Here is a 114,617-nt window from a genome sequence, read left to right as displayed (position 1 = left end):
CTTCAACTACCGGGACCGGGGCTTCCTGCCGGAGGGGCTGCTCAACTACCTGGCCCTGCTCGGTTGGTCGATCGCCGAGGACCGCGACGTCTTCTCGCGAGAGGAGATGGTGGCGGCCTTCGACGTCCGGCAGGTCAGCTCCAACCCGGCGCGCTTCGACCTGAAGAAGGCAGAGGCGATCAACGCCACGCACCTGCGGGCCCTGCCCGTCGAGGACTTCGCTCGCCGAGTGGTCCCGTATCTGGTCGCGGGCGGGCTGCTGCCCTCGGAGCCGACGGCGGAACAGCTCGCGGTGCTCGGTGCCGCCGCACCGCTGGTGCAGGAGCGCCTGATCGTCCTCTCCGACGCCGTCGGCATGTTGCGGTTCCTGTTCGTGGCCGATGCGGACTTCGCCCCCGAGCCGGCGGACGCCGCCAAGGCGCTCGACGCGGCGGCCGTCCCGGTGCTGACCGAGGCGATCGCGGCCCTGGACGCGCTGAGCGACTGGACGACGGAGGCGATCGAGACCGCGCTCAAGACCGCGCTCGTCGACGGACTCGGCCTCAAGCCGAGGAAGGCGTTCGCGCCGGTTCGCGTCGCGGTGACCGGTCGGACCGTCTCGCCGCCGCTGTACGAGTCCATGGAGCTGCTGGGCAGGGAGCGCACCCTCGGCAGGCTGCGACAGGGCCTCGACCAGGCACAGTGAGGCTCACCCGGTCGTGACCACCTTGGTCACGACCGGTGTTCGTTCACGGCTTGTCACGAGCTGTATCGAGGAAGCTCCGGCGGGATCACCTTGTCAGCCGAGTTCATCGCGCCTCGTGCGCGCCTAACCTCACGGGGTGACATCAGCCCTAGCCTCGCCTTCTACACTGCCCAGCGGCAGCATTCGCGCCGTCTGCCTCGACATCGACGACACCCTGGTCGACTACGAGACCTCAGCCCGCTCGGGCCTCACGGCGCTCCTCGGCCATGACGACGCCTGGCCCGCGTGGCGCAGGACCACCGATCTCCACCATCTCCGCTATCACGCGGGGGAGGTCGACTTCGACACCATGCGCCGGGAGCGAACTAAGGAGTTCTTCGCCGGTCTCGGCGAAGAACTCGATGACGGCGAGGCTGCCGAACGGGAAGAACACCGGTTGTCGTGCATCAGCCGAACCTGGCGACTCTTCGACGACGCCTGGCCCTGTCTCGAGTGGCTGAAAGCGAGCGGTTTGCGACTCGCTGTGATTACCAATGCTGCCTCGCTCTATCAGCGAAGGAAACTGGCGGCCGTCGGTCTCATCGACACCTTCGATCACCTGGTGATATCCGAGGAACTCGGCATCGGCAAACCAGACCCCATGATCTTCCACACAGCGTGCGAGGCACTCGGCGTCGCGCCGAGCGAGACCATCCACGTCGGCGACCGGCTGGATCTCGACGCCTCGGGCGCGGTCGACGCCGGACTGCACGGAGTCTGGCTGGATCGCCGAGGCGAGGCGGACAGGGTGCCGGTGGGCGTCTCCGTCATCTCCAGCCTCACGGAGCTTCCTGACCTGGTCTTTCCTCGCCTGCCGAGCCCGCGTTGACCTCGCTGGGCGGCGCTGGCACGGGTCTTCGGGGAGCCGATTTCGCATCTGGGGGGATCGTGGTCTAATATCTGTCACCGGAACGGGGAGCGGGTCGCCGGAGACGGAGATCAGCCCGCCGGGACAGTGGGGTATGGTGTAATTGGCAGCACGGCAGATTCTGGCTCTGTTGGTCTAGGTTCGAGTCCTGGTACCCCAGCTGAAAGACGCAAACCGAGTGTGGTAAGGTCTTTCGCAGCAAGACAAGAGAATAACTAAGGCCCCGTCGTCTAGCGGCCTAGGACGCCGCCCTCTCAAGGCGGTAGCGCGGGTTCAAATCCCGTCGGGGCTACTTAGGGAAAATGGGACCGATTCGGCAGAAATTGCCGGATCGGTCCTTTTTCTTTGTCTTCTGGAACGGTGAGTCGAAAGGCCGGTGCTCTCGCCCTGGCGTTCGCGGCCGAATCGACGTCGTTCGGCGCGCGCCTGATCCCGAGACGGCGTCCGGTGAGCTCCGCACGGGAACTCGGTGCGGCCCCGGCGCGAGCGCAGCGCATCGGTACGAGGCCGGGAGCTCGTCGTGTGCGACCGGCGGGGCCGCTCGACTCTCCCGCTGACGCGGGCCGATGTTCCGGAACGGGAACTCCGACCGCGAATACGTCAGCAGGCCGCCCGGGCGACGGACGGCTCGACCGCGCGACGTCGACCCGTTCCGAGGCGCTCTGTGGTTCTCGGGCCTCGCAGCCGATCGTGCTCGGTGTCCTCGGGTGCGATACCTGTACCGGCCGCTCTGTGGCCGAGTGAGACGCGATGCGGGGTGGTCTCGCCCGGCCGAGGCGACGACTCCGGCGGGCAGGAGGCCCGGAAGGCGCCCGGCGGAGCCCTGCCTGCGGTCGGCACGGGCGTCGGCAGCGGTCTTCTCGGGCACCGGGGCGCGTCCACCGATGTCGGCCGCGTGCGGCGGAGAGCGGGGATGCCCGCCGCGCGGTCGCGAGGTCCGTGCGACGACGTGGCGGCTTCGATCAGCACCGGCAGCCCGCGACCGGTGATCATGATCACCTCGACGGGTCCACTCCATGGTGTCGCGAATCACCCGCCAGGCAGCCATGATCCCGTGCCGGGCACGCTCCGGCACGAACTGGCCGGTCGTCCCCGCTAGCCTGCGACGCGATCCGGGACACGGTCTTCGCTCGGACCTCGCCGCAGGCCCGGAACCGGGCTGCCGGACTCGCGTGAGGATCGCGGGTAACCCGGCGACCCGGTCGAAGCAGACTCCGTACAGTCTGTCTCTGGTCTCTCCGTCGTAGAGCGGGGATCAGCGTGGATGAGCTCCCAGGCGACCGGAGGGAGCCAGGACGGAGTCAGGGTGACCGACGACGACGCCGCGGATCGCCACGCCTGCCCGCGAACCAGGACAGCAGGGATCACAGACAGGTTCAGAGCCGAGACTGCAACGCCTCGGCGGCCGCGAGCAGATCGGAGGCCCACCGGGCGCCCGGCTTCCGCCCGATCCGGTCCACCGGTCCGGATACCGAGATCGCCGCGATCACCGCGCTCGCGCTGTCGCGCACCGGAGCGGAGACGCTGGCCACCCCCGGCTCGCGTTCGGCGACGCTCTGCGCCCAGCCTCTGCGCCGGACCTCCACGAGGGTGCGCTCGCCGTAGACGGCGTCGGTCAGGACCGCCCGCTGGGTGCCGGGATCGGCCCAGGCCGCCAGGACCTTCGCTCCGGAGCCCGCCGTCATCGACAGCCTGCTGCCGATGGGCACGGTGTCGCGCAGCCCGCTCGGCGGCTCGGCGGTCGCGATGCAGACTCGCTGCATCCCGTCGCGTCGGTAGAGCTGGACGCTCTCGCCGGTGATGTCCCGAAGTCTGGGCAGCACGGAGGACGAGGCCTCCAACAGCGGGTCGCTCGCGGTCCCCGCCAGTTCGCTCAGCGCCGCCCCGGGCCGCCAGCGCCCGTCGGCGCCCCTGCGCAGCAGTCGATGCACTTCGAGGCCGACCGCCAGCCGGTGGGCGGTCGCCCTGGGCAGTCCCGTTCGAGCGCAGAGTTCTGCGAGCCCGCAGGGGTCGTCCGCTACCGCGCTGAGGACGGCCACTGCCTTGTCCAGTACGCCGATGCCGCTATGCTGTCCCACGAACCGATACTAACTTCTCGCGATCTGGGATGTCCAGATGGTGGGACAGAGACCTCGATGGGGAGGAGCGATGGCTCGCACACTCGCGGAGAAGGTGTGGGACGCGCACGTCGTGCGGCAGGGCAGTGGTGACGAGCCGGACCTGCTCTACATCGACCTGCACCTCGTGCACGAGGTGACCAGCCCGCAGGCCTTCGACGGGCTCCGGCTCGCGAACCGGCCGGTCCGCAGGCCGGACCTGACGATCGCCACCGAGGATCACAACGTTCCGACCACGGACATCGACCTGCCGATCGCCGACCTCGTCTCGCGGACCCAGGTCGACACCCTGCGCCGCAACTGCGAGGAGTTCGGCGTCCGGCTGCACTCGATGGGCGACGACGAACAGGGCATCGTCCACGTGGTGGGCCCGCAGCTCGGCCTCACCCAGCCCGGCATGACGGTCGTGTGCGGCGACAGCCACACCTCGACGCACGGCGCCTTCGGCTCCATCGCGCTCGGCATCGGCACCTCGGAGGTCGAGCACGTCCTCGCCACCCAGACGCTGCCGCTGCGGCCGTTCAAGACGATGGCCGTCACCATCAACGGGACGCTGCGTCCCGGCGTCACCAGCAAGGACGTCATCCTCGCCGTGATCGCCAGGATCGGCACCGGCGGCGGACAGGGCTATGTCCTGGAGTACCGGGGCAGCGCGATCGAGGCGTTGTCGATGGAAGCCAGGATGACCGTCTGCAACATGTCCATCGAGGCGGGCGCGCGGGCGGGTCTCATCGCGCCGGACGAGACGACCTTCGCGTATCTCAAGGGCAGGCCTCACGCGCCGCAGGGCGCCGAGTGGGACGAGGCCCTCGAGTACTGGCGGACGCTGCGCACCGATGACGACGCCGAGTTCGACGCCGAGGTCGTCATCGACGCCGAGAGCCTCGCTCCGTTCGTCACCTGGGGCACCAATCCCGGCCAGGGGCTGCCGTTGTCCGCCTCGGTTCCCGATCCGGAGGCCATCGCCGACGAGAACGAACGGTTCGCCGCCGAGAAGGCCCTGGCCTACATGGGGCTGGAACCGGGCACCCCGCTGCGGGAGATCCCGGTGGACACCGTGTTCCTCGGCTCCTGCACCAACGGCAGGATCGAGGACCTGCGGGCCGCCGCCGAGGTCATCCGGGGCCGCACGGTCGCGGGCGGCGTACGGATGCTCGTGGTGCCCGGCTCGATGAAGGTCCGCAGCCAGGCTGAGTCGGAGGGGCTCCACGAGGTCTTCGCCACGGCGGGCGCGGAATGGCGCTCCGCGGGCTGCTCGATGTGTCTTGGCATGAACCCCGACCAGCTCAAACCCGGGGAGCGCAGCGCGTCGACGTCCAACCGGAACTTCGAGGGCAGGCAGGGGCGTGGCGGCCGGACGCACCTGGTCTCCCCGCTGGTCGCCGCCGCGACGGCGGTACGCGGCACGTTGTCCTCTCCCGAGGACCTGAACTGACGCGTCGCCAGGACTGCGACGCGGGCCGGGTCAGCACGGGCCGGACTCGCGCAGACGGCCGTCGCCCCGTGCGACGCCCGCGCACACCCGACGGCCACGCCGACCACCACGCACGATGAGGAACAGGATCTCCACGACATGCAGGCGTTCACCACGCACACCGGTGTCGGCGTCCCGCTGCGGCGTTCGAACGTCGACACCGACCAGATCATCCCGGCCGTCTACCTGAAGCGCGTCAGCCGGACCGGGTTCGGCGACGGACTCTTCGCGGCCTGGCGGTCCGACGAGCACTTCGTGCTGAACCAGGAGCCGTTCCGAGCGGGCAGCGTGCTCGTGGCGGGCCCGGACTTCGGCACCGGCTCGTCCAGGGAGCACGCCGTCTGGGCGTTGGGCGACTACGGCTTCCGCGTCGTCGTCTCCTCTCGCTTCGCCGACATCTTCCGGGGCAACGCAGGCAAACAGGGCCTGCTGGCCGCGCAGTGCGAACAGTCCGACGTCGAGCAGCTCTGGAAGCTGCTGGAGACCGAGCCGGGTACCGAGTTGACGGTCGACCTCCGAGAGAAGACGATCGTCGCCAAGGACCTGACGGTCCGCTTCCACGTGGACGACTACACGCGGTGGCGCCTCCTGGAGGGCCTGGACGACATCGCACTCACGTTGCGTCATGCCGATGACATCGACACTTTCGAGCGGGATCGTCCATCGCGGCTGCCCACGACCCTCCCCGCCCGACTCGGTTGATCTCGAATCGCCGGATTCCCTTATGAGCACAGGGAATCCGGCGTTCGGCGATCGGTCTCGTCCCGACCCTGGAATGGGGTCCTGGGCATCCTTCTCGGTCCTTTCTTGACCCAGGACATGGAAAGCCGCTCGTCGGACGCGTGGCGAAGGTCGGAAACCGGGCTTACGGTGACGCCAGAGCCGGCCGGAATGAGCAGGCTCCCCTCGCGCTACCAGGGCTGCGAGCGCACTGTTCGTCTCGGGAGGGACCGAAAGTGAACAAGGCCGAACTCGTCGACGCGCTTTCGCAGCGTCTCGGCGACAAGAAGACCGCAGGTGCTGCGGTCGACGAACTCGTCGACGTCATCGTCCGAAGCGTCAACAAGGGCGACAAGGTGAACATCTCGGGATTCGGAGTCTTCGAGAAGAGAGCCAGAGCCGCCCGTACCGCACGAAATCCCCGAACCGGGGAGGCCGTGAAGGTCAAGAAGACGACGGTGCCGGCCTTCCGGCCCGGAACGAACTTCAAAGAGGTCATCGACGGCAGCCGTAAGCTGCCCCGACTGCCCACCCAGCGATCGGCGAGCAGCACGGCCTCCCGGTCCGCCACGGAGTCCAAGCCGTCGTCGAGGGCGGGATCGGCCTCGAAGTCCACCTCGAAGTCGACGACCAGCCGGGCGAGCTCGGGCGGGACTCGTGCCGCCGGTACCCGGTCGACCAGCGGACGCAGCACGACCGGGACCAGCCGGACCCGGCCCTCGGCGAGCGGCAGCCGATCCTCGGCAGCCTCCTCGACCAGCCGAAGCACGTCCACCCGGTCGACCACGGGCCGGTCGACGGCACGAAGCACCACCAAGGCCGGTACAAGTCGGTCCTCCACCGCGAAGAGCACGCCCGCGCGCTCCTCGTCCAGTCGGACCAAGACCGCCACCACGGCTCGTCCGTCGAGCACCACCCGGAGCACCGCGCGCAAGACCACGGCCAAGCCGTCGAGTTCCTCATCGACGAGCACGCGGTCTGCCGGCACCGGACGCACCACCAGGAGCGCGTCGACCGCGAAGGCCTCCACGGGCCGGAGCGCCACTCGCGCAGGCACGAGCCGGTCGGCGGCCAAGCCGTCGAGCCGGTCGACGAGCAGCACTCGGAAGAAGTAGCGGGCGAGCGGTGGGTCGTGCGCGGCCCACCGCCCCTGCCTCCGCCCCGACCCGTCGCAGTGCGGTCAGGTAGGCCCGCACAGCGGTGGGTCTTCCCCGGCGCGGTCCATCGGTGAGGAGTTCGCCGCAGGCCGTCGCCGCCCTCTCTCCCCGGCGAGGCATCCGTTCCGATCGGGGACGGCCTGACCCGAGTCGGCCGATGCCCTGCTCGTGCGGCAGAGGCGCGGGTGCCGGGTCCGTCAGGACGGATACCGCGTCGATCGGCGGGTCCGATTCGTCTCCCCCGAGCAGGCCACCCATCCCGTGTCGCGAGCGACGCCCCGCAGGCCTCGCGGCTCGGCGCTCCTAACCGGTCTTCGGAGCCTTCTGGACCGCCTTCGCCTGCGGTCCCGCCGCCGCCGCGTCGAGTCCGGCAGTCACCAGTCCTCCGCGCTCGCCAGATACTCGCTGCCGAGCAGGACCGGGCGGGTCGGATGGAAGGACAGCACCCACAGACTGCCCTTCTTGCTCGGCGGGTCCTCGGTCGCCGCCTGCTCGCCCGCCTGGTCGGCGAACCACCGGACCAGGCCGGGGATCACGGCACCCTGACTGCACACCAGGGTCGTCGTGGAGTCGTCGAGCATCTCCGCGATTCGCCGCTGCGTCCGCCGAGGGTCGTCCGCGTAGGCCTCCTCACTCAGCACCGGCTCGTCGTGGACGGCCAGGCCCAGCGCCGCGGCAGTCTGCGACACCGTCTGCCTGCATCGAGTCCTCGGCGCCGAGTACACCCGGTCCGGGCCGAACAGCGGCAGCAACCCGTCCAGCGCGGCGGCCTGGCGTCTCCCCGACCGGCTCAGCGGCCGCAGCTCGTCCGGCTGGGACCACTTGGTGCGGCTGCCCGCCTTCGCGTGCCGGACGAGCAGGATCGTTCGGGAGTCGCCGTTCAGCTCGCCGAAACGACGCAGGATGACGCGGTCGTGGGGGTAGGTGAGTCGGTCGGCGGCCTCGGCAGGCGGGAACCAGCAGACCTGGTCGACCTCGTCGTCGGTCGCCCGGTCGACCGTGTCGGTCACCTGCCTGGCCGCGTAGTAGGTCACCGTCTTGCGCAGCGGGCCGTCCACGGCGGTGGCGGGCAGCGTGTAGCTCACCTCGCCGAGCAGCCGGTCCAGCACTGGTCGGATTCCCGTCTCCTCGGTGGTCTCGCGGACGGCCGTGGCGTGCCGGGTCTCGCCCGGCTCCGCCTTGCCCTTGGGCAGCGACCAGTCGTCGTATCGGGGTCGGTGCACCAGCGCCACCTCGCGCTCCGCCGCAGGCCCGCCGCCTGCGCGCCACAGGACCACGCCTGCGGCTCTGACGTGCTTCGTGGTCCTGACGTCCTCGTCTGTCGCAGCAGCCATCGTGCCCCCACCCCGATCCGAGTCGGCGAATGCCCGTCGAGACCGCTTTCAGTCCTTGGCCCCGTGCGTGCGCAGCAGCTCCGTCTGATGGTCGCGGACCTCGTCGCCGAGCCGGGGGGACGGCGACCACACGCCGTCCTGCCCCAGCACCCAGCAGCGGGTGGCGGGGTCGAGCGCCGAACGGAACATCGCGTCGAGCTCGGCCACCAGCACAGGATCGGTGACCCGAACCTGGACCTCGATCCGCCGGTCCAGATTGCGGTGCATCATGTCCGCGCTGCCGATCCAGTGCTCCTCGGCGCCCACGAAGTGGAAGATGCGCGAGTGCTCCAGGAAGCGGCCGAGAATGGAGCGGACGCGGATGTTCTCGGACACTCCCGGCATGCCGGGCTTGAGCGCGCAGATGCCCCTGACCACAATCTCCACCGGCACCCCGACGCGCGAAGCGCGGTACAAGGCGTCGATGACCTGTTCGTCGACCAGCGAGTTCACCTTGAATCGGATGCCTGCCGACTCGCCGCGCAGGGCCCGATCGATCTCACCCTCGATGCGCTCCACGATTCCCCGTCGGATGCCGTACGGCGCGACCAGGATGCTGCGATAAGTGTTCTGCCTGGCGTATCCGGTCAGGACGTTGAAGAGGTCGGTGAGGTCGGCCCCGATGGACGGCTCGGCGGTGAACAGGCCGATGTCCTCGTAGATCCTGGCTGTCTTGGGGTGGTAGTTGCCGGTGCCGATGTGGCAGTACCGGCGGATCGTCGAGCCTTCCTGCCGGACCACCAGTGCCGTCTTGCAGTGCGTCTTGAGCCCGACCAGTCCGTAGACGACGTGGACGCCTGCCCGCTCCAGCGCCCGCGCCCACTTGATGTTGGCCTGCTCGTCGAACCGCGCCTTCACCTCGACCAACGCCACGACCTGCTTGCCCGCCTCGGCCGCGTCGATCAGCGCGTCCACGATCGGCGAGTCGCCCGAGGTGCGGTACAACGTCTGCTTGATGGCCAGGACCTTCGGGTCCGCCGCCGCCTGTTCCACGAACCGCTGCACGCTCGTCGAGAACGAGTCGTAGGGGTGGTGGACCAGGATGTCGCCGTCCCGCAGCGTGGCGAAGACACTCTTGGGAGTCTCGCCCTCGCCGAAGGCGGGATGTGTCGCAGGAACGAACGGCGCCGCCTTGAGCTGCGGCCGGTCCACCGCGTAGAGCTGCCACAGACAGGACAGGTCGAGCAGGCCCGGCAGCTCCACGACATCGCCGGGATCGACGTCCATCTCCCGCAGCAGCAGTTCGAGCATGTGCTCGCTCATGGTGTCGGCGACCTCGAGCCGGACGGGGGGACCGAACCTGCGCCGGGCCAGCTCCCGTTCCATCGCCTGGAGCAGGTCCTCGTCCCGGTCCTCCTCGACCTCCAGGTCCGCGTTGCGCGTCACCCGGAAGACGTGATGCTCGATCACCTCCATGCCTGCGAAGAGGTTGTCGAGGTGTGCGGCGATCAGCTCTTCCAGCGGCAGGAAGGCGACCGTGTCCGACGAGCGGTTCTTGGTCGCCGTGTCCGACGAACGACCCTGAGGCACCGGCACCAGCCGAGGCACGTTGTCCGGCACCTTCACCCGCGCGAAGCGGGGCGTGCCGCCCTGCGGGTCGCGCACGGTGACCGCGAGATTCAGCGAGAGGCCGGAGATGTAGGGGAACGGGTGGGCCGGGTCGACGGCGAGTGGGGTGAGCACGGGGAAGACCTGCTCCGTGAAGTACTCCGACAGTCGACTCCGGTCGTCGGACGTCAGATCGTCCCAGGTCAGGACGAGCACGGCGGCCTTCTCCAAGGCGGGTCGGACGTCCTCGAGGAAGGCCTTCGCGTGCTGTTCGGCCAGTTCCTGGGTGCGCAGTGCGATCCTGGCGAGCTGTTCCCTCGGGGAGAGCCCGTCGGCGCTGCGCACGGACAGCCCCGTCTCGTCTCGACGCTTCAGTCCCGCCACCCGGACCATGTAGAACTCGTCCAGATTGGAGGCGAAGATCGAGAGGAACTTGGTGCGCTCCAACAGCGGCTGCGACGAGTCCTCGGCGAGCGCGAGCACTCTGGCGTTGAAGTCCAGCCAGGACAGCTCCCGATTGAGATAGCGGTTCTCGGGCAGATCGTCGACCGTCGGAGCCGCCGCGGTGGCGGCGGGCGGCGCCTGCGGATAGCCGCGAAGCCCCTCGGGGAGCGGGACGCTCGCCGAGGCCGTCGCCGACGGCCTGCCACGCCGCGCAGGCCTCGGGTTGCGTTGACGAGACTGCCGTTCGCCGCTCGATGGGGTGCTCACAACACCCCATTGTCGCCCAGATCCGGTTCGTTCGGTGTGTCCTCACGCACCAACAAGAGGTGAAGAACGGCCCATTGCGCCCCGTCCGAATGATGTCCTGCCTGCGGCGGTCGTCGGCCCGTGCCAGGCCGACGACCGTCGGATGGGACCGGGGTCAGTCGAACGGGTGGGAACGTCGTCGTCAGCAGGCGTGGCGGTCCCGGTGGCAGCGCGCGGCCAGCACCGCCCTGGTGTGCTCGCCGAGTCCCAGCCTCGCCGCCTCGCGAAGATCGTCCTCGGTGTCGACGTCGCAGCGCAGCGTCGGACGTCGGCCCGCCAGCGGCGCCGCACCCGACCCGGCATGCCGGGCGGCCGAGCCCACGCCGAACTCGGGGCGCAGCGGCGAACCGGACGCCGCGATCAGCATCGTCGTGCCGGTGCCCTGCCGGTCGGCGCAGAAGGCGCGTCCCGCTCCCGCCTCGACCAGTGCCTCGGCCAGGTCGTCGGAGCGCAGCGCGGGCAGATCGGCCTGTAGCGCGCCGACTCGCACCGAGGAATCGGCCGCGAGCAGCTGCTCGCTGCCGTGTCGGAGTGCGGTGTTCAGCCCGCCCTCCGGCGGCTCCGCGAGCACCGTGTGCCCCTCGGCGAGCACGGCAGCCGAGACCACCAGGTCCGAGGTCACCGCGATGACCCTGCGCACCCCGTCAGCGCCTCGCGCCGCCGACATGGTGTCCAAGAGCAACGCCACCACCAACTGTGCGTGCCTGGCTCGGTCTCCGACGCCGCCGTCAGCCGCCCCGAGGAGTCGGGACTTCGCCGAGTGAAGCATCTTGACCGGGACCAGCAGGTCTACTCCGGTGCCCACACCCCCATCCTGCTCGATCCCGCCGCGAGGCGGGCGGCCGGACCCGCCTGCGGACCCCGATGTGGGCCCTGACGAGGACTCGGTAAGACTCTGAGAGCCTGTTTTGGTCCCCCTGGAGTCGTGAGCGGGGATCAGCGTGGATGAGCTGCAAGGCGGAGGAAGGAGACATAACGGAGTTATGTTGACTGACGACAACGCCGCAGATCGCCGCGCTGGCCCCGCGCAACTCCGAAAGTGGGGATCAAAAACAGGCTCTAAGCCGATTCCGATCCCCGTCACACCAGCCAGGAGGACTGCGGTGACCAGCCCAGACGCAGAACGGACCGGTGTGGCGCGACGCCGGGAGAAGGGCGGCATCTGGGTCTCCTTCGCCGCGTCGGTGTTCCACCCCTTCAGCCGGATGGCCGGCCGCCGCAGCCTCGAGGGCCGCGAGCGGATTCCCGCCACCGGCGGGGCGCTGCTGGTCTTCAACCACATCTCCGAGATCGACCCCGTCTACGACGCCGCCCTCGTGCACAGCAGCAGGCGCGTGCCGCGTTTCATGGCCAAGCACAGCCTCTGGAAGGTGCCCGTCGTCGGCACGCTGATGCGCAGCACCGGCCAGATTCCGGTCTACCGGGGCAGCGGCGAGGCACAGCGCAGTCTCGACGCCGCACTGGCCGCCCTGCACGAGGGGAAGATCGTCGTCATCTACCCGGAGGGCACGGTCACCAGAGATCCGGAGCTGTGGCCGATGCACTCCAGGACCGGGGTGGCCAGGCTGGCGCTGGAAGGCGGCGTCCCCGTCATCCCGGCGGTGAACTGGGGAACGCAGCACATCTTCGACTACACGAAGCGCAGATTCCGCCCCATCGGCCGGAAGCCGGTGCGGGTGCGGGTCGGCGAGCCGTTGGACCTCACCGCGTTTCAGGACCGTCCGCGCGACACCGCACTGTTGCGCGAGGTGACCGAGACGGTGATGGGCTCGGTCCGCGATCTCCTCGCGGAGGTCAGACAGGAGACGGCGCCCTCGACCTTCTTTCTGCATCGCGGCCGGGTCCGTCCCGAGCACGGCGACCTCGACCGTCCGGAGTCTTGAGTCTTTCGGCGAGTCTCCGCCGAGACCCGCCCCAGCCCGCCGGGTCGATCGGCGGGTTCGAACAGTTCGGCGCTGATGCGAGGAGTGGTGTTCGGTGGAGTCGATCCGACGGGTGGCAGTACTGGGCTCCGGTTCCTGGGGCACCGCGTTTGCCAAGGTCATCGCGGACGCCGGCCGCGACGTGGTGCTGTGGTCGCGCAGGCAGACGGTCGCCGAGGAGATCACCCGGCTGCACCGTAACTCCGACTACCTCCCCGACGTGACCCTGCCGATGAACCTGACCGCCACCAGCGACGCCGCCGCAGCGCTGGCCGACGCCGACGCGGTCGTGCTGGCGGTGCCGAGTCAGACGCTGCGCACCAATCTGGCGGCGTGGCGCCCGCTCCTGCCGGCCGGAGCGACGCTGGTCAGTACGGCGAAGGGCGTGGAACTGGGCAGTCTGAAGCGGATGAGCGAGGTCATCGCCGAGGTGGCGGAGGTCCCCGCCGATCAGGTGGCCGTCGTGTCCGGCCCGAACCTGGCCAAGGAGGTCGGCGCCGAACAGCCCACCGCCACGGTCATCGCCTGCACCGACGAGCGGCGGGCCGAGGCTCTGCAACACGCCTGTTCCACCCGCTACTTCCGGCCCTACACCAACGTCGACGTGATCGGCTGCGAACTGGGCGGAGCGTGCAAGAACGTCATCGGACTCGCCTGCGGCATGGCCGACGGACTCGGCTTCGGCGACAACACCACGGCCACCCTGATCACCAGGGGACTCGCCGAGACCGCACGGCTCGGTGCCGCGCTCGGCGCCGACCCGCTGACCTTCGCGGGCCTGGCGGGCCTCGGCGACCTGGTTGCCACCTGCTCCTCGCCGCTGTCCCGCAATCGCACCTTCGGGGCCAGGATCGGGCGGGGCGACAGCATCGCCGAGGCGCAGGCGGCGGCGAACGGGCAGGTGGCGGAGGGCGTGAAATCCTGTGCCTCGATCCGGGAACTGGGCGCCAGACACGGCGTGGAGATGCCGATCACCGACAGCGTCTACCGGGTCTGTCACGAGGCGCTGTCGCCCAGGGTGATGGCGGCCGAGCTGCTCGGCAGGGCCAGGAAGGCGGAGTGGTCATGAGTCTCGATCCCGACTGGGGCGACGGGACCCGCTGCGTGCACGCGGGGGAGACCGCGCCGTCGAAGGGCTCCCCGCTGACTCCTGGACCGGTGCTCGCCGCGCCGTTCCATCTGGCGGACGCCCGGCCCGATACGGATGCGGGCCTGGCCGAGGAGGCCGACTTCTACGGGCGTGCAGGCAACCCGACCTGGCGACGGCTGGAGTCGGCGATCGGCGAACTCGACGGCGGCGAGTGCGTGCTGTTCCCCTCGGGGATGGCGGCGATCTCGGCACTCCTGCGAGACGCCTCGGGGCGAGGGGCCCTGGTGCTGCCCTCGGACGGCTACTACGCGACCAGGGCCTTCGCGGAGTCGGAGCTGGTGCCGCGCGGCGTCACGGTGCGAGCGGTGCCCACCGCCGGGCCGTGGGACGACGACGTGTTCGACGGTGCGGCGCTCGTGCTGCTGGAGACCCCGTCTAATCCGGGCCTGGACGTCTGCGACATCGCCGAACTGAGCGCCCGTGCCCACACGGCGGGCGCGGTGGTAGCGGTGGACAACACCACGGCCAGCCCGCTGGGGCAGCGGCCGCTCGCCCTCGGGGCGGACGTCGTCGTCGCCAGCGATGCCAAGGCGCTCAGCGGGCACAGCGATCTGCTGCTCGGCCACGTCTCGACGGCGGATGCGGCGCTGGCCCGCAGGCTGCGCGAGGCCCGCACGCTGGGCGGTGCGATCCCCGGTCCGTTCGAGGCGTGGCTGGCCTATCGGAGCCTGAGCACCTTGGATCTGCGGCTGGCCAGGCAGGCCGAGAACGCCGCCGCGCTGACAGCGGCGCTGCGGGACCATCCGGCGGTGCGGGGGCTGCGCTGGCCCGGTTCGGCGGGCGACGCCGCCCACGAGACGGCCCGGCGTCAGATGCGTCGCTTCGGCGGCGTGCTGTCCTTCGAGCTGGCCGACGAGGCGACCTTCTCCCGGTTCGTGGCGGCGAGCAGGCTCGTCGTGGAGGCGACCAGCTTCGGCGGGGTGCACTCGACCGTGGACCGCCGGGCTCGCTGGGGCGATCCGGTCGCGCCGGGCTTCGTGCGGTTCTCCTCGGGTTGTGAGGACGCCGCCGATCTGGTGGCCGACGTGCTGGCCGCCCTGGACTCCTGCGTGCGGTGACGGTCCTTCCCGCTGGTCGCTCCGGCGTGGGGCTGCTGTGGTCCGGTGTTCCTCGGGGCTTCGGAGGGCGGCGGGTTCGTCGGTTGTGGGGACGCGGGCCAGGGAAGTGAACGCGGGGCGGGGCCGTGGTCGCCCGGCCGTCCGGTGTCCGGTGTCTCCGCTCGGCGTACTCGGGCTGCCCGGTCGGCCCGGCTCCCGGCGTATCCGGTGTCCCAGGCGGGCGGAGTGAGACAGGGCAGCCGTCGAGTCCTCCTCGGTCGACTGGAGCCGCAGGGCGACCGGTGGTGGCGGCGGGCCGGACGCGGTCGCTGTGCTAGGTGAACCATCCGGTGACCACGTTTCGTCACCGAAGACCACCTGGTCGGGTGGCATCGGGTCTCAAGGGCCGGTCGGCGGTTGACGGGTCGCGTTCGGGAGCCATACGGTCGAGGCATGTCCGCGCATTCTGATCACGCCGCGAGGGGTTCCATCCTCCGTTCGGTCGTGCGCGCGCACTGTTGTCTGTGGTGAGCGTCCCCTTCTGACCTGCCGCGCTCGGCGTTCGGCCACGATCACCGTGCTGCCTCGCGCGGTCCGCCGCACCCACCCCATCCGAGGATCGATCATGTTCGCCGTGCCTCCGAACACCATCGCCGCACCGTCGACGCAGCACGCCTTGACGCATCCCGTGCGCGTCGCGATGGCGACCGCCGCCGAACGTGAGCAGTGGGCTCCGCTGCTGCGTTACGACCCGGACCAGCGGTGGTCCGGCCTGTTGTCCCGTACCGAGCATCACGAGGTCTGGCTGCTGAGCTGGCTGCCCGGCCAGCGCACCCGGCTGCATGATCACGGCGGCGCCGTCGGGGCGTTCACGGTGGTCAACGGGGTGCTGACCGAGCGGGTGGCCAGGCAGGACAGCCGAGGCGGCCGCATCGAGGTCGTCCAGCCGCTGGCGGCGGGCTCCTCCCGCGTCTTCGGGCCGGACTACGTGCACGAGGTCGTCAACGAGGGCCCGGACCCGGCGGTCAGCGTGCACGTCTACCGCCGGGAACGGCGTGAGATGAACGAGTACGAGTTCGACGCGACCGAGGGCCTGCGCCACACCGGGCGACGCCGCTGGTAGGCCGTTCGGTCTGTCGCCGCCCGCGCTGCTTGTCGAGCCGGTGGCGTCGCCGACCTCGATCCCGGAGAAGCCGGCGTTCCACCCGCCATGCGGGGCGTGGTGAATCGGGTGCCGGGCGGGTCAGCGCCCGCTGACTCGCTCGGGGATCGGCGTCCCGGCAGGCAGTAGTGGACACGGTTCGGGGTGGCCCCAGGTCTGGTTCAACGGCAGCACCCCGGCCCAGTGCTCGTCGGCCGCCACGTCCTCCTCGTCGTCGCCGGGCGGCCCGGTGCGCACCTTGACCGACGCTTCGCCGAGGTCCAGGGCGAGCACCAGCGTCGCCGCCATCTCCCGCTCGGTCGGCAGCCGAGCGCCGCCGTCCCAGGAACCCGGGGCCAGCTGTTCGGTCACCACGCGCAGCGCGTGACGCCGGTCCGCGTCGTCGAGCACCGGCACGGCCACGCCCTGAATCACGGCCGACCGGTAGTTCGCCGAATGGTGGAAGACCGATCGCGCGTACACGATGCCGTCGAGATGTGTCACCGTCACGCAGGCGGGCGCCCCACCCGCGAGGCTCCGCAGACTCGCCGCGCCGGTCGAGCCGTGCAGGTAGAGGGTGTCGCCGTCGCGGCCGTAGCAGGTGGGCAGCACGAGCGGTCCGGAGTCGGTGGTCAGGCCGAGGTGGCAGATCAGGCCCGCATCGAGGATCTCGTGCAGCTCTGCTCGCGCCGTCCTGGCGCGCACCCTGCCTCGTCGTATGGTGCTGCGGTCGGTGGGGGACAACGGTGCCTCCGGCTGTGCCTGTGCCGGTTGTGCCACATCGGTCATGTGCTCAGCGTGCCGCCATCAGTGGCATTAGATAAGTGCCAATCGTCGGTGATTCTGAAGGGCCACTTGATGAACGCCTCCCGACCTCGCGGCGGGCCGATCAGCGAGATCCCGATCGAGTTGGACCGGTCGGCGGCGATCCCGCTGGCCGTGCAGCTCGCCGACGCGCTGCGCGCCTCGGCCGCCTCCGGCGTGCTGCGGGCGGGCGACCGGCTGCCGTCCACGCGCGGCCTGGCCGGGTATCTCCAGGTCAGCAGGACCGTGACTGCGGCGGCGTACGAACAGCTGCATGCCGAGGGCTGGATCGTGGGTCGGCACGGTTCCGGGACCTTCGTGACCACCAGCCCGCCCGGTGCGGTCCGGCCCGCCGAGCCCGCGCCGCGACCTCGGACCGGTGACCGCCGCCTGCTGGACCTCACACCGGGTGCCCCGTGGGTGCACGGGCTGGACCGGGCGGCCTGGCGGCGGGCCTGGCGGGTGGCCGCCGACGCACCGCCGTTGATCCGACCGCAGCGGGCGGGACTGCCGGAGTACCGGACGGTGATCGTCGAGCATCTGCTGCGGCACCGAGGGCTCGCGGTCGTCGACCGCCCCGACGACCCCGGTCCGTCGCCCGCCGATGCGGTGCTGGCGACGGCGGGCACCACCGCCGCCGTGGCGGAACTGGCCTCCTCGGTGCTGCGACCGGGGGACCGGGTCGCGGTGGAGGACCCCGGCTATCAGCGGGCGGTCGGCGCACTCCGTGCGGGCGGCATCGAGGTGCTCCCCGCGCCGGTGGACGCCGACGGGCTCCTCGTGGACGAGATCCCGACGGGCATCCAGGCCGTCTACTGCTCGCCCGCTCACCAGTACCCCCTGGGCGGCAGGCTGCCTGCCGAGCGGCGGGTGGCGCTGGTCCGGCGGGCGCGCGAGCAGGACTTTCTGATCATCGAGGACGACTACGACGGCGAGCTGCGGTTCGACGTGGCGCCGCTGCCGCTGTTGGTGGTTCTCGGCCCCGACGTCGTAGTGCACCTCGGTACCACCAGCAAGATCCTCACCCCGACCCTCGGCGCAGGCTGGATGGTCGCTCCCGGCCGGGTGCTCGGTGCCGTCCAGGAGTACCGCGACCTGGCCGGCGCGGGACCGCCCGCCGCCGGCCAGCGGGTCTTCGTCGAACTGGCGCGGCACGGCGACCTCGGCAGGCATCTGCGCCGAATGCGACGGGAGCTCGCGGCCCGGCGGCTTCGGCTGGTGCAGGCACTCGGTGACCAGGGCATCGAGGTGCTCGGCGACGAGGCGGGTGCGCACGTGGTGATTCCGCTGGCCTCGGCGGCGGCGGAACGGCGGGTGGCGGCGAAGGCGGAGGCGGCGGGACTGCTGATCGACGGGCTGGCCCGGCATTACCAGGGCACGCCGAGGCTCTTCGGGGTGCCGCTGGGCTATGCCGCCTGCTCGCCTGCGGAGTTCGATGCGGCGCTGCCCGAGATCGTCGACTTGTTCGCGGGGGAGGCGAGGCGGCCTGCCGGGTCGGATGCCGGGTGAGCAGAGCGAGTCTGACCGGAACGGGTGACTGCTCGTCGTTCAGGTGGGTGGCCGCGCACGCAGCGTTCGAGACGGTCGCCGATTCGGGCGGCCTGCCTGCCCGGCTTCTCGCCGTCGGACGCGACGGTTCAGCGCGCGAAGGCAACCGGAATGTCCGCTACTGCGCCGAATTCGTCACATCGAGTGTGTTGGGACAGCGGAAACCCGGGGACGCCCGCCGCTGCGCCGATCGAGGGAGTAACTCTGCCGGTAGGGTCACGCAGCATGACGGAACGGAGAACGCGAGTGGCGGTTGTCTTCGGCGGGCGGAGCTCGGAACACGCCATCTCGTGCTCGTCTGCCGCCAGCGTGCTGGCCCACCTCGACCCGCAGCGGTACGAGGTCGTGCCGGTGGGCATCAGCCAGGAGGGCCGTTGGGTCGTCGGTACTTCCGACGTCCGCGAGCTGGAGATCCGCGACCGTGTTCTGCCCGCCGTGGACTCCTCGGCGGCGGCACTGGTGCTGCCCGCCGACCCGACGAGCAACAACCTGGTCTCACTGGAGCCGGGGCAGGCAGGCGAGGCGCTGAGCGGTGTCGACGTCGTGTTCCCCGTGCTGCACGGCGCCTACGGCGAGGACGGCACGATCCAAGGCCTGCTGGAGATGGCGGGCCTGCCCTATGTGGGGCCCGGCGTGCTGGCCAGCGCCACCGCGATGGACAAGGAATTCGCCAAGAAGCTGCTCGGTGCCGCCGGTCTGGGCGTGGGCCGTTACGAGGTGCTGCGTCGGGGGCAGGAGACGTTGAGTGCGGTGCAGCGGGAGACGCTGGGCCTGCCCGTCTTCGTCAAGCCCGCGCGGGCAGGCTCCTCGATCGGCATCAGCAAGGTGACCGACTGGGCGCAGCTGCCCGCCGCGATCGACCTCGCGCGACAGACGGACCCGAAGGTCATCATCGAGAGCGCGGTGGTCGGCCGCGAGATCGAGTGCGGCGTGCTGGAGTTCCCCGACGGGCGCGTCGAGGCCTCGCTGCCCTCGGAGATCCGGGTGGTCGACGGCTCGGTCGACTGGTACGACTTCGACGCCAAGTACCTGGACGAGTTCTGCGAGATCGACATCCCCGCGAAGCTCGACGACGACGTCACCGAGCAGCTGCGCGCCCAGGCGATCACCGCCTTCGAGGCGCTGGACTGCCAGGGACTGGCGCGAGTGGACTTCTTCGTCACCGAGTCCGGCGAGCTGATCGTCAACGAGGTCAACACGATGCCCGGTTTCACCCCGATCTCGATGTACCCGAAGATGTGGGCGGTGACCGGCACGGACTACCCGTCTCTGCTCGACACTCTCGTCCAGACGGCGCTGGCCAGGGGCACCGGGCTGCGCTGAGCGTCGACCGTGGACGGGACCTGTATCGCGTGGTGGTAGGCGGGCTTCACGGCTGAAGACCATGCAGGTCGGGATGTCGGCCCCGCGCACGCGGGGATGGCTCCGTGCCGACGTGTCCGTGGTCGAAGTCCTCGACGTCGGCCCCGCATACGTGGTCTGGCCCTGACGGGGGCTGAGGTAGAACAGGCATCGACAGGCGGCTGCGGAATGACTCCTTCGCCTTCCGCAGCCGCCGCACTCTCCGACGCCGACGCCCCTGCGCCTCAGCCTGCCCGCCTGCGTACGAACCAGAGCGTGCCGCCGATGCAGAGCGCGGTCAGCCCGAGCAGGATGCCCGCCTCGATGGCCTGGAAGGGCCAGTATCGCTCGGCGGGGTGATAACTGGCGATCTCGTGCAGGCCGTCGGGCAGGGACCATGGTTCGTCATCTGGATTGTCGATGTTGTGCTCACGGAATCGTTGCCAGCCCTCCTGATCGGGGACCCGGTTTCCGGCGTCGTCTTCGAAATGGCCGCCGAGATAGAGCAGCGACGGGTCGACGCCGGTCGAGGAATAGCCGTTCGGGGTTGCCTCGTAGTTGGCGTAGTCCGCCATGGGCATCGTCTCGGGTGTGGCGTAGGTCCGAAACGCGATCGGGGCGGCGAGGACGAGTCCGTATCCGACGGCGAGGCAGGCGACCATGCCGATCGCCCGTCGCTTCGTCGCGGCCCCGACCAGCATGCCGAGAGCCGTCAGGAACAGCGCGGTCGCGGGCAGCACCAGCAGTCCGTTGTCGAAGTTCTGCCACTGCACCGAGCTGTTGTACTGGGCGGACCAGAATCCGAGGGCGGACGCGATCAACAGCGAGATCAGCGCGACCGCGCCGAACATGACGGTGACCGTGCTCACGAACCAGTGTTCCCGCTTCCGCTCCTGGGACCAGAGAAAGCGGTGGTGCCCGTTGTTGATCTCCCTGGTCAGTAGCGGTGCTCCCGCCAGCAGCGCGACGACGGGCGGGAGCAGCAGGAGTGATCTGTCCAGGTTCAGTGCCAGGCCGCCGAGTACGCCTAACTGCCAGCCTTGGTCTGAGAAACAATACTGAGCCTCGTAGCCCCCGTCGAGGCACTGGGTGAACGCTGTATCAGCCGCTCTGAGTAGCAGGCCTGCGCCGAAGAACACGGCGGACAGGAGCCCTCCCAGGACGAATAACGAGATCAGTGAGACGCGATTTCGCCGCCATACGAGCCAGAGCATCGTCGGTCACTCCGTTCCTTCGCCGTCGACGACGAGAGATGAGAATGGATCGTCTGATACCGGGATCGCGCCCGGATTGATCGAAGTCTTGTCCCCGAGTCCGGGAGAATCTCTGGAACCCCGGCAGGGCCGGACTCAGGAGTCTCCAAACCGAGAAGCCTGCGTTCTCACCCGCGGCGGCGCACCAGTTGCCACGCTCCGAAGAGACACAGCGCCGTCAGCGCGAACAGGATGCCCGCCTCGATGAGATTCAGCAGCCAGATCCGTTCCTCCGGGTGGTAGGACACCCAGATCCGGATGCCCGCCTCGGCGTAATAGGGATCGAGATCCTGTTCGCCCGCCGGAGCGTGTTGGGCGGCGAGGTCGGCTGCGTGTATCCAGGAGATCTCGGTGCCTGCCGGGTCCGTCGGCCAGATTCTGACCTGTGAACCCGCGCCGCCGGGCACGGTGTTCGCCTCGGCGACGACCGGGGGCAGATACCACGGTCGCAGCAGCGCGTTCGCGAACAGGATCAGGTAGGAGCCGATGACCGTCACCGCGATCGCGGGCGAGGTCCTGCGTAGCCATGCGCCGGTGAACAGGCCGGTCGCGGCCAGGAAGAGGGTCGCCATCGGGAGCCCGAGGGGATTCACGGACATGCCCCCGTACGGGGAGAGGCCGACCTCTTCGCGCACCGGACCGAGCCAGAACTGGATGCCGAGTTGCAGGATCACGCACCACGCGAGTGTCGGAAGCAACACCGCAGCCGCCTGGGCGAGGAACCACCGGTCTCGGCTGACACCCTGGGTGAGCCCCCAGCGAGCGGTGCCGCTCTGGTACTCGCCCGCGAACGCGGGGATGGCAAGGAACACGCTGGTCAGAATCGGTAGGAAGGTGACGAGCGTGAAGGCGTAGTGCGTGGTGCGCAGGTAGACCGCCGCCGGGTCGTCGGGGCTCAGTCCGCAGTTCCACTGGGGCCAGTCCTGTTCCGTGCACCGGCCGAGCAACTCGGCCGGGAACACGGCACGGGTCACCAGCCCGGCCACGAAGAACGCCGCACCCAGCCCGAGGATGAGCGCGGTCAGGATCACCAGCGCGACGCGGTGTCGTCGCCACAGCAGCCAGATCACGCGTCGATCCCGCCCTGCGTCGTCGACGGCAGACCGTTGCGGAGATAGCCGAGGACCAGCTCCTCCAGATCCGGTTGCGTCGCAGCCCAGCCCGATCCGGCGCCGTCCGTCCCCGATCGGACCAGCAGCGTGCTCTGCCTGCCCGCGTCCGAGCGGTCGATCACCGGATACGCGGCGGTGAGCTGCTCGACCTCGTCGGCGGCGCAGGTGATCATGCTGTGCTCGCTGAGCAGCGCGTCGACCGAGCCCGCCAGGCACAGCCTGCCTGCGGTCAGCACCGCGAGGTGGTCGCACACCCGCTCCAGTTCGGAGACGACATGCGAGGAGATGACGACGGTGGTCTTGCGGTCGGCGACCTCCTCCATCAACAGGCCCATGAACTCCCGGCGGGCCAGCGGGTCCATCGATGCCACCGGCTCGTCGAGCACGAGCAGGTCGGGCTTGGCCGCCAGGGCGATGGTGAGCGCCACCTGCGCCTGTTGACCGCCCGACAGCGATCCGATCCGGGCACGCGGCTTCAGTCGCAGCGCGGCGATCCGCGACTGCGCCCAGTCCTCGTCCCAGCGGCTGTTGAGCACTCGACCGGCCCGCAGCATCTCGGCGACGGTGAAACCCCGGTACAGCGGGTGGTCCTGAGCGAGGTAGCCCACCCGTTCCCGCAGCTCGGCATGCCCGGCGGGCAGGCCGAACAGGGTCAGCTCACCCTCGGTAGGCGCCAGGAGATCGACGAGCAGGTTCATCAGCGTGGTCTTGCCTGCGCCGTTCGGCCCGACCAGGCCGAGCACGCTGCCAGCGGGCACGGTCAGATCGAGATCGCGCAGCGCCCATTCGGTGCGGAACCGCTTTCCCAGTCCCGATGTCTCGATGACAGTGGTCATGCGTCCTCTCCTGCTTCGGCGGTGTTCTGGTGAGCACCGCGTCGAAGAATCCGGTCATGTCGTCGGCTGGCCGAGTCGTTCGTCTGGTCGAAGACACTCGGACCGCGAGCGCCTCGTGCTGTTCTCGTCGCCTGTGCCGGGGACGACGCGTCGTCGACCTCGGCGGAGTGCTGCGGCCGAGTTGCGGTGCGAGCACGTCGAGGTGCGGTGACGTGTCTGTCCACCTCTGTCGAGGTCGGGGTGGCGGCGGAGCAGCCGGGGCTCGGCGGCGCAGACCCCGCCCCGCTCCGCCACCTCCCCTCGGGGCGAGATCCGAAGCTCGCCCCGATCGATCCCGGAACCCCCCGAGAGCTCCGGCATCGAAGATCGTCGCCCGGCTCACGGCCTGCGTCGGACGAGCAGCCATGCCCCGGCGAGGCTCAGCCCGGTCAGGACGAGCAGGATGCCCGCCTCGATGAACTGGAAGGTCCAGAAGCGATCGGCGGGCTGGTACTCGACCCATCGGATGAGCCCCGCCTCGGCGAAGTAGTGGTCGGCGTTCCCGCCTGAGCTGACGGGCCGGAGCCGGGAAGCGCGGGCGTAGGCCTCGTCGAGGGAGACCTCGGCACCCGTCGCGTCGGTGATCTTGGTGGCGATGCGCCAGTCGGCTCTGGTCGGCGCATCCCTGCCCTCCGTGAGCAGCGGCGCCAGGTAGCGCGGTCGCAGGAGGCCGAGGCCGAACGAGACGAGGTACCAGCCGAGCAGGGTCACCGCGATCGTCGCGGTCAGCCTGCGCAGCGCCGACGCGGCGAGCAGTCCGAACGCGGCCGTGAAGACGGTCAATGCGGGCATCGCCAGCGGTCCGAGGCCGAAGCCCCGGCCCTGGCCCAACTGTCCGTAGAACTCGCCGAGTGGGGCCTGCCAGAACTGATAGCCGAGCTGGAACACCACGGCCATGCTCAGCCCGGGCACCAGCACGGCGGACGCCGTCGTGACCAGCCAGCGCCTGCGGCTGATTCCCTGGGTGAACGTCCAGCGCAGGGTGCCGGTCTCGAACTCCCGCGCGGTGGGCGCTGCGGCGAGGAACATGCCGATCAGCAGCGGAAGGAGCCAGAGCGACGCGGCCAGGCCGTGCATGAAGCCGAGGAACAGATGCGCGGGATCCCCGTACTCGAGCCCGCACAGCGCGGCGCTGCCGCCCTGTCCGTGGGTGCATTCGCCGAGGTGCTCGGCCGGATAGAGCTGCCGAGTCATCAGCCCCGCGACGAGGTATGCCGCCGCGAGCAGGCCGACGAGCGTCATCATCGTGATCAGCGCGGCGCGGCGCTGTCGTAAGGCAGGCCAGATCACGCCCGCACCCCGGTTCGACCGCGAGGGCAGGGACGCCTCGGCGGTGACCGAGGATCAGCTCCGCCTGGTTCGGCGTGGTCGGTGCCCGATTCGGCGCCTGCGTCGACACCTCGCCGATGCGGACCGGCAGCATGCTCCTGCCCGCGCCGTCTCGTTCGGCAGACGAGAACACGCCGCCCGTCGACCCGGCCGGGCCGACGCCACGGAGCGCCCAGATCACGCGGAACCGCCTGCTCGGCGCGGCTGTCGGGATGACGGTGGTCATTCGGCCTCTCGGGATGTGGTGTCGTGCAACGCGGCCGTGAACAGCCCGGTCATGCCCTCGGAGTCCAGGCCTGCGGCCCTGGCCGAGTGGACCCAGCCCGCAAGCAACTGCTGCAACTCGCGTAGCCGGGCCTCGGGGATCGGGTCGGCGGCCTCGGCGGCGACGAACGTCCCCCGCCCCGGTCTGCCCTGAGCCAGGCCCTTGTGTTCCAGCTCGCGATACGCCTTGAGAACGGTGTTCGGATTGACGGCCACCATTCGAGCCACCTCCTTCACGGTCGGAAGGCGGTCGCCCCTGGTCAGGTGGCCGAGCCGGATCGCCTGCTCGACCTGATGGACGAGCTGGAGATAGGGGGGCACCCCGGAACTCGGGCTCACAGTGAAGTGGATCAACACGCTTCCTATCGACCTATTAGCCTAGTGTCGTAGGTAAATAGTACTTCGAGGGCGAGGGCGCTTGTCAAGGCCGGCGACCGAGGGCGGCGTCTCCGCAGGCAGCGGGCCCGCGTCGGGCATGGGGCTCGCCGATGACGACGGCGGGACGATCGGCGGCCGAAGCTGCTGAGGCTGCTGAGATACAGGCCCGAGGCGGACTCCGGCGCGACCGAGTGGCAGCCGCGGATCACGCACCATCGGGGGTCGCGGCGCGGCGGGCGGGCCTGCGGGGTGGGCCGAGGCGGCATCGCGCGCGGCGCGGGGGGTGCGGACAGGCCGCAGGCGGCGCGGGGGAGATCACGCCGTCAGGACGGCGACCGCGACGGGCGGGCCCGAGCCTCCGCAGTGGGCGCGGTGAGGAGCGCGAGCGGCGCGCCGTGGTCACGGCGGGCGGCTCACGCGACGGGATGCGCATGCACCATCGCGGGCGGCAGGCGCGCGGGCATCCGGCCGGGGCACGGCGGCGAGGGCCGACCGCTCTCGCCCGGTGACCGCGCGGCGGATCAGGATCGGACCGGGTGACGCAGCTCGGTCAGTTGTCCACGACGATCTCGACGGCGGGCAGCTCTTCGCCGATCACGGCCGAGACGCTCTGGAGCGGGCCGCTGCCCGTGCCGTCGGGCATGGTCAGCGCCACGCCCACCGGACGGTCGACTGCGGCCCAGGTCGTCGAGCCCTCGCCGGTGAGTTCCAACCACTGGACGCCCGACAGGTCCAACAGCTGCGAGGTCGGCGTCAGCTCAGCCGGGGCGCCGAGGCCGCAGCGGAGCACCACCGGGTCGTGATCGGCGCTTCCCCAGGCTGCGGCGCCGGGCGGCGCGGGGTCGATCAGTTCGCGACGGGTGAGGGTGGAATCACCCGAGGACAGCTCCTCGGGCAGCGCGGCCACGAGATCCACGCACTCCGGAGACTCGGCGTCCGGAGCCGGGATCGTGGCCAGGGCCAACGGACCGGTCCGGTCGGCCGCCTGGGTCGCGTCGTCGATCGAACTCTCCGACTCCGCGTTGAGCGCCAGCACCCCGACGGCCACCGCCAACGCGAGAGGGAGCCCGATCGCCGCCGCGACCAGCGGACGGGGGGCGTGCCCGGAACCTGCCTCGGTCATGTCCTCATGACATCACGGGGGACGAGTGCGGTTCCCCGGGGTCAGAGTCGGACCACCGGGCAGGTCAGCGTGCGGGTGATACCCGCCACGTTCTGCACTCGGGCGACGACGAGTCGGCCCAACTCGTCGACAGAGTCCGACTCGGCGCGGACGATGACGTCATAGGGACCGGTGACGTCTTCGGCGGTGGTGACGCCGGGAATGCTGCTGATCTCGGCAGCGACTGCCGCTGCCTTGCCGACCTCTGTTTGGATCAGGATGTATGCCTGGACCACGGCGTGCCCCTTCGTCTGGACGGGTCTGCTCGGGGTAGGAACGTGTGCAGCAAAGTACCCCAGTTGGTGAAGTATTAGGGACTCAGACCATTGGAGGTCCGTTTGCACCCGGAGCCGGCGGAGCGAGACACGGTCGCCGGACTCGGCGAGTTCGGCCTCATCGAGCGCATCACGTCGGGCAGACCCCAGTCGGGCAGCACGCTCCTCGGCCCCGGTGACGACGCCGCCGTGCTGGCCGCCCCGGACGGCCGGGTGGTCGCGAGCACGGACGTCCTCGTCGAGGGAGTGCACTTCCGGCTGGACTGGTCGAACCCGCGTCAGGTGGGGCGGAAGGCGATCGCGGTCAACCTCGCCGACGTGGCCGCGATGGGCGCCGCACCGACCGGGCTGCTGGTGGGACTCGCCTGCCCGGCGGACACTCCGACCGAGCTGATCGACGGCCTGACCTCCGGAATGTGGGAGGAGGCGGCGTCGGTCGGCGTCGGCATCGTCGGCGGTGACATGGCGACCGCCCAGCAGATCATGATCTCGGTGACCGCGCTCGGCGACCTCGCGGGGCGACCCGCCGTGACGCGAGCCGGTGCTCGGCCGGGCGACGTCGTCGCGGTCTGCGGCAGGCTCGGCTGGGCCGCCGCCGGACTGGCCGTGCTCGGCCGAGGGTTCCGCTCGCCGGGTGCGGTGGTGGCGGCACAGCGGGTGCCGACGCCGCCGTATGCGGCGGGCCCCGGGGCGGCGGATGCGGGTGCTACCGCGATGATCGACGTCTCGGACGGACTGCTGGCCGACCTCGGCCACATCGTCGCGGCCTCCTCGGTCTCGATCGACGTCTGGAGCGACCGGCTGGAGGTGCACCAGCGACTGATCGACGTGGCCTCCGCCCTCGGCGCCGACCCCTTGCACTGGGTGCTGACCGGCGGCGAGGATCACGCGCTGGCCGCGACGTTCCCGGCCGAGGCCGTGCTGCCGCCGGAGTGGCGCGCGGTGGGCACGGTGAACACCGGAAGCCTGGTGACCGTCGACGGCCGGGCCTACGACGGCCCGACGGGCTGGGAGCACTGGCGACACCCCTGAGCCTGCCGAGCAGGCACTCCGAGCCGATGTCCTCGATCGACACCCCGGTCTCGGCCTCGCCGAGGGGCTGCGGAACCGGCCTGAGCGACTGCCCACATTCTGCTGGCCCGGGACCCGGCCCGATCAGTAGCCTGCCGGGCATGGAGCTGCGCATCACCCCCTTCGACCATCCGGACGCGGAGCGTCTGATCGCCGAGGTGCAGCAGGAGTACGTGCGGCGTTACGGCGACGAGGACGACACGCCGGTGGCCGTCGACCAGTTCGCGCCGCCGCGCGGACTCTTCGTGATCGGCTACGTCGACGGCAGGCCGGTGAGCTCCGGCGGCTGGCGCCGGGTGGTCGTCGGCGAGGACGAGATGACCGACACCCACCTGCGGGCAGGCGACGCCGAGCTGAAGCGGATGTACGTCTCCTCGGAGTTCCGGGGACGCGGCCTGGCCCGTCGGATGCTCGCGTTCCTGGAGCGGTCCGCCGCCGACGCGGGCTGCCGCCGCTTCGTCCTGGAGACCGGCGACGCGCAGCCGGAGGCGGTCGCCCTGTACGCCTCGTCTGGCTATCAGCCGCTGCCGAAGTACGGCCACTATCGGGACCACGCGCAGAGTCTCTGCTTCGCGAAGCTGCTCGACGGCGGGGCGGGCGACGGCGGGCCCGTCCGCTCGGGCGACGGCCTCGGGGCGTCGCATGCCGCCGGGCCGATCGCCGAGGCGTCCGGTGCGGAGGCGTCCGGTGCCGAGGCTCCCGGTGCCGGAGCCTCGCGAGGCCGGGTCTCACAGATCGGCTCCGTCCGGACCGAGGCGAACGCAGGCGCCTGTCCCTGACGACCCCGCGACGACCCGACCCCGCTCCGCTCGCCGAGCCTGCGGGCGGTCCTTGGACCACGGCACATTCGCCCCACGATGAGGAGGGACCGCCGATGGCGATCTACGCGCTGGACGAGTGGGAGCCGCACATCCATCCCGACGCCTACGTCCATCCTGATGCGACGGTGATCGGGCGCGTCGTGATCGGCGCGGGCTCGACCGTGTGGCCGCAGGCGGTGCTGCGCGGGGACTACGGATTCATCGAGATCGGCGAGCGGACCAGTGTCCAGGACGGTTCGATCATCCACTGCACCGAGCAGCACGCCACCCTGATCGGCTCGGACTGCGTGCTCGGCCACGCGGTCCACGTCGAGGGCGCGACGGTGGCCGATCACTGCCTGATCGGCTCGGGTTCCGTGGTGCTCAACGGCGCCGTGGTCGAACAGGGCGCGGTGGTGGGCGCAGGCGCGGTCGTCGCGTTCGGCACGACGATCCCGGCCCGTGCGATGGCACTGGGCGTGCCTGCCAGGATTCGTGAGGGTTACCAGGTGCCCGAGGGGGCTTGGCAGGGCAACGTGGACCGTTACGTCGCCAACGGTCTGCGCTACAAGACGGGCTTGCGCAGGCTGGACGGCTGAGCCGCCGCCGGGCCGGGCGATCGGGACCGGGCGTCCGCAGCGCGGTCCGGCCGCGTGCGGCGGACCGGCTCCCGCAGGCAGGTGCGATACGTGGTGCGGCGCGCGAGAGCGGCCTTCCCGTGACCGGGACAGGCCGGGGCGGGCGGCCCGTCGCCGAGATTGCGTCGTGGTTCTTCCGACCTCGGTCGATGCGCGGCAGCCGGGGGACGGCGCCACGACTCGATCAGCGGGGTTCGTCGGCGACCGCCTCGCTGATCACCGAGAGCCCCGGAGAGTCCGGCCCTCGCCGCACGCGGTGACGTGACGTCGCCGCCGGGGTGCCCGAGCACGTGCGGGTGGGTCGGCATTCGCCGGGGCGCTGGACTTCCCTCTCTTCTGCCGGCTCCGAGAAGGAGCACCGAGCTCGCCCTGCGGTGCGGCGGGTCGCTTGATAGTCGTTAGATAGTGACTGTGTACTATCAAGTGTGACATGGGGGCATTGGCAGATCGGTGCTCGTCGTGCTCGCCGAGTCGATCGGGTACGAGACGCTCCGGCGGGCGCGGAGAGTGCGGCGACGGCATGGTGTCGGCGAAGGGGCGCACCGCCGGGACGTGCTCATCGTCGGCTGACATTCAGGCCGCGCGACCTGCGATGACGTCGGCGAGCGCGATCATGACCAGGTGAGGGGGACTACCTGGTGACGAGCGATCGTTCCCGCGTGCTCCGAAGCCCCCGCAGGCGGCCGTCGGGGTCGCGGAGCTAGACCGCCGAGGACTCCGGGCCCCGGGCGGCATCCCCATCGAGCAGTTCTTGATCCACGACTGAGATCCCTTGTCGACCTAATGATAGTGATCAGTCACTACAAAGTGAGGACGAATCATGACCACCACGTCGAAGTCGACTCGCCGCCGCGCCTGGTGGGTCCTGTGGAGCCTGCTGGCCGCCTCCGCCGTCGGTATTGCGTTCTTCGCGGTGTCGCCCTACCTGACCGGCGATCCCGAGAACAGCACGATGCCGTTGAACCCCGACGTCTCATCGCATTTCCTGACGCTCGTCCTGCACGCGGCGCCGGGTGGTCTGGCACTGATCATCGGACCGTTCCAGTTCGTCGGCCGCCTGCGCACCCGGTTCCCGAAGGCGCACCGGATCCTCGGTCGCGTCTACCTGATCTGCATCCTGGCGGGGTCGGTCGCCGCCGTGGTCGCGGCCACCGTCTCGACCAGCGGATTCGCCGCCCAGGTCGGGTTCTATCTCCTGACGGTCGCCTGGCTGTACACGATCGCCCAGGCGTATCGGACCATCCGCCGAGGCGAGGTCGCGCTGCACCGCATCTGGATGATCCGCAACTACGCGCTCACGTTCGCCGCCGTGACGTTGCGCATCTACCTCAGCGTGGGACTGGTGATGCAGGAGGCGGACCCGTCCCTGACCTTCCAGGACGTCTACACCGCGAGCGCGTGGGCCTCCTTCGTCGGCAACGTCCTGGTGGCCGAGTACTTCATCGTGCAGCGGACGTTGCAGTACTCGGTCCGTCGCAGGCGAGGCGGCGGCGACGCGCCTCGCACCGGCCGGGCGTCGGAGAATCTCGGCTCGGGGGCTTCCGCCGCCGAGCAGCCCGGGTGAGTAGACGATCGCCACGGCGGGAGCGCTGCCCGTTTCGCCCCGTCTCGGTGTGGGGCTCTCAGGAGGGCAGCCGTGACCGCCGCCAGGCGCCCTCCACGGAGCGCCTGCATCGGTCCGGGTCGTCTCCCCTGCCGACGAACAGCGCCGTCAGCAGGGGAACGCCGCCTGCGAGCGTCGCCTGCGGCAGCGGTCCGCCTGCGACCAGCGAGACCAGACCGTGGGCGACGGCCCAGCTCTGCGTCGCCAGCTCCAGCGGGTCGGTGTCGGCCACGAAGCGGCCCGCCCGCCTGGCGCGATCGACGGCCTGGACCAGGTACTCCAACGTCGCGTCCGCCGCCGCGAGGTCTTCGAGGTCGAAGTTCGCGTCGAACATGACCCGGTACAGATCGGAGTGGTCCAAGGCGTTGCCGAGATAGGCGGCGATCAGGCCGGTCAGGTCCTCGACCGGATCGTCGGAGGCGGCCGTCGCCGCGAATCGGGCCGCCAGGCGGGTGAAGCCCTCTTGCCGAAGGGCCTTCCACATGCCGTCCATGCCGCCGAAGTAGGTGTAGACGGCCATCGTCGACACGCCCGTGCCTGCCACCAGCGAGCGCAGGGTGATGGGCTCCCGGACCCGGAGCATGTGTGCGGCCCGTTCGATCAGCAGGGTGCGGACCGCCGGATCCTTCGTCCTGGCCATGCGGGCAGATTACATAGCATTGCATTGCTATAGTTACCGGGTTGTGAATCCACGCCGCTCGCGCGAGAAGGAGATCAGCATGGCCATCACCCTGGTGAACCCCGAGGGGCTGCCGCAGGTCGACGTCTATCGGCAGGTGGCGGTCGCTACGGGATCGAGGACGGTGTTCGTCTCGGGCCAGGTCGCCCGCGACGCGGAGGGGGGCCGCGTCGGCGAAGGCGACTTCGCCGCCCAGCTCGAACAGTGCTACCTCAACGTCGCCACCGCGCTGGCGGCGGTCGGCGGCACCCTCGACGACCTGGCGAAGATCACCGTCTACGTCGTGGACTGGACCCCTGACAAGATGCCCCTGCTGGTGGCGGGGATCGAGCGAGCCCTCGCGAAGCTGGGTCGCACGCCGACCCCGCCTGCCGCCACGCTCGTCGGGGTCGCGGCGCTGGCCGAGCCTGACCTCCTGGTGGAGGTCGAGGCCATCGCGGTCCTCGACTAACCGCAGGCGAGTCGGTGGCGGTGCCGCCGCTGGAATCTCCGCTCCGGCGTGGTCGCCGCCGGGCGGCCACCCCGGACCCGTCCGTCATGACGGACGACCGGGTCGGGCCGCTCGATCCGAGCAGGCCTTGATCCCACCGCAGCCTGCCACCGAGAACCACGTTCGGCGCGAGCCGATGCCGCTGGTCGTTCGTCGTCCCCTTCGTGGAGGTGGATCTCGGTCGGCCGCGGCGAGGCGAGCACGATGCGCCACTTCCGGCGGGAGCGAACGCCGATGGGGCTACTCGATCACGTGTCGGCAGGGCTCGCTATTGTCGCTTTCCGTGACCGCACGTCCTTTGACGGAAATCATGGAGCCCGGCTGGGCCAAGGCGATGGAGCCGGTGGCCGAGCAGATCACGCGCATGGGGGACTTCCTGCGCGCCGAGATCGCGGAGGGCCGCACGTACCTGCCTGCGGGGCAGCACGTCCTGCGTGCCTTCACCCAGCCGTTCGACGAGGTCCGAGTGCTGATCGTCGGCCAGGATCCCTATCCGAGGCCGGGCCATGCCGTCGGCTTCAGCTTCTCGGTGGCCCCCGAGGTGCGGCCGCTGCCGCCGAGTCTGGTCAACATCTTCACCGAGTACTCGGACGACCTCGGCCACCCGAAGCCCTCCACCGGCGATCTGACCCCGTGGGCGGATCACGGCGTCCTGCTGCTGAACCGGGTCCTCACCCTGCAGACCGGCAAGTCCGACTCGCACAAGGGCAAGGGCTGGGAGGCGGTCACCGAGCAGGCCATCAAGGCGCTGGCTGCGCGGGGCGGCCCGCTGGTTGCGATCCTGTGGGGCCGCAACGCCCGCAACCTGGCGCCGATGATGCCGGGGGTCCCCTGCATCGAGTCCGCGCATCCGAGCCCGATGGCGGCGCGCGGCGGCTTCTTCGGCTCGCGGCCGTTCAGCCGAGCCAACGCGCTGTTGGAACAGCAGGGCGGTCAGCCGGTCGACTGGAAGCTGCCCTGAGGCGACCGAACGGTCGAGGCGGTCGACCGGCCGGGCGTGACCGGCTGGTCGGTGGCGTGCTTCTCGGCTGCCTGGTCGCCCCTCGCCGACCCGGCCCGGATTCCCCTCGTGCGCCTGCGACGGATCGCCGGGTGAGCGGAGCATCCTTCGCCGGAGCGGGTTCGCGTCCGGGCGATGCACGCTGGGTCGATCAGCGCGCGGTCGGATGCGGGCGCTCGGAACCGCAGCCGAACGGACGCTTCTACCCGTCCCGCTGTCGACGCACCATCTCGGTGATCCAGGTAGGCGCGAACGGAGACGTGCAGTTCGGCGGCGTCGGATAGTCCTTGAGCACCTCTAGGCGCTCACCGATCTCGATGGCGCGGGCGCGGTGCTCGGCGTGCTCGATCCCGATCTGAGCCAGGCAGTGGTTCATCGCCCACTGCAGCCGAGCAGGCGCGTCCTTCATCGCCGCCTCGATGACGTCGAGCAGTTCTGCGAGGTCGAGGCCCTCGGGCTTCTTGACCACGCGCTCGGTGGTCAGCTCCCACCCTGCACTCGCGATCACCGGGTCCGGATCTCCGGACCAGGCCAGGCGTAGTCGTTCGGCGTGCGGGTTCTTCTTCACCACGTAGTTCACCAGCCAGCCTTGCACCTTCGGGGTGCGCGCCTCACGCAACATGACGTCCAGCTCGTCACGCTCGAAGGCCTTCGGGCGGCAGATCAGGAGTGCCAGCAGCCTCGCCGAGGTGTCCGCCGTCCTCCAGAGCTCGAGGGCGAGCTCCTGCTGCGTCTTCAGCCGCTTCGCGAGCGCGCGCAGCCTGCCGAGGTTCACGCCGTGATCGTCACCGTGTCTCTCGTTCACCTTGCGGGCCCGAGGGTCCTCGAGCGCGGCCAGCTCGGCCAGCACCTCGGCCACCGTCGTCTCGGTCACCTCCGCCTCCTGTCCCTCACCTATCCGAGTCTCGGCTCACGAGGAAAGCATGGTGAACGAGGTCATCAGCAAGGGCGTGGCCAAGGACACCGTCCGCTCTTCGGGCCTGGGCGTGTCGCCGCACCCCCCAGCGCACCCAGGTAGGCCTTCTCGTGCCGCCGAACCGGCGGATCAACTCAAGGACCGGGCCGCAGGCCGTCGGCATCCTGGCGGCCCGCCGCGCGGCTCCGAGGAGCACATCTCGTCCGCCGCCCAGGCCCGGCAGGGCAGGGATCGGGGGCGGGGCCGCCTGATACGGCTTCCTCAGCCGGGCGATCCGAGGACGCCGAACAGACCGGCTCACCCACGACAGAAGGCCCGAGGGGAAGAAATCCCTCGGGCCGTGTCGTGCATGTCAGGCAGTGCCTGCGGCGCAGTGGTCAGCCGCGGACGACCTTGCCCGCCTTCAGGCAGGACGTGCACACGTTCATCCGCTTGCGCTGGGACAGACCGATCTTGGCGTGCACGGTCTGAATGTTCGGGTTCCACCGCCGGTTGGTGCGGCGGTGAGAGTGCGAGACAGACTTGCCGAAGCCCGGCCCCTTTGCGCAGACGTCGCAGACGGCAGCCACGTCAGTCACCCCTTACGTTTGTGATCAATCACGGGCGTCCCTCATCCACGAGAACGGACGTGGAGACGCCGACATGAGAGCCCGGGCCGGCCGGGCGACCTCGACAGGTTAGCGGCTCGCACATGCCGCTTCCAAACCGGGGGCCGACGGTAGTCTTGCCCCGGCGGTCGGCCTGCGACGAAATGATCGGCGGGCGGCTTTGACGGCAGGCGGTCCGCCGAGCGGGCTCGAACCCCGGCTCCGGGTGGCGACCGCCGGACACGAGGCGCAGGCCGCCCACCCCGGCAGGCACACCGAACGTCCCGGCGAGGCCGGTGCGGCGAACGCATGGCAGCCGTGACGACTGGGACCCGTAGCGGCGGAAGGCCGCCGCCGGATCGGCGCCGGGGCACGACAGGACGTACTCACGACGCGGGCGGAGGAGACGGCTGATGTTGCAGGCCCTGGACGCCGAGGCGGTCAGCCGTTGGGCCGACGCCTGCGTGGCCGATCTGGAGGCCAATCGCGAGGAGATCGACCGGATCAACGTCTACCCGATCGCCGACGCCGACACCGGCAGCAACCTGCTGTACACCATGCGCGCCGCCCTCGACTCGCTGCGGCATGCTCCTGCCGAGGTCAGCTCGGCGGTGAGCGGGGCGATCAGCGCCCTGGCCAAGGGTGCGTTGACCGGTGCGAGAGGCAATTCGGGCGTGATCCTCTCCCAGGTGCTTCGTGGCCTGGCCGAGGCCGTGCAGGGCGCGTCGGTCTTCACCGGCGGGGCGCTGCGCACCGCCTTGTCGCGTGCCGACGAACTCGCCACCGCCGCAGTCGCCCGTCCCGTCCCCGGCACGGTGCTGTCGGTCCTGCACGCGGCCGCGCAGGCGGCCGCAGACACCGACTCCGACGCCCTGCCGTCGGTGGCCGCCGCCGCGCTGGCCGCCGCCGACGACGCACTGGAACGGACGCCGGATCAGCTCGCCGTGCTGGCCAGGGCAGGCGTGGTCGACGCGGGCGGACGAGGCCTCGTGGTGCTGCTCGAGGCGTTGTCCTCGGTGGTGGGCAGCGGTCGAGGCGACGCCGCGCGGCGCCTGGGCCGTCCTGACGCCGAGAGCCCGCCGGTCGGAAGCTCACCCGTGGTGGGTGCGCGCGGCACGGCAGGCGAGGATGCCGCCGAGGCCGGTGCGCAGCAGGCCGGGCAGGTCGCCGGGGGCTCCTCCCCGAGCGCCGCCGCGGTCGAGATCGCCGCCGAGGCCGCAGGCCCGACCGATCCTGCCGCACAGCCTTCGACCGGACGCGGCCCGCAGGACCACACCCCGCACGGCGCCCCCGACGCCAGCGGTCTCGAACCCGGCAGCGAGCAGCCCTTCGCCGGGTCGCCGCCCGCCTACGAGGTCATGTACCTGCTCGCCGACTCGGACCAGGCGCGGGCCGACGAGTTGCGGCTGATCCTCGACGATCTCGGCGACTCGGTCTCGGTGGCGGGCGACGGTGCGGGCCTGTGGTCGGTGCACGTGCACTGTGACGACATCGGGCCCGCGATCGAGGCCGGTGTGGAGCGCGGCAGGCCGCATCGGATTCGCGTGGTCCGCTTCGCCGACCAGCCTGCGCCTCCCGACGGGCCGACCGAGCCGCACCCGACGGTCGCGCCGGTCTCGCCGCATCGGATGCGCGCCCTGTTCGGCCTGCACCGGGCCGTCGTGACGGTGGCGGCCAGCGAGGGACTGGCGACGCTGTTCTCGGACGAGGGAGCCCGAGTGCTCCGGCCCTCCTCCCGGAGCGGCGCCGCCGCCGTCGTGGAACTCGTCGGCGTCATCCGCGAGACCGGGGCGCGGCACGTCTCGGTGCTGCCCAACGGCGCCGTGTCGATCGAGGTCGCCGATCGTGCCGCTGCCGAGGCGATGTCGGTGGGTCAGGATGTGGTGGTGGTGCCCACCGTGTCACCGGTGCAGGGCCTGGCCGCGCTGGCCGTGCACGACCCGCGCCGTCGCCCTGCCGAAGACTCGGTCGCGATGGCCGAGGCGGCGGCGGCGACCCGCCGAGGTGAGGTACTCGTCGCCACCAGCGCGGCGCTGACCTGGGCGGGCCGCTGTGAACCCGGTGACGTGCTCGGCCTCGTCGACGACGAGGTGATGATCATCGGAAGGGACCCGATCGAGACGGCGTCGGCCCTTCTTGATCGGATGTTGTCCACCGGCGGTGAGCTGGTCACGGTGCTGCCCGGCGGGCACGCCCCGGACGGCCTGCTCGTCGCCTTGTCCGAGCGGCTCCGCCGCATCCATCCCGAGGTGGACCTGACCTGCTTCGACGGCGACCTGCCCGACACCGTGCTGCTGCTGGGAGTGGAGTGAATGACACCGATCCGAACCGAGCTCCAGGCCCGTCCGCGATGACCGACTGGGCGGATCAGCTGACCCCGATCCTCGGGGCCAAGACGGCCGACGCACTGGCGAAGTCGCTGAATCTGCACACCGTGGGCGAGCTGCTGCGGCACTATCCGCGTCGTTATGCCGAGCGCGGCGAACTGACGGAGATCGCCGGGTTGGAGATCGGCGAGCACGCCACGGTGCTGGCCGAGGTCCAGCGGGTGACCAAGCGCAGCATGCGGTCCCGGCGCGGCAGCATCCTCGAGGTGCGCATCACCGACGGCAGACGCGCGTTGAACTGCACCTTCTTCAACCAGGCCTGGCGGGAGCGGGAGCTGCTGCCCGGCAAGAAGGGCCTGTTCGCGGGCAAGATCACCGCCTATCGCGGCCAGCTCCAGCTCGCGAATCCCGAGTATCAGCTCATCGAGCCCGCGACACAGGACGCGGGGGACGGCGACTCGGTGGTCGCGGAGTTCACCGCCGCGTTGATCCCGGTGTACCCGGCGGCGCAGGGCCTGCCGTCCTGGTCGATCGCGCGGTGCGTGCGGCAGGTCCTCGACACCTGGGACGGCGTCGAGGACCCGCTGCCCGCCGGACTGCGCGCCGATCTCCGAGTCTCGGACCTCACTCAGGCGCTGCGCGACGTGCATCTGCCTGCGGACCGGGCCGCGGTGCATTTCGCGCGGAAGCGCCTGAAATGGGACGAGGCACTGTCGGTCCAGCTGGCCCTGGCCCAACGCAGACAGGCGGCCGACGCCCGGCCCGCCCCGGCCTGCCCGCCGAGACCCGACGGCGTGCTCGACAGCTTCGATGCGCGCATCCCCTTCGAGCTGACCGAGGGCCAGCGGTCGATCGGCGAGATCGTCCGGGCGGACGTCTCCCGTGAGCATCCGATGAACCGGCTCGTGCAGGGCGAGGTCGGTTCCGGCAAGACGGTGGTGGCACTGCGTGCGATGCTCCAGGTCGTCGACGCGGGCCGACAGACGGCGATGCTGGCGCCGACGGAGGTGCTGGCCGCCCAACACGCGCGCTCCCTGGCCGAACTGCTCGGCGACCTGGCCACCGCAGGGGAGTTCGGCGCCCCCGATCACGCCACGCGGGTCACCCTGCTCACCGGCTCGATGGGTGCCGCGCAGCGCAGGAAGGCCATGCTGGAGGTCGTCTCCGGCGAGGCGGGCATCGTGGTCGGCACTCACGCGCTCATCCAGGACCGGGTGGAGTTCGCGGATCTGGGCCTGGTGGTGGTCGACGAACAGCACCGCTTCGGCGTCGAGCAGCGCGACGCCCTGCGATCGCGAGCCGGGTCACGGGTCAGCCCCCATGTGCTGGTGATGACGGCGACCCCGATTCCCCGCACGGTGGCGATGACCGTCTATGGGGATCTGGAGGTCTCGGCGCTGCGCGAGCTGCCGAAGGGGCGATCACCGATCAAGAGCACCGTGGTGCCGGTGGCGGAGAAGCCTGCCTGGCTGGACCGGGTCTGGCAGCGGCTTCGCGAGGAGGTCGCCGCCGGACATCAGGCCTATGTGGTCTGTCCGAGGATCGGCGATCAGGCTTCCTCCGGCGAGGACGTCGACACCCCGCCGCCCGCCGAGGGGGAGGGCTCGGAGCGTCGCCCCCCGCTGGCGGTGGCCGACGTGGCCCCCGAACTCGCCGAGGGACCGCTGCGCGGCCTGCGGGTCGGGATGCTGCACGGCAGGCTGCCCGCCGACGAGAAGGACACCGTGATGCGGGCCTTCGCCGCAGGCGAGATCGACGTGCTGGTGGCGACGACCGTGGTGGAGGTCGGCGTGAACGTGCCGAATGCGACCGCCATGGTGATCATGGATGCCGACCGTTTCGGAGTCAGCCAGCTGCACCAGCTGCGGGGACGGGTCGGCCGGGGCAGCGCGGCCGGACTGTGCCTGCTGGTCACCGACGCCGTGCCGGGCACCACCACCATGCAGCGTCTCGACGCGGTGGCCAGCACCACCGACGGCTTCGAGCTGGCCCGCCTCGACCTGGAGCTGCGTCGCGAGGGCGACATCCTCGGCGCGGCCCAGTCCGGCAGGCGATCGGGGCTGCGGCTGCTGTCGCTCCTCGACGACGAGGACGTCATCGCGCAGGCCAGGGATCGTGCGGAGGCCATCGTGGTCGGCGACCCCGCGCTGACCGAGCACCCGGGCCTGGCGGGGATGGTGGCGGATCTGGTGGACGAGGACCGGGCGGAATATCTGCAGAAGACGTGAGGGCGAGGCGGTCGCCATGCGTGCCCATGGTGTTCGGGACAGGCGCGTACCGGACCGCCCGCCTCGATCTTCGGCCGCCGCGAACGGCGGGAACGACGGGGGCGGCGGTCACGTCGTGGGAGCCTGCGCCACCGGGAGGACCTGCTGGCGACGTCCCATCAGGTCCATCGACGTCGGTTGCGTGGCCGATTTCGCAGCAGCGCCCCGCGGTTCGGGTTCGTCCGGCGGCCGGGACGGTGGCGCCCCGATGACACCGATGCCGACTGAGGCCGTCGACGGCGTGGGCGGGTCGGGGACTCCGGTGGCCGAGCGGTGGCGAACTGCCGACGACGAACGACGCAGGAGACAGCGAACGACTCGGCGCCAGCGCCACACACTGAATCGCCCGGCGCGGGGACGATGAAGCGACCGACGGGCGTATGGAGGAGACATGTCGATGCTCGGCACACCCGGTGCCGCCGCGTTCTCGGCTCGGATCATGCAGGGCCTGGTGCGGTGGAGCGAGGGCTCGGTGACCCGTCGCACCAGAGCCGTCTTTCCCGAGCTGCCCGGCGACACACGCGACATCACGATCCCCACGACGATCGCGCCTGCTCGCGCCGTGGTCTACCGCCCTGCGGCGGGCATCGCGCGGCCGCCCGTGCACGTGAACTTCCACGGCGGCGGGTTCGTCATGCCCGGAGTGTGGCTCGACGATCCGTTGTGCCGGTACCTGGCGGCCGAGGCGGGCGTGGTCGTCGTCAACGTCGACTACGTGGTGGCGCCGCAGCACCGGTTCCCCGCGCCCGTCCACCAGGCGTTCGAGGCCGTCCGGTGGATCGCCGACCATGGTGCCGAGCACGGCTGGGACGGCGGCAGGCTCACGGTCGGCGGCCAGAGCGCGGGCGGGGCGCTCGCGGCGGCTGCGGCCCGCCAGGCCTGGGAGCAGGGTGGGCCCGCGATCGCCCTGCAGGCCCTGCACTATCCGGTGCTCGATCTCACCGTTCCGGCCGGACAGAAGACCTCGGTGATCGCCAAGCCGATGCTGCGCCCCTGGATGGGCGACGTCTTCGACCACTCCTACGTGCCCGGCCGAAACCTGGCCGCCGATCGTCTGGCCTCGCCTGCCGCGCCGAGCGACACGACGGATCTCACCGGCATCGCCCCGGCGCTGGTGATCACGCCGGAGTACGACCTGCTCTATGCGGAGGGCCTGCGGTATTCGCGGCGCTTACGCGAGGTCGGCGCGCTGCGGGAGCACCACGACGTGCCGCAGGCCGACCACGGCTACGACGTCCGCGACCAGGCGAAGGCCCGTCGGGTCTACGCGCTGATCGCGCGGCACGTCCGCGAGGCCGCCGCGCGGGACTGACCGGACGACGGCCGTGGCGCCCCTCGCCCTTGATCGGGCCGGCTCGAGGAGGTGCACCAGGTCGGGTGTGTCGCGGGTTGACGACCTGCGGCACGGCGTCGCTCAGGCACAGCCGTAGCTGGATCAGCGCACCACTGACTACTGGCGACGCTGCCGGAGCGATGCCCACGCGGCGTGACCCCGTCGCGCGGCGAGATCCGGCAGCAGGACGTCGATCTCCTGGTGCGATGCGCTCCAGTTCGTCGGTGTGGTGGCGGTCAGCGTTCCTGGGACCGTCATTGGAACGGGACGAGCCTGCGCAGGCTCACGCAGCTGAACGAGTTCTCCGGCGAGACAACGCGACGCCGAAGAGGATCACGATGACGCCGACGAGTGTCCCGGCCAGCGGCTCGCCGAGGAACAGTGCGCCGAGCACGACGGATATCGCGGGCAGCAGGTAGGAGACGAGGGAGGCCTGCGGTGCTCCGTCGGTGCGGATGAGGGCGTAGTTGACGATGTAGGCCAGGCCGGTGCCCAGCACGCCGAGGATGAGGAGGGCCGCGACGGCCGGGGCGGTGACAGTGGTCGTGGCGACGTCCCCGAAAGGCAGCGCCAGTGCCAGCCAGCCGGTGGCGGCGAGGAGTTGGCAGGCGGACAGCGTGACCGGGGAGAGAGTCCTTGGCGCGAGGTGGCGGCCGATGTAGAGGTAGCTCACTGCGTAGGAGAACGCGGCGGCCAGGCAGCTGAGCGCGCCTGCGAGATCGATCCCGTGCGTGGTCCAGGGCTGGAAGATGAGCAGACAGCCGAGGAAGCCGAGGAAGAACCCGGCAGCCTGGGCCACAGTCGGTCTGTTCTGAGCGCGTAGCGCCAATGCCAGGAGCAGGGTCCAGAGCGGGGTGGTGGCATTGAGCGCTCCCGCGATGCCGGAGTCGACCCGGGTCTCCCCGACCGCGAACAGCAGGTAGGGCGCGGCGTTGGCCAGCAGGGCCGCGATGGTGAGGTGTCCCCACGTCGCGGCATCACGGGGCAGGGATAGCCGTCGCGCTCCGACGATGGCGAACAGGACGAGGGCGCCGAGGGCGAGTCGGCCGAACGTCAGCGTGACGGGGTCGAACCCCGCCAGGGCGATCTTGATCCAGAGGAAGTTCGACCCCCAGGCCAGCGCGAGGACGGCCAACAGGAGCGTTCCGCGTGTTCGTGCGGTCACGGGTCAATCATCCACGGCGAAGGTGTAGCGGAGTCCGGTGCGATCACCTCGGTGGACGAATCGCGAGACTTCGACGTTGCTGACGAGGTCGGCCCTCGACCGGGGCTGGTCAAGGGCCGACTTGTCGGTCTGAGGTTCAGTGCAGCCGATCGTTTTTGATCGCAGTCAGTAAGGCCCCGAATGTGGCGTGGCCGACGGTGAGGGTTCCGCCGTGCCGGTTCTTGGTGTCGCGTATGCCGACTGAGGTCGAGGAGATGCCGACCTCTACGCAGTTGTTGCCGTTCCCTGAACTTGCGGCTGCCTTCCGCCAGTGCGTGGAGGTCACCGGGATCATCATGTCTCCTTCGAGGATGAGTCTTCGTACTGCGTAGCGGCTTGAAGTAGGAACTCGTGAGACCTCGCTGTGTCGAGAGCCGATCCCAGGAGGCCGCTCCACACCCCACCGTAAACAGCGATGTCAGCGGCGCCATCGAGGTAATCGCCGTGGTGGACTTGTTCCACATAGACGATCTCCACAGCCGGTACGTTGCGGTCAGAAGGCGGCACCCTGAAGTAAGTGAAGGGGAACTCCGCGACACTGACAGGAGTCGTTGAGAACGGCAGGATGTAGAGGTGTCTGCTGATCGAAGCCCGCGCCGCCTGCGCGATGGCGCACACCGCGATCGACGATGGGGCGGGGATCTTCCGGCCTGCCACCCGGATCTCCGTCTGGCCACATGTCGAGTGGATTCGGGAGTGTGGTGATGCTGCGGCCGAGGAGGTTCGCCTTGCGGAGGCAGCGCTCGCCGAGGCACAGCAGATCATCGACGGGTACTGCTGGAGTGTTGCCGGGCTTCGTCTTGGTGAGACGGCGTCACTTGGAAGAGGAGAGCCCGAATCCGGCCGAGAAGACCCGGAGGACGGTCCACGCTTGATTGACCCCGAGATAGCCGACCCCACGGGGCGGTATGCGGAGTGGATGGAGTACCTGGATCGGACGGGTGCCGACATCGACCGGACGAAGGTCGTGCGGATGACAAGGCTTCGCGACGGGCGCACCGTCTGGTTGGAACGCGGCCCCGCGCAAAGGACTGGATCATATTCTGGAGCCGCAGAAGCGGGGCGCATTCGAGAGGATGGGAGTCCCACGCGAGAGGATTCCGGCTCTCGTGTTCGCGGCTCTCGAGCGTGGGGTCGTGGTCGGCTACAGCGGCCGGGATCGGCCGGTGTACGAGGTGGACTTCGACGGCGAGATTCGTCGGGTGGCCGTCACCGTTGCCGATGACGGTGGCATCATCGGCGCCCACCCCATACCGAGGAGACGTAGGCTCCGGCCGCACCCGCACCGAAAGTGAGTGACGATGACAGTCGACGTCGCCATCCTTGCGGGATGGCAGGAGGACCCCTTCTACTACGACGCAGGCGAGGGCGAGGACTACAACCACTCGATCGAGGAGGCCGCCGACTTCCTCGGACTCGGCTGGGAGCTGACCCGGGACATCGCCGCCTGGGACGAGGAATTCCAGGCGATCTACCAGCCCGCCGACACCCGGGCCTCGGTCTTTCCCACCCCCGAGAGCGAGAACGCCTGGTTGGAGAGAGGCAGAGAACTCGCCCGTCGCATCAAACAGGAGTCCACGGTCGTCGCACGGGTGAACTATCGGGCCGACGGCACCATCCCTGACTGGACCTGCGTCTTCTGACCCGAAGACGCTGGGGATGGGCCGTATCGTGACGGCAGGCCGCCGAGTGAAGGTCGAGAACGCGGACTTCTACGGGAGCGGATCGTCGATCACGTCTTCGCCGGACTCGTGTGCGGCAGGCGCATCGGTGAGACCGCAGGCGCGATGCCCGTTGCAGACGGGTCGGAAGATCCGGCCCCGACTGCATCGGAGGTAAGCGGTGGCGACCGTCGAATTGTTCATCTTGACGGGCTGGAACGAAGGGCCGTTCTACTACGACAACGGAGATCCCGGAGAATCCCTCAACCACTGGATCGACGAGGAGAGCATCGCGTTCCTTCAACTGGACGACGACCTCGTCCGCGACATCACTGCCTGGGACGAGGAGTATCAGGACCTCTACGACCCCGACGACCCGCAGGGCTCGGGGTTTCCCACCTCGCAGGCCAAGACTGCCTGGATCGAGCGAGGCAAGGAGCTGGCCGCGAGGATCAAGCGCGAGTCTCCGGTGGTCGCCAGCGTCGACTACCAGGGCAACGGCAGCATCCCCGAAGGCACCTGCGTGTTCTGACCGGTCGGAGTCCTAGGGCTCTGGGGAGGCCGCCGCCTGCGCCGGAGGTGACCGGCGAACCGTCCTCGGCGGCGGCCGACGACGGTCGACGACGCCATTCACCGGGCCGACAGGAGGACTCCGCCCCGCCGGCCGGAAGGCTCGGCGGGGCGAAAGCTGAACACGCTCAGCCGCTCGTCACCCTGCCTCGGGCGGCCCGGCGCCTGCGCAGCAGCACGCCTGCGACCGCCGCGCTGTTGGCCGCCTCCGGTCCGGCGACGCCTTCGATCGCGCCATGGCCGAACTCGCGGGGATGCCGGGTCAGCCGCTTCTCCATGCTGTAGCTGAGAAAGGTCGGCACCTCGGCTCCGCCTGCGGGCAGGCTGCCGATCGGGAAGCCCACCGCCGTGCCGCGCAGCCACGCGGGCCACGACCGGCGGAAAGTCGGAGCGTGACAGCATCGCCCGCTCGCGCAGCGGGTGGACGGTGCTGTGACCGGTGCCGGTCAACAGGTGTCCGAAGGCCTCGCTGAGCGCGAACAGCGCCACGACGACGTCGATGCCGTCCAACAGTTCGCCGACGCCGAAGGCGAGTCGGGCTGGCCGGTCTGCGAGTCGATGCCGATCAGCCCGATGGTGATGATCGACAGGCAGGGCGACCAGACCCGTCCAGGAGGTTGCGGCCGAGCAGCGCACTGACGGTCACGAACGCCACGGCCATCACCGGCCACGTACTCGGGCGGCCCGAAGGTCGTGGCGAGGTCGGCGACCGCAGGCGCCAGGAAGGTGAGCGCGAGGGTGCCGATCGTGCCCGCGATGAAGCTGCCGATCGCCGCGAGTGCCCAGCCGTAGTCGGCCATACGGCCGGGGTGCGGGGCGCCGAGCAGCAGCGCGGCGGCGACGAAAAGGCCCGCCGAGGTCACCACGTAGCCGAGCACCGGCAGCGGCAGGGCGAACGTCACGAGCGTGGCGACCACGGCCGCCAGGCGCAGCACCGCCTTGGACTGCCAGGCGACGCCGTCCGATGCCGCAGCACCGACTGCCCGAGCAGCGTCGCGCCGACGAGACCGAGCAGCACGCCGATCGGCAGCGGCACGGCGGCGGGGGCCGACGACCGCACCGGTGTCGGGCAGCCGGAGCGCGCATCGGTGATTACCAGCACGGCTGCGAGCAGCATCAACGCGCCGAAGGCCCCGGCGGCGAGCACATGAGCACCGCGCGAGAGATCAGGATGGCCCTGCTGCGGGACGCGGCGGGGGCGCGCTGAGGGCGCCCCGGCCACCTCACCTCGGGTTGATCAACCGGAGGTAGAGGAACCTCGGGCCGCCGGTGAGCATCGTCCAGGCGCCCGGATCGGCCGCCTCGCACGCCGGCAGCGGCGCGGGCTCCTCGAGCCGGTCCACCACGAAGCCCGCCTCGCGCAGCGCGGTGAAGGTCGCGCTCAGCGGGCGGCGGTAGAACTGCACCCGGTGCCGGTGTCCGGCGAGATTCCACTCGTCGGTGAGCAACTCCGTCTCGAAGTAGCGGGTGCCCTCGAACCAGTGCCAGTCCTCCGGATGGTGCACGGAGGCCACCACCGTCCCGCCGGGCCGCAGCACCCGACGGAACTCGGCCAGCGTCGGCCCCCAGTCCCGCAGGTAGTGCAGGACCAGCGAGGCGGTCACCAGGTCGACCGAGTCGTCCGCCAGGAAGTCCAGCGGCCGGGCGACGTCGGCCCGGTGGAAGTCGATCCGGTCGCCGAACCGGGCACGGGCGATGTCCACCATGCCCTGGCTGCGATCGATGCCGGTGACCCGCGCGCCCCGATCGGCGAGCTCGGCCGCCAGCAGTCCCGCCGCGCTGCCGACGTCGAGCACCCGCAGGCCCGCCACCTCGCCCGCGAGGCCCAGGATCGCGGGCCGGTCGTAGTAGACCTGGAAGGGATTGACACCCGAGTGCTCCGCGTAGGCGGCGCTGAATTCGTCATAGGGAGCGGCGGCGGCCTCCCGCGCCCGGCTCAGGATCTCGTCGACGATCTCGGTCTTGGCGTCGGCGTAGTTCTGGATGTACTGCCAGGTGCGGCTCGCCAGCTCCCGCTTGGCGGTGGCGTAGCGGTCCCGTTCCTCGTCGTGGGTCCGCAGCCGGTCGCGGAAGAGCCGATACCGTTCGATCTCGGGGCAGCCGCGTGAGTAGACGTGCAGGTTGACATTGGTGTCCGGGCCCTTGAACGCGCGATGCTCGTCCCGCGCCGGCTCCCGGATGACCAGCCGGTACCCCGCGCCTGTCAAGGCCGGGACGTAGGCGGGCTCGTCGGCGGAGTCGGGAACGACCAGCAGGACGTCGACGATCGGCTTGGCGCATAACCCCGGAACCGAGGTCGACCCGATGTGCTCCAGCGCGACGACCCGGTCGCCGAGCAGCCCGCGAATCCGCTCGGCCTCCCGCTCGTAGAGCCTCGGCCACTCCGGGTCGTAGTCGGCGAGGGTGACGGTGGAGTTCAGCTTCGGCGGCTCGGCAACCCAGCTCGAGCGGATGTCCTCATCGGAGTAGTGGGCACGATCGCGTTCGGACACGGCGCTGGCTTCCTTCCTCAGGGCAGTCGGACACCGTAACACCGAGGGGATGCGCGGGGTCCCCGGCTGAGGCGGAGGTGGAAACGGATTCGCCGGGTCGTGGAACGGGCGGCGGTCCGCAGGCGAAGGCGGCTGCTCGCCGTGGCGGGCGGGGCGAGGCGAATCCGGCCCGTCCCGCCAAGGAGACGGGCGGGCCTGCTCGGCGTCGACGTCGGCCGTCGCCCGGCCGAGCCGGGGCCGCCGCTCGCGGTGGGCAGGCCCGGCGGCCGGTCGCAGCCGGTCGGGTCAGTGCTCGGTGTCGACGGGTTTCGCGGGGCGGTCGACACCGGGGTCGGCGGGCTGGACGGCGTCGAGGTGCACGGTGAGGGCGACGCGGCCGCGTGCGTCGCGGCGCGCGACGGCATGTCCGGTGCGGTCCACGCCGTCCAGCCGGAGCGACATCGGCTGCCCCTCGTCCACGAAGTTGCGCCACCACTTCTTGGACTCGGGAATCATGACGGGGATCGTGACGACGTCCCCCCGCCGCCGGTAGCCCACCGGCGTGCTGATGGTGCGTCCCGAGCGTCGCCCCACGTAGGTGACCTCGGTGAGATACCGGCCTGCCAGCCTGCCCCAGCGTGGCGAGGCGCGCAGGGCGTTCACCCCCTTGTTGACCCGGTCGACCAGTGTGCGCGGGAGCGGACCTCGGTACGGCAACGCGACCTCCATCGTCGACGCAGGCAACTGCGGCGGTGGTTTCGGGATCGTGCCGACTGCGTCGGCGGGTCGAACGACGGTGCGGGACCGTCGTGCCACCGCCCGCGATCGGCGATAAGCGGACTAGCATCTCCACTTAGCTTCGACGCTAGCAGCGCCACCGGTCCGATCCCGCCCTGCGAGGTGAAGTGAGAAGGATGAACGCCGAGCCGTCTCGGATGCCGAGCCCGACCGGCGTGGACCGTGCGCCCGATGCGGACGCCCGTGACGAGCTGCGCACCGACGCCCGGCGCAACCGCGACCGCATCGTCGAGGCGGCCCGCGACCTGTTCGCCGCCCGAGGACTCGACGTGCCGACGGCCGCGATCGCGCGGCGGGCAGGCGTCGGCGTTGCGACGCTCTACCGTCGCTTTCCCACCAAGGAGTCGCTGGTCGGCGCGGTGTTCGCCGAGAAGTTCGCGGTGTGCGCCTCGATGGTCGGCGACGCGTTGGACGATCCCGACCCGTGGCGCGGCTTCTGCACGATGATCGAGCAGATCTGCGTCATGCAGGCCCGCGATCGCGGTTTCAGCGCTGCCTTCTTCGCCGCGTACCCCGGCACCGTCGACGTCGATCGGGGCCGGGAGGAGGCGATTCGAGGGTTCGTCGACCTGACCCGGCGAGCCAAGGCGAGCGGCCGACTGCGCCCCGACTTCGTGCAGCACGATCTGGCGTTGCTGCTCATGGCCAACGGCGGCGTCGTCGCGGACTCCGCCGAGGCCGGGCTCGCCGCGTCCCGACGCCTCGTGGCGCTCCTGCTCGACGCGTTCCGAGCCGACCGGAGCGCGCCGATCGACCCGCTGCCGCCGCCCGCGCCGCTCCGGCTGCGCGACGTCGTCGGCTAGTTGCCGGTCGGGCCTGCCGCCTGCCGCACCCGGCTGGGCCGCGATCGGTCCTGCGCGGCCCTCGCGGGTGGTTCTCGTCCTCGGGCCGTGCTCTGCGGCCGCCCCGTTGATCCGTGCTCGATCTCATCGCCGACCGTGTCCGGCCGCGAGCGACCGCGAGGGTCGACGCCGAGGCGGCTGGCGGGCGGCTCGACGTCACGAACCGCCCGGATTCACGAGCGTCCCGACTGCGACGGCGCCACGGGGTCGGGTGTCGCGCGCCGCCGAGAGGGCGGGTGGCAGAAGGGAGCGGGTCCGCGCGGAGCCTGGCACGAGCGGGGGCCGGACATGCCGATGGACCGCCGAAGCCGCGCAGTATCCGCCGATTCGAGATGTCGATCACATCACGACGCGAAGAACACCGCGTTTTCTTCCGGTGGGCGAAAAGTGGCGAGTTCGACCGTTGGGAGAGTCCTCCCAGCGGGCGGGAGGAAGCCGGTACGGTCGCCGGCAGCGAGAACTCGCTGATCGGAAGGGGAGCCCGTATGTTCCGGAAGGTCCTGGTCGCCAATCGAGGCGAGATCGCGATTCGGGCGTTTCGCGCCGCTTACGAGCTGGGCGCGGGGACGGTCGCCGTCTTCCCGCACGAGGACCGGAACTCGGTACACCGCCTCAAGGCCGACGAGGCCTACGAGATCGGCGAACCCGGCCACCCCGTCCGCGCCTACCTGTCGGTGACCGAGATCGTCGCCGCCGCCCGCCGCGCGGGCGCCGACGCGGTGTACCCCGGTTACGGCTTCCTCTCCGAGAATCCCGAACTCGCCAAGGCCTGCGCCCAGGCGGGCATCACCTTCGTCGGACCCTCGCACGAGATCCTGGAACTGGCGGGCAACAAGGCCCGCGCGGTGGACGCCGCCCGCGCCGCCGGGCTGCCCGTGCTCGCCTCCGTCCCGCCGACCGCCGACATCGACGAACTGGTCACCGCCGCCCAGGACATGACGTTCCCGGTGTTCGTGAAGGCGGTCGCAGGCGGCGGAGGTCGGGGCATGCGCCGGGTGGCGCGGCCCGAGGAGCTGCGCGAGTCGGCCGAGGCGGCGATGCGCGAGGCCGAGTCGGCCTTCGGCGATCCCACCGTGTTCCTCGAACAGGCCGTCGTCAATCCTCGGCACATCGAGGTGCAGATCCTCGCCGACGGGACCGGCGCGGCCATCCACCTCTACGAGCGCGACTGCTCGGTGCAGCGACGGCACCAGAAGGTCATCGAGATCGCCCCGGCCCCCAACCTCGACCCCGCGCTGCGCGAGCGGATCTGCGCCGACGCCGTCGCGTTCGCCCGACAGATCGGCTACGTCAACGCAGGCACCGTGGAGTTCCTGGTCGACGAGCGCGGCAACCACGTGTTCATCGAGATGAACCCGCGCATCCAGGTCGAGCACACGGTTACCGAGGAGGTCACCGACGTCGACCTCGTGCAGTCTCAGCTGCGCATCGCCGCCGGGGCGACGCTGGCTGACCTCGGCCTGGCGCAGGAGGGCATCACCCTGCGCGGCGCCGCCCTGCAGTGTCGGATCACCACCGAGGACCCCGGCAACGGGTTCCGTCCGGACACGGGCACCATCAGCGCCTACCGCTCGCCCGGCGGCGCGGGCATCCGGCTCGACGGCGGCACCACCTTCGCGGGCACCGGGATCAGCGCGCACTTCGACTCGATGCTGGTGAAGCTGTCCTGCCGAGGCCGGGACTTCGCCACCGCCACCGCGCGGGCCAGGCGGGCGCTGGCCGAGTTCCGCATCCGAGGCGTCGCCACCAACATCCCCTTCCTCCAGGCGGTGCTGGAGGACCCGGACTTCCAGGCGGGCCGTGTCACCACCTCGTTCATCGAGCAGCGGCCGAGGCTGCTCACCGCCCGCCAGTCCGCCGACCGGGGCACCCGGCTGCTGACCTACCTGGCCGACGTCACGGTGAACCGGCCGCACGGCGATCGGCCGAGCACGCTGGACCCGGTGCACAAGCTCCCCGACATCGACCTGGAGACCGCGCCGCCCGCGGGATCGCGGCAGCGGCTGCTGGAACTGGGCCCGGTCGGCTTCGCGTCCTGGCTCCGGAACTCCGAGGCCGTCGGCGTCACCGACACGACCTTCCGCGACGCCCACCAGTCGCTGCTGGCCACCCGCGTACGTACCAAGGACCTGCTGGCCGTCGCGCCGCACGTGGCGCGGCTGACGCCCGAGCTGCTGTCGCTGGAGTGCTGGGGCGGCGCGACCTACGACGTCGCCCTGCGCTTCCTGGCCGAGGACCCCTGGGAGCGGCTCGCCGCACTGCGCGAGGCGGTGCCCAACATCTGTCTCCAGATGCTGCTGCGCGGGCGCAACACCGTCGGCTACACGCCGTATCCGGAGGAGGTGACCAGCGCCTTCGTCGCCGAGGCCACCAAGACCGGCATCGACGTCTTCCGCATCTTCGACGCGCTGAACGACGTCGAGCAGATGCGCCCGGCGATCGAGGCCGTCCGCGAGACCGGACAGGCCGTCGCCGAGGTCGCCCTCTGCTACACGGCCGACCTCTCCGACCCGGGCGAGCAGCTCTACACCCTCGACTACTACCTGCGGCTGGCCGAGCAGATCGTGGCGGCGGGTGCGCACGTCATCGGCGTCAAGGACATGGCGGGCCTGCTCCGGCCGCCCGCCGCCGCGACGCTGATCAGCGCGCTGCGCCGGGAGTTCGACCTGCCGGTCCACCTGCACACCCACGACACGCCGGGCGGGCAGCTCGCCACCTACCTGGCCGCCGTGCAGGCCGGGGTCGACGCCGTCGACGGCGCTGCGGCGTCCATGGCGGGCACCACCTCGCAGCCGCCGCTGTCCGCCGTGATCGCCGCCACCGACCACACGCCGCGGGCCACCGGGCTCACCCTGTCCTCGGTCTGCGACCTGGAGCCCTACTGGGAGGCGGTCCGCCGGATCTACCGGCCCTTCGAGTCGGCGCTGCCCTCGCCGACCGGTCGCGTGTACCGCCACGAGATCCCCGGCGGCCAGCTGTCGAACCTGCGCCAGCAGGCCATCGCGCTGGGCCTCGGCGATCGGTTCGAGCAGATCGAGTCGACCTACGCCGCCGCCGACGACATCCTCGGCAGGCTGGTCAAGGTCACGCCGTCGTCCAAGGTGGTCGGCGACCTGGCCCTGCATCTGGTGGGCGCGGGCGCCGACCCGGCCGACTTCGAGTCCGATCCGGGCCGCTTCGACATCCCGGACTCGGTGATCGGCTTCCTGCACGGCGAGCTGGGCGACCCGCCCGGCGGCTGGCCCGAGCCGTTCCGTGCGAAGGCGCTGGCGGGCCGTTCCGGCGCGCGGCAGATCGTGCCGCTCACCGAGGAGGACCGCCGAGGCCTCGACGAGGACCGCCGCGCGACGCTGAACCGGCTGCTCTTCCCCGGCCCGGCCAAGGAGTACACGGCACACCACGAGGAGTACGGCGACACGAGTCTGCTGCGCAGCAAGGACTTCTTCTACGGGCTGCGCCCCGGCGAGGAGTACTCGGTCGACCTCGAACGCGGCGTCCGGCTGTACATCACGGTGGAGGCGATCGGCGAGGCCGACGAGCGCGGGATGCGCACCGTGATGGCCACGCTGAACGGTCAGCTCCGGCCCATCCAGGTCCGGGATCGCTCCATCGCCTCCGCCGTGCCGGTGGCCGAGAAGGCCGATCGCGGCAATCCCGGCCACATCGCCGCGCCGTTCGCGGGCGTGGTCACCGTCTCGGTGGCCGAAGGCGACACGGTGGAACAGGGCCAGACCGTCGCCACCATCGAGGCGATGAAGATGGAGGCGGGCATCACCGCTCCCAAGGGCGGCACCGTCCGGCGGCTCGCGATCGGCTCCGTCGCCCAGGTGGAGGGTGGCGACCTGCTGCTCGAACTGGACTGAACCCCCGCACCGGGCCGAGGAGACCCCGACGAATCCCCTCGGTCCGGTGCCGTGGACCGTGCGGAGCCGGGTCGTGCACCGCGCTTCGCACGAAGCGGACGCGACCGGGCGGCGGACGATCACGCCGCCTGCCGCGTTGCCGTGCTCCTGCGCGGTCCGCCTGCGAGCACCCGACCTCGCCCGCCCGCCGGGTCAGTCGTCCCGCTCGGTGCCGTCCTCGTCGGCGATGCCCAGCTTGTCGTGCAGCCCGGCCAGCAGCTCGCGGAGCAGTTCGGTGAGCTGCTCGCGCTGTGCGGGATCGAGGTGGTCGATGAGCGACTCCTCGTGCCGAAGCAGGTCGTCGACACTGCGTTCGACCAGGGCGTGCCCCTCGGCGGTCAGCTCGGCGCTGATCGTGCGCCTGCCGGACTCCGTCCGCCGCACCAGGACCAGGCCCTCCGCCTCCGCCTTGGCCACCCGCTGCGTGATGGCGCCCGCGCTGATCAGGCTGCGCCGGGCGAGGTCTCGGGGGGCGAGCCGGTAGGGCGGGCCTTCGCGGCGCAGGGTGCTGAGCAGATCGAGCGTCGCGCGGTCGATGTCCAGGGCGGTGAGGGTGCGAACTCGTTCGTCGCCGAGCAGCTTGCCCACCCGCCAGAGCCGGGTGATCACGCCGATGGATGCCACGGGCGTGTCCGGTCGTTCCCTGGCCCAGGCGAGCGCGATGCGATCCGTCGAGTCGGAGCCGGTCATGGTGTTAGCCTAGCCCAGATATGTTTAGGCCTAAACAAGGAGCGCTCCTGATGCAACGCACTGCCGTCGTGACGGGTGGAGGAACCGGTATCGGGCGGGCGACGGCCCGTGAGCTGGTGGCGGCGGGCTTCGAGGTCGTCGTCATCGGCAGACGTCCCGAGCCGCTGGCGGAGACCGTCGCGGAACTCGGCTCGGCAGTCACCGCCCTGTCCTTGGACGTCTCGGACCCCGCTGCCCTGACCGAGGCCGCCCCGCGACTGCCCGCCGCCGTTGACGTGGTGGTGAACAACGCGGGCGGCAACACCGACATCGGGCGTCCTGCGCCCCCGGAGGGAGACCTCGTCGCCCTGCGCGACTCCTGGCAGGCCAACCTCGACGCCAACCTCCTCAGCGCGATGCTGTTCACCGAGCTGTTGCGGCCTCGGCTCGCCGAGAACGGCCGGGTGATCACCATTGGCTCCATCGCGGCGCGGTACGGCGCGGCGGGCTACGGCGCGGCCAAGGCGGCCGTGGAGGCCTGGAGCGCGGGGCTGGCCTTCTCGCTCGGCGGACGAGGGATCACCGCGAACGTCGTCGCGCCGGGGTACACCGAGGACACCGAGTTCTTCCGGGGCCGGATGACCGACGCGCGTCGCACGACGCTCATCGAGAAGACCGCCACCAAGCGGGTCGGCCTCGCCACCGACGTCGCCGCCGTGATCGGCTTCCTGGCCTCGCCGCAGTCCGGGCACGTGACCGGCCAGGTGCTGCACGTCAACGGCGGCGCCTATCTGGGCGGCTGACTACTCGAGGCCCGTCTGCGCAGCGGCCTTCTGCCGGGTCGAGTCCCTGGGGCAGGCTCGGCCGGTGGCGCGCGATGACCGCGACGGTCTCGTGCGGGCAGGCGTCCTCTGTGCCGGGCAGGCGCCTCCCGCGCCTCGCTGCAGTGTCGCCGTGTCGCCGCACGTGGTCGGGGCGGGCGGGACGTGCGGCCACGACATCGCCGCTGCGGCCTCGGCACGGAACGGATCTCGGATCGCGGGCAACAGGGACTCAGATCCGCAGCCCTGCGGCGCACCGCCCGACGATCCGCAGCCGCCGCCCGTCCGCAGCACGGCCCGCCGAGACCAACCGCGCGCCGGGCCGGACCGCCGCGCGGTCTCGCCCCGCTCCGGCGGCCTGCACGCCGATGCCGTCCGAGGATGGGCGAGGATGACCCGGTGACTCGGATCGTGGCGGGCAGCATGGGCGGCAGACGGATCACGGTGCCGCCGCGTGGCACCCGGCCGACCTCGGAACGGGTCCGCGAGGCCCTGTTCAACGCCGTCGAGTCGCTGCTGGATCTGCGCGATGTCCGGGTGCTGGACCTGTACGCGGGGTCCGGGGCGCTGGGACTGGAGGCCTTGTCACGGGGCGCGGGGGAGGCGGTGTTCGTCGAGTCGGACCGCCGCGCCGGGCTCGTCCTGCGTCGCAACATCGACACGCTGCGGCCGGGCGGCGCCGTGGTCCGGTCGGGCACGGTGGAGTCGGTGCTCTCCGCACCAGCCGAGCAGCCCTTCGATCTCGTCCTGGCCGATCCGCCGTACGACGTGCCGACCGACGGGCTCGAGTCGGTGCTGGGCCTGCTCGTCCACCAGGGCTGGACGCGGCCGGGGAGCCTGGTCGTGGTGGAGCGGGCCGTCCGCGACCGTCCGCCCCGGTGGCCGAGCCCGTTGCAGGCGCTGCGTGAGAAGCGCTACGGCGACACCGTCCTGTTCTGGGGCGACCACGACGAGGAGCACGGCGACGATCGCGGCGACGCCGCGTCCTGACCCGGCCGCTTCGACGGCGCGAGACGGCGCGAGACGAGAGACGACCGCCGACGGCGATCACCGAATCGCGAGCAGGCCGCCCGAGGGCTCCGCACGCCGGGCCCGTGGACGGGACGCGCGGGCCCCGCCCGCCGCGACAGGCCGAGCTGATCGACCTCGATCGAGAACTACTCGAGGTGTTTCCGATCACGGCTCGACTCGCAATCGCAGGTGGGCCGAGAGCAGGCTGCTAGCGTCCCGCCTCATGAGACGCGCCGTCTATCCAGGCTCGTACGACCCGGTCACCAACGGCCACCTCGACATCATCGAGCGCGCGGCCGGGCAGTTCGACGAGGTCGTCGTCGCCGTCTTGATCAATAAGAGCAAGAAGAGCCTGTTCACCGTCGAGGAACGGCTGGACATGCTGCGGGACGTCGCGAACGAGTGGCCGAACGTGCGGGTGGACTCCTGGCACGGACTGCTCGTCGACTACTGCCGCACGCATGAGATCCAGGCCATCGTCAAGGGCCTGCGTGCCGTCAGCGACTTCGACTACGAGTTGCAGATGGCCCAGATGAATCAGCGGCTCTCCGGGGTGGAGACCCTGTTCATGGCCGCGAATCCGGTCTACAGCTTCCTGGCCAGCTCGCTGGTCAAGGAGATCGCCACCTACGGCGGCGACGTGTCCGCCCTGGTGCCCGCCGCCGTCGAGCGCCGCATCGTCGAGCGGATGGCCGAACTCGGCTGAGCCTGCGGTCGGCCCTCGCGGCGGTGGGCGAGGCAGGTCACAGTCCGACACGCCTGGTGGTCGAATTGTGACTCTGTGTTGATGCCCCCGCTATCGTCTCGATCATGATGACCATCACTCGACGTACCGTCGCAGCCCTGCTCTTCGCCCTTCTCGCGCTGCTGCCCTTCGGCGGGGCAGGCCTGGCCGCCGCTCCGTCGGTCGGCTCGCTGGTCGCCTTCGCCCAGCAGCCCGACTGCGGCGACACCTCGGGCTTTGCCCAGGTCGACCTCTCCTCGCTGCCGCCAGAGGCCACCGTGACCGCAGAGCTGATCCAGGCGGGCGGCCCCTTCCCGCATCGCCAGGACGGCGTCGTCTTCGGCAACCGGGAGCGCGTGCTGCCCGACTGCGAGCGCGGCTATTACCACGAGTACACGGTGGAGACGCCGGGACTGTCGCACCGGGGCGCACGACGTCTTGTCACCGGGGAGAATGACGAGTACTTCTACACCAACGACCACTACGCGAGCTTCGTGCTGGTGGACGTGCAATCCTGATCGTGCGGGCTCTGGGCGTGGGACACGCGCACGGCGACCGCATCCCTGACGGCGTCCGGCGGGCAGGGCAGACTTGACGCCGTAGCCGAACGGCGTGCTGCTGCGAGGAGTCGAAATCGTGTACCGGGTGTTCGAGTCGCTCGACGAGTTGGTGACGATCGTCGAGGACGCACGGGGAGTCCCGATGACCTCCGGGTGCGTCGTCCCTCGCGGCGACGTGCTCGAACTCCTCGACGACATCCGCGATGCGCTTCCCGGTGAGCTGGACGACGCCCAGGACGTGCTCGACCATCGGGACGAGGTCGTCGGCAAGGCATCAGAACAGGCCGAGCAGACCATCGGTCAGGCGCAGTCCGAGGCCGAGCAGCTCATGGCCCAGGCTCGCGGCGAGGCGGAACGGATGGTCGCCGAGGCGAGGATGCACGCGGAGCGGATGCTCGCCGAGGCGCACTCCGAGGCCGACCGCGCCGTGGCCACCGGAAACCATGAGTACGAGGAGTTCGTCGCCCGCGCCAGGGCCGAGGCCGAACGGATGGTTCAGGCGGGCCGAGCCTCCTACGAGCAGTCCGTGGAAGAGGGTCGCGCGGAGCAGGCGCTGCTGGTCTCGCAGGCCGAGGTGGTCCAGGCCGCCCACGGCGAGTCCAGCAGGATCGTCGAGGCGGCGGGCGTGGAGGCCGAGCGGCTGCGCTCGGAGTGCGACGCCTACGTCGACGCCAAGCTGGCCGACTTCGAGGAGCTGCTCGATCGCACGCTGCGGACGGTCGGCAAGGGGCGTCAGCAGCTGCGCGCGCCCTCCAGGACGGCCTTCGACTACAGCGAGTGGGAACAGCGCTCCAGCATGCCCGGCTGACACTCCGCGCGGGCGGGGATCCCCGCAGGCGTGCCTGCCACCCGGCGCGCCCCGCGACCGGTGTCCCGCTCGACCAGCGCCTCTGTCGACGTCCTCGGCATTCGTGCAGGCAGGGGGCGTCCGGCTCGCGATCCCGCTGGTCTCGGGGCGGGCGATCTCAGCCGGATTTCACCCGGCGGCCCCTCCTCGCGTAACCTGTCTCGGTTGGACCTGTTCCACTCCCATATTGAGATCGTTGATGTCTATGCACTCCAGAACATCTTCCGGCGCGAGTCCCGCTCCGTCCGGGCCGTGGGTCATCGACACCCGCGAGCTCGGCCGACGAGCAGGCTCCAGCCGTCGTTATCACCGCAGCCTGCCGCCGAGCACGCGCCTGGGCCTCGACCTCGTCGCGGTCCCGGATCAGGGCGAGGTCGTCCTGGACATCCGGCTCGACTCCGTGGTCGAGGGCGTACTCGTGGCGGGCACCGCCACCGCGCCGCTGGAGGGCGAGTGCTCCCGTTGTCTCGACTCGATCCTCGATGAGGTCGAGGTCGAGGTGACCGAGCTGTTCGCCTATCCGGAGAGCGCCACGGACGAGACCACCGAGGAGGACGAGCTTCCGCGCGTGGTCGACGAGCTGATCGACCTGGAGCCGGTGGTTCGCGACGCCGTCCTTCTCGCGCTACCATCTTCGCCGCTGTGCTCGCCCACCTGCGCCGGACTGTGCGTCGACTGCGGTGGGAAGTGGGCCGAACTCGGCCCCGACCATCGCCATGAGACGATGGATCCTCGTTGGGCCGCTCTACAGCAGCGGTTCGGTGACACCAGCACCCCCAGCACCACTCTTGACAAGTCGGAGGAGAACTAGCCGTGGCCGTCCCGAAGCGCAAGATGTCGCGCTCCAACACGCGCTCCCGTCGCTCCCAGTGGAAGACCACGGCGCCCACCCTGGTGGTCTGCCCGAATCGCAACTGCCGTGAGCAGAAGCTGCCCCACACGATCTGCCCGAGCTGTGGCACCTACGACGGCCGCCAGATCGCGCGGCCGGCCTGATCTCGAAGCGCACGGCTTCGTGGGCGCACACGGTTCCAGGGGACGATCCCGAGATCATTCCGCACTGCTGACCGCGCTCGGCGTCGACATCGGCGCCGAGCTGCTGGACCTTGCCTTGACGCACCGGTCCTATGCATATGAGAACGGCGGCCTGCCGCCGAACGAGCGCCTGGAGTTCCTCGGCGACGCCGTTCTCGGTCTGGTGATCACCGATCACCTGTATCGACAGCATCCGGACCTGCCCGAGGGACAACTCGCCAAGCTCCGCGCCAGTGTCGTCAACATGCACGCCCTCGCGGGCGTGGCTCGTGAACTCGGCGAAGGCGGCCTCGGCGCGCACCTGCTGCTCGGCAAGGGCGAGGAGCTGACCGGCGGGCGGGACAAGGCGAGCATCCTCGCCGACGGACTGGAGGCCGTCATCGGCGCCGTCTATCTCCAGCACGGCGTGGAGACGGCCCGCCAGACGGTGCACCGCATGTTCGACGTCTTGCTGGCGGAGGCTCCGCTGCGCGGCGCAGGCCTGGACTGGAAGACCAGCCTCCAGGAGCTGACCGCCGCCGCAGGCCTCGGCGTTCCCGAGTACCGGGTGGCCGAAGAAGGCCCCGACCACCGCAAGGAGTTCACCGCGACGGTGATCATCGGCGGGCAGGGCATGGGCACCGGCGTCGGCCGCACCAAGAAGGAGGCCGAGCAGCGCTCGGCCGAGACGGCATGGCGCCTGCTGTCCGACCAGCTCCGCACCGCCGCCGAGGAGATCGGCGAGAGCCAGGACGCCGAGTCGGGGGCAGCTCAGCAGGAGGGTGCTGCCGAGACGGGCCTCGCGAGCGACTTCGAGGCAGGCCTCGCGAAGGCTGCCGAGGGCTCGACGGCGGATGTCGACCAGCCGGACACCGCACCAGAGAAGACGTAGTTCGCGGGCGGTCGATGATCGGCGCCTGCCCGCAGGCGAAGGCGAGAGTCAGTCGTGCCAGAACTGCCCGAGGTCGAGGTCGTCCGTCTCGGTCTGCTCGATCATGCCGTCGGCCGCACGATCGCCGACGTCGAAGTGCTGCACCCCCGCGCGGTGCGCCGACACGAGCCCGGCCCGGCCGACTTCGTCGCCCGGCTGCGCGGCGCGCGGTTGACGGCGGCGAACCGCCGGGGCAAGTATCTGTGGCTCGAACTGACGGGTGCCGTGGCGGCGGCCTCGGAGTTCGTCGGGGCGAGCCTGGCCGCCGAGGACGAGACCGACGGCTCGAACGGAGTCGTCGGTGCTCAGGCGGACCCCGAATCGGGCCGCGGGCACGACGTCGTCCGGCCGCCCTCGCCGTCGGCGGTGGAGGGCGCCGCGCTGCTCGTGCATCTGGGGATGAGCGGCCAACTGCTGGTCAAGGACTCCGCCGCGCCGGACGAGCGGCATCTCCGGGTCCGATTCCGGTTCGCCGACGGCGGCGAGTTGCGCTTCGTGGATCAGCGCACCTTCGGCGGGCTGACGTTGGCCGACCTGCTGGAGGTCGACGGAACGACGCTGCCGGTTCCCGTCGCCCACATCGGCCGTGACCCGCTGGACCCGAGGTTCGACGCCGCAGCCGTCGTCGAGGCGATGCGCAGGCGGCGCACCGGGGTCAAGCGGGCGCTGCTCGATCAGACGCTCGTCTCGGGCGTCGGCAACATCTACGCCGACGAGGCGCTCTGGCGGACCCGGCTGCACTGGGCGCGGCCGACGGCGAGTCTGCCTGCGGCGAAGGCGGCCGAGCTGGTCAATGCCGCCGCCGACGTCATGCGCGAGGCGCTGGGGCAGGGCGGCACGTCCTTCGACGCCCTCTACGTCAACGTGAACGGCCAGTCCGGGTACTTCGACCGCTCGTTGGCGGTGTACGGCCAGGAGGGCCTGCCCTGCCCGCGCTGCGCCAGCCCGGTGCGCCGCGATCCGTTCATGAACCGGTCCGCCTTCTCCTGCCCCGGCTGTCAGCCTGAACCCGCCGACGCCCATCGCTGAGCCGGGAGAGCCCGGCAGCGTTCGTCCGATCGGCGGTTCCCGCTGTGCTGCCTCGGGCATCAGTGCTCGATGCTCGTGACTGCGGTCCGCAGCAGCGGGGCCTGCGGTAGCCCATAGGGCCTGCCTACCCACGTGACCATCGGAGTCGTCTGCTGCCTCGGTGTGCCCGTCTGGCAACCAGGCCCGTCCGCCGTCGAACGCGCGGGATCGGCAGGCCCCGGGCCGCGTTGCGGGGAGGGGACCACGGAGGGCAGGAAAACCCGCATTCTCCACGGCACGTGAGACCGTGGGCCTGCGGTACATCGTGCGGCGAACACGAGAACGCCGCTGCCCTCGCTGCCGAGTCGGTGGCGCGTTCATCACCAGCAGCACGATCATGTGTCGCCCGCCGTCGGCTCCGACCGCCGGGCGGGGCGGCCCGCAATCTAGCCGCGTCTCACCTGGCCGCGATCAGCACCGCCGTGACACCTGGTCTCGGCGTGCCGAGGTGTACTCCGCGAACGGACAGACGATTCGCCTGGTCAGGACGTCGTCAACATCGGGCCGCCGACCATCAAGAAGCCGTCAACGCTCTCGCGCCCGGGCATGCGGCGGACGGATGCTCCGGAGGTGTGTCACCCGATCGGGGCGACAAACCATGGAGGAGACGTCTGGGATGGCTGATCTCGCCTATCTCGCGCTGACAGTCGGTGTGTTCGGCCTGCTCATGTTGGTCGTCCGTGGCCTGGAGCGGTTGTGACGGGCGCCGCGACGAGCGTCGGCGCCGACCTGGTCGCCGGTGTGCTCGCGCTGCTGTTGATCGGATACCTCGTGTATGCCCTGATTCGCCCGGAGAGGTTCTGATGAGCCCGATCACTGCGGGGTTGATCCAGGCGGGGGTGCTCGTCTTCGCTCTCGCCCTGATCTACCGCCCGGCAGGCGCCTACCTGGCGTCGGTGTACACCGGTCGGAAGCACAACCGTCTGGAACGACTCGTCTACCGGTTGGTCGGGGTCGATCCCGATTCCGACCAGCGGTGGAGCGGCTACGCGATCGGAGTTCTCGGCTTCTCACTGGTCTCGGTGCTGTTGCTGTACCTGCTCCAGCGACTCCAGGCGCTACTGCCGTTGAGTTTCGACCGAGGCCCGGTCAACGAGGGGACTGCGTTCAACACCGCCGTCAGTTTCGTGACCAATACCAACTGGCAGTCCTATGTTCCGGAGAGCACGCTCGGCAGCTTCGTGCAGGCCGCCGGGCTGACGGTGCAGAACTTCCTGTCCGCAGCGGTCGGTCTGGCCGTCGCGGTCGCCCTGATCCGGGGCTTCGTCCGGTCGGGGACGGACCGGCTCGGCAACGTCTGGGTGGACATCACCAGGGGGGTCGTCCGAGTGCTGCTGCCGGTTGCCCTTGTTGCGGCGGTGCTCTTCGTTTCGGCAGGCGTCGTCATGAGTTTCGCGGACAGCGTGCGGGTCACCGGCCTCGACGGCATCACCCATGACGTCCCGCTGGCGCCGGTCGCGAGCCAGGAGGCGATCAAGCTCCTCGGCACCAACGGTGGCGGCATCTACAACGCCAACTCGGCGCACCCCTTCGAGAACCCGGCCGCGTGGACCAGCATCGTTCAGGTCTTCCTTCTCCTGGTGATCCCGGTCTGTCTGACCAGGACCTTCGGCATCATGGTCGGCGACCGCAGGCAGGGCACCGTGCTGATCGCCGTCATCACGCTGCTCTGGACCACGGTGTCGGCGGTCACCTGGTGGGCTGAGACTCATCCCAACGGGCCCGCGACACTGGCGGCAGGCGCGGCCATGGAGGGCAAAGAAGTTCGGTTCGACATCGCTTCATCGGTGCTCTTCGCGGTGAGCACCACCGGCACCTCTACCGGCGCGGTCAACGCGATGCACGACAGCTTCACCGGCCTGGGCGGCGGCGCGCTACTGCTGAACATGCTTCTCGGCGAGGTCGCCCCGGGCGGGGTGGGAACCGGTCTGTACGGCCTGCTCGTGCTCGCGGTGATCGCGGTCTTCCTCGCGGGTCTGATGGTGGGTCGCAGCCCGGAGTACCTGGGCAAGCGACTCGGCCGTACCGAGGTGACCTGCGCGGCGATCTCGCTGTTGACGATGCCTGCCCTCGTGCTGCTTGGCACCGGATGGGCGTTGACCCGATCCGAGACGCTGGAGGCGCTCAACAACGAGGGCCCGCACGGGTTGTCGGAGGTGCTCTACGCCTATGCGTCGGCGGCGAACAACAACGGCAGCGCCTTCGCGGGTCTGACCGTCACGGACGACTTCTTCCAGTCGACCCTGGGCGTCGCGATGCTGTTCGGCAGGCTCCTCCCGATCATCGCCGTCCTTGCCCTGGCAGGCGCGCTCGCGAGGCAGCGCACCGTTCCGCCGGGCGAGGGCACCCTGCCCACCGGCGGCGTGCTGTTCGCCGGACTGCTCACCGGCACGGTGGTACTCCTCACCGCATTGACCTTCCTCCCCGTACTCGCCCTCGGCCCCATTGCGGAGGCACTGGCATGACCACCACCGACGAGATGCCCCGGCAGACCCCGGCGGCCGACTCGACCGACCGTCCTCGTGCGGGTGCCTTCTCCCCGAGGCTGTTGCTGATCTCCCTGCCTGCGGCACTGCGCAAGCTCTCACCACGGCACCAGGCGCGCAATCCGGTGATGTTCGTCGTCGCCGTGGGCTCGGTGCTGGTCACCGTGCTGGCCGTCCTCGACCCGGACCCGTTCGCCTTCGCGGTGGCGGGCTGGCTCTGGTTCACCGTCCTCTTCGCCAATCTCGCCGAGGCCGTCGCCGAGGGACGGGGACGAGCTCAGGCCGAGACCCTGCGCCGCTCGCGTGTCTCCAGCGTCGCCAGCAGACTGGGCGGGCCGGACGTCGCGGAGCGCGTCGGCACGCTGCTCGCCGCATCGGACCTGGCGGTAGAGGAGGTCTCTGCCTCCGCGTTGCGAGTGGGCGACCACGTCGTGCTCACCGCAGGGGATGTCGTTCCAGGAGACGGTGACGTCGTCGAAGGCCTGGCCACCGTGGACGAGTCCGCTGTCACGGGCGAGTCCGCGCCGGTCATCCGCGAGGCGGGCGGTGACCGCTCGTCGGTCACCGGCGGCACCACCGTCCTCTCCGATCGCGTCATCGTGCGGATCACCACTCGCCCTGGCGAGTCCTTCGTAGACCGGATGATCGGTCTCGTCGAGGGTGCTCGACGGCAGAAGACACCGAACGAGATCGCACTGACCATCCTGCTGTCGACGCTGACGATCATCTTTCTGCTGGCCGTCGTCGCCCTACAACCCATCGCGGGGTACTCGGGCGGCAGACAGTCGCTGATCGTCCTGACCGCCCTGCTGGTGTGCCTCATCCCCACCACGATCGGTGCGTTGCTCTCGGCGATCGGCATCGCAGGAATGGACCGGCTGGTGCAGCGCAACGTGCTCGCCACCTCGGGTCGTGCGGTGGAGGCCGCAGGCGACGTCGGCACGTTGCTGCTCGACAAGACAGGCACCATCACCTTCGGCAACCGGCAGGCGGTCGAACTGGTGCCGGTGGAGGACGGCGACCTGACCCGGCTGGCAGCGGCAGCAAGGCTCGCAAGCCTGGCCGACGAGACGCCGGAAGGACGCAGCGTCATCGACCTGTGCGCCATGGAGCACGGCCTGCCGATGGAGCTCGACTCGGGCGAACGGAACGCCGAGTTCATCCCCTTCACCGCGCAGACCAGGATGAGCGGCGTCGACCTGCCCGACGGCGGCGGCCTGCGCTCGGTTCGCAAGGGCGCCGCCGCCGAGGTCGCCTCCTGGGTGCGCGAGCGCGGCGGCACCGTACCCGCCGACCTGACGAGCATCGTCGACGAGATCAGCCTGCGCGGCGGCACCCCGCTCGTCTGTGGAGAGACCGATGCAGCTGGTGCCAGGGTCCTCGGAGTCATCAGGCTCGCGGACGTGGTGAAACCCGGAATGCGAGAGCGGTTCGCCAGGCTCAGGTCGATGGGCATCCGCACTGTCATGGTGACCGGTGACAACCCGTTGACCGCACGGGCCATCGCCGAGGACGCCGGGGTGGACGACCACCTCGCGCAGGCTCGTCCTGAGGACAAGATCGCGCTGATCAAGAAGGAACAGGCGGGCGGCAGGCTCGTCGCGATGACCGGGGACGGGACCAACGACGCCCCGGCGCTCGCCCAGGCCGACGTCGGGGTCGCGATGAACAGCGGCACCTCGGCTGCGAAAGAGGCGGGCAACATGGTCGACCTCGACTCGAACCCGACCAAGCTCATCGAGATCGTCGAGGTGGGCAAGCAACTGCTCATCACCCGGGGCGCGTTGACGACCTTCAGCATCGCGAACGACCTCGCGAAGTACTTCGCGATCCTGCCTGCCATGTTCGCCTCGATCTTCCCGCAGCTCGAGGCGCTGAACCTGATGGGTCTGGCCACGCCGTCCTCGGCGATCCTGTCTGCGGTGATCTTCAATGCGCTGATCATCGTCGTCCTGATCCCGCTCGCGCTCCGGGGAGTCCGTTACCGGGCTGCGGGCGCGTCGACGCTGTTGCGGCGCAATCTGCTCGTCTACGGGCTCGGCGGCCTGATAACGCCGTTCATCGCCATCTGGTTCATCGACCTGTTCGTTCGTCACCTCCCCGGAATCGGGTGATCACGATGTCCACCACCTTGCTGCGACAGACCATGGCGGGCCTCCGTCTGCTGCTGGTCATGACAGTGCTGACCGGGATCATGTACCCGATCACCGTCTATTCGGTGTCCCGGCTGCCAGGCCTGTCCTCACCCGCCGAGGGCTCGGTCGTCTACCACGACGGCCGTGCGGTGGGTCTGGAGAATCTCGGGCTCGATCTCGTCGATCCCGCTGCCGAGGACGATCCGACCGCCGACCGCTACTTCCATCACCGGCCTTCGGCGGCTGCCTCGGCATCCGACGGGCTCGGGCCCGGTGACCCGGCTGCGTCCGGCGGCTCCAACCTGGCCGGGGACAACCCCGCGTTGACCCGGTTGGTGCATGCGCGAGCGGAGGTGATCGCCACCAGGGAAGGCGTGCCGATCGAGTCCGTGCCCCCTGACGCGGTCACCGCCTCCGCCTCCGGGCTGGACCCGGACATCTCGCCTGCCTACGCCGAACTCCAGGTCGCCCGCGTCGCGAGGGTGACCGGCCTGTCCGAGCAACGGGTGCGCGATCTCGTCGACGAGCACACCCAGGGGCGAGAACTGGGCTTCCTCGGTGGTCAGACGGTGAACGTGCTCACGCTGAACGTCGCGGTCGCGGAGGCGATCAGTGGAGAGTCGGCTGATGATCCCGGGTGACTCGGCAACCCGTGAATCGTGCGCTCCGTCCCGCCTCCGTGCCCTGGTCGAAAGGCGTGCTCGGTGACAGTAGTGGAGCCGGGGCAGACTCGACTCGTGGACATCGCGTCGAATCCGCCAGATGACGATCGCGGGCGAGAGGCTCGGTCGCAAGGAGACGCCGGGACCGGCGACCCGGCAGCCCCCGACGAGAGCCTCCTCGCGGTGGGCACGCCGGAGTCGGGACGCGATGCCCAGCCGACGGGGCGACTCTCCGCACTGCCGCGCCGAGGGGAACTTCGGGTCTACCTCGGTGCGGCGGCAGGCGTCGGCAAGACCTACGCCATGCTCGGCGAGGCGGCCCGCAGGCGGGAGCGGGGCGCAGACGTGGTGATCGGTTTCGTGGAGAGCCACGGTCGAGCCCTCACCGAGGCTCTCACCCAGGGCATCGAGCAGGTGCCCCGGCGCAGGATCACCTACCAGGGAAGCGAGCTGACCGAACTCGACGTGGATGCCGTGCTGGCCAGGGCGCCAGAGATCGCGTTGGTGGACGAGCTGGCGCACACCAACGTGCCCGGCTCTCGCAACGTGCGGCGCTGGGAGGACGTCGAGGAGCTGCTCGCGGCAGGCATCGACGTCCTCACCACCGTCAACATCCAGCATCTGGAGAGCCTCAACGACGTCGTCGAGACGATTACCAAGACCCGCCAGCGGGAGACCGTGCCCGATGAGGTGGTTCGGGCCGCCGAACAGGTCGAACTGATCGACATCACTCCCGAGGCACTTCGCCGCCGGATGGCACACGGCAACGTCTACGCGGCGGACCGTGTCGACGCGGCGCTAGCGAACTTCTTCCGGCCGGGCAACCTGGGTGCCCTGCGTGAGCTGGCGCTGTTGTGGGTCGCCGACCAGGTCGACGTCGCCCTGCGCCGTTACCGCGCGGACCAGCACATCACCGAGACCTGGGAGACGAGGGAACGGGTCGTGGTGTCGATCACCGGCGGTCAGGAGAGTGAGACTCTGATCCGGCGTGCTCGGCGAGTCGCCAACCGGGCGGGAGCGGAGCTGCTCGTCGTGCACGCACTGCGCGGCGACGGCCTCAGCGGCACCAAGCCCGGCGCGCTGGCGCGATACCGGCAGCTGGCCGTCGACCTCGGGGCCACCTTCCACGTCGTGCTGGGTGACGACGTGGCCTCCGCACTCCTCGACTTCGCCAGAGGCGTGGACGCGACTCAACTCGTCCTCGGCAGTTCCCGCCGCTCGCGTGCTGCCCGGCTGTGGGACGAGGGCATCGGCGCCGCGCTGGTGCGCGAATCCGGCTCGATCGACGTCCACATCGTCACTCACCCGCACGCAGGCGAGGGCAGGCGGGGCCGGGTCGCGCCGATCACCGGCTGGCGCCGCGTGCTGAGCTGGGCGCTCGCGGTACTGCTGCCGGGGCTGGTCACCTGCATCGGCTTGCTGTTGGGCGCCACCGTCGACCTCTCCACCGACGTGGTGGGCTTCCTGTTGGTGATCGTGATCGTCGCCTTGGTGGGCGGACTCGGCCCCGCGCTGTGCGCGGCGGTGGTGTCGGGGCTGCTGTTCACCTACTTCCTGACCGCGCCACAGTTCTCGTTGGCGGTCTCGCCCCGCCAACAGGTGATCACGCTGGTGGTGATGGTGGCCGTCGCGGTGATGGTCGCACTCGTCGTCGACCGGGCCGCGCGGCTGGCGGCCCAGGCCGGCCGCTCTCGGGCCGAGTCGGTGCTGCTCGCCTCCTACGCACGCACAGTGCTCACCCACCCCGAGCCCGCGTCCCGGCTGCTGGAGAAGATCAGGGAGAACTTCGGCATGACCTCGGTGGTGATGCTGGAACATCGCGATGCCGAATGGGTCGAGGTCGGGTCGAGCGGCGTCGAGGAGGCCGTCCGAGGTCGTGGGGCCGCACACGGGAGCCTGTCCGGTCAGGTCGGTTTCGTCCCTTCCGGCGCCCTGGGGAGCGCAGGCAGCGATGGGGACGGCGACGAGGATGTGACGAGCGAGATCGTGGTGACCCCGGAGATCCGTCTCGTCCTTCGTGGCAGGCTGCTGCCCGCCGAGGATCAGCTCGTGTTGGAGGCTGCCGCAGGGCAGGCACTGGTGGCCCTGCGGCAGCAGCGGATGGCCGCCGAGACGTCTGCGGCGCAGCGCCGTGCGGACGCCACCGGCCTGCGCACCGCACTGCTGTCCGCCCTCGGCCATGACCTGAGAACGCCCCTGACCACAGTGAAGACCTCGCTGGCCAGCCTGCGTGACCCCTCGCTGAACCTCTCCGACGTCGACACTGCGGAGTTGCTCGCCGTGATCGACGGTGCGACCGATCGACTCGCCGCGCTCGTCGCCAATCTGCTGGACTCCTCCCGACTGGCCACCGGGGCCGTCTCGCCGCGCATCGAGGCCATCGGCTATGACGAGGTGGTCTTCGCCGCGCTGGCGGGGATGGAGGAACGCGAGACAGTGCGTGTCGAGATCGATGAGAGCCTGCCCGACGTCGCCGCAGACATCGGCCTGCTGGAGCGGGCGGTGGCCAATGTCATCGACAACGCGCTCCGGTACGGCCGGGGTGGTCGCGCGCCCGAGGTGGCGGTGCGGGCCAGCGTGTACGGCGATCGCGCTGAGCTGCGGGTGGTCGACACGGGCCCCGGCGTTCCCGGCGGCTCGGCCGAAGAGGTCTTCGCCCCGTTCCAACGACTGGGAGATCGGGACTCACGGCCCGGGCTGGGCCTGGGGCTCAGTGTGGCCCGGGGCTTCCTGTCGGCCATGGGCGGCACGATCCGCGCCGAGGACACGCCCGGCGGCGGCTTCACCGTGGTCATCTCTCTGCCCACGGCGGCGGAGCAGGCGGACCGATGACGACGGTGCTGGTGGTCGATGATGAGAAGGCGTTGGTCCGGGCACTGCGGATCAATCTCGTTGCGCACGGCTATGCGGTGCTGACCGCCCACGACGGGTCGAGCGCCCTGCGGACGGCTGCGTCGGGCAGACCGGACGTGGTCCTGCTGGACCTCGGTCTGCCCGATCTCGACGGCACGACCGTCATCGAGGGCCTGCGCGGCTGGAGCCGGGTGCCGATCATCGTGCTGTCGGCTCGGACCGAGTCCGGCGACAAGGTGCGGGCACTGGACGCGGGCGCCGATGACTACGTCACCAAGCCCTTCGGCATGGACGAGCTGCTCGCCAGGCTGCGCGCGGCGGTCCGCCGGTCGGGAGCGGGTGAGGCCGACGAACCGGTGGTCCGCACCGCGTCGTTCACTGTCGACCTGGCGGCCAGACAGGTCTACCGGGACGGTAGTCCCGTCCACCTCACACCGACCGAATGGGGCGTGTTGGAGGTGCTGGTGCGGAATCGGGGACGACTGGTGAGCCGACAGCAGCTGCTCCACGAGGTATGGGGGCCCGGCTATCTCGCCGAGAACCACTATCTGCGCGTCTACCTGGCACAGCTGCGACGCAAACTCGAACCGGACTCGGGCAGTCCGCGTCACCTGCGTACCGAGGCCGGGATGGGCTACCGGTTCGAGCTGTGATCAGAGGTTGCGACATCGGTCGTCGGCCCGGTTCGCGGCTTGAGCCGTCGGCGTCGGGGGCGGAGCCGGAAGCGGAGTCGGCGACTGTGCCGAGCCGGCCAGGCCGGGCGCTGGGAACGGGTCGCGCTGCGGCGGGGAAGTCGGCCCGCAGCGACGACGCGGTCACTCGGTCGGCGGCGGACCTGCTTCGCTGATCGAGCGGGGGTCCCGGGCGTGACGGCTGCTCCGGCCGGGCAGCCTGCGGCACCGTCGAACCGCCTGTCGCAGTGCGGGCGGTCGAGCCCGCCTGCTTCCACGAGCCGCAGCGCACAACGAAGACGAGGCCGGTCACCCCCGGCAGGGGATGACCGGCCTCGCAGGCGGATCAGGTGCCGTCAGGCCGAGGGGCCGTACAGCGGGTCGCCCGAGGTCGACGTCGGCCCGGCACTCGGCTCCGGAGTCTCGGTCGAGGGAACGCCGGAGGAGATCGGCGGCGGATCGTCGCTGGGGGGCGGCGGGTCGTCGGTCGTCGGCGGGGGATCGTCGGTCGTCGGCGGGTTGGTGGTGGGGGGCGTCGTGGGCGGCGTCGTGGTCGGCGGGGGCACCGTGGGAGGCGTGGTGGGGTTCGACGCCCCGTCATCGCCGCCGCTGCCGCCCTCGGTGCCGCCCGGATCGGTGGTGCCGCCCGGGTTGCCGCTGTCGCCGCCGTTCCCGTCGTTCGGCGGGCGCGGCGGCCTGGTGACCCCGTCCTCGGTCTGCTCACCGGTCTGTGCGTCGCCTGCGTCGCCGTCGGCCTGTTCCGCGTCGACGTCGTCGATCTCCTCGGAGACCACGTCGGTGCTCGGGGCGCCCGACTCGGTCGGGCTGCCTGAGGAGCTGCCGGGGAGGGTGGCGTCGTTGTGAGAGACGTCCTGGCGAAGGATCGGTCCGCTGTCCTGCTGGGCGGGGTTGCCCATGCCCAGCGTCGCGATGGTCGCGAACGCGGTGGCGGTCACCACCCCCGCGGCGGCGAGCAGCACGGTCGGTGGTGCCTTCTTGTGCTCGATGTCGTCCCGGCGGTCTTCCCGCACGTCTTTCACCGTCCGAATACTTGTGTCCAGTACCAGCCGTCAGTGTCCAACCCCACTCCGATCGTGGTCAGATCGCAGTTGAGGATGTTCCCCCGGTGGCCGGGGGAGTCGAGCCACATCCGCATCACCTGGTCGGCGGTGCGGGCGCCCATCGCGATGTTCTCCGCGGCGGGGCTGGGATGACCGGCCGCGATCGCGCGATCCACGAAACTCGTGCCCTCGGGCGACTCGTGAGAGAAGTAGTCCCGGCTTGCCATGTCGCTGCTGTGATTCTGCGCGGCGGTGAACAGCCGGTCGTCGAACCGCAGCTCACCGCATCCCGCCTCGGCGCGAGCCTGATTCGCCAGCGTCACGACCTCAGCAGACTCCGGAGACTGGCCTGCGGCGGGCTGTGTCGGCTCCGGCGGGGGAGGCGGCGCAGGGGGTGGTGCGGGCGGTTCCTGCGTGGTGGGTTCCGGCTCGACCTCATCCGTCGTCGTGGGGACCGGCGGTTCCGTGGTGGTGCTCGGTGTGGGAGGGGCAGACTCGGTCGTGCTCGGTGCGGGCGGCTCGGACTCCCACGACGGAGCCGCGGCACCGCTGGGTAAGTACGGCGGAGCCGAGGAGTGCGGCGCCCCGGCAGCCGAGTCGGCGCCTGCGACGATCGAGGGTTCTGCCGTGGTCATGGACAACGTCCCGGCCGCGACTGCTCCGGCCACCATCGACAGTAGGCCGACGGCCGTGCCGAGGCGTCTGCTCCGGGGGTGGACCACGGGCGGAGACGGTACCAGGACGGCAGGTCGGCGAACAGTGCTTCGTCCTCGCCTGTCGCGGTCGCGGAGCTGCGGATGCCGTCCAGGCCTGCCTGAGGTGTGGTGATCGCCGGAGCGACGTGAACCATGATCGACTACATGCGAACCACACATCGGCGTCGGTGCGGCCTGCCGTTGCGGCGAACCCGCCACGCGGTCGGGGTGAGCCGGACGGTGCTGGTCGCTGCCGAGCGGGCGACCGAAACGGGCGACCTTGACAGTGCGCGACCTTGACTGCGGGCGACCCTGACAGCGGGCGACCCTGACCCGGGCAGCCGGTCGCGTGCAGTCGGATCAGCCGTCCCGGCGACGCAGGCCGGTGGTCGCCGCGACGCGGATGCCGATGCGGCACGATGAGCCGGTGAACACGGACTCCGGAGTGGATTCGGTCGGCGCCGACGGCGAGACGGACGAGGTCCGGCTGACGGCCTGGGTGGCAGGCCGGGTGCAGGGCGTGGGCTTCCGCTGGTGGACGCGGTGCCGTGCCTTGGAACTGGGCTTGTCCGGGTATGCGGAGAATTTGCCGGACGGCCGGGTCGCCGTCGTCGCTCAGGGGCCGCGTGCCTCGGGCCGCCGCCTGCTGGCGCTGCTGCGTTCCGAGCAGCCGCCGGGCGTCGTCGACACCGTCGTTCCGCTCTGGACGCCGGTCGAGGACATCGGGCCCGGCTTCGAGGAGCGCTGAGGACGGCAACGACCTCCACCGAGGCCCACCGCCCAGGCGGAGACGTGGCGGGCCCCGAGCGGTCTCTCCATGTCGTCTGCGGGCGGCAGGCGATCCGGCTCCGGCGTCGCCCCGGCCGCCCTGCACGGTCCGATCCTGCCCATCGGTGTACTGCCGCCTGTCCCGCCGCGCGCCTGCCGTGCCTCTCCCGCGATGTACTGCCGTTCGGGGTCGGGGCCGATCGCTCGGGACCGGATTAGCCGCGTGACGTGATTCATGCTCGCCGTGCGGTGCCGCTGCCGGTGAGTTCCACGCTCGCGAGCCCCGGGCACGCGAGCCTGGCGGAGTGGACGGGTGCGACGGTTGACAGGTGACAGGTGACAGGCCGCCGCACCCATCACCGTCCGGTATCGAAGCGTCGTCGCCTTCTGCGAAGCCGACGACTCCGGCGGGGACTAACCCATATGGTGAAGCCGCTCGGCCCGCCGACCAGCGGGCGGGCGATGTCCGGCAGGAAACGAAGGGTCGAGAATGATCTTCATCGGAATCGGTCTGCTGCTCGTCGCGGTGATCGCCTTCTTCGGGATGTCGCATGCCCGTAGCGAGCTGCACGCGATGATCGCCGCCGACACGCTCCCGGTGTCCGAGCTGAAGATGCTCCGCAAGGCCTCCGACGACGTCGGCGGTCAGGGCACGTTTCGCAAGGAGTGCGAGGTGGTGGGGGTCGCTGAGCCGCTGCCGACCGGCCCGCTGAGCTCCGAGCTGACGAGCACCGAGTGCGTGTGGTTCCGCTACCGCATCGAGCGGGAGTACGAGCACGTCACCATCCAGGACAACCGCCGCCAGGTCTCCAAGCGGACCGAGCAGCTCGCCGAGCACTCCTCGCCGCAGGGCTATGCGATCCGCGATGACGCAGGCGAGCTGATCCTCGTCGAGCCGGGCGGTCTCAAGCCGGACAAGCCGGAGCAGACTCTCAACAGCTATGAGACCGCCCGAGGCGGCGGTGGCGGCGGCGAGGGACTCGGATCGGCGCTCGTCCGGCTGGTGGGCAGTCGCGCGGGCAGCGGCGGCACGATCGGTCATCGGTACACCGAATGGGTGGTTCGTCCCGGTCAGCGGCTGTACGTGCTCGGCGAGGTCAACGACCGCCGGGGCGAGCTGTCGATCGCGAAGCCGGAGAAGGGGCACTTCATCATCTCCACCCGCAGTGAGGACGAGCTGCGGGCGGCCCGGACCACGACGCACAAGCTCATGCGCATCGGCATCTTCGTCGCCGTGCCGCTGGGCATCATCCTGATCATCGCGGGCGCGGTCGGCTGAGTCTCGGCCCCGCCCCTCCTCGCCTGACACACCGTCACATCCCCGGCCGCGCCGGACTGCGCGAAAGAGTGACTGCGGCCTCCGGTCATCCCGTCGCCGTGATCTCGGGCCGGATGCGGGCGCGTGTCCGACCGCCGCACGCGGTGGCTGACCAGTCGCGATGAGTACGCTCGTCGGTCGTACCCGCGTCTGGCGCGCTGGGATGGGGACCGTGGAGGGATGACCGAGCCGTGCACCTGAAGAGCCTGACGCTCAAGGGCTTCAAGTCCTTCGCCTCGGCCACCACCCTGCGCTTCGAGCCCGGCATCACCTGCGTGGTCGGTCCGAACGGCTCCGGCAAGTCCAACGTGCTGGACGCCTTGACCTGGGTGATGGGCGAGAAGGGCGCCAAGGCGCTGCGCGGCGCGAAGATGGAGGACGTCATCTTCGCGGGCACCTCGGGCCGCGCCCCGCTCGGCCGCGCCGAGGTGACCCTGACCATCGACAACTCCGACGGCGCCCTGCCCATCGAGTACACCGAGGTCTCCATCACCCGACGGATGTTCCGGGAGGGCGCCACCGAGTACGAGATCAACGGCGACTCGTGCAGGCTGCTCGACATCCAGGAACTGCTGTCGGACTCCGGCATCGGCCGTGAGATGCACGTCATCGTCGGTCAGGGACAGCTGGCCTCGATCCTGGAGTCCAAGCCGGAGGAACGGCGCGCGTTCATCGAGGAGGCCGCAGGCGTCCTCAAGCACCGCAAGCGCAAGGAGAAGGCGCTGCGGAAGCTCGACGCGATGCAGGCCAATCTGACCCGACTCACCGACCTCACCGCCGAACTGCGTCGGCAGCTCAAGCCGCTCGGCAAGCAGGCCGAGATCGCCAGGCGGGCGCAGGCGGTCCAGTCGGACCTGCGGGACGCGCGACTACGACTCATCGCCGACGACCTCGTCTCGGCCCGCGTGGACCTGGCCAGGGACGAGGCCGACGAGGCCTCGGTCCGGGCGCGTCGCACCGAGGTCGAGCGCTCGTTGCAGATCGCCCAGGCGGAGCAGACCGCGCTGGAGGAGCAGCTGGCGCAGGACGCGCCGAGGCTGAACGCCGCCCAGGACACCTGGTATCGGCTCTCCGCACTGGAGGAACGGCTGCGGGGCACCGTGCGGCTGGCCGCGGAGCGCTACCGGCACCTCACGGCACCGCTGGAGGGACCGCGCGGCGGGCGCGATCCCGAGGAGCTGGAGGCCGAGGCCGAGGAGGCCGCCGAGACGGAGGTCGAGCTGGCCGAGGTCCTGGAGCAGGCCCGCTTCGACCTGTCCGACGCCGTCGAGGCCAGAGGGCTGGCCGAGCAGCGACTCAAGGCCGTCGAACAGGCGCACGTCGCCGCCGCCCGTGCCATCGCCGATCGTCGGGAGGGCCTGGCCAGGCTGGCCGGGCAGGTGGAGGTGCTGCGCAGCAAGGCGGCCTCCACCGAGGAGGAGATCGAGCGGCTGTCGACGGCGTTGGCCGAGGCCGAGGACCGAGCGGACGCGGCCACTCAGGAGTTCGAGGAGCAGCAGGCCGTCGACGACGGGCAGGACACCGACGACGCGGACCTGGGGGAGCTGCATCATGCGGCGGCCGCCGCCAGGGAACAGGCCAGGGAACGGGTCGCCGAGCTGGTGGCCGCCGAGCGCGGCGCCGAACGGGACATCGCCGCCTGGACCGCGCGGGTGGACGCGCTGTCGCTGGGACTGACCCGCAAGGACGGGGCGGGCGCGCTGCTCGCGGCAGGCGAGCGGCTGCCGGGCCTGCTCGGGTCGGTGGCGGCGCTGCTGACCGTGGAACCCGGAGCCGAGGTGGCCCTGGCCGCCGCACTCGGCCCCGTCGCCGATGCCGTGGCCCTGGCCGGGCTCGACGACGCACTGGTGGCGCTGGAGCTGCTGAAGTCCCAGGACACCGGCCGGGCAGGCCTGCTCATCGGCGGGGCGCCGTCCGTCGCGAGTGGAGCCCGACCGGAGCTGCCACGCGGTGCAAGGTGGGCGGCCGACCTCGTCGGCGCTCCGCAGGCGCTACGGCCCGCCGTGCTCCGGGCGCTGGACGGGGTGGTCGTCGTCGGCGATCTCGCGGCGGCGAAGTCGCTGATCGCCGACGTTCCCGGCCTGCGGGCGGTGACGCCGGAGGGCGACGTCCTCGGCGCGGACTTCGCCTCGGGCGGCTCCGGCCGCGATCAGAGCGTCATCGAGGTGCAGGCGGCGGTGGACGACGCCCGCCGGGAGCTGGTGGCAGCGCAGAGCAGGCTGGCAGCCCATGCGGCAGCGCTGGACGGCGCGCGCGCCGAGGAGCGAGACCGCCGAGATCAGATGCGTGCCGCGCAGGAGTCGGTCAACGAGGCCAAGGTGCGCAAGGCGCGCAGCACCGAGCGGTTGAGCAGGCTCGGGCAGGTCGCCAAGGCCGCGCGCACCGAGGCGGAGCAGCTGCGGACCCGCCGCGCCAAGGTCGAGGCCGCGCACGAGCAGACCCTGCGGGGGCTGGCGGAGTCGGAGGATCGGCTGTCCTCCGTCGAATCGGAGCCGCTGGAGCACGAGCCGGACACCGACGAGCGGGAACAGGCGTCCGAGGCCGTCGGCACGGCCCGCCAGCGGGAGATGGATGCCCGGCTGGTCCAGCGGACCGCCGAGGAACGGGCCCGCTCCGTGCAGGGGCGGGCCGAACAGCTGCGCCGGGCCGCACGGATCGAGCGGGAGAACCGGACGAGAATCGCCGCCGTGCGCGCGGCGCGGAGCAGGGGCGCTGCGGTGGCGAAGGCCGTCGTCGACGCGGGCGAGACGGCCTCGGGACGGATCGCGGTGTCGTTGAGCCGTGCCGTCCACGAGCGGGACGCCGCGCAGGCCGCCCGCGCCGATCGGGAACAGGCGTTGACGGCGGTGCGCAACCACGCGCGGGAACTGACCGCCGTGCTGGAGAAGCTGACCGACGCGGTGCACCGGGACGAGGTGCTGCGTGCCGAGCGCCGGCTTCGGCTCGAGCAGCTGGAGACGAAGATCGCCGACGACTTCGGCATCGGGCTGGAGGATCTCGCCGCCGAGTACGGACCCGACGTCGGCGTGCCGCCCAGCGCGGCGGAGACCGCCGAGTACGAGGCGGCGAAGGAACGCGGCGAGGAGGTCACCGCACCGGCCCCGATGCCCTTCGACCGGGACACCCAGGTGCGGCGGGCCAAGCGCGCCGAGCGAGACCTCTCGCTGCTCGGCAAGGTCAACCCGCTGGCCCTGGAGGAGTTCGCGGCGCTGGAGGAGCGTTATCGCTTCCTGTCCACGCAGCTGGAGGACCTCAAGGCCACCCGCCGGGACCTGCTCACGGTGATCAAGGACGTCGACGAGCGCATCCTCGAGGTCTTCTCCACCGCCTACGTGGACGTGGCCAGGGAGTTCGAGATCGTCTTCGCCACCCTCTTCCCCGGCGGCGAGGGCAGGCTGGTGCTGACGGAGCCCGACGACATGCTGACCACCGGCGTCGACGTAGAGGCTCGGCCGCCCGGCAAGAAGGTCAAGCGGCTCTCGCTGCTCTCCGGCGGCGAGAAGTCGCTGACCGCCGTGGCGATGCTGGTGGCGATCTTCCGGGCCCGGCCGTCGCCGTTCTACGTGATGGACGAGGTCGAGGCCGCGCTGGACGACACGAACCTGCGCAGACTGATCGGCCTGCTCGAGCAGCTCCGAGAGACCTCGCAGCTGCTCATCATCACCCACCAGAAGCCGACGATGGAGATCGCCGACGCGCTGTACGGGGTCAGCATGCGGGGCGACGGGATCAGCGCGGTGATCTCGCAGCGGCTACGTGGTCGGACCCGCGCTGCCGTCGACGCGGGCCGGGCCGGGCTCGTGCCTGCGGCGGGATCGGCGCAGAACGGGGCGGTGGTCCCGGACGGCGAGCAGGTTCTGAGTGCAGAGCAGGCCTCGAGTGCCGAGCAGGTCCCGAGTGCCGAGCAGACCGTGAGCGGCGAGCCGGACTCGGCGGAGGAACCGCAGGCAGCGGTGCGGGAACTCGAGACCGTGCCGGAACCTGCGCCGGAGGATGCCGGGCCGGGACCCGCTTAGCGGGCAGGCTCGGGTCCGTTCTCCGGCGAGGATCAGGGGCCCGAGAACGACGGTCGGCCACAGCGGTCGGCTCGGTGCGAGGGTCATGGCCGCCGATGTCCGGCTTCCCGCCCCGGCCGGGCGGGCCGCTGCCGGTTCTCCCGACGGTCCGGCCGGTCGGTCTCGCTAGACGGAGCGACCGAGCAGCGGGTGGACGGCCGACGGGCACGTCGTTCGGTCGGGCGCCTGCCGACCCGGCCTCTCCTGTCGCCACGACCGGCCTGCGGCGCCCGGGCGCCCGAGTGACCCGGTCCCGGCGAGCCCGCTTCAGCGAGCGGACCTCGGAGCCTGCTCGTCGGCAGCGGGCCGCCGCGCGGCGCCTGCGCCCGGCCTGATCGCCACCGACGGCTGCGGGAGTATCTCCTCCACGCGATCCAGGAATGCCGACCACTCGGCGACCGGGAAGCAGAGAACCGGGCCGTCCGGATTCTTCGAGTCACGAACACCGATCGTCTCGCGGATCGTGGTGACTTCGACGCAGTTTCCCGCACCGTTGCTGCGGTTGCTCTTCCGCCATGTCCCTGCGGTAAAGAGCTGCCCCATTATCGGGTCCTCCTCGTGGTGGCATCCGCGACGGGTGTCCCGGTCGAGTGAGCGACAAGTCGTGAATGTCGTTGTCGCACCTGCCGCGTCGCAGGTTGGGGCGATCTGAAGAGCCTGTCTTTGATCGCTGCTTTCGGATCTGCGCGGGGCAGGCATGGCGATCTGCGGCGTCGTCGTCGGTCACCATGACTCCGTTATGGCTCCCTCCTCCTCGCCTTGCAGCTCACCCACGGCTGATCCCCGCTCACGACTCCAGCGGGACCGAAGACAGACTCTCAGGAGTCGCGGGCGAGGTCGGCGGCGAGCTTCGTCATCAGCTCGACGGAATCCGTCGGACTGAGTGCGGTGCTGCGCAGTTCGGCGAAGCTGGTGTTGTAACGGGCGACCTCGTCGCGGGCCTCCACATAGAGACCTCGGCAGAGCGTCTCCAGGTAGACGACGTCATCCTCCCCCTCGGGAAAGCGCAGGATCGAGTACGCGGTGCCCAGCGAACTGTGCGCGCCCGCCGAGAAGGGCAGCACCTGGACGGTGACGTTGGCGAGCCGGGCGGTGGAGATGAGGCTCTCCAGCTGCGCAAGCATCACCTTGGGTCCGCCGATGAGCTGATGGAGCGCCGCCTGCCCGATCACGGCGTGGAACTCCAGCGGCTCCTCCTCGGTGAGCCGGGTCTGCCGTGCGGTGCGCAGCCTGGCGCGACGATTGACGACGTCGTCGTCTCCGGTGGGCTGCTCCCAGACCTCGATCACCGAGCGGGCGTAGTCCTGGATCTGCAGCAGGCCGGGGATGAGGTCGATCTCGAAGGCGTGAATGGAGGTGGCGTCGGACTCCAGCCCGATGTAGGCCTCGAACCAGTCGATCACGGCATCGCCGTAGATCTCCCACCAACCCTTCTGCCTGCCCTCCTTGGCCAACGCGATGAGCGAGTCGGCTCGTTCGCCGCTGACCTTGTATGCCTGGAGCATCACCGTGACGTCGTTGGGGTGCGCAGCATGTTGCGCCCGCTCCAGTTTGGACAGCTTCGCAGGCGAGAAGTTGAGCAGCGGGGACGCCGCCTCCAGCGTGAGCTGAGCCTGCTCGCGCAGCCGTCGCAGCTCGCGCGCGAGCTGACGCCGTCGTGCCGTCGGATTGCCGCGTGGTGGTGCTGCCACCCGTACCTCCTTGTCGACGGGGCGAAACGCAGAACAACGACGAGTCGTTCTGCTGGCAGGCGCGTCCCTTCGACGGACACCGTCGACGCCGAATCGCCGAGACCGGGGTTCGCCACGGTCCGCCGCACTTCTGGTCTCTCCAGTGCCGGGGCCGAGGAACCGCCTTCCTCGGAAATGTGACGCGCTACCACGCCAGTGGGCGGCGGGCGAGCCGCCGATGAGACTTTACGGACAGGACCGGGTCGAGTGCTGCCACTCGATCGGGTGAATCACACGAAAAGTTCAGTCAACTACTTGTCTGGCTGAAAATTTCGGACAAGCTGGTTGTCTCACCAGGTGCCATCGCACATGATTTCACCCCCGATGCACGGACCGTCGGCACGGGTGGCACAGCCCGTAGGCTCTTCGGCGTGAGCGCAGGCGCCCACAGTGGCTCGGCCCGCGAAACAAGATCGAACCATCGGACCGCCCTGGGCTTTGCGGCGGAGAAGTGAGGATGGCGATGTCAGCGCATTCACGGCGATCCTTCACCTATTACCGTCGAGTCGCGGGTGAGGACCTGACGACGGGGCACTGCACCAGTCAGATCGAGCTGACGGAGGATCGCAGACTGCTCTACTTGCGACTGGCCTCGACCGCGCGATTCGCCGTGCTGCTGGACGCCGTCGCCACCGAGCAGCTGATCGCCGCGCTGCGCGCCCGCGACACCCGGACCCTCGACGTGCCGCATCCCGACGGGGGCGCGGTGCCGCTGCGCATCGCCCCGCACCGCAGCCGGATGTCGCTGGGGCTGTTCTTCACCGAGGAGGAGAACATCCAGGTCGCCTTCTCCGCCGATCAGTGTGAGGAACTGATTGATCACCTGCTCGGTGGGCTCGCCTGGCTCACCGGGTCACGCGGCGCCGCAGGCGCCGGGCCCTGATTCCGGTGAGCCAGAGCCCGTTCGCCTGACCAGTCCCCATCCCGAGGCGACGATCCGACCGTACGCGGCCTGCCCGCTGTCGCACCGGGCTCACCGGCCGCTCGTCGAACCGCCGCCGCCGTCGGGCTCCGGCGGCAGGCCCTCGATGCCCGCCCGCCGCACGGCGGCTACGCGCGATCCTGCCGATCGACCAGATCGGCGTAGTCCGGATGACGCGCGACCCAGTTCGCGACGAACGAGCAGGCAGGCCGGATGCGCAGGCCCCGGCCTCGCACGTCGTCCAGCGTCTGGCGGACCATCCGGCCTCCGATGCCCCGACCGCCGAACTCCTCGGCCACCTCGGCGTGCAGCAGCGCCAGCACCGTCCCGTCGACGTCGTAGTCGATGAAGCCCGCGAGTTCCGAGCCGAGCCGGGCCTCGTATCGCCTGCGTTCCGGTGCGTCTCGCACCACGAGGTCCGGCTCGGCTGCGCTCTCCTGGCTGTTCATTTGCGCCATCCTGCCCGCCGCCCTGTCTCGATGCACACCAGCGGCCTGCCTCGGCGCTCAGCCGACCGGGTCGGCCTCGCCCTTCTGCTCCGGCTTCGTCGCGTCCGGCTCCGATCCGTCCAAGGTCTCGTGCGTCGCGGTCGTCCGCTCTGCACTCCCGCCGGAACCGGTCGTCTGCGGAATGAACTCCTGCTGAACGACTCCGCGTCGCGGGCCGCGCAGCGACATCAACCAGCCCACCAGCAGCGTGATCGCCACGCCCAGCGGCGCGAACCACGGGAAGGCCAGCGGCAGCGGCTCGCCGTCGTCGCCGGGCAGCCGCACGAAGGTCACGACGAACAGGACTACGACGATCGTCGTGACGAAGGCGACGACGGCGTCGGTCTGCCGTGCCCGCCGCACCAGCAGACCCAGCGCGAATGCGCCGAGCAGCGCGCCGTAGGTGTAGCTGGCGATGCTCAGTCCCAGCTCCACCACGGGATTCGAGGTCGTGGTGAACATCGAGGCGAAGCCGACGAAGACCAGCGCCCAGACGATCGTCCAGACCTTGCCGTGCCGCAGCACCGTCGCGTCGGAGAGCGGGCGCCGACTGAACCGCTGGTAGATGTCGCTCACCGTCGAGGTGGACAGCGAGTTCAGCGAGGACGACAGCGTGCTCATCGCCGCGGCCAGGATGCCCGCGATCATCAGCCCGGCCAGCCCCGGCGGGAACTCCTGGATGATGAAGGAGGGGAACAGCTCGTCGTTGGCGCCCAGGCCCAGCGCCGCCGGGTCGGCTCCGCCGTAGAAGCTCCACAGCATCGCGCCGATCAGCAGGAACAGGGTGAACTGCAGGAAGACGATGAAACCGCTGGCGATCAACGCCTTCTGACTGTCCTTCACGTCGCGACAGGCCAGCAGCCGCTGCACCATGAGCTGGTCGGCGCCGTGGGAGGCCATGGCGAAGATCGCGCCGCCGATGACGGCCGCGATGAACGAGTACTGGTTGGTCAGGATGTTCGAGCCGAAGTCGAGCAGTTGGAACTTGCCCGCCTCCATGGCGTCGCCGAACCAGCCGTCCGGCAGTTGGTTCGCGAGCAGTCCGACCGCCGCGACACCGCCGCCGGCGTAGATGACCATCTGGATCACGTCCACCCAGATGACCGCCTTGATGCCGCCGAGGTAGGTGTAGACGACGGTGAACAGCGCCAGGCCCAGGATGATCTGCCAGTAGGCGACGTTCAGGCCGAGGGCGTCCAGCAGCAGCTTCACCGGGATGGCGGTGGCGAACAGCCGCACGCCGTCGGCGAGCAGCCTGGTCACCATGAACGTCACCGACGCGGTGCCCTGCAGTCCTCGTCCGAAGCGTTTCCCGAGGAAGGCATAGGCGCTGACCAGGTTCCCCGCGTAGTACCGGGGCAGCAGGACGAAGGCCACCACCACCCGGCCGATGAGGTAGCCGATCGCGAGCTGAAGATAGGTGAAGGACCCCAGATACGCGACGGTCGGCACGCTGATCACGGTCAGGGTGGAGGTCTCGGTGGCCACCACCGAGAAGCAGACCGCCCACCAGGGCAGGTTCCGTCCGCCGACGAAGTAGTCCGCCGCGGACCGTTGTCTGCCCGCGATCAACACGCCGATCACCGGTATGAGGATCAGATAGCCCACGATGACGACGAGATCCAGTGTGTGCATGACGCCTCCTGGTCAGTGCGCGGCGGCGGCCGGGCCGAGGTCGGGTCTGTCGCGAACGTGGTCGATGCGCAGGGCACGGACGGCAGCGGCGCTGGGAGGGGGCTGGCGTAGCGGACCGGCGCCGGGAGTGATCGAGCCGAGCACCCTCGGCCCGGCTGCTCCGGTGGCCGACGGCAGGTTGCCGGGGAGCCCGTGCCAGGTCAGGAAGCCGAGCAGCGTGGTGAGGTAGGCCTCCTTGTCATCGCCCGGCACCCCCAGCAGGTCGCTGGGAGTCAACTGGGCGGGTGTGAGCCGAGCACGCAGCGCTCGAAGCAGAGTCGGATTCCGAGCACCGCCCCCGGAGACGACGACCCTGGACAGCCCGTGTCCTCGGACGGCGGCGCCGATCGTCGCGGCGGTCAGCTCCACGAGAGTGGCCAACAGGTCCGGCGGGGCGATGGCGGGGCGACCGGCCAGCAGGCCGCGCAGGTAGGCGCCGTTGAAGTGCTCCTTGCCCGTCGACTTGGGCGGAGCGGCGCTGTAGAAGGGGTCGGCGAGCAGCTCGCCGAGCAGGTCGGAGTCGGGCCTCCCCCGCGCGGCGAGCCTGCCGCCCACGTCGAAGCCCGGCCCTGCCGGGTCGAGTTCGGTGCAGGCGGCGTCGAGCAGGGCGTTGGCCGGACCGACGTCGTAGGCGATGGTCGCCGCGCCGTCGGCCACGGTGAGATTCGCGATGCCGCCGAGGTTCAACACGCCGATCGGCGTGTGGTCCTCGGGTTCGGCACGGACGAGACCCGCGATCCAGTACCGGTCGAACAGGCCTGCCAGCGGGGCGCCGTGGCCGCCTGCTGCGACGTCTCTGGTCCGAAGGTCGTCGACGACCGGCAGCCCGACGGCCTCGGCGATCCACGCCGGGGACCCGAGTTGGAGCGTCCCCAGACAGCTGCCCGCCGAGCCCGCTGCACCGGGCTCGATCCAGTGGTAGACGGTCTGCCCGAGTGAGGCGACGAGATCGGCTCGCCCGCCGCCGTACTCGTCGATCGCCCGGAGTGCCGCCTCGGCGAAGGTCTGTCCGATCCGGGTGTCGAGCTCGCAGAGCAGCCGGGCGGAGCAGTCGCCCTCCTGGACGACGGTCATGAGGTCGCGGCGCAGATCGACCGGATAGGGCACGCCGAGACCCCCCAACGGTTGCAACGACACCGTCTCGTCCGCCACGGCGAGATCGGCGACGGCCACGTCGACGGCGTCCATCGACGTGCCCGAGCTGAGACCGACGACCCGACAACGATCCATCTGCTGTGGTCTAGAGCACAGCGGCGCTTTGCGCAAGAGGTGCGGGCTCGGCCGAGGCGGTGACACCGCCGCAGGCCGGTTCCCGGTCAGAGCTGCGGCGAGTGGGAGGATGGCCGCGTGCCGACCACGTGGATCTGGGTTCTCGTCATCGCTCTCGTCGTGCTTGCCGCAGCGCTGATCACGGGTGTGGTGCTGGTCCGACGCCGACGCATCCGACTGACCGAGGCCGAGTCGGCGTCGCAGGCGGGCGAGGTGCGTTCCGGGCCGCGTGGCGGCGGTTACCAGGCAGGCGGCGGGATCAGTCTGTCCTCGCGAACTGCTGCCGACCGCACCGAGGTGGACGGCCAGCCCGGTGTCGGCGACGACGCGGCGGTGCCGAGGGACTCGCGGCGACGCGGCATCGTCGACGTGACCCTGCCCCCGGCGGACGGACCCGCTCTCGACACCGGGACCGACTCGGACACCACGACCGCGCCAGAGACCCGACCTGCCGAGCCTGCGGGGCCTACGACCGAGACGGTATCCCCGGCCGACTCCGCTGCCGCACCCGCCCCGAGGGTCGAACCGCCCACGACCCCGGTGCCCGCCCAGCCTGCCGAGCCCCCGACGGCCCCGGTCCCCGCGCAGCCCGCCGAGCCGCCGACGACGCCCGTTCCCGCGCAGCCGCAGCCCGCACCGACGCAGGTCGAGGAGATCGCGCCGACCGAAGGGCGTCTCGAACGGCTTCGGGGCAGGTTGTCGCGTAGCCGTTCTGCCTTCGGCCAGGGCCTGCTCGGACTGCTCGGCGCCGGCGATCTCGACGAGGACTCCTGGACCGAGGTGGAGGACACCCTGCTGCTCGCCGACCTCGGCGCGCTGACGACCACCGAGGTGGTCGGCAAGCTGCGGGAGCGCATCGCCTCCCGTGGGGTGCGCACGGCGGCGCAGGTCAGGGCGTTGCTGACCGAGGTGCTGGTGGAGTCGCTCGGTCCGGAGATGGAGCGTTCCGTGCGGGCGCTGCCGCACAGCGGCAGGCCCGCTGTCCTGCTCGTGGTGGGCGTCAACGGCACCGGCAAGACCACCACCACCGGCAAGCTGGCCAGGGTGCTGGTCGCGGACGGCAGGCAGGTGGTGCTCGGCGCGGCCGACACCTTCCGAGCCGCGGCTGCCGATCAGCTCGCCACCTGGGGCGCCAGGGTCGGTGCCGAGGTGGTGCGGGGGCGCGAGGGCGCCGACCCGGCCAGCGTGGCCTTCGACGCGGTCCGACAGGGCACCTCGGCCGGGGTCGACGCCGTCCTGGTGGACACCGCGGGCAGACTGCACACCAAGTCGGGCCTGATGGACGAACTGGGCAAGGTCAAGCGGGTCGTCGAGAAGCAGTCCGAGGTCGACGAGGTGCTGCTCGTCCTCGATGCGACGACCGGGCAGAACGGGCTGACCCAGGCCAGGGTCTTCTCCGAGGTCGTCAACGTGACCGGCATCGTCCTGACCAAGCTCGACGGCACGGCCAAGGGCGGGATCGTCTTCCAGGTGCAGCGCGAACTGGGCGTCCCGGTCAAGCTCGTCGGTCTCGGCGAGGGACCGGACGACCTGGCTCCGTTCGAGCCCGCCGCCTTCGTCGACGCCCTGCTCAACTAGTCACCGCTCCCGGTTCCGGCGGGTCGTCGGACTGATCGCGGACGCACGACGTCGGCCCGCCTGTGCCTGCTTTCGACCGGCTCGGAAGGCGGGCGGCGGGCGGCCGCGACCGTGGAACCGTCTACGGGCGGCGCGACCGGCAGGGGTCGCCGTCGACGAGCGGGTCTCGACTCGGATCTGGACGTCGTGGGACTCGTGGTGACGGCTCGCGTGGCCGGCATCGCGCAACACGACCCGGCTCGGTCGTCCGCCGCACGTGCTGCCTGCCGGTCGGGTCTGGCGCTCTGGTCCGGCACCGGCCGGGCCGGCACCGGCCGGGCCGGCGCCGGATCGACTCGGACTCCGCCCCGGATCGACCGGCTGCGGCCTGCCGCCCCGCACAGGCGCCGGGACCGCTCGGCGGTGCGCTCCTGCTGCCAACGGTCGTAGGACCGGCAGCCGCCCGGCCGTATCGGCTGAGCCGTCCACTTCAGTGCGCTGATCCGACCGGCCGAAGCTGGGTGCCGGGTTCGTGAATTCTTCCCCCACACTCTGTCCATTTCGCCGAAAGATCGGCACGGTGAGGGATGGTCGGCCCAGTGCAGGCCGGCCACTGGGTGGAAGGAGAACGACGATGCTGAGACTGCTCGGACGCATGAGCGTCCTGCTCGCCGCACTGGTGATGACCATGGGCACCGTGAGCGTCGTGAGTGCGCCTGAGGCGCATGCCTACAACTGGACGAGGACTCTTCGGCAGGGTGACAGCGGTGCCGATGTCCGCGAACTGCAGATTCGGGTCGCGGGCTGGGCCGCCGCCAGCGCATCGCGCACCGCGTTGACCGTCGACGGCGACTTCGGACCCGCCACGCAGGGCGCGGTGCGTCGCTTCCAGGGTGCGTACGGGCTGGGCATCGACGGCGTGGTGGGGCCTGCGACCCAGGCTCAGCTCAACTGGCTGGAGGCCTCGGACGGGTCGACTCGGCACTTCAACTTCTCGGAGTTCCACTCCAGGGACGGCGCCGCGTTCAACAACGGTCGGGTCGGCGCCTCCACGGTCCGGGAGAACGTCCGCAGGCTGATGTACAAGCTGGAGGCCGTCCGTAAGAAGTCGGGGGACCGGGCGATCACGATCAACTCCGGCTTCCGCAGCGTCTCGCACAACGCCGCCGTCGGCGGCGCATCCAACAGTCAGCACATGTACGGCATCGCGGCCGACATCGTCATCAGCGGTCGTTCGGTGAGTCAGACCATCGGCTACGGCCAGACCTCGGGCTTCTCCGGGATCATTCGCTACAGCACCTTCACCCATGTCGACAGCCGTGCGGAGTACTCCTACGGCTCCAGCGCCTGGTACTGGGCCATCTAGCCCGGTCACGGATCGATGAAGCGCGGCGTCCCAGCAGGGGCGCCGCGCTTCGTCTTGCGGTGAGGTGGGATGCTCAGATACAGCCTTGCGGCATTCGGGCGAATTCAGCCAAGACCTTCCGGCCTGCCCGTGAGCATTCCGTAACCTAGTGGGAGCGCTCTCTCGATCTTCGTCTCGTGCCACTTCGATGTTTGCCCGGTGTCGGAAATCTTCCCGTAACCGATGGTGAAGGTATTTCACGTAGGGGAAACATCGATGGACACATGCCGAAACGCCCCGGTTCGAACCTTGGCCGAAGCGTCGGCACGAACGGAGGCGAGATGGATAGCGGAAATACCGCGTGGGTGCTCACCAGCGCGGCCTTGGTGATGCTCATGACGCCAGGGCTGGCTTTCTTCTACGGTGGCATGGTTCGCTCGAAGAGCGTGCTGAATATGATCATGATGAGTCTCGGGAGCATGGGTGTCGTCGGCATCCTGTGGGTGCTCTTCGGCTATTCCATGGCATTCGGCGACGATGTGGGTCTTGGTCTTCTCGGGAACCCGCTCGAATACTTCGGCCTCAACGGCCTGTGGAGCCCGGATTCGCTCTCCGGTGACATTCCCACCCTGGCGTTCGTCGGCTTCCAGGCGATGTTCGCCATCATCACGGTGGCGTTGATCTCTGGTGCGGTCGCCGATCGCATCAGATTCGGCCCGTGGCTGCTGTTCGCCGGGCTCTGGGCACTGGTCGTCTACTTCCCGGTGGCGCACTGGGTCTTCGCGTTCAGCGATGAGGAGTCCGGGGTGGTAGGCGGCTGGATCGCCAACACCCTCGGCGCGATCGACTTCGCGGGCGGCACGGCCGTCCATATCAACGCCGGTGCGGCGGCACTCGCGCTGGCGCTGGTGCTCGGCAGGCGGCGCGGCTGGCCGCAGGAGCCGATGAGACCGCACAACCTGCCGATGGTGGTCCTCGGCGCGGCACTGCTGTGGTTCGGCTGGTTCGGCTTCAACGCGGGCTCGGCGCTCGCGGCAGACGGCGCGGCCGCGCTGGTCCTGGTCAACACGCTGGTCGCGACCGGCGCGGCGATGCTCGCCTGGCTGTTGGTCGAGCGAATCCGAGACAAGCACGCCACTACTCTGGGCGCCGCCTCCGGCATCGTCGCGGGTCTGGTGGCCATCACCCCCGCAGGCTCGTCGGTCTCCCCGTTGGGAGCCATCGCCGTCGGGCTCATCTCGGGTGCGCTCTGCGCCCTGGCGGTCGGCCTGAAGTACCGCTTCCGCTACGACGACTCGCTCGACGTCGTCGGCGTGCACCTGGTCGGCGGCCTGGTGGGAACCCTGCTGATCGGCTTCTTCGGCGACAGCAGCACCCCGGCCGGGGTCGACGGCCTGTTCTTCGGCGGCGGCTTCGGGCTGCTCGGCATCCAGGCTGTCGGTGCCTTCGCGGTGCTGGCGTACTCCTTCGTGCTGAGCCTGCTGCTCGCACTGCTCGTCAAGGCGGTCATCGGACTCCGAGTCCCGCCGGAGGCGGAGGACGCGGGCGTCGACGAGTCGGAACACGCAGAAGGCGGCTACGAGTTCGCCGGTTTCGCCGTCAGCCGCGTCGCCGGGCACCAGACTGGGTCGACCGGCGCGGCGACGACCTCCGCGCCCGGCCCGACGGCGCCGACGACGAGTTCGGACTCGGCGTCGCCTGCCTATGAGGGGAGTAAGCAGTGAAGCTGGTGACCGCGATCGTCAAGCCCGCGACCCTGGACGCGATTCGCACGGGCCTGGACAGGCTCGGTGTGCTGGGCATGACAGTGGGCGAGGTCCGCGGCTATGGCAGGCAGAAAGGCCATACCGAGGTCTACCGAGGTGCAGGCGTCTCCATCGACTATGTGGCGAAGGTCCGGATCGACGTGCTCACCGAGACGTCCATCGCCGAGGAGGTCGTGACGACGATCGTGGAGAACGCCCACAGCGGCCAGATCGGCGACGGCAAGGTCTGGGTGACCACGGTCGACTCCGTCGTACGGGTGCGGACCGGCGAACGCGACAGCGAAGCGCTGTAGACACCCGGCAACGTCGGGCAGGCATCCGGGTCGGCCCGACAGAGTCATCCCATTCGGCGTGCCGCCGACGTGACATGACGCCGACGCGATAGACGGAGTCCCTCATCGAGGGGCTCCGTCTTCGTCTGTGCGGGGCGGTGCAGGCCCGATTCGGCCCTGGTGCCAGGATCTCGTTCGCCGTGAGTCGTCCGGCGACGCCTGCGGGTCGCGGGGGCTTCCGAACCGATGCGCGGGGTGCGCTCGGCGACGTGATGAGTAGATCCCCTCAGTCGATCTGGTGCCTTTCCCTCTCCTCGCCCGCCGCCCCGGCTGACAGGCTTGTCGATAGTTCCGCCAGGAGATCGAGTCCGTTCGATCGGATTCCGCCCCGATCGAGCCACTCCCGAGGGCCTCGCCGCTGCTGGCCGGACGACGTGCAACGCCGCCCGAGTGGCCTGGTGAGGGGTGAGGCCAGTCGGGCGGCGAAGCGTGTTCATGCCCCGGCTCGCGTCTTGCGACGTCAGGTCTGACGGCCGGAGCGGCCGTCAGATCCGCCGTGGCCGTCATGACCGTCGTTGAACTCGAAGCGTTCCTTGCGGACCTGATCGGTGATGGTCTGCTCCTCGGTGGTCATCTCGGTGGTCAGTCGCACCCGCTCGACCGGGACGGTCCGACGCTCGATCACCGGGCGCTCCTCGTGCAGGATGACCTCGCGCTGCTCCTCGTGAATGCGCAGTCCCGATCCTGCGGCGGCCTCCCGGTCGGCATCGGTGATCGGCTCGGTCTCCATGCGGACGCGCTCCCGCTTGAGCGGCACCTTGATCTGCACCTCTTCGGTGACCACGTACTTGCGCAACCAGGCGCGGCCGACCTCCACCTGCTCGGCATGCACGCTGAGCTGCTCCTCGCAGCGGGTGATGGCCTCGCCTCGGTTTGTCTGCCGCGCGACCGGCGACTCCGCCGCGCGACCGGTGGCGCTCCGGTCACCCTTGGCCGTCGGGGTCGGCGCACCGGTCCGGCCTGCGGCGCGCTCCTCCGCCGCCAGCATCTCGGGATAGGTGCTCGCCGCGTGCTGCTGCCCGGCCCGTGCCTCGGCGCCGCTGATACGGGACTCCGGCTGCCTGGCGCCCGCAGCGCCCGCAGCGCCCGCCGCCCCGCCCGTGCTCGGCTGCGCGGTGTCGGACGCTGCGGCGGCCTGCTGTCTGCTTCCGCTGTTCAGCCCCTCCGGGCTCTGGCGCTGGCTGGGCAGGCCGTAGTAGTCGTACAGCCTGCTCTCCTCCTCGATCGGCAGTTCGCCCTGATCCGGGGCCACCTGAGGCGCCTCGCGGACCTGGTCCCGGTTGTAGCGCACCTCCACGTCGCCCTGATCATTGCGACGCATCCCCGCTACCGGGACGAAGCTCTCGCGCACTCCGAACAAGCCGGTGTGCACGGAGATCCAGGACGGCTCTCCGGACGGTCCGTCCAGCCATACCTGTGCGATCTTGCCGATCTTGCTGCCGTCCGCACCATAGACGGTGCGACCGGGCAGCTTTTTGATGTCCTGCATACCACTGGTCATTGTTCGCCACCTCCAGACGACTCCACTGAAGGGAGTACCCAGCTGGTCCAATGCGCGGACAGAACCACCCGAAAGGGTTGCGTCTAGGCGGCGAGTCCAACCGTGTGGGCGAGGCTTGGTGGGGTATTGGCGCGCTCAGCGGGCGAAGCGCGTCGACCGGAGCGCAGCCCGCGTGGTGGCGGGCGCCCATCGTGCCGGGATCTCGTTCTCGACGTTGCGCTCCTTGTCGGCCTGTCGCGGGACGGCAGGCGTCACGTGCTGCCCCGTCGTGCTCAGGCCTGCCGCGCTCAGGGTCGTCGTGCCGAGGGGTGTCGCGCTCAGACTCATCGCGCTCAGGGCGTCCGACAACGCCTGAGCGAACTCGGGAGAGAAGACCTGCCCCCGGCGGATCGCCACCACTGGTCGTCCGCCGGTGGTATAGCTGACACACACCGGGGAGGACAGCTCATCCTTGACTACGAAGAGTGGTGAGTTCACCACCGGCTCCCTTCTCTCGCGGTTGTGGTGTTCGATCACCCGAACCACGTCGTTCCACCCCGGCAGGCATCCCCGCTCGGTTCGGGACGACCACGATGCCGATCGGGTGGTCGACAGTGGAGGGACATGACGGTCAGAACTGCCGGTACCTGCGAATATCTCGGATGATTCCCGAGATTCGTTTGCTCGGACGGAGTAATACGACGACGGTTTCCCCGACGCTACGCCGGCCCGCCGGCCGCCCGGCGCCTCTCACTCGAACGTGGAGAGTCGGCGCGTCGCAGGCTGGCTGGGGCGGTGCGGTTCCGGCGTCCGGGGGGCGTGCCGCCACTCGTTCGCCTCAAGGAAATGTCACTTTGAGTGATCGTTTCTCGTTGTGATCCGGTGCTCTGCCGCCGTCTGTGGGGCGGGTCTTCCGGTGCGGCAGCGAAGCCGGGACCATCTCAGGAGTGCGCACTGGTCGGCTGTCGGGAGCGACGGCGTTGCTGCCGCGATGGCAGGAGTTGACGCTGCTGGTGCAGCGCGCGTCCGACCGGCCACGCTGGCAGCAGGTGCAGGCGGTGATCATCTCGCTGTGGTCGGGTGCCTGGATCGTCGGCCAGATCGGTCCCCCCGATACGAGACTCTCGCCGCTGGACGTGCCGGGCCGGGCCTTGGAGACGGTCGGCGTCGACGTCCGGGACGCACTGCACTCGGCAGGAGAGTTCCTCGCCGAGCCACAGCGGCGGACGGTCCTGCTGTTGTGCGCCTGGGTTGCGGGACTGCTGTGGGCGGCGACGACCGAGCACGCCCAGTACACGGCCCTGGCAGGCTGGCTCCTGGTGATGGTCGCGGCGGAGGGCCTCGGGTATCACCAGGCGATCTATCGGGCGGTCCTCGCGCTGGTCGGGCTCGTCGTCCTGCTCTACCTGTGTTCACTGCCACTACGTCGGGTGCCGATGAACCGACGTCCCCGGCTGCTGCCTCGAGACGTGCTGAGTGCGGGCGCCACGGCGGGTGCGTTGTCGGGAATCGTCCCGCTGCTCGCCATCGGCATGCTCACGACGAGGGTGTGCAGGCCTTATCTCACCCGACCCCCCGCGCTGGTCGGCGAGGTGCTGTCCCCGATCCGGCCCGAGTCGACTCGGGCAGGCGGTCCGGCCCGGTCGAGTGCGGGACCGGCCTTCGATCGGTCCGAGCAGTCCGACCAGCGCAGTCGGTCTGAGCAACAGGAGCAGGGCGGACCGGCGCGGCCTGAGATCGACATCCCGGATCAGCCGGGCGCCGAGCACGATGTCGCCGATCCCGCCCGGCGGACGGACTGACCCGGACCCGCGATGTCGAGTCCCACGTGACCACCGCCTGCGATGACGCAGGCGACAGCGGGCCCGACCCCGTGGCGGAGCGCCGATCGGGCGGTGCGTGTGCCTGGACGGCGGCGTGGGTACTACCGATGCATGGCTGATCCCGCCCGAGAGCCCCGACATCGACGCACCCGCGCCGAGTACGAGCGTGGGTTGTACGACTACCACGACCTGACCGCCGGGATCGGCGGCGCGGCGCCCACCAGGAGCCCCCTGACCCTGCGGCTGTGGCTGGCGGGGTTCGGCCTGGTGTTCTGTACCGGGGCCGCCGTGTTGTTCTTCATCGCCGACCACGTCGTCTTCGGCACCGTGCTGGCCGTCTTGGCCGTGATCGCCGCGGTGGACCTCATGTGGATCGCCCACCGCAAGCGGCGTGGCGAGCCCGGCTGAGTGCGTCCCCAGGCGGACATCGGCTCAGCAGCCGGACCGGGCGAGGCAGCAGGCCCGGCAATGCCTGCCCTGCTGCGCGGACCCGAGGTGCGGGCTCGCCGCGCGCTCTCGATCCGCCGCAGGGGCCGCATCCGATGCGGTACCCGATCGACGGCCCCGCCTCGGAAGATCCCCGCACGGCCGAGGTCGCCCGCCTGACGAATCGGCGGTAGGCGTGACGAACCTCGTCGACGGCGACCGCCGGAGCGCTGGCCGCCGCGGACCGCACGGTGTGCAGCGGGCATAAAGGCGGTGACTCCCCGGCCCGCCGATGGCGGTGCGTGCCGGGAAGTGCACCCCAGGTCACAGAACGGTGACGTCGAGTTGCCGGGAGGTGCGCGCTGCGGTGCGCTGTGCGGCGTGGATCAGAAGAAGATCGAACATCAGACGGAGTTCGACGTCATCGTGATCGGTGGCGGAGCGGTCGGCGAGAACGTCGCGGCCCGTGCAGTGCAGGGCGGGTTGCGAGCGGTGATCGTCGAGGCGGAGCTGTTGGGTGGCGAGTGCTCCTACTGGGCGTGCATGCCGAGCAAGGCACTGCTGCGGCCGGGCAGCGCGCTCGCCGCCGCCCGCCGAGTCCCCGGCGCGCGCGAGGCGGTGACCGGCCGGCTGGACGTCGCCGAGGTCCTCAAGGAACGGGACGCCATCGCCTCCGACTGGAAGGACGACGGACAGCTCGACTGGGCGCGCAGCAGCGGCATCGCCGTGATCAAGGGGACCGCACGCATCACCGGACCACGTCGGGTCCGTGTCGAGGACGCCGACGGCACCCGCGAGATCACCGCCGTCCAGGCCGTGGTCGTCTGCACCGGCAGCGCCCCACGCACCCCGCCGATCCCCGGACTCGACGAGATCCGTACCTGGACCTCCAGGGACGCGACCTCCGCCCGCTCGGTGCCCCGGCGGCTCGCCGTCCTCGGCGGCGGACCGGTCGGCGTCGAGCTGGCACAGGCCTGGGCACGCCTCGGCTCCAACGTCACCCTCATCAACGGCGGGCCGCGCCTCCTCCAGAGTTTCGAGGACTTCGCGGGCGAACTGGTCGCCGAAGGGCTGCGCGAGGACGGCGTCGAGGTCCTGCTCGACACCACGCTGGAGCGGGTCGGTGCCGAAGCGGGCGGCATCGCCCTGCGAACGGACGAAGGCAGGCGGATCAAGGCCGATGAACTCCTCGTCGCGACCGGTCGGAGCCCGGCGACTCACGCGATCGGGCTGGACGTGGTCGGCCTGACCCCCGGCGAGCCGCTCCGCGTCGATGATTCCGGGCAGGTGACGGGCATCGAGGGCAGCTGGCTGTACGCGGCGGGCGACGTCACCGGCCGGGCTCCGCTGACCCACCAGGGCAAGTACGCGGCACGGGTGGTCGGCGACGTGATCGCGGGGCGCGCGGCGGGAACGCCGGAGGCCCGCAGCGCCTCGCCGTGGAGCCGTTTCGCGGCCACCGCCGACCACACCGCCGTCCCGCAGGTCGTGTTCACCGACCCCGAGGTCGCCGCCGTCGGATTCACTGCGGACGCCGCTCGACAGGCGGGCCTGCGCACCAGGGTCGTCGACCTGGACATCGCCGTCGGTGGCTCCTCGGTTCATGCCAAGGACTATCGCGGCCGGGCCCGCATGGTCGTCGACGAGGATCGACGAGTCCTGGTCGGCGTCACGTTCGCGGGCTACGACGTGGCCGAGCTGCTGCACGCGGCGACCATCGCCATCGTCGGCGAGGTGCCGATCGATCGACTCTGGCACGCGGTGCCCGCGTACCCGACGATCAGCGAGGTCTGGTTGCGGCTGTTGGAGAAGTACGGGCTCTGAAGGTCGATCACCGGGCGGACAGCGTCAGGCCGGTCTCGGCGAGCGTCGTCAGCTCGACGTCATCGGGCGCCGACGGCGCGTCGATCCACACCGCCTGACCGATCCGCACCTGGGTGCCGGTCCTGGCGACGACGAAGGCGGCGCCGTCGAACGACTCCGGCCCGCCGCGCCAGCCCTGCCCGTCGCGCACCAGGTCGTTGATCCCGCCTCGGCCGACGCCGGTCACGAGCTGTTCGAACTCCTGGGCCTGGTTCTCGTCGGTGAACTCGACCACCGACGTCGAGACCGCGGCCTCGGCAGGCGCATCCGTGTGGAACAGGCCTCGGGACAGACCGGTACAGGGATGGTCGGTCAGCCAGGCCTGCACGTCGCCGTAGGAGTGCCGCGCGCAGTCGTCGGCACCGTCCTCGCCCCGGACGGCGAACTCGGTGCCCTCCGCGACCACGACGGCGACGGGCGCGGACTCATCGCCGTCCTCGACCCCCGAGCTGTCGCCGCCCAGGCTGGACTCGACGGCGAGGAACGCCATCACGCCGAGCACGAGGGCCGCGATGACCGCCGCCGCCACCAGCTGACCGGAGAACCCCGTCCGCCGGGACGCCGGACGGACCGCGCCCGGCCACCCGCCTGCAGCCGCCCCGGGCTGCCCGACTGCGGGCGGCGGGCCCGACGGCCCCGCCGGGACGCGTGCCCCGAGGCCGGGCGGTGCGCTGCGCCGGGCCTGCCCGCGTGCGGCGCGACGGGACCGGTCGTCGCCGAGTTCGGTGTCCCGGAACGGGCCGGGTCCGGCGCTCCCGCGTCCGGTGGTGCGGGGACGCCCGCAGGCCGGGGGAGTACGACCGTGCCCGCGTCCGCCTGGCCGAGGGGGACGGCCGTCTGCTGCGCGGAGACGGCGGCCTCGGCAGTCGAGAAGCCCTCGGCGTCCAGCTCCGCCGAGGTCAGGACATCCTCGACCAGCTCGGGCCGATCCGGGAACAGGGCGAGAAGGACGCGCCGTGCCTCGCCCACCCCCAGCCACGTCGAGCGATGCGCGGACTCGCGCAGCGCGCCGAGCAGCGACGGCGGCGAGGGATGCAGGACCCAGAAGCCCTCTGCGAGGTCCTCCGGCGGCTGGCGAACCTCCTCGACGTACGGCCCGATGGCGATCACGGTGGTCAGCGGGACCTGCGTCCCGGCGTTCCGCAGCCGGTCCCGCACCACACGTGTCAGCTCGATCGCCTCGCCCGCCGGGTTGGGCGACTCGTCAGACCTGGTGAGCAGCCAGCCGTCGACGCGCCACCGCCTGCTCAGCGGGGCGTCGAGCTTCATCGCGGGGTCCGGCAGGTCGACTCCGACCACGAGGGTCAGGCCGGTCGGTCGGATGATCAGCGCGTCCACCGGGCGGGCCGCTCCCGACGGCGTGTCCCCGAGGACGGCCACCCCGCCGACCAGTCTGTCGCCCCGGCCCCAGGAGGCAAGCGTCGCTCGTACGTCGACGCTGATCACCGAAGGGCCTTCACCGAGCCGAATCAGCCGCACTGGCCACCTCCCGCGGTGTACATGACGAAGCCCTGACCTCGGATGCCTCGACGGCGATCTGCTGCCGGGCTGCACGTGACGGGCTCGGAGTCTCACGGTAGCCCTCGTCACGGAACTGCTCACGCTACTCAGTGGTAAACACCGGTTCGTGCAAGCGGGCCGGGACCGCCGGGTGTGTCGTGCCCGGGCGCCTCGGCGGACTCGTCTGGCGGAGATCAGCCACGTCGGTGCAGAATGACGCCATCGATCGATTCGATCAGCTGTCTGTTATGTCCGTTCAATGTGGTGGTTCGATCGCGGTCCGGAGGTTGTCGACTGATTCACCGTTCTACGGTGGTGAACTGATTCACCGTTCTACGGTGGAACCGAACCGCGCGCTGCTCGCGAGGCCGTAGGGGAAGACGTCCCTCGTCGAGCAGCGGAGGTCAGCAGTGAGCACTAGTGGCAACACCAGTGGCGTCGTCTACGTCCACTCGTCGCCTTCTGCGGTCTGTCCGCATGTCGAGTGGGCGATCTCGGGAACGGTGGGCACGCGCGTCGGTCTTCAGTGGACTGCGCAGCCGATGGCCGCCGGTCAGCTGCGCGCCGAATGCAACTGGTCCGGCGCGGCGGGCACCGGAGCGCGTCTGGCCGCCGCGCTGCGCGTCTGGCCGATGATCCGCTTCGAGGTCACCGAGGAGGCGAGCCCCGGCATCGACGGCGAGCGCTTCTGCCATGTGCCCGGCCTCGGTCTGTGGCGGGCCAGAACCAGCGCCAACGGGGACATCGTGGTCACCGAGGACCAGCTGCGGACGCTGCTCGCCTGCGGCGTCGAACGGGACACCGTGACGCACCGGGTCGGCGAACTGCTCGGCGCCGCCTGGGACGACGCACTCGAACCGTTTCGGCCCGCAGGGGACGGCGCCCCGGTCACCTGGCTCCACCAGGTCGGTTGAACCGGCCGCGACACCATCGCGGCCTCGACTGTGTACCCCGCCGATCGCGGGCCTGATCGGGTGGGACGGCCGCCCGGTCGGTGTCGGAGGTTTCGGTCGGGCGGTGGGCGGAGCGCGACCGGACGGCCGCCTTGCACTGCACGATCGAGCCGGTTCGTCGCGGAAGGTATGACACCCTGGGCGAGTGCTGACCGACAGTGAGCCGCCCCGGGATTTCGCCGGGCGCCCCCGCGAGCCCGGGTGGCTGCACAGGGCCTGGCTCGCCCTCGGCATCGTCGGAGTGCTCGGTCTGGCCGTGATCGCGGGCCTGCTCGTCGCCGATCGCTACCCGTCGAGCACGGCGGCTCTCACGACGACCCCCGCGCGCCCGCCTGCCGACCGACCGCAGGAGGGCGAGCCCGTCGAGCCGGTCCTCTCGGACGACGTGCTCGGTCATCCCGACGAGGACGCGATCCGCGTGCTGGTCGACACCCACTTCGAGGCGATCAACGGCCTCAACTACGAGTTATGGGCGACGACGGTCGTCGAGCACCGCGTCCGAGACCTGCCGGAACAGGTCTGGATGGACAGCTACCGGTCCACGACCGACGGCAACGTGATCGTCCACCGCATCGATCCCGGCCCGGCCGACTCGCTGCGGATGGTGCTGAGCTTCGTCAGCCTTCAGGACCCGCAGGACGCCCCCGCCGAGGTGCCCGCCGACTGTGTGTACTGGCGGGTCGTCTATCCGCTGGCCATCGAGAACGGCAGGCTCAAACTCGACAGCGGACTGCCGAACAGCTCCGTCCCCAGCCCGTGTGAGGACGAGGGCTGATCCGCACCCGCCGCCGAGCTCCCGCCCGCCTGTCAGCCCGGTCGGCTCACCGGATTTCCGCCGCGTGCCTGCCTGCCCGTCGCGGTCGTCCTCGCCGACCCGCTCGCCGCCGCACGACGAACCGGCAGTGCAGCGCGCCACAGCCCCGTTCGGTGCCGCAGCACCAGCCGTGACGACCGCCGTGGGCGCCTGCACCCTGGCCGAGTCCGCACCGCCGAGCCCTCGCTCGGCCCGGCTCTCGATGCCCGACGGCCGCCCGCACGGTGTCGTCGAACCGACAACCGACAACCGGTGGCTGTGCCGTGCGGCGGCGCGAGCGGCCCGGCGTCCTGCGGTGGCTCGAACCCGATCTATGAGGGCAGAGCCGAGAAGACTCTGCTCCGACGCGGCCTGCGAGGACTCCTCGCAGGCGCCCGCACTGCTACAGGCCGGGGCTTCCACCAGTGAACGCGAGCGCGACGTTGTGTCCGCCGAACCCGAAGGCGTCGTTCACCGCCACGGTGAACGTGCCCTTGCGGGGTGCGTCCGCCACGACGTCCAGCTCCACGCCGGGGTCGAGGTTCTCCAGGTTCTGGGTGTGCGGAATCACGCCGTGGTAGAGCGAGAGCAGCGCGATGATCGACTCGACCGCGCCCGCCGCTCCGAGCAGATGACCCATCGACGACTTGGGTGCCGTCACCACCGGGTGATCACCGATCGATGACTTGATCGACACCGCCTCGGCCACATCGCCCACCGGAGTGGACGTCGCATGTGCGTTGACGTGATCGACGTCGGACGGCGACAGGTCCGCGGAGCGCAGTGCCTTCTGGATGGCCGAGGACTGGCCGCGACCGGTCGGCTCAGGGGCGGTGATGTGGTACGCGTCGGCACTGGTGCCCACGCCCGCCAGCCTGCCGTAGACGCGGGCTCCTCTGGCGGCGGCGTAGTCGGCCCGCTCGAGGACCATGATGCCCGCGCCCTCACCGAGGACGAATCCGTCCCGGTCGGCGTCGAACGGCCGAGAGGCCCGCTCCGGCTCGTCGTTCCGGGTGCTCAGCGCTCGCATCTGGGCGAATCCCGCGACCGGCAGTGAGTGGATCACTGCCTCGGCCCCGCCTGCCACGACCACGTCGACCTCGCCTGCCTTGAGCATCCGCCAGCCCCAGGCGAGCGCCTCGGCGCCGGAGGCGCAGGCCGAGACCGGCGCGTGCACTCCGCCCTGCGAACCCAGTTCCAGACCGACGGCGGCCGCCGGTCCGTTGGGCATCAACATGGGGATGGTCAGCGGCGAGACCTTCCGCAGGCCCTTCTGCTCCAGCAGGTCGTCCTGGTCGAGCAGCGTGATGGCCCCGCCGATGCCGGTGCCGACGACGACGGCGAGTCGTTCCGGGTCGACCTCGGGAGACCCGGCGTCCGCCCAGGCCTGCCGCGACGCGATGACCGCGACCTGCTCGCAGCGGTCGAGCCTGCGGGCCTGGACCCTGGGGAGCACGTCGGTCGGCTCCACCGCAAGGGGGGCGGCGATGCGAACCGGGAGGTCGTACTTCTCCGGCCATTCCGCAGGGATCTGCCGGACGCCGCTGCGTCCGGCGAGCATGGCGTCCCAGGTGGACGCGACGTCACCGCCGAGCGGTGTCGTCGCGCCGAGCCCGGTGACGACTACGTCGTTGTCGGTCACTTGTTGTCGTCGATGTACTTCACCGCATCGCCCACGGTCTTGAGGTTGGCGAGTTCGTCATCGGGGATCTTGACGCCGAACTTGTCCTCGGCCTGCACGGCGATCTCGACCATCGACAGCGAGTCGATGTCCAGGTCGTCGATGAAGGACTTGTCCTGGGTGACGTCGTCAGCGGCGACACCGGCGACCTCTTCGACGATCGCGGCCAGACCGTCGGCGATGAAGGTGGTTCCCTCGTTCGACACAGACTTTCCCTTTCCTCTGTGCTGGTATCCGGTCGGCCAGGCAGGCCTACTCGGAAGACGACAGCGTGCAGTGTGGCGCACCACGGGGGCGTGGCCTGCACGCCGGGGGCTTACCCGTCGGTATCAGACGAGCAGGTGAGGTGCGTCAAGCGCCTCATGGGCACACCACCACCTGCCCCGCGTAGGACAACCCCGCGCCGAAGCCGATCAGCAGCACCACGTCGCCGTGAGAGATCTCACCCGCGGCGCGCATGTGATCCAGCGCGATCGGGATCGAGGCGGCCGAGGTGTTGCCGGTGTGCACGATGTCCCTGGCGACCACCAGGTCCTCCCGTGCGCCCTTGGCGCGAAGCCGTTTGGCGATCGACTCGACGATGCGGAGATTGGCCTGGTGCGGTACGAGTGCGTCGATGTCCGACAGCTTCAGTCCCGCGGCCGCCACCGCATCCTCGGCGACCGGGGCGATTTTGGTGGTGGCCCAGCGGAAGACCGCCTGCCCCTCCTGGTAGATGAAACGGTTGTCCCGAAGGTGGATGGTCTGCGCCAGGTCACCCGCGCTGCCCCACGCCACCGGTCCGATTCCCGGCTCCTCGGCCGGTCCGACGACGGCGGCGCCCGCCCCGTCGGCGAAGATGATCGCGTTCGCGCGATCCGTCCAGTCGACCCAGTCGGTGAAACGCTCGGCGCCGATCACCAGCACTCGACGTGCCGATCCGCCTCGAACCAGGTCGGATGCGGTGCCCAACGCGTAGCTGAAGCCCGCACAGGCCGCGTTGAGATCGAAGGCCGCTCCCGCCTTGATGCCGATCGCGTCCGCGGTCTGCGCGGCGGCGTTGGGGATCGGGCCGGGCATCGTGCAGGTGGCGAAGATGAGGGTGTCGATCTCGGCGGCTGCTAACCCGGCGTCGGCCACGGCCTTGGAGCCCGCCTCGACGCCCATGCTCACCAAGGTCTGATCCTGATCCGACAGCCGCCTGCTCACGATGCCGACGCGTTCTCGGATCCACTCGTCAGAGGTGTCGATGGTCTTGGCGAGGTCGTCGTTCGTGACCACCCGATTGCCGAGCGCGCTGCCCAGACCGAGGATGCGCGTGTTGGCGGGTCCGGTGCGCAGGGTGATCCGAGGCCGTTCGGCGCTCATCGAGTGGTCTCCGAGGTGGTGTCGGCGTCGGCGGCGTGTTCGGTGATCACCTGGACGGCTTTGTCCAGGTCGGCGGGGGTCTTCAACGGCACGGTCTTCGTGCCTTTCATGCCCCGCTTGACGAGGCCGACGAGCGCCCCGGCAGGCGGCAGTTCGACGACGGCGGTGACGCCCTGATCGGCGAGCGTGGCCATGCAGGCGTCCCAGCGCACCGGGCGGGTGACCTGCGCGACGAGTCGCCGTAGGATCTCGGCGCCGTCGTCCTGTGCTCCGCCGTCGAAGTTCGAGAGCAGCGGGCGGACCGGGTGGGCGACCTCGACAGACTCGGCGTGCTTGCGCAGCGCCTCTTCAGCAGGGGCCATGAACCGGGTGTGGAAGGCGCCCGCGACGGCCAGCGGTCGCACCCTGGCGCCTTCCGGCGGTTCCTCGCTCAGGGCGCTCAGCGCATCGAGCGGGCCCGCCGCGACGATCTGGCCGCCGCCGTTGCGGTTCGCCGGGTCGAGCCCCAGCTCCGCCAGCCTGGCGAGCACCACGTCAGGCTCGCCGCCCAGCACGGCGGACATCCCGCTGGCCTCCAACGCGCAGGCGTCGGCCATCTCCCGGCCGCGTACCGCCGCGAGACGTACCGCGTCGATCGGCCGGAACACCCCCGCCAGCGCCGCTGCGGCGAGTTCTCCGACGGAGTGGCCCGCGATCGTCAGGTTCGTGGGCAGGTCGATCCGGCGGCACAGCTCCTCGGCTGCCAGCAGGGTCAGCGCGACGACCAGCGGCTGGGTGACCGCAGTGTCCTTGATCTCCTCCGCGTCGGCCTCGGTGCCCAGCCGGACGAGGTCGAGACCCGTGGCCTCGGACCAGTCGGCCAACTGTTCGCGGGCACCCTCGGCCTCCAGCCACGGGGTCAGCATGCCGGGCGACTGAGAACCCTGTCCTGGCGCGAGCAGTGCGATCACCCGTTCACTGAACACGTCCGCGTTGCTGGTCTGTGATGCTGTGGCTGACGAAGTCCCAGGCCCTTCGTTGTGGGGTTCCTACAAGGCGGTCACGACTCCTGCGACGTGAGACGGTCATTCCTTGTTCCCGACCACGGGTCTTCCGAGGTCGTCCGGGGTTTTCTGCCGCAGTTCGTCCCCGGCTGGGAGACCCCTGGCGCAGGCATGAGCGACGGGGACCGTCGTGCACCGGACGACGTCCGGGCGGTGCACCTCGCGGGTGCGGACGACGGCATCGCCGGTGCCTGCGGACCGCGCCGCACCGGGGCGAGCGTGTCGCGCCGGCGTTCACCCGCAATGGCGCGCGCATCACACCGGGCAGTCTCGACCGGGGCGCGGCGACATCTGCCGCCGGGCGGCGGCGATCAGCGGCTCACCACAGCCCTCGGGCGTGCGCGAGCCTGCCCACCTTGAGAGCGACCTGGAGGACCAGCGCGTCGCGGGGATCCGCCGGGTTGTACCCGGTCAGCTCCGCCACCCGGCGCAGCCGATAACGCACGGTGTTCGGATGCACGAACAGGGTCTTCGCGCAGGCCTCCAGCACGCCGCCGACCTCGAGATAGGCCTGCACCGTCTCCAGCAGCCCGCCACTGGACTCGGCCAGCGGCATCATCACCTGCTCGACGAGCTGCCGCTCGGCGCCGGGGTCGCCCGCCAGCGCCCGTTCCGGCAGCAGATCGGTGGACCGCACCGGCCGAGGAGCGGCAGGCCAGGCCACCACGGCCCGCAGCCCGGAGAGCGCGTCCTCCGCGGAGCGGTGCGCGTCGGCGAGGCTTTCCACGGTCGGGCCCGCCACGACCGGTCCGTCCCCGAAGCCCTCGGAGATCTTCAACAGGACGTCGCGCTCCTCGGCCGCGTCCACCATTCCGCCGAGCACCACGACCAGCCGTGATCCGTGCACGCCCAGCAGCACCGGCCGGGACACCCTGGCCGCACGGCTGCGCACCTCGTAGAGCACGGCGGGCGGATCGGTCGACGGCGGATTGCCGACCAGCACGGTGGCGGCGACCGGTTGATCCCAGCCCAGCGCCGAGGCCCTGGACAGGAGGGACTCCTCGGCGTCGCCCCGCACGACCCCGTCCACGATCAGTGACTCCAGCCGGGCGTCCCAGGCGCCCCTGGCCTCGGCCGCCGCCGCATACGAGGTGGCGGCGGTGAAGGCGATCTCGCGACCGAAGCGGAGGATTCCCTCGGTCAGCACCGCCCGCTCCGCGTCGTCCGCGGCGAGTTCGGGGAGCCTGCGTTCGAAGACGTCGATGGCGATGCGTACCAGCTCGACCGTCTGGCGCAGGCTCATCCACCGGGACAGGTCCTTGGGGGCGGCGCGCAGGAATCCCTCGGCCGTCACTCTCGGCGTGGACTCCGACTCGCTCAGCCAGACGATGAAGTTCGCCACGCCTGCCTGGATGATCAGCAGGATGCTGGCCCGCTGATCGGCTGGGAGTCTGCGGAACCAGGGAAGCAGGCTCTGCATCGATGCGATGCTCGCGGTGGCCAGGCCGCCGGAGGCGTACTCCAGCCTGCGCAGGGTCTGTACAGACAGTCCATTCCTGGCCTGTCCTGCTTCGATGGCCTCGCCCATGGCCGCCAGAATCGCATGGGGGCCTCGGGGCGGAGGGGGCCGGGCATGCTTCGGCCGCCGTCGTTCGGCCGTCACGGGTGCCGAGACCCGCGAACCGGAGGTCGTCCCCGGAGTCAGCCGGAGTGGGCCGCAGGCCGACCGCCGCCGTCGATCCCGTCGTGATCGTCGTCGAACCGATCCCTGCCTGGCAGGACACCGACCGCCCGGAACGTCTTTCGGCCCGCGGCACCTGCTTCGGGCACCCGAGTGGGGGCGACCGAGGCCGTGCGCCCGGCGGCGGGGTGAGCCGGTGCTCGTTCGGGGCGGCACGCACTGCCGCCGGTCGGATCGGGCGGCCGAGCCTGCCGAGTGCGAGGGTGACCCCTTGGCGACGTCGGGGCGTGGTCGTCCACCAGGACGAGCGCGGGCAGGCCGGGGCGGCTGGGGACGGCGTGTGATCGCGGCGCTCGGTGCGCGGCGGCCGTCGACCGGCCGGCCTGCGGTGGCTGCCGCAGCACTCGCTCCGACTCCGCGACCCTTTTCGGGAATCCGGGAATGGCCGCGACAGGTGCGGCTCCGGGGCTGCACCGAGTCCGCCCGATTTCGGGGTCGCATCGCCGAACAGGCGGATTCGGAGTTCCTGTGGTATTCGCTTCGCGCTCCCGATGAATTGAGAGCCCGCCGGGCTGCACCCGGGCAGGCACGCGAATGAGTTCGTGGTTCCCCCACGTGGCGCCTGCTCGGCTCGCCGCCGTGGCTGCGGCCCGCTGACCTGCGAAAGTCATGGGCGGTGGCGGCCTCGGTACGGTGGCCCGGCTGCCTCGATCGCTCGATCTATCGTGGTCCCGACGCGATTTCCCCCTTTCGTGCTGCGTGGCGATGACGGCGTCAGCGGGTCGATCAGGAAACGATCTGGAGGAGACGGAAGACACAAGTCGCTTGACGAGGAGGAAGCGGTGGGCGAGAACATTCGCAGCGGGCTCGGGGACGCCTGGTCCATGATCGCCACGTTCGTGCCCAAATTCATCGGTTTCCTTATCATCCTGCTGATCGGCTGGTTGATCGCCAAGGGAGTGTCCAAGGGGCTCGGGCTGCTGCTGCACCGCGCGGGCTTCCACCGGCTGGTGGAGAAGACCGGGCTCTCCGGGATGCTCAGCAAGTCCAAGGTCGATCTCGGCGACATCATCATCAAGATCATCTATTACTTCATCATGCTGATCACGTTGCAGATCGCGTTCAGCGTCTTCGGCTCCGGCAATGCCATCAGCCAACTCCTCCACCAGGTCATCGTCTACATCCCGCGCGTCGTGGTGGCACTGATCCTGCTGTTGATCGCGGCGGCCATCGGCCGGGTGGTGCGAGACTTGATCCGCTCCGCGCTCGCCGGGCGGTCCTACGGACATCTGCTCGGCACGCTGTCCTTCGTCTTCCTTGTCGCGCTGGGCGTCATCGCCGCGCTCAACCAGCTCGGAATCGCCGTCACCGTCACGCTGCCGGTACTGATCACGGTGCTGGCCACCATCGGCGGCATCCTGGTGGTCGGCCTGGGCGGCGGCCTCATCAAGCCTGCTCAGCAGCGGTGGGTGACCTGGCTGGACCACTTCGAGAACGAGACCGCCCGCAGCGGCGGAGCGGGCCAGCGCGCAGGCGGTGCGACCGCGGCGGGTGGCGGCGGCGCAGGCGGTGTCGGGGAGGGGCGCGACCGGCCTGCAGGCCGTCCCCGGCGCAGGCCCGGTGACGCCGACCCGTTCGACTCCGGCGGCCAGCCGACCTGATCGAGGGGGCTCCTCGCCGAGTCGGCCGACGGCCCGGCGGTGTTCTCGTCGCCGCTCCGCCCATCTCCGGGTGAGGCGGAAGTGTCTCAGCTCACATCATGTGGGCTGAGGTCGACGGAATGCCGCCGGGCCGTTCGTCGTTTGGCTGACCAGACGACGTGCGCTCCGGGGTCGGTGGAAGTCCGAACCGGCGGTGACAGTCCGCGACCCGTCCGGCTGCTGTTCGGCCGCGACGGTTGACCCGGTGGAACTCCGGGACCGACGGTGAAAGTCCGGATGGTAGGCGGCGCACGCGAGTCGGCGGAGCCGTCGTGCGCCGTCGGCTTCGCGTTCGCGACCCCCGGTGGCAGAGGGTTGCGAGGAGGACGCGAGATGAGTCTGCTGCTGGAACACCACCTGGTGCTGCTCGGCCAACAGGTGTCCTGGGCCGAGTTCATCGGACAGCTCTGTGCGCTGGCGGTGGTCTTCCTTGCGCAGCGCAGAACACTGTGGACCTGGCCGGTGCAGGTGGCCGCCACGGTGCTGCTGTTCAGCGTCTACTTCTCTGCGCAGCTCGGCGGACTCGCCACCCGGCAGGTCGTGATCCTGGCGATCTCGATCTACGGCTGGTGGGCCTGGAGCAGGCGGCGTGATCCCGTCTACGGCATCGCCGTCCGCCCGGCGACCGGCGTCGAGCGCCTGATCCTGCTGGGCCTCATGCTCGGGGGGACGACGGCCTTCGCGCTGCTGCTCGATTCGCTGAACGCGTCCTGGGCGCCATGGCCGGACGCGTGGATCTTCGTCGGGACGGCGGTGGCCTTCCTTGCGCAGAGCCGAGGCCTCGTCGAGTTCTGGCTCGTCTGGCTGGCGGTGGATGCGGTGGGCGTCCCGCTGCAGCTCGCCTCGGGGCTATGGTTCAGCGCACTGGTGTACGTGGTGTTCGCCGTGCTGGTGGTCCAGGGCTGGTTGCAGTGGGCGCGCGCCGCACGGGCCCAGCGCGCCGCCTCGGCCGACCCGGGGAACGCGGCGAAGTCACTAGCTTGACCGGGCAACGAGCTTCTTGATGTTCTTTTTTCGATGCCGGGCCGCCCCCGGCACGGAAGGGAGAACATCGTGTCCACCCTCCGAGAACCCCGAGGACGACGCGCCGCCCTCGTCAGACGCCTGGGGGCCGGGCTGCTCGCCGCAGGCCTGTTCGCCGCATCAGGAGCCACCGCCGTGGCCGAGACCCAGGCGGGCGGCGCGTCTCCGTCGTCGGCCGAGCCGCCGAGCACCGGCTTCGAACTGAGCGACGGTGCTGCCTGGACCACTGAGGACGAGGAGATCGCCTTCCTCGCCGAGGTCGCCGACCGTGGCCGAGGCATCGAGATCGAGCAGGCGGGCACCTCCGTCCAGGGCAGGCCGCTGAATCTGGTGCGCATCGGCGGCCCCCGATTAGCGCCCGCCCGCACCACCGCCCTCCTGCTGTGTTCACAGCATGGCAACGAGCCCTCGGGCCGCGAGGCGTGCCTGTCGACGATCCGTGATCTGGCCTTCACCGAGGATCGGGAGCTGCAACGGCTGCTCCGGACCACCGAGCTGCTGTTCGTGCCCACCGCGAACCCGGACGGCTTCGTCGCGAACACCCGAGGCAACGGCGAGGGCATCGACATCAACCGCGACCACATCGCGCTGACCACCCCCGAGGCGCGCACCATCGCGGAACTTCTCCGGGACCACGAACCGGATCTGGTCTACGACCTGCACGAGTACGGCGCCCGCCCGCCGGTGTACGACCGGGACTTCCTCTCGCTGTGGCCGCGCAACCTCAACACCGACGACCGGGTTCATGCGCAGTCCGAGGCGCTCTCCGAGGAGTACGTGCGTCCTGCGGTGGAGACGGCGGGCTTCACCAGTGGCATCTACGGCATTCACGTCGATCCGGAGACCGGCGAGCCCATCGAACAGGTCGCGGGCGACGGCCAGGAGCGCATCCTGCGCAACACCGCAGGGATCAAGGACGCGGTGGGCATCCTCGTCGAGACCAGGACCACCGCGCTGACCGAGGAGGAGCTGGCCGATCCGGCGGTGAACAACCGTCGTCGCGTCGACTCGCAGCTCGCGGGGCTGGCCGGCGCGTTCGACATGCTGCGCGAGCGGGGCGCGCGGATCAGCCTGACCACGGGCGCGGCGCGGGCCGCGGGCTATCTCAACCACAGACCGATCTACTTCGGCGGGGCCGACAACGAGGAGCCCGCGCCCGATGACGTCGTCACCGAGCGGATCTGCGGCTACCGGCTGACCGCCGAGCAGTTCACCGAGGTCGAGTCGACGTTGGCGACGCACGGCGTGCGGAGCTGGAGCGGTCGGGACGGTGTGTTGGTGCCGATGGCACAGCCGCTGCGTGAGCTGATCCCGTTGCTGCTCGACGAGCGGGCCGACTTCCACCTGACGGCGGGGACTCCGGCGGCTCGCTGCTGAGGCCGGACGGGCCGGACCGCCGGAATCGTCGGTCTGGCCCGACTCGCAGGCCTCGCCGTTTCGAGCCGTCTCGTGATCCTCGGCAGGCAGGCTGATGCCTCCGGCGATCGTGCTCGGGGCGATGTCGTGAGCGGGAGCAGTGTCGACCGGGCTTCCGCGCCAGCGTGGCGGGCTGGAGCTGCCGTGTTGACGGTGCCCGACAGGCCGGCGCCGGGCTTCCGCGACAACTGGCCTGCCTGCGGCGGTCTGCGTGCGGCGTGAGCGGGCTGATCTCCAGGAGCTCGCGGCGATCGGTTCCGCCGCAGGCCGACGACCGCTTTCGGATCAGCTGCTCAACCGGCCTTGTCGAGCAGGGCCGCCTGGGCGGTCAGGTCCCGTTCGACGGCCTCGTCCTCGTAGGCGAGGCGGAGGATCTCGGCGGGTTCGCTGGGACTGTCCTCGAGCTGGACCGCCTTAGCGCCTGCGCCGGCACCGATGAGATAGCAGTGTCGGAAGTAGCGGCCCGGCTCGTCCTCCTCGTCGAGGACGGCGAGCTGCGCCTCGAACAGCCCGAAGTCGCACCGATGTTCGGCGAGGACGCCCAGTGCCCACGGCGCCAGCTTCTCCTTGGCCCGTTCGAGGTTCTGGGGGTCGAGATCGACCACCACCTGGACGCCGAGGAGGCGATCCCATTCGCGAGCGCCACTGCTGCTCTTGAAGCACTCGTGAAGCACGTATCCGATCCGCATGACGACGACCTCCTGGCAGGGGAAGACTGGGCGGTGATCGTCAGAAGAGCAGCCGTGATCCAGGCGGCGGCGGTCTCGCTAGACTGCCGCCGACCACCGGATGAGGGAGAGATCGGCCACCGGTTCCGACTGGGCCGAGTTTAACCCTCACGTGCCACGTGGCACACGACCCTGAAAGGGTGAACTTGTGCTGCCTTCCGTCGCTCCCTCGGCACACTGGCCTTGATCACCCGATCGACACCGGAGGGGAAACCGACGATGAGCAGCAGGTCTCGGCAGACGATCGAACGTCGCCAGCTCGGCGCTGAACTGAACAGGCTCCGTAAGGCCGCAGGTAAGCAGCAGAAGGATGCGGCAGCCGTCCTCGAATGCGACAGCAGCGTGATCAGCAGGATGGAGGGCGGTGGTCGACCGCTGAAGCGCTTGGAGGTCGACGCCCTGCTTGATCTCTACGGCGTCCCAGCCGAAGCTCGTCCCGAGATCTACGACCTGGCTCAGGTAGCGCGGCAGCGCCAGCCGAGGCGGATGCACTCCGATGTCATGCCAGGAGCCTTCCGACGCCTCAGCGACCACGAGGCGTTCGCCAGCGAGATCTACTACTCAGAGGGCGAGATCATTCCGGGGCTGTTGCAGACTGAAGACTATGCACGGGCGTTGATCCGCGTGTCCAGGGCTGCCATTGGAGCAGATGATCCCATCGAGGTCGAGAACCTCGTCCAGTTCCGTATGGAACGTCAGGAGCTGCTCACCCGTGAAGACGCGCCTCGGTTGTGGTTCGTCATCGGTGAAGCCGCACTTCGTCGTCCTCTGGGTAGTCGGACTATCCTACTAAACCAGATTCGCCGATTGCTTCTCGTCATCGAAAATCAGCGGACCGTCACCATTCAGGTGGCGCCGCTGTCGATCGCGGACCACCCGATGTTGGGCGATTCGATGGCAATCTTCCGCTTCGGGGCGAAGGCGCCAGACACTGTCTACCAGTCTACGTTTATCGAGGGTGGGGTCTACCTCAAGGCTGACGAGGATATCGCGGCCTGTATCCACGCTTTCGATCGGTTGCGAGCGGTCGCATTGGGTCCGGATCAATCCCGAGAATTTTTGACACGTTGCGTGAAGGAGCTGGACGGTGCCAGTTGAGAGAGCGTGGTTCAAGAGCAGCCGCAGCGGCGGGAACAATGCCAACTGTGTCGAGGTGCGTTTCGCCTCGGGTGGGGTGGATGTGCGGGATTCGAAGAATGCCGCAGGTCCGAGGTTGAGTGTGTCTTCACCTGTTTGGGTGCAGTTCCTTGACGATCTCCGGGGTGGGCGGGCGACCATGGATCGCTGACGTGATCACGTGGGGGTAGGTCATTGGCTGTGCTGTTGCCGTCGTCGTGGCCGGGTGGGTGCGCATGACGTCGATGCCCGAGGTGATCGCCCGGCTTCGCGCGGCCTTGACCGGCCTGCGTCCCGAGGAGCTCCGCGAGATCCACCAGCACCTCAACGTAATCGCATCAATCACGGATGGCACGGCAGGGGCGGGCCATTGGAAGGGGCAGACTGCTGCCGATCACGCTCGTAGCGAAGGCAAGGGAATCGGCCGTAAGCCGCGTGGTTCGAAGAAACGGCCAATCCGTGAGGTTCGAAGCACGGAGGAGTTGCTGGAGATATTCAATGCTCTCTCACGGGGAGGTACTGTACTTGATCTACCCCGCTACGATGGTGTCATGGTCTTGCTGCCTGATGCGACCAAAATTGGATACCGAACGAAGTCAACAAGTTCGCCTGATCCGACTATCGACATCAGGACTGAGCAAGACGTGAAGCTGAAGATCCACGTTAATCGGGAGGGTTGGACGCCGTGATCGATAATGAGATCGTAGAGGGCGTGATGGAATCTGCGGAGGACGACTATATCGATATGACCGATATAATGCACTATATTCGAGATCAGGCCGATGGCTCGCCGGCGCGGCTGCGGATTGCGGCGACCGTTGCCGACAAACTGGTTCGGGAGGGGCGGATAGTTCCAGGAGATCTCACTCGGGAGGGGTTTTATCCTTGGCTTACCTCGCCTGATGAATCGGCTGATCGAATCACTTCAGAATCCAATCTTTGGGCCGACGAAAGGAAGGAGGTCCACTTCGGCACCATTGCCTGGTTCGACCTGCCGAGTCGAATCGCTGCGCGGGCCGCAGATCGCGATGCTGCTACGCCGAGTGAATAAGGTTAGACCGTTGAGGTGGGTGTCAATCGTGGGGGTGGATAATTGATTGATGAAGAGATCATTGCGGGTGTGTTTGAAGCAGCTGGCGACGACTACATCGACATGAGTGATCGAAAGCGCCATGGAGGCGATCGAGGATGATTATCTGGACATGACCGTCATCATGTACCATGTTCGAGATCAAGCTGGTGACTCGCCGGCGCGGCTGCGGATTGCGGCGACCGTTGCCGACAAGCTCGTGCGAGAAGGACGTATAGTTCCGGGCGATCTCACCCGAGATGGATTTCTTCCCTGGCTCAGCCTGCCTGATGAATCCGCTGATCGCATCACCTCGGAATCGAACAGCTGGGCAGATGAAAGAAGGGAGATTCACTTCGGCACCATCGCCTGGTTCGATCTGCTGAGCCGCATCGCGGCTCGCGCCGCAGATCGTGATCGCTCGGTTTCTGAAGGGGGCTGTGATGAGCAGCGGGCAGAGCCATGAATCGGCTGCCACGAGACAAGGAGGACGAAGAGTGCGACTGCTGGTGATCGGTTATCGACGGGAACACCGCCGGTCAAGACGCCAGCAGGGTCGATCAGGCGTGCCGGGGGCGGCCAGGAGACGGCTCTGGGGGGCGTATGCACTCGGCCGGTGAGATTCTCGATCGGTTGACGATGGCGGTCACTGATCTGCCCGGCGCCCGGTCGGTCGCGAACCGGGCAGCGGGTATCGAGGCGGGCGCGGAGCTTCGCGGAAGTTGGCACGGCGGGTCGGACGATCGGGCGTGGGAAGCCGTCGCCGCACTGAGCCGGGCGGCCGACGAACTGGAGTCCGCAGGTCTGCTCCTAACCCGGCTCGACGAATCGGTGCGGGCTTATTCCGCAGTTCTCTGATCGCACTCGACGCCGCCGTCAGCGGCGGAGATCCTTGACTTTCAAGCCTCGGTCGACGGGTGAGATGCAAGAGAACGTCGCAGTTCCGAAGTTGAGTGTGTTCGCACTCATCTGGATGCGGTTTCTTGACTGTCTCCGCAGCAGGCAGCCCACCATGGAGCGCCGATCGTATGATGCTCACCTGGCTCCACTGTTGATGGTTTGACCGAGTCGGATCTGCGGCTCAATATTCATGTCAACCGCGAGGGTGGAAAATTGGTTGATGACGAGGTCGTCGAAGGCGTCATGGAGGCAATTGAAGACGACTATCTGGACCTGACCGTGATCATGTACTTGGCCAGGGATCAGACTGCTGATGATCATGAGCTGCTGCGAGTTGCCGCTGTCATTGCTGAGGAGCGGGTGCGGGATGGAAAAATAGTTCCCGGAGACCTCGCAAAGAATGGATTCGTCCCATGGAAAGTCTCGTCGGCAGAGTCCGCCGGCCGCATCCTCGCTGAGGCGGATGCCTGGGCGGATGCCGGGAAGGAAGTCTATTTCGGCACCATTGCCTGGTTCGATCTGCCGGAAAGACTCGATGGAAACGACGAGTAGTGGGCTGATGAAGGGAGAATCTGTTTGGCCGCCTCGTCATGCGAGCAGGCCTGCCCGGTGCTGAGTGCACCGGGCAGACCACGCGGTCGGGCAACTCGCCCCGATCAGAAGAGGACGCCGTCCGTGACCGGCTGGAGGGTGCCGACGCGCAGGCCGGTGAGCGGGATCTGCACCGGCTCGTCCTCGGCGCCGACGATCCTCGCCTGGACCTCGCCGTCGAATTCGGGCAGCGAGGCGGTGAAGCCGGCGGCGACGTAGGTGTCCGGGTCGCCCTTATCACCGAGGTCCACCTGGACGCCCGCGAAGGCGGTGTGGTCCGGGGCCAGGGTGATCGGTGCGGGGGCGCCGGGGTGGTCGACGGAGTCGTTGGGTACCTGGTCGATCGGCTCGCCCGCCATGTTCTGGCCCGCCAGTCCGAGCGCGCCGCTGAACTCGCAGGTCTTGTCCGAGACGTTCGTCAGCGCCAGCAGATAGTCGGCGGGGCGCTCGGGCTGAGGATTGAGCTCGACCTCGACGTCCTCGGCCGTGCAGGCCGAGACGCCGCCCTCGCGGACATCGGGCTCCGTCGCCGTCGCTCCTGCGACGGTCTGCCCGCCCACCAGAAGCAGCGCGCCGCCGAGAACCCCCGCCAGGGTGGTCGTCGTCCGAGTCGTCTTCCGCATCAGAATCCCTTCGGTATGTCATGTCGTTATGTCGTTCGGCCCGGCCCTTCCGTTCTGCAGACCTGTCCACAAGACGTGCCTGTCCAGGGGGAGGTTGCCTGTGGTTCCCTGTTCAGAAGTGTTCATCGTGCAGGCGGGCCTGCATCGGGCCGGTTCATCGGCGTCGGATCGGCCGCCCGTCGCGTCGAGATGAGCAGGCTTGATCGGACCTCGTGAACAGCTTCCGGCGCGAACAGGTCGCTGCTCGATCCGCATCGGACGTAGTCCCTCGCCGTCGGCGACGGCACCGGCGCGCGTCGTGGAATTCGGCGGGGCGGGACGCCGGGCTGCTGCTCGCCGCCATTGTCTGCACCGAGACCGCCGACGGACCGCAGGACAGAACGCCGCTCGGCGTCCTCGTGGTTCGAGCTGTCCATTGCTCCCGCCGCCGCGTGACGGTCGCCGCGCCGGCAGACCGGGATGGACCCACCCGGGGATGCACGGGAGCGACCTCAACACGATCGACGCGATCTAGCCCGACGATCTTCGCCCGGCGGAGTACCGCCCGCGCCGGCAGGCTCGGCCCCGACGACGACTCCAATGCGCGGAGTAGGTTGTGCGGCGGTCCGCGATCGGCTGGAGGTGGCCCTGATGGAGGACGAGCTGCGCGATCTCGTCGAGGCCGAGGACCTCGGTGCGGTGCGCCGATGGCTCGGCGACCGCCCGCCGCACGAGGTCGCCGCCGAACTCGGCCGCCTCGACCAGCCCGCGATGGCCCTGCCCTTCCGGCTGTTGGAGAAGGACCGGGCACTGGAGGTCTTCGAGGAACTCGATCCGGTGCATCAGCAGTGTGTGTTGGACGGCCTGCGGGATCACGCCTTCCGGGAACTTGTCGAGGGGATGGACCCCGACGACCGCGCGCGGATGCTCGCCGAGGCGCCTGCCACCGTGGTCCGTCGGGTCCTGGCCGGGCTGAGTCCGGGGGAGCGGCGCACCACGGCCGCGCTGCTCGGGTATCCCGAGGGCTCGGTGGGACGGGTGATGACTCCGGAGGTCGTCTGGGTGCATCCGTGGCAGACGGTCGCGGAGGCGCTGGCGACGGTCCGGCGTCGGGGCGCTGACGCCGAGACCGTCTACACGCTTCCCGTCATCGACACCGGGCGCAGGCTCCTCGGCGTGGTGTCGCTGCGCACCCTGGTGCTCAGCGGAACCGAGGAACGTCTCGAAGATCTGGTGAACACCGAGGTCCCCTCGGTGGCCGCCACCGATGAGGCCGAGGGCGCCGCACGGCTCATGCAGGAGGCCGACCTGCTCGGCCTGCCGATCGTCGACAGTGAACAGCGGCTCGTCGGTCTGCTCACCGTCGACGACGCGATCGAGGTCATCGAGGAGGCCGACACCGAGGACGTCGAACGTCAGGCCGCGGCCAGCCCGCTCGGCAGGCCCTATCTGGCGGCGAGCGTGATCGCCCTGGCCCGGTCGCGACTGCCCTGGCTGCTGCTGCTCATCGTGGCGGCGACCATGACGGTGAACGTCCTGACGTTCTTCGAGGCCAGCCTCGCGGAGGTGACGGCATTGGCGCTGTTCATCCCGCTGATCACCGGCACGGGCGGCAACGCCGGTTCGCAGTCGGCGACGTCGATCGTGCGGGCGCTCGCCGTCGGCGACGTGCGATTCGGTGACCTGCCGAAGGTGCTCTGGCGGGAGGGGCGAGTCGGCCTGATGCTGGGCGTCGCGCTCGCGACGATCGGCGTGGTCGTCTGCACCCTGTTCGCCGGGTGGCGGCTCGGGCTGGTGGTGGCGCTGTCGCTGATCGCGGTCTGCACTTGGGCCGCCATCGTGGGCGGCGGGATGCCGTTGCTGGCGAAGAAGATCGGCGTCGACCCCGCCGTGGTCTCCGCCCCGATGGTCACCACCCTGGTCGACGCGACCGGACTGATCATCTACTTCCTCACCGCCCATCTCGTCCTCGGGCTCTGATCGCCCCCGGCGGCGGCCGGACCCGACTCGGTCGGCCGGTGCGGGACGCATCGGAGATCGTCCGCCGCCGGGCAGGCCACTCGGCCGGTCTGCGCCTGCGGCACTGCGCCGTGGTCGAGGCGGTCCCGGCGTGACCCCGCCCCCAGGCCGGGCGAAGCCCGTGTCGCGGGCGCGGCAGCGGGCTGTTCGCAGCCGAGGGAACGTCATCGGCCCGCGAACGTCCCAGTGACATGAGACGAGACCGGATCGCCTCGACGCCCGCAGCCGCCGAATCGGTCGTCGACCTCGGCAGGCATCCGTGCTTCGGAGTCCGGGCATGACCTGCGCGGCTCCGCGCCTCGGCTGGCCCACGTGGTGGCGGGCCTGCGCCTGGCTGCTCGTCGCCGCCGCAGGCAGCGCCGCGTTCGGGTGGCTGTTCGACGCGCTGGCCGTCGTCACGGGCTGCGGGGACGGGTTCGGCAACGCCGGGCTGTCCGGCAGGCTCGACGGCGCCGCGTGCCTGCTGATCGAGGACGGCATCCCGTTGTTCCGGCTGCCGTGGGCGGATCTGGCGCTGGGCGGGACGCTCGCGGCGGCGGCCTTGGTCGCGACCCTGCTCACCCTGCGTGCCGTGCAGCGGGGCGGCGGCGTGCGCGCCGCGCTGGTGCCCGTGCCCGCGCTGCTCGTCGCCGGGGCCGTCGCGGCCGTGCGCGAGTTGCAGCTGATCTCCGTAGAGCCTGTTTTTAATCCCCACTTTCGGAGTTGCGCGGGGCCAGCGCGGCTATCTGCGGCGTTGTCGTCAGTCAACATAACTCCGTTATGTCTCCTTCCTTCGCCTTGCAGCTCAGCCACGCTGATCCCCGCTCACGACTCCAGGAGGATCAAAAACAGGCTCTTAGACGTGCACCCCTGGTTCGTCCACCCCCGCCGCACTCGACAGTGATCCGGACGACGCCTATGCCTATCGCTTCCACACGGCCACTGTCGCGGAGTACACCCTGCACACTCCGGGCGGCGACCACGTCCTGGCCACGCCGCAGCCCTGGTGGATTCCGGCCCTGATCGCCGGGCTGCTCGCCGTCGCGGTGACGACGACCGCGCGCGCCGCAGCCGCGGCGCATCGAGACTGACGCCGAGGCGATGACCGTGTCGCCGGGGCGCAGCAGCCCGATCCGGCCCGTCTGGTGGTGGGCCCCCGCCGTGCTGCTCGTCCTGTTCTCGGTGCTGCTAGCGGCCGCCTGGTCCGCCCATGTGGTGCTGATGCAGCGCGACTGTGCCGCAGGCTTCGACCAGCCGGGGCTCACCGGACGGAGCCTCGACACCCGGTGTGTGCTTGCTCAGGACGGCACGACGTTCCTCGCACTGGACTGGGGTGAGATCGCGGTGGCGGCGGCCTTGGCGCTGGTCGTCGCGACGGCCACCCTGCTGCTGTTGTGGGCAGGCCCCTGGCGACGCTGGGCGGGCTGGCTCGCGCTGGTCGCCGTCGTCGTGCTGCTGCGGATCGCCGCGATCATGGGCCTGCGAAGGCGGAATCTGAACCAGCCCGATTGGCCGGAGTTCACCCTGGCCCCGGACACGCCGTCCATGGAGAGTTATGCGATCACGCCGCGCGGCGCCACGCTGGAGGTGCGTACACCCACCGGTCCGGTGGTGGTGCCGGAGCCGTCGGGTGGCTGGCTCGACCTCGCGCTGGTGGCAGGGCTGCTCGCCGTTGCCCTGACGATCGCCACCTTCTCCCTCGCGCGGCGGGCGCGGCGGGCGCGGTGACCAGGTGCCGCCTGCGAGGCGGCTGTGCTCCGCCCTCGTTGAAGAGACGGCGCTTCTCGACATCCCGGCCCGGCAGCCAGGGGCGGTGTTGCCAACGGTCGGTCCGGCCTCAGGCGCCGACCCGCGCCGTCCGACACCGAGACCCGTCCGACACCGAGACCTGACCGGCCAGGCCCACGGCACACTCCCCGACACGCCGACGGCCTCCCGCCCCGGCCGAAGCCGGGCGAGAGGCCGTCGAGGTCATGGGACCTCAGGAGACCCCGGGATCGGAGGTCTGCGGACCGGCCGCCTGCACGTCCT

The 114,617-nt window shown here is 70.2% G+C and carries 108 protein-coding genes, 2 tRNA genes, 1 pseudogene and 1 riboswitch (2 of these 112 only partly in view); of the genes and pseudogenes, 69 read left to right on the top strand and 42 right to left on the bottom strand.

Annotation, left to right across the window (positions count from 1 at the left end):
- From gltX to UA74_RS26055, 4 genes are all read left to right on the top strand, one after another.
- Nucleotides 1–685, top strand: the 3' end of a protein-coding gene (gene gltX / locus UA74_RS26070; protein ID WP_075742587.1) for a glutamate--tRNA ligase. Its footprint begins 812 nt before the window's first position; the window shows 685 of its 1,497 coding nt (coding positions 813–1,497); the start codon falls outside the window, past its left edge; its stop codon occupies nt 683–685.
- A 136-nt stretch (nt 686–821) separates the two neighbouring features.
- The gene (locus UA74_RS26065) at nt 822–1,553 is read left to right on the top strand and encodes an HAD family hydrolase (RefSeq protein ID WP_075742586.1); all 732 of its coding nucleotides are present in this window, start codon (nt 822–824) and stop codon (nt 1,551–1,553) included.
- A 127-nt stretch (nt 1,554–1,680) separates the two neighbouring features.
- A tRNA-Gln gene (locus UA74_RS26060) sits at nt 1,681–1,752 on the top strand.
- Nucleotides 1,753–1,811: 59 nt separating this feature from the next.
- Nucleotides 1,812–1,884, top strand: a tRNA-Glu gene (locus tag UA74_RS26055).
- Nucleotides 1,885–2,968: 1,084 nt separating this feature from the next.
- Here the strand turns inward: UA74_RS26055 and UA74_RS26045 are convergent.
- Nucleotides 2,969–3,670: an IclR family transcriptional regulator gene (locus UA74_RS26045; protein WP_075742584.1), complete on the bottom strand. Its 702-nt coding sequence runs from the start codon at nt 3,668–3,670 to the stop codon at nt 2,969–2,971.
- Between the two features lie 70 nt (nt 3,671–3,740).
- Here UA74_RS26045 and leuC point away from each other — a divergent pair, with 70 nt between their 5' ends.
- The 3 genes from leuC to UA74_RS34140 all read left to right on the top strand — a co-directional run bounded on the left by leuC (nt 3,741) and on the right by UA74_RS34140 (nt 7,018).
- On the top strand, nt 3,741–5,144 hold the full coding sequence (gene leuC, locus UA74_RS26040) for a 3-isopropylmalate dehydratase large subunit (RefSeq protein WP_075742583.1): 1,404 nt from the start codon (nt 3,741–3,743) through the stop codon (nt 5,142–5,144).
- A gap of 138 nt (nt 5,145–5,282) precedes the next feature.
- Nucleotides 5,283–5,885 carry a 3-isopropylmalate dehydratase small subunit gene (leuD, locus tag UA74_RS26035; protein ID WP_075742582.1) on the top strand — a complete coding sequence of 201 codons (603 nt, stop codon included), beginning with the start codon at nt 5,283–5,285 and terminating at the stop codon, nt 5,883–5,885.
- Nucleotides 5,886–6,025: 140 nt separating this feature from the next.
- Complete coding sequence (locus UA74_RS34140) at nt 6,026–7,018, top strand: HU family DNA-binding protein (RefSeq protein WP_318533269.1); 993 nt, start codon at nt 6,026–6,028, stop codon at nt 7,016–7,018.
- A 416-nt stretch (nt 7,019–7,434) separates the two neighbouring features.
- Here the strand turns inward: UA74_RS34140 and UA74_RS26025 are convergent, their stop codons facing one another.
- The 3 genes from UA74_RS26025 to cofC form a co-directional block, all read right to left on the bottom strand.
- On the bottom strand, nt 7,435–8,394 hold the full coding sequence (locus UA74_RS26025) for an NUDIX hydrolase (RefSeq protein ID WP_075742580.1): 960 nt from the start codon (nt 8,392–8,394) through the stop codon (nt 7,435–7,437).
- A gap of 48 nt (nt 8,395–8,442) precedes the next feature.
- The gene (locus UA74_RS26020; protein WP_075742579.1) at nt 8,443–10,692 is read right to left on the bottom strand and encodes an RNA degradosome polyphosphate kinase; all 2,250 of its coding nucleotides are present in this window, start codon (nt 10,690–10,692) and stop codon (nt 8,443–8,445) included.
- Between the two features lie 181 nt (nt 10,693–10,873).
- Nucleotides 10,874–11,536, bottom strand: coding sequence for a 2-phospho-L-lactate guanylyltransferase (gene cofC / locus UA74_RS26015; protein ID WP_075742578.1), 663 nt, complete (start codon nt 11,534–11,536; stop codon nt 10,874–10,876).
- 298 nt (nt 11,537–11,834) lie between these two features.
- On the opposite strand from cofC, the gene UA74_RS26010 reads away from it, so the two are divergent.
- From UA74_RS26010 to UA74_RS25995, 4 genes are all read left to right on the top strand, one after another.
- Nucleotides 11,835–12,614 carry a lysophospholipid acyltransferase family protein gene (locus UA74_RS26010; RefSeq protein WP_232237460.1) on the top strand — a complete coding sequence of 260 codons (780 nt, stop codon included), beginning with the start codon at nt 11,835–11,837 and terminating at the stop codon, nt 12,612–12,614.
- Between the two features lie 94 nt (nt 12,615–12,708).
- Entirely contained in the window at nt 12,709–13,722 is a 1,014-nt protein-coding gene (locus UA74_RS26005) for an NAD(P)H-dependent glycerol-3-phosphate dehydrogenase (RefSeq protein ID WP_404799952.1), read from the top strand.
- On the top strand, nt 13,719–14,861 hold the full coding sequence (locus UA74_RS26000) for a cystathionine gamma-lyase (protein WP_075742576.1): 1,143 nt from the start codon (nt 13,719–13,721) through the stop codon (nt 14,859–14,861). Before UA74_RS26005 ends, UA74_RS26000 begins: the two co-directional genes overlap by 4 nt.
- A 604-nt stretch (nt 14,862–15,465) precedes the next feature.
- Nucleotides 15,466–15,963, top strand: coding sequence for a cysteine dioxygenase (locus UA74_RS25995; RefSeq protein WP_075744244.1), 498 nt, complete (start codon nt 15,466–15,468; stop codon nt 15,961–15,963).
- A 120-nt stretch (nt 15,964–16,083) separates the two neighbouring features.
- Here UA74_RS25995 and UA74_RS33830 read toward each other — a convergent pair whose 3' ends face one another.
- Nucleotides 16,084–16,770, bottom strand: a complete 687-nt coding sequence (locus tag UA74_RS33830) for a pyridoxamine 5'-phosphate oxidase family protein (protein ID WP_075742575.1) — start codon at nt 16,768–16,770, stop codon at nt 16,084–16,086.
- A 69-nt stretch (nt 16,771–16,839) separates the two neighbouring features.
- Here UA74_RS33830 and UA74_RS25985 point away from each other — a divergent pair, with 69 nt between their 5' ends.
- On the top strand, nt 16,840–18,294 hold the full coding sequence (locus tag UA74_RS25985) for an aminotransferase-like domain-containing protein (protein ID WP_075744243.1): 1,455 nt from the start codon (nt 16,840–16,842) through the stop codon (nt 18,292–18,294).
- 264 nt (nt 18,295–18,558) lie between these two features.
- Complete coding sequence (locus tag UA74_RS25980; RefSeq protein WP_075742574.1) at nt 18,559–19,656, top strand: D-alanine--D-alanine ligase family protein; 1,098 nt, start codon at nt 18,559–18,561, stop codon at nt 19,654–19,656.
- A gap of 263 nt (nt 19,657–19,919) precedes the next feature.
- Here the strand turns inward: UA74_RS25980 and UA74_RS25975 are convergent, their stop codons facing one another.
- From UA74_RS25975 to UA74_RS25940, 7 genes are all read right to left on the bottom strand, one after another.
- Nucleotides 19,920–20,888: a hypothetical protein gene (locus UA74_RS25975; RefSeq protein WP_075742573.1), complete on the bottom strand. Its 969-nt coding sequence runs from the start codon at nt 20,886–20,888 to the stop codon at nt 19,920–19,922.
- 167 nt (nt 20,889–21,055) lie between these two features.
- Nucleotides 21,056–21,997 carry an ABC transporter permease gene (locus UA74_RS25970; protein WP_075742572.1) on the bottom strand — a complete coding sequence of 314 codons (942 nt, stop codon included), beginning with the start codon at nt 21,995–21,997 and terminating at the stop codon, nt 21,056–21,058.
- Nucleotides 21,994–22,875: an ABC transporter ATP-binding protein gene (locus UA74_RS25965; RefSeq protein ID WP_075742571.1), complete on the bottom strand. Its 882-nt coding sequence runs from the start codon at nt 22,873–22,875 to the stop codon at nt 21,994–21,996. The genes UA74_RS25970 and UA74_RS25965 overlap by 4 nt, the downstream gene beginning before the upstream one ends.
- A 378-nt stretch (nt 22,876–23,253) precedes the next feature.
- Complete coding sequence (locus UA74_RS25955) at nt 23,254–24,204, bottom strand: hypothetical protein (RefSeq protein WP_075742569.1); 951 nt, start codon at nt 24,202–24,204, stop codon at nt 23,254–23,256.
- A gap of 261 nt (nt 24,205–24,465) precedes the next feature.
- Entirely contained in the window at nt 24,466–24,864 is a 399-nt protein-coding gene (locus UA74_RS25950) for a GntR family transcriptional regulator (protein WP_404799951.1), read from the bottom strand.
- Nucleotides 24,865–25,435: 571 nt separating this feature from the next.
- Entirely contained in the window at nt 25,436–26,008 is a 573-nt protein-coding gene (locus UA74_RS25945) for a DUF3515 domain-containing protein (RefSeq protein ID WP_075765652.1), read from the bottom strand.
- A gap of 41 nt (nt 26,009–26,049) precedes the next feature.
- Nucleotides 26,050–26,283, bottom strand: coding sequence for an Lrp/AsnC family transcriptional regulator (locus UA74_RS25940; RefSeq protein ID WP_075742566.1), 234 nt, complete (start codon nt 26,281–26,283; stop codon nt 26,050–26,052).
- Between the two features lie 102 nt (nt 26,284–26,385).
- Here UA74_RS25940 and UA74_RS25935 point away from each other — a divergent pair, with 102 nt between their 5' ends.
- The 4 genes from UA74_RS25935 to UA74_RS25920 all read left to right on the top strand — a co-directional run bounded on the left by UA74_RS25935 (nt 26,386) and on the right by UA74_RS25920 (nt 30,395).
- Nucleotides 26,386–27,354, top strand: coding sequence for a thiamine-phosphate kinase (locus UA74_RS25935; RefSeq protein WP_075742565.1), 969 nt, complete (start codon nt 26,386–26,388; stop codon nt 27,352–27,354).
- A 140-nt stretch (nt 27,355–27,494) separates the two neighbouring features.
- On the top strand, nt 27,495–28,172 hold the full coding sequence (locus UA74_RS25930; protein WP_075742564.1) for a GNAT family N-acetyltransferase: 678 nt from the start codon (nt 27,495–27,497) through the stop codon (nt 28,170–28,172).
- A 95-nt stretch (nt 28,173–28,267) separates the two neighbouring features.
- Nucleotides 28,268–28,792, top strand: a complete 525-nt coding sequence (locus UA74_RS25925) for a gamma carbonic anhydrase family protein (RefSeq protein ID WP_075742563.1) — start codon at nt 28,268–28,270, stop codon at nt 28,790–28,792.
- Nucleotides 28,793–29,651: 859 nt separating this feature from the next.
- Nucleotides 29,652–30,395 carry a DUF2306 domain-containing protein gene (locus UA74_RS25920; protein ID WP_075742562.1) on the top strand — a complete coding sequence of 248 codons (744 nt, stop codon included), beginning with the start codon at nt 29,652–29,654 and terminating at the stop codon, nt 30,393–30,395.
- Nucleotides 30,396–30,453: 58 nt separating this feature from the next.
- On the opposite strand, the gene UA74_RS25915 is transcribed toward UA74_RS25920, so the two are convergent.
- Nucleotides 30,454–31,074 (bottom strand): TetR/AcrR family transcriptional regulator, encoded by a 621-nt coding sequence (locus tag UA74_RS25915; RefSeq protein WP_075742561.1) that lies wholly within the window; start codon nt 31,072–31,074, stop codon nt 30,454–30,456.
- A gap of 79 nt (nt 31,075–31,153) precedes the next feature.
- Here UA74_RS25915 and UA74_RS25910 point away from each other — a divergent pair, with 79 nt between their 5' ends.
- Both UA74_RS25910 and UA74_RS25905 read left to right on the top strand, forming a co-directional pair.
- Nucleotides 31,154–31,564, top strand: coding sequence for a RidA family protein (locus UA74_RS25910; RefSeq protein ID WP_075765650.1), 411 nt, complete (start codon nt 31,154–31,156; stop codon nt 31,562–31,564).
- A 322-nt stretch (nt 31,565–31,886) separates the two neighbouring features.
- A complete protein-coding gene (locus tag UA74_RS25905; RefSeq protein WP_075742559.1) occupies nt 31,887–32,564 on the top strand; it encodes a uracil-DNA glycosylase in 678 nt (225 codons plus the stop codon).
- Nucleotides 32,565–32,805: 241 nt separating this feature from the next.
- On the opposite strand, the gene UA74_RS25900 is transcribed toward UA74_RS25905, so the two are convergent.
- Both UA74_RS25900 and rpmB read right to left on the bottom strand, forming a co-directional pair.
- A complete protein-coding gene (locus UA74_RS25900) occupies nt 32,806–33,477 on the bottom strand; it encodes a DNA alkylation repair protein (RefSeq protein WP_075765648.1) in 672 nt (223 codons plus the stop codon).
- A 419-nt stretch (nt 33,478–33,896) separates the two neighbouring features.
- Nucleotides 33,897–34,088: a 50S ribosomal protein L28 gene (gene rpmB, locus UA74_RS25895; RefSeq protein ID WP_069851817.1), complete on the bottom strand. Its 192-nt coding sequence runs from the start codon at nt 34,086–34,088 to the stop codon at nt 33,897–33,899.
- Between the two features lie 431 nt (nt 34,089–34,519).
- On the opposite strand from rpmB, the gene UA74_RS25890 reads away from it, so the two are divergent.
- The 3 genes from UA74_RS25890 (at nt 34,520) to UA74_RS25880 (ending at nt 40,012) form a co-directional block, all read left to right on the top strand.
- Nucleotides 34,520–36,418, top strand: a complete 1,899-nt coding sequence (locus UA74_RS25890) for a DAK2 domain-containing protein (RefSeq protein ID WP_075765646.1) — start codon at nt 34,520–34,522, stop codon at nt 36,416–36,418.
- 38 nt (nt 36,419–36,456) lie between these two features.
- Complete coding sequence (gene recG, locus UA74_RS25885) at nt 36,457–38,661, top strand: ATP-dependent DNA helicase RecG (RefSeq protein WP_075742556.1); 2,205 nt, start codon at nt 36,457–36,459, stop codon at nt 38,659–38,661.
- Between the two features lie 436 nt (nt 38,662–39,097).
- On the top strand, nt 39,098–40,012 hold the full coding sequence (locus tag UA74_RS25880; protein ID WP_075766339.1) for an alpha/beta hydrolase fold domain-containing protein: 915 nt from the start codon (nt 39,098–39,100) through the stop codon (nt 40,010–40,012).
- A gap of 304 nt (nt 40,013–40,316) precedes the next feature.
- On the opposite strand, the gene UA74_RS25875 is transcribed toward UA74_RS25880, so the two are convergent.
- From UA74_RS25875 to UA74_RS25865, 3 genes are all read right to left on the bottom strand, one after another.
- Nucleotides 40,317–41,198 carry a DMT family transporter gene (locus UA74_RS25875; protein ID WP_075765644.1) on the bottom strand — a complete coding sequence of 294 codons (882 nt, stop codon included), beginning with the start codon at nt 41,196–41,198 and terminating at the stop codon, nt 40,317–40,319.
- Nucleotides 41,199–41,334: 136 nt separating this feature from the next.
- Nucleotides 41,335–41,535 (bottom strand): DUF397 domain-containing protein, encoded by a 201-nt coding sequence (locus UA74_RS25870; RefSeq protein WP_318533268.1) that lies wholly within the window; start codon nt 41,533–41,535, stop codon nt 41,335–41,337.
- Nucleotides 41,532–41,894 carry a Scr1 family TA system antitoxin-like transcriptional regulator gene (locus UA74_RS25865; RefSeq protein WP_157434453.1) on the bottom strand — a complete coding sequence of 121 codons (363 nt, stop codon included), beginning with the start codon at nt 41,892–41,894 and terminating at the stop codon, nt 41,532–41,534. Before UA74_RS25865 ends, UA74_RS25870 begins: the two co-directional genes overlap by 4 nt.
- A gap of 452 nt (nt 41,895–42,346) precedes the next feature.
- Between UA74_RS25865 and UA74_RS31200 the strand changes: the two genes are divergently transcribed.
- The 3 genes from UA74_RS31200 (at nt 42,347) to UA74_RS25850 (ending at nt 43,430) form a co-directional block, all read left to right on the top strand.
- Nucleotides 42,347–42,532: a hypothetical protein gene (locus UA74_RS31200; RefSeq protein ID WP_083683644.1), complete on the top strand. Its 186-nt coding sequence runs from the start codon at nt 42,347–42,349 to the stop codon at nt 42,530–42,532.
- Between the two features lie 6 nt (nt 42,533–42,538).
- Nucleotides 42,539–42,880, top strand: a complete 342-nt coding sequence (locus UA74_RS25855) for a hypothetical protein (protein WP_157434452.1) — start codon at nt 42,539–42,541, stop codon at nt 42,878–42,880.
- A 199-nt stretch (nt 42,881–43,079) separates the two neighbouring features.
- Nucleotides 43,080–43,430 carry a hypothetical protein gene (locus UA74_RS25850; RefSeq protein WP_157434451.1) on the top strand — a complete coding sequence of 117 codons (351 nt, stop codon included), beginning with the start codon at nt 43,080–43,082 and terminating at the stop codon, nt 43,428–43,430.
- 166 nt (nt 43,431–43,596) lie between these two features.
- Here UA74_RS25850 and UA74_RS25845 read toward each other — a convergent pair.
- Nucleotides 43,597–43,848: pseudogene (locus UA74_RS25845) on the bottom strand (tripartite tricarboxylate transporter permease); the annotation flags it as partial.
- A 66-nt stretch (nt 43,849–43,914) separates the two neighbouring features.
- A complete protein-coding gene (locus tag UA74_RS25840; protein ID WP_075742549.1) occupies nt 43,915–44,403 on the bottom strand; it encodes a tripartite tricarboxylate transporter permease in 489 nt (162 codons plus the stop codon).
- A gap of 29 nt (nt 44,404–44,432) precedes the next feature.
- Between UA74_RS25840 and UA74_RS25835 the strand changes: the two genes are divergently transcribed.
- A complete protein-coding gene (locus UA74_RS25835) occupies nt 44,433–44,675 on the top strand; it encodes a hypothetical protein (RefSeq protein ID WP_075742548.1) in 243 nt (80 codons plus the stop codon).
- A 16-nt stretch (nt 44,676–44,691) separates the two neighbouring features.
- Here the strand turns inward: UA74_RS25835 and UA74_RS25830 are convergent, their stop codons facing one another.
- Together UA74_RS25830 and UA74_RS25825 are read right to left on the bottom strand one after the other, a co-directional pair.
- Entirely contained in the window at nt 44,692–45,960 is a 1,269-nt protein-coding gene (locus UA74_RS25830; protein ID WP_075765642.1) for a GrpB family protein, read from the bottom strand.
- 285 nt (nt 45,961–46,245) lie between these two features.
- Nucleotides 46,246–46,668: a hypothetical protein gene (locus UA74_RS25825; RefSeq protein WP_075744240.1), complete on the bottom strand. Its 423-nt coding sequence runs from the start codon at nt 46,666–46,668 to the stop codon at nt 46,246–46,248.
- A 185-nt stretch (nt 46,669–46,853) separates the two neighbouring features.
- Between UA74_RS25825 and UA74_RS25820 the strand changes: the two genes are divergently transcribed.
- Both UA74_RS25820 and UA74_RS25815 read left to right on the top strand, forming a co-directional pair.
- On the top strand, nt 46,854–47,540 hold the full coding sequence (locus UA74_RS25820) for a TetR/AcrR family transcriptional regulator (protein ID WP_075742546.1): 687 nt from the start codon (nt 46,854–46,856) through the stop codon (nt 47,538–47,540).
- Nucleotides 47,541–48,064: 524 nt separating this feature from the next.
- On the top strand, nt 48,065–51,442 hold the full coding sequence (locus UA74_RS25815; RefSeq protein ID WP_075742545.1) for a pyruvate carboxylase: 3,378 nt from the start codon (nt 48,065–48,067) through the stop codon (nt 51,440–51,442).
- Nucleotides 51,443–51,634: 192 nt separating this feature from the next.
- Here the strand turns inward: UA74_RS25815 and UA74_RS25810 are convergent, their stop codons facing one another.
- Nucleotides 51,635–52,171, bottom strand: a complete 537-nt coding sequence (locus tag UA74_RS25810) for a MarR family winged helix-turn-helix transcriptional regulator (RefSeq protein ID WP_075742544.1) — start codon at nt 52,169–52,171, stop codon at nt 51,635–51,637.
- 50 nt (nt 52,172–52,221) lie between these two features.
- Here UA74_RS25810 and UA74_RS25805 point away from each other — a divergent pair, with 50 nt between their 5' ends.
- From UA74_RS25805 to UA74_RS25730, 15 genes are all read left to right on the top strand, one after another.
- Nucleotides 52,222–52,953: an SDR family NAD(P)-dependent oxidoreductase gene (locus UA74_RS25805; RefSeq protein ID WP_075765640.1), complete on the top strand. Its 732-nt coding sequence runs from the start codon at nt 52,222–52,224 to the stop codon at nt 52,951–52,953.
- Nucleotides 52,954–53,370: 417 nt separating this feature from the next.
- Complete coding sequence (gene rsmD / locus UA74_RS25795; protein WP_075744239.1) at nt 53,371–53,961, top strand: 16S rRNA (guanine(966)-N(2))-methyltransferase RsmD; 591 nt, start codon at nt 53,371–53,373, stop codon at nt 53,959–53,961.
- A gap of 244 nt (nt 53,962–54,205) precedes the next feature.
- Nucleotides 54,206–54,688, top strand: a complete 483-nt coding sequence (gene coaD, locus UA74_RS25790; protein WP_075742541.1) for a pantetheine-phosphate adenylyltransferase — start codon at nt 54,206–54,208, stop codon at nt 54,686–54,688.
- Nucleotides 54,689–54,792: 104 nt separating this feature from the next.
- Nucleotides 54,793–55,224 carry a ribonuclease domain-containing protein gene (locus tag UA74_RS25785; protein ID WP_075742540.1) on the top strand — a complete coding sequence of 144 codons (432 nt, stop codon included), beginning with the start codon at nt 54,793–54,795 and terminating at the stop codon, nt 55,222–55,224.
- 118 nt (nt 55,225–55,342) lie between these two features.
- A complete protein-coding gene (locus UA74_RS25780) occupies nt 55,343–56,074 on the top strand; it encodes an SPFH domain-containing protein (protein ID WP_075744238.1) in 732 nt (243 codons plus the stop codon).
- A 244-nt stretch (nt 56,075–56,318) separates the two neighbouring features.
- Complete coding sequence (locus UA74_RS25775; RefSeq protein WP_157434669.1) at nt 56,319–56,924, top strand: YceD family protein; 606 nt, start codon at nt 56,319–56,321, stop codon at nt 56,922–56,924.
- A gap of 2 nt (nt 56,925–56,926) precedes the next feature.
- A complete protein-coding gene (rpmF, locus tag UA74_RS25770) occupies nt 56,927–57,109 on the top strand; it encodes a 50S ribosomal protein L32 (RefSeq protein WP_075742538.1) in 183 nt (60 codons plus the stop codon).
- A 19-nt stretch (nt 57,110–57,128) separates the two neighbouring features.
- A complete protein-coding gene (rnc, locus tag UA74_RS25765; protein WP_083683640.1) occupies nt 57,129–58,019 on the top strand; it encodes a ribonuclease III in 891 nt (296 codons plus the stop codon).
- A 54-nt stretch (nt 58,020–58,073) separates the two neighbouring features.
- Nucleotides 58,074–59,087, top strand: a complete 1,014-nt coding sequence (mutM, locus tag UA74_RS32455) for a bifunctional DNA-formamidopyrimidine glycosylase/DNA-(apurinic or apyrimidinic site) lyase (RefSeq protein WP_075742537.1) — start codon at nt 58,074–58,076, stop codon at nt 59,085–59,087.
- A 735-nt stretch (nt 59,088–59,822) separates the two neighbouring features.
- Entirely contained in the window at nt 59,823–59,930 is a 108-nt protein-coding gene (kdpF, locus tag UA74_RS25755) for a K(+)-transporting ATPase subunit F (RefSeq protein WP_075742536.1), read from the top strand.
- Complete coding sequence (kdpA, locus tag UA74_RS25750) at nt 59,930–61,591, top strand: potassium-transporting ATPase subunit KdpA (RefSeq protein WP_075765638.1); 1,662 nt, start codon at nt 59,930–59,932, stop codon at nt 61,589–61,591. The genes kdpF and kdpA overlap by 1 nt, the downstream gene beginning before the upstream one ends.
- Nucleotides 61,588–63,726 (top strand): potassium-transporting ATPase subunit KdpB, encoded by a 2,139-nt coding sequence (gene kdpB / locus UA74_RS25745; protein WP_075765636.1) that lies wholly within the window; start codon nt 61,588–61,590, stop codon nt 63,724–63,726. The genes kdpA and kdpB overlap by 4 nt, the downstream gene beginning before the upstream one ends.
- A 5-nt stretch (nt 63,727–63,731) precedes the next feature.
- Nucleotides 63,732–64,388: a potassium-transporting ATPase subunit C gene (locus tag UA74_RS25740; protein ID WP_075744237.1), complete on the top strand. Its 657-nt coding sequence runs from the start codon at nt 63,732–63,734 to the stop codon at nt 64,386–64,388.
- A 204-nt stretch (nt 64,389–64,592) separates the two neighbouring features.
- Complete coding sequence (locus UA74_RS25735; RefSeq protein ID WP_075744236.1) at nt 64,593–67,241, top strand: DUF4118 domain-containing protein; 2,649 nt, start codon at nt 64,593–64,595, stop codon at nt 67,239–67,241.
- On the top strand, nt 67,238–67,915 hold the full coding sequence (locus tag UA74_RS25730) for a response regulator (RefSeq protein WP_075742533.1): 678 nt from the start codon (nt 67,238–67,240) through the stop codon (nt 67,913–67,915). Before UA74_RS25735 ends, UA74_RS25730 begins: the two co-directional genes overlap by 4 nt.
- Before the next feature lie 374 nt (nt 67,916–68,289).
- On the opposite strand, the gene UA74_RS25725 is transcribed toward UA74_RS25730, so the two are convergent.
- Both UA74_RS25725 and UA74_RS32450 read right to left on the bottom strand, forming a co-directional pair.
- Nucleotides 68,290–68,964, bottom strand: coding sequence for a hypothetical protein (locus UA74_RS25725; protein WP_075765634.1), 675 nt, complete (start codon nt 68,962–68,964; stop codon nt 68,290–68,292).
- Between the two features lie 5 nt (nt 68,965–68,969).
- A complete protein-coding gene (locus tag UA74_RS32450) occupies nt 68,970–69,629 on the bottom strand; it encodes a CAP domain-containing protein (RefSeq protein WP_232237458.1) in 660 nt (219 codons plus the stop codon).
- Between the two features lie 487 nt (nt 69,630–70,116).
- Here UA74_RS32450 and UA74_RS25715 point away from each other — a divergent pair, with 487 nt between their 5' ends.
- From UA74_RS25715 to smc, 3 genes are all read left to right on the top strand, one after another.
- Entirely contained in the window at nt 70,117–70,437 is a 321-nt protein-coding gene (locus tag UA74_RS25715) for an acylphosphatase (protein WP_232237456.1), read from the top strand.
- A 510-nt stretch (nt 70,438–70,947) separates the two neighbouring features.
- Nucleotides 70,948–71,736, top strand: a complete 789-nt coding sequence (locus UA74_RS25710) for a GIDE domain-containing protein (protein WP_075742531.1) — start codon at nt 70,948–70,950, stop codon at nt 71,734–71,736.
- Between the two features lie 230 nt (nt 71,737–71,966).
- The gene (gene smc, locus UA74_RS25705) at nt 71,967–75,791 is read left to right on the top strand and encodes a chromosome segregation protein SMC (protein WP_083683638.1); all 3,825 of its coding nucleotides are present in this window, start codon (nt 71,967–71,969) and stop codon (nt 75,789–75,791) included.
- A 306-nt stretch (nt 75,792–76,097) separates the two neighbouring features.
- On the opposite strand, the gene UA74_RS34215 is transcribed toward smc, so the two are convergent.
- Together UA74_RS34215 and UA74_RS25695 are read right to left on the bottom strand one after the other, a co-directional pair.
- Entirely contained in the window at nt 76,098–76,373 is a 276-nt protein-coding gene (locus tag UA74_RS34215) for a DUF397 domain-containing protein (RefSeq protein ID WP_075742530.1), read from the bottom strand.
- A gap of 275 nt (nt 76,374–76,648) precedes the next feature.
- Nucleotides 76,649–77,521: a helix-turn-helix domain-containing protein gene (locus UA74_RS25695; protein ID WP_075742529.1), complete on the bottom strand. Its 873-nt coding sequence runs from the start codon at nt 77,519–77,521 to the stop codon at nt 76,649–76,651.
- A gap of 502 nt (nt 77,522–78,023) precedes the next feature.
- On the opposite strand from UA74_RS25695, the gene UA74_RS25690 reads away from it, so the two are divergent.
- Nucleotides 78,024–78,443 carry a hypothetical protein gene (locus UA74_RS25690; RefSeq protein ID WP_157434450.1) on the top strand — a complete coding sequence of 140 codons (420 nt, stop codon included), beginning with the start codon at nt 78,024–78,026 and terminating at the stop codon, nt 78,441–78,443.
- A 167-nt stretch (nt 78,444–78,610) separates the two neighbouring features.
- Here UA74_RS25690 and UA74_RS25685 read toward each other — a convergent pair whose 3' ends face one another.
- Genes UA74_RS25685 through UA74_RS25675 form a run of 3 tightly spaced genes read right to left on the bottom strand, consistent with a single transcriptional unit; the run spans nt 78,611 to nt 81,874 of the window.
- A complete protein-coding gene (locus UA74_RS25685) occupies nt 78,611–78,931 on the bottom strand; it encodes a GNAT family N-acetyltransferase (RefSeq protein WP_075742527.1) in 321 nt (106 codons plus the stop codon).
- Nucleotides 78,932–78,988: 57 nt separating this feature from the next.
- A complete protein-coding gene (locus tag UA74_RS25680) occupies nt 78,989–80,605 on the bottom strand; it encodes a sodium:solute symporter (RefSeq protein WP_083683635.1) in 1,617 nt (538 codons plus the stop codon).
- A 12-nt stretch (nt 80,606–80,617) separates the two neighbouring features.
- Nucleotides 80,618–81,874 carry an anhydro-N-acetylmuramic acid kinase gene (locus UA74_RS25675; protein WP_075742526.1) on the bottom strand — a complete coding sequence of 419 codons (1,257 nt, stop codon included), beginning with the start codon at nt 81,872–81,874 and terminating at the stop codon, nt 80,618–80,620.
- 117 nt (nt 81,875–81,991) lie between these two features.
- Here UA74_RS25675 and ftsY point away from each other — a divergent pair, with 117 nt between their 5' ends.
- The 4 genes from ftsY (at nt 81,992) to UA74_RS25650 (ending at nt 86,874) form a co-directional block, all read left to right on the top strand.
- Nucleotides 81,992–83,491 carry a signal recognition particle-docking protein FtsY gene (gene ftsY, locus UA74_RS25670; RefSeq protein WP_075742525.1) on the top strand — a complete coding sequence of 500 codons (1,500 nt, stop codon included), beginning with the start codon at nt 81,992–81,994 and terminating at the stop codon, nt 83,489–83,491.
- Between the two features lie 613 nt (nt 83,492–84,104).
- Nucleotides 84,105–84,836 carry a D-Ala-D-Ala carboxypeptidase family metallohydrolase gene (locus UA74_RS25660; protein WP_075742523.1) on the top strand — a complete coding sequence of 244 codons (732 nt, stop codon included), beginning with the start codon at nt 84,105–84,107 and terminating at the stop codon, nt 84,834–84,836.
- A 320-nt stretch (nt 84,837–85,156) separates the two neighbouring features.
- A complete protein-coding gene (locus tag UA74_RS25655) occupies nt 85,157–86,539 on the top strand; it encodes an ammonium transporter (RefSeq protein WP_075744233.1) in 1,383 nt (460 codons plus the stop codon).
- Nucleotides 86,536–86,874: a P-II family nitrogen regulator gene (locus tag UA74_RS25650; RefSeq protein ID WP_075742522.1), complete on the top strand. Its 339-nt coding sequence runs from the start codon at nt 86,536–86,538 to the stop codon at nt 86,872–86,874. The genes UA74_RS25655 and UA74_RS25650 overlap by 4 nt, the downstream gene beginning before the upstream one ends.
- 499 nt (nt 86,875–87,373) lie before the next feature.
- Here the strand turns inward: UA74_RS25650 and UA74_RS25645 are convergent, their stop codons facing one another.
- Both UA74_RS25645 and UA74_RS25640 read right to left on the bottom strand, forming a co-directional pair.
- Nucleotides 87,374–88,414, bottom strand: a complete 1,041-nt coding sequence (locus UA74_RS25645) for a DUF2382 domain-containing protein (protein WP_083683633.1) — start codon at nt 88,412–88,414, stop codon at nt 87,374–87,376.
- A gap of 135 nt (nt 88,415–88,549) precedes the next feature.
- Nucleotides 88,550–88,891, bottom strand: a complete 342-nt coding sequence (locus UA74_RS25640; RefSeq protein WP_157434449.1) for a hypothetical protein — start codon at nt 88,889–88,891, stop codon at nt 88,550–88,552.
- Nucleotides 88,892–89,340: 449 nt separating this feature from the next.
- Between UA74_RS25640 and UA74_RS25635 the strand changes: the two genes are divergently transcribed.
- The 3 genes from UA74_RS25635 to UA74_RS25625 all read left to right on the top strand — a co-directional run bounded on the left by UA74_RS25635 (nt 89,341) and on the right by UA74_RS25625 (nt 92,466).
- A complete protein-coding gene (locus UA74_RS25635; protein WP_157434448.1) occupies nt 89,341–90,195 on the top strand; it encodes a hypothetical protein in 855 nt (284 codons plus the stop codon).
- A 132-nt stretch (nt 90,196–90,327) separates the two neighbouring features.
- Nucleotides 90,328–90,624, top strand: a complete 297-nt coding sequence (locus tag UA74_RS25630; protein ID WP_075742518.1) for a DUF6343 family protein — start codon at nt 90,328–90,330, stop codon at nt 90,622–90,624.
- 399 nt (nt 90,625–91,023) lie between these two features.
- Complete coding sequence (locus UA74_RS25625; RefSeq protein ID WP_083684157.1) at nt 91,024–92,466, top strand: dihydrolipoyl dehydrogenase family protein; 1,443 nt, start codon at nt 91,024–91,026, stop codon at nt 92,464–92,466.
- A gap of 7 nt (nt 92,467–92,473) precedes the next feature.
- Here the strand turns inward: UA74_RS25625 and UA74_RS25620 are convergent, their stop codons facing one another.
- On the bottom strand, nt 92,474–93,034 hold the full coding sequence (locus UA74_RS25620) for a hypothetical protein (RefSeq protein WP_075765630.1): 561 nt from the start codon (nt 93,032–93,034) through the stop codon (nt 92,474–92,476).
- Entirely contained in the window at nt 92,995–93,951 is a 957-nt protein-coding gene (locus UA74_RS25615; protein WP_157442331.1) for a hypothetical protein, read from the bottom strand. Before UA74_RS25615 ends, UA74_RS25620 begins: the two co-directional genes overlap by 40 nt.
- 464 nt (nt 93,952–94,415) lie before the next feature.
- Between UA74_RS25615 and UA74_RS25610 the strand changes: the two genes are divergently transcribed.
- Nucleotides 94,416–94,919 (top strand): DUF3145 domain-containing protein, encoded by a 504-nt coding sequence (locus tag UA74_RS25610; protein ID WP_075742516.1) that lies wholly within the window; start codon nt 94,416–94,418, stop codon nt 94,917–94,919.
- 184 nt (nt 94,920–95,103) lie between these two features.
- Nucleotides 95,104–95,733, top strand: coding sequence for a hypothetical protein (locus UA74_RS25605; RefSeq protein WP_083683632.1), 630 nt, complete (start codon nt 95,104–95,106; stop codon nt 95,731–95,733).
- Between the two features lie 421 nt (nt 95,734–96,154).
- Here UA74_RS25605 and UA74_RS25600 read toward each other — a convergent pair whose 3' ends face one another.
- From UA74_RS25600 to UA74_RS25580, 5 genes are all read right to left on the bottom strand, one after another.
- Nucleotides 96,155–97,393, bottom strand: a complete 1,239-nt coding sequence (locus UA74_RS25600; protein WP_075742515.1) for a beta-ketoacyl-[acyl-carrier-protein] synthase family protein — start codon at nt 97,391–97,393, stop codon at nt 96,155–96,157.
- Nucleotides 97,390–97,638, bottom strand: coding sequence for an acyl carrier protein (locus tag UA74_RS25595; RefSeq protein WP_075742514.1), 249 nt, complete (start codon nt 97,636–97,638; stop codon nt 97,390–97,392). Before UA74_RS25595 ends, UA74_RS25600 begins: the two co-directional genes overlap by 4 nt.
- 154 nt (nt 97,639–97,792) lie before the next feature.
- Entirely contained in the window at nt 97,793–98,779 is a 987-nt protein-coding gene (locus UA74_RS25590) for a beta-ketoacyl-ACP synthase III (RefSeq protein WP_075742513.1), read from the bottom strand.
- A complete protein-coding gene (locus UA74_RS25585; protein ID WP_083683631.1) occupies nt 98,776–99,744 on the bottom strand; it encodes an ACP S-malonyltransferase in 969 nt (322 codons plus the stop codon). The genes UA74_RS25590 and UA74_RS25585 overlap by 4 nt, the downstream gene beginning before the upstream one ends.
- Before the next feature lie 397 nt (nt 99,745–100,141).
- Complete coding sequence (locus UA74_RS25580; protein WP_075742512.1) at nt 100,142–101,350, bottom strand: PucR family transcriptional regulator; 1,209 nt, start codon at nt 101,348–101,350, stop codon at nt 100,142–100,144.
- A gap of 935 nt (nt 101,351–102,285) precedes the next feature.
- On the opposite strand from UA74_RS25580, the gene UA74_RS25570 reads away from it, so the two are divergent.
- The 3 genes from UA74_RS25570 to UA74_RS25560 all read left to right on the top strand — a co-directional run bounded on the left by UA74_RS25570 (nt 102,286) and on the right by UA74_RS25560 (nt 105,543).
- Entirely contained in the window at nt 102,286–103,104 is an 819-nt protein-coding gene (locus UA74_RS25570) for a mechanosensitive ion channel family protein (protein WP_075742510.1), read from the top strand.
- Between the two features lie 156 nt (nt 103,105–103,260).
- Nucleotides 103,261–103,396, top strand: a riboswitch (FMN riboswitch).
- An 80-nt stretch (nt 103,397–103,476) separates the two neighbouring features.
- Nucleotides 103,477–104,127, top strand: coding sequence for a nicotinamide riboside transporter PnuC (pnuC, locus tag UA74_RS25565; RefSeq protein WP_075744229.1), 651 nt, complete (start codon nt 103,477–103,479; stop codon nt 104,125–104,127).
- A 69-nt stretch (nt 104,128–104,196) separates the two neighbouring features.
- Complete coding sequence (locus UA74_RS25560) at nt 104,197–105,543, top strand: M14 family metallopeptidase (RefSeq protein WP_232237454.1); 1,347 nt, start codon at nt 104,197–104,199, stop codon at nt 105,541–105,543.
- 332 nt (nt 105,544–105,875) lie between these two features.
- Here the strand turns inward: UA74_RS25560 and UA74_RS25555 are convergent, their stop codons facing one another.
- Nucleotides 105,876–106,271 (bottom strand): hypothetical protein, encoded by a 396-nt coding sequence (locus UA74_RS25555; RefSeq protein ID WP_075742509.1) that lies wholly within the window; start codon nt 106,269–106,271, stop codon nt 105,876–105,878.
- Nucleotides 106,272–106,529: 258 nt separating this feature from the next.
- Between UA74_RS25555 and UA74_RS25550 the strand changes: the two genes are divergently transcribed.
- The 7 genes from UA74_RS25550 to UA74_RS25530 all read left to right on the top strand — a co-directional run bounded on the left by UA74_RS25550 (nt 106,530) and on the right by UA74_RS25530 (nt 109,947).
- A complete protein-coding gene (locus tag UA74_RS25550; RefSeq protein WP_075742508.1) occupies nt 106,530–107,408 on the top strand; it encodes a helix-turn-helix domain-containing protein in 879 nt (292 codons plus the stop codon).
- Nucleotides 107,398–107,598: a DUF397 domain-containing protein gene (locus UA74_RS25545; RefSeq protein WP_075742507.1), complete on the top strand. Its 201-nt coding sequence runs from the start codon at nt 107,398–107,400 to the stop codon at nt 107,596–107,598. Before UA74_RS25550 ends, UA74_RS25545 begins: the two co-directional genes overlap by 11 nt.
- A gap of 64 nt (nt 107,599–107,662) precedes the next feature.
- Complete coding sequence (locus tag UA74_RS32445) at nt 107,663–108,115, top strand: hypothetical protein (protein WP_157434446.1); 453 nt, start codon at nt 107,663–107,665, stop codon at nt 108,113–108,115.
- On the top strand, nt 108,112–108,477 hold the full coding sequence (locus UA74_RS32440) for a hypothetical protein (protein WP_157442330.1): 366 nt from the start codon (nt 108,112–108,114) through the stop codon (nt 108,475–108,477). The genes UA74_RS32445 and UA74_RS32440 overlap by 4 nt, the downstream gene beginning before the upstream one ends.
- Before the next feature lie 106 nt (nt 108,478–108,583).
- Nucleotides 108,584–108,961, top strand: coding sequence for a hypothetical protein (locus tag UA74_RS32435; RefSeq protein ID WP_157434444.1), 378 nt, complete (start codon nt 108,584–108,586; stop codon nt 108,959–108,961).
- A 173-nt stretch (nt 108,962–109,134) separates the two neighbouring features.
- A complete protein-coding gene (locus tag UA74_RS25535; protein ID WP_157434443.1) occupies nt 109,135–109,353 on the top strand; it encodes a hypothetical protein in 219 nt (72 codons plus the stop codon).
- Between the two features lie 201 nt (nt 109,354–109,554).
- Nucleotides 109,555–109,947 (top strand): hypothetical protein, encoded by a 393-nt coding sequence (locus tag UA74_RS25530; RefSeq protein WP_157434442.1) that lies wholly within the window; start codon nt 109,555–109,557, stop codon nt 109,945–109,947.
- Between the two features lie 104 nt (nt 109,948–110,051).
- Here the strand turns inward: UA74_RS25530 and UA74_RS25525 are convergent, their stop codons facing one another.
- Nucleotides 110,052–110,609, bottom strand: coding sequence for a DUF4232 domain-containing protein (locus tag UA74_RS25525; protein ID WP_075742503.1), 558 nt, complete (start codon nt 110,607–110,609; stop codon nt 110,052–110,054).
- A gap of 630 nt (nt 110,610–111,239) precedes the next feature.
- Between UA74_RS25525 and mgtE the strand changes: the two genes are divergently transcribed.
- The 3 genes from mgtE (at nt 111,240) to UA74_RS25505 (ending at nt 114,314) form a co-directional block, all read left to right on the top strand.
- Entirely contained in the window at nt 111,240–112,568 is a 1,329-nt protein-coding gene (gene mgtE / locus UA74_RS25515) for a magnesium transporter (protein WP_075744226.1), read from the top strand.
- Between the two features lie 316 nt (nt 112,569–112,884).
- The gene (locus tag UA74_RS25510) at nt 112,885–113,490 is read left to right on the top strand and encodes a hypothetical protein (RefSeq protein WP_075742501.1); all 606 of its coding nucleotides are present in this window, start codon (nt 112,885–112,887) and stop codon (nt 113,488–113,490) included.
- 197 nt (nt 113,491–113,687) lie between these two features.
- Entirely contained in the window at nt 113,688–114,314 is a 627-nt protein-coding gene (locus UA74_RS25505) for a hypothetical protein (RefSeq protein WP_075742500.1), read from the top strand.
- Nucleotides 114,315–114,567: 253 nt separating this feature from the next.
- Here the strand turns inward: UA74_RS25505 and aceE are convergent, their stop codons facing one another.
- Nucleotides 114,568–114,617, bottom strand: partial view of a pyruvate dehydrogenase (acetyl-transferring), homodimeric type gene (gene aceE, locus UA74_RS25500; RefSeq protein WP_075742499.1) — the 3' portion only. The gene runs 2,743 nt beyond the window's last position; only the last 50 of its 2,793 coding nucleotides appear in the window; its start codon lies off the right edge, out of view — the gene reads right to left on this strand; it ends in the stop codon at nt 114,568–114,570.

It is taken from the genome of Actinoalloteichus fjordicus (assembly GCF_001941625.1).
Lineage (GTDB): Bacteria > Actinomycetota > Actinomycetes > Mycobacteriales > Pseudonocardiaceae > Actinoalloteichus_A > Actinoalloteichus_A fjordicus.
This window is presented reverse-complemented; position numbering and strand designations above follow the sequence as displayed.

Coding starts and splice junctions, on each gene's coding strand:
- leuC (WP_075742583.1), top strand. CDS start 3,741: ATGGCTCGCACACTCGCGGAGAAGGTGTGGGACGCGCACGTCGTGCGG.
- leuD (WP_075742582.1), top strand. CDS start 5,283: ATGCAGGCGTTCACCACGCACACCGGTGTCGGCGTCCCGCTGCGGCGT.
- UA74_RS26025 (WP_075742580.1), bottom strand. CDS start 8,394: ATGGCTGCTGCGACAGACGAGGACGTCAGGACCACGAAGCACGTCAGA.
- UA74_RS26000 (WP_075742576.1), top strand. CDS start 13,719: ATGAGTCTCGATCCCGACTGGGGCGACGGGACCCGCTGCGTGCACGCG.
- UA74_RS25995 (WP_075744244.1), top strand. CDS start 15,466: ATGTTCGCCGTGCCTCCGAACACCATCGCCGCACCGTCGACGCAGCAC.
- UA74_RS33830 (WP_075742575.1), bottom strand. CDS start 16,770: ATGACCGATGTGGCACAACCGGCACAGGCACAGCCGGAGGCACCGTTG.
- UA74_RS25985 (WP_075744243.1), top strand. CDS start 16,840: ATGAACGCCTCCCGACCTCGCGGCGGGCCGATCAGCGAGATCCCGATC.
- UA74_RS25980 (WP_075742574.1), top strand. CDS start 18,559: ATGACGGAACGGAGAACGCGAGTGGCGGTTGTCTTCGGCGGGCGGAGC.
- UA74_RS25975 (WP_075742573.1), bottom strand. CDS start 20,888: ATGCTCTGGCTCGTATGGCGGCGAAATCGCGTCTCACTGATCTCGTTA.
- UA74_RS25965 (WP_075742571.1), bottom strand. CDS start 22,875: ATGACCACTGTCATCGAGACATCGGGACTGGGAAAGCGGTTCCGCACC.
- UA74_RS25945 (WP_075765652.1), bottom strand. CDS start 26,008: ATGACCGAGGCAGGTTCCGGGCACGCCCCCCGTCCGCTGGTCGCGGCG.
- UA74_RS25930 (WP_075742564.1), top strand. CDS start 27,495: ATGGAGCTGCGCATCACCCCCTTCGACCATCCGGACGCGGAGCGTCTG.
- UA74_RS25925 (WP_075742563.1), top strand. CDS start 28,268: ATGGCGATCTACGCGCTGGACGAGTGGGAGCCGCACATCCATCCCGAC.
- UA74_RS25920 (WP_075742562.1), top strand. CDS start 29,652: ATGACCACCACGTCGAAGTCGACTCGCCGCCGCGCCTGGTGGGTCCTG.
- UA74_RS25915 (WP_075742561.1), bottom strand. CDS start 31,074: ATGGCCAGGACGAAGGATCCGGCGGTCCGCACCCTGCTGATCGAACGG.
- UA74_RS25910 (WP_075765650.1), top strand. CDS start 31,154: ATGGCCATCACCCTGGTGAACCCCGAGGGGCTGCCGCAGGTCGACGTC.
- UA74_RS25890 (WP_075765646.1), top strand. CDS start 34,520: ATGTTGCAGGCCCTGGACGCCGAGGCGGTCAGCCGTTGGGCCGACGCC.
- recG (WP_075742556.1), top strand. CDS start 36,457: ATGACCGACTGGGCGGATCAGCTGACCCCGATCCTCGGGGCCAAGACG.
- UA74_RS25880 (WP_075766339.1), top strand. CDS start 39,098: ATGCTCGGCACACCCGGTGCCGCCGCGTTCTCGGCTCGGATCATGCAG.
- UA74_RS25870 (WP_318533268.1), bottom strand. CDS start 41,535: ATGATGATCCCGGTGACCTCCACGCACTGGCGGAAGGCAGCCGCAAGT.
- UA74_RS25855 (WP_157434452.1), top strand. CDS start 42,539: ATGACAGTCGACGTCGCCATCCTTGCGGGATGGCAGGAGGACCCCTTC.
- UA74_RS25835 (WP_075742548.1), top strand. CDS start 44,433: ATGCCGCAGCACCGACTGCCCGAGCAGCGTCGCGCCGACGAGACCGAG.
- UA74_RS25825 (WP_075744240.1), bottom strand. CDS start 46,668: ATGGAGGTCGCGTTGCCGTACCGAGGTCCGCTCCCGCGCACACTGGTC.
- UA74_RS25820 (WP_075742546.1), top strand. CDS start 46,854: ATGAACGCCGAGCCGTCTCGGATGCCGAGCCCGACCGGCGTGGACCGT.
- UA74_RS25815 (WP_075742545.1), top strand. CDS start 48,065: ATGTTCCGGAAGGTCCTGGTCGCCAATCGAGGCGAGATCGCGATTCGG.
- UA74_RS25810 (WP_075742544.1), bottom strand. CDS start 52,171: ATGACCGGCTCCGACTCGACGGATCGCATCGCGCTCGCCTGGGCCAGG.
- UA74_RS25805 (WP_075765640.1), top strand. CDS start 52,222: ATGCAACGCACTGCCGTCGTGACGGGTGGAGGAACCGGTATCGGGCGG.
- coaD (WP_075742541.1), top strand. CDS start 54,206: ATGAGACGCGCCGTCTATCCAGGCTCGTACGACCCGGTCACCAACGGC.
- UA74_RS25785 (WP_075742540.1), top strand. CDS start 54,793: ATGATGACCATCACTCGACGTACCGTCGCAGCCCTGCTCTTCGCCCTT.
- UA74_RS25775 (WP_157434669.1), top strand. CDS start 56,319: ATGCACTCCAGAACATCTTCCGGCGCGAGTCCCGCTCCGTCCGGGCCG.
- kdpA (WP_075765638.1), top strand. CDS start 59,930: ATGAGCCCGATCACTGCGGGGTTGATCCAGGCGGGGGTGCTCGTCTTC.
- kdpB (WP_075765636.1), top strand. CDS start 61,588: ATGACCACCACCGACGAGATGCCCCGGCAGACCCCGGCGGCCGACTCG.
- UA74_RS25740 (WP_075744237.1), top strand. CDS start 63,732: ATGTCCACCACCTTGCTGCGACAGACCATGGCGGGCCTCCGTCTGCTG.
- UA74_RS25730 (WP_075742533.1), top strand. CDS start 67,238: ATGACGACGGTGCTGGTGGTCGATGATGAGAAGGCGTTGGTCCGGGCA.
- UA74_RS32450 (WP_232237458.1), bottom strand. CDS start 69,629: ATGACCACGGCAGAACCCTCGATCGTCGCAGGCGCCGACTCGGCTGCC.
- UA74_RS25710 (WP_075742531.1), top strand. CDS start 70,948: ATGATCTTCATCGGAATCGGTCTGCTGCTCGTCGCGGTGATCGCCTTC.
- UA74_RS34215 (WP_075742530.1), bottom strand. CDS start 76,373: ATGGGGCAGCTCTTTACCGCAGGGACATGGCGGAAGAGCAACCGCAGC.
- UA74_RS25690 (WP_157434450.1), top strand. CDS start 78,024: ATGTCAGCGCATTCACGGCGATCCTTCACCTATTACCGTCGAGTCGCG.
- UA74_RS25685 (WP_075742527.1), bottom strand. CDS start 78,931: ATGAACAGCCAGGAGAGCGCAGCCGAGCCGGACCTCGTGGTGCGAGAC.
- UA74_RS25680 (WP_083683635.1), bottom strand. CDS start 80,605: ATGCACACACTGGATCTCGTCGTCATCGTGGGCTATCTGATCCTCATA.
- UA74_RS25675 (WP_075742526.1), bottom strand. CDS start 81,874: ATGGATCGTTGTCGGGTCGTCGGTCTCAGCTCGGGCACGTCGATGGAC.
- UA74_RS25660 (WP_075742523.1), top strand. CDS start 84,105: ATGCTGAGACTGCTCGGACGCATGAGCGTCCTGCTCGCCGCACTGGTG.
- UA74_RS25655 (WP_075744233.1), top strand. CDS start 85,157: ATGGATAGCGGAAATACCGCGTGGGTGCTCACCAGCGCGGCCTTGGTG.
- UA74_RS25645 (WP_083683633.1), bottom strand. CDS start 88,414: ATGACCAGTGGTATGCAGGACATCAAAAAGCTGCCCGGTCGCACCGTC.
- UA74_RS25630 (WP_075742518.1), top strand. CDS start 90,328: ATGGCTGATCCCGCCCGAGAGCCCCGACATCGACGCACCCGCGCCGAG.
- UA74_RS25590 (WP_075742513.1), bottom strand. CDS start 98,779: ATGAGCGCCGAACGGCCTCGGATCACCCTGCGCACCGGACCCGCCAAC.
- UA74_RS25580 (WP_075742512.1), bottom strand. CDS start 101,350: ATGGGCGAGGCCATCGAAGCAGGACAGGCCAGGAATGGACTGTCTGTA.
- pnuC (WP_075744229.1), top strand. CDS start 103,477: ATGAGTCTGCTGCTGGAACACCACCTGGTGCTGCTCGGCCAACAGGTG.
- UA74_RS25555 (WP_075742509.1), bottom strand. CDS start 106,271: ATGCGGATCGGATACGTGCTTCACGAGTGCTTCAAGAGCAGCAGTGGC.
- UA74_RS25550 (WP_075742508.1), top strand. CDS start 106,530: ATGAGCAGCAGGTCTCGGCAGACGATCGAACGTCGCCAGCTCGGCGCT.
- UA74_RS32445 (WP_157434446.1), top strand. CDS start 107,663: ATGACGTCGATGCCCGAGGTGATCGCCCGGCTTCGCGCGGCCTTGACC.
- UA74_RS25535 (WP_157434443.1), top strand. CDS start 109,135: ATGGCGGTCACTGATCTGCCCGGCGCCCGGTCGGTCGCGAACCGGGCA.
- UA74_RS25525 (WP_075742503.1), bottom strand. CDS start 110,609: ATGCGGAAGACGACTCGGACGACGACCACCCTGGCGGGGGTTCTCGGC.
- mgtE (WP_075744226.1), top strand. CDS start 111,240: ATGGAGGACGAGCTGCGCGATCTCGTCGAGGCCGAGGACCTCGGTGCG.
- UA74_RS25510 (WP_075742501.1), top strand. CDS start 112,885: ATGACCTGCGCGGCTCCGCGCCTCGGCTGGCCCACGTGGTGGCGGGCC.
- UA74_RS25505 (WP_075742500.1), top strand. CDS start 113,688: ATGACCGTGTCGCCGGGGCGCAGCAGCCCGATCCGGCCCGTCTGGTGG.